Source organism: Sphingorhabdus sp. EL138 (assembly GCF_945882965.1).
Lineage (GTDB): Bacteria > Pseudomonadota > Alphaproteobacteria > Sphingomonadales > Sphingomonadaceae > Sphingorhabdus_B.
Window position 1 is genome coordinate 1 of sequence record NZ_CAMCWY010000011.1, and the last position, 87,396, is coordinate 87,396.

79 protein-coding genes, 3 tRNA genes and 2 pseudogenes are annotated in these 87,396 nt (G+C 55.7%); 34 read left to right on the plus strand and 50 right to left on the minus strand.

Annotated elements, in window-relative coordinates; translation table 11 throughout:
* The 3 genes from Q0N43_RS06220 to Q0N43_RS06230 form a co-directional block, all read right to left on the minus strand.
* Window positions 1-604, minus strand: a 604-nt coding sequence (locus tag Q0N43_RS06220) for a trypsin-like peptidase domain-containing protein (protein WP_295444061.1), incomplete at its 3' end; no start/stop codon positions are given.
* 127 nt (window positions 605-731) lie between these two features.
* The gene (locus Q0N43_RS06225; RefSeq protein ID WP_295444064.1) at window positions 732-1,577 is read right to left on the minus strand and encodes a protease modulator HflC; all 846 of its coding nucleotides are present in this window, start codon (window positions 1,575-1,577) and stop codon (window positions 732-734) included.
* Window positions 1,574-2,692: a protease modulator HflK gene (locus tag Q0N43_RS06230; protein ID WP_295444067.1), complete on the minus strand. Its 1,119-nt coding sequence runs from the start codon at window positions 2,690-2,692 to the stop codon at window positions 1,574-1,576. Before Q0N43_RS06230 ends, Q0N43_RS06225 begins: the two co-directional genes overlap by 4 nt.
* Before the next feature lie 71 nt (window positions 2,693-2,763).
* Between Q0N43_RS06230 and Q0N43_RS06235 the strand changes: the two genes are divergently transcribed.
* The 5 genes from Q0N43_RS06235 (at window position 2,764) to Q0N43_RS06255 (ending at window position 8,080) form a co-directional block, all read left to right on the plus strand.
* On the plus strand, window positions 2,764-3,738 hold the full coding sequence (locus Q0N43_RS06235; protein ID WP_295444070.1) for an Mrp/NBP35 family ATP-binding protein: 975 nt from the start codon (window positions 2,764-2,766) through the stop codon (window positions 3,736-3,738).
* Entirely contained in the window at window positions 3,735-6,011 is a 2,277-nt protein-coding gene (locus Q0N43_RS06240; protein WP_295444073.1) for a molybdopterin cofactor-binding domain-containing protein, read from the plus strand. Before Q0N43_RS06235 ends, Q0N43_RS06240 begins: the two co-directional genes overlap by 4 nt.
* Window positions 6,011-7,009: a ferrochelatase gene (gene hemH, locus Q0N43_RS06245; RefSeq protein WP_295444076.1), complete on the plus strand. Its 999-nt coding sequence runs from the start codon at window positions 6,011-6,013 to the stop codon at window positions 7,007-7,009. Before Q0N43_RS06240 ends, hemH begins: the two co-directional genes overlap by 1 nt.
* A gap of 107 nt (window positions 7,010-7,116) precedes the next feature.
* On the plus strand, window positions 7,117-7,839 hold the full coding sequence (gene phbB / locus Q0N43_RS06250; protein ID WP_295444079.1) for an acetoacetyl-CoA reductase: 723 nt from the start codon (window positions 7,117-7,119) through the stop codon (window positions 7,837-7,839).
* A gap of 13 nt (window positions 7,840-7,852) precedes the next feature.
* A complete protein-coding gene (locus Q0N43_RS06255; RefSeq protein ID WP_295444082.1) occupies window positions 7,853-8,080 on the plus strand; it encodes a ribbon-helix-helix domain-containing protein in 228 nt (75 codons plus the stop codon).
* 87 nt (window positions 8,081-8,167) lie between these two features.
* On the opposite strand, the gene Q0N43_RS06260 is transcribed toward Q0N43_RS06255, so the two are convergent.
* From Q0N43_RS06260 to Q0N43_RS06300, 9 genes are all read right to left on the minus strand, one after another.
* Window positions 8,168-8,800 (minus strand): LuxR C-terminal-related transcriptional regulator, encoded by a 633-nt coding sequence (locus Q0N43_RS06260; RefSeq protein WP_295444085.1) that lies wholly within the window; start codon window positions 8,798-8,800, stop codon window positions 8,168-8,170.
* 76 nt (window positions 8,801-8,876) lie between these two features.
* Window positions 8,877-10,157, minus strand: coding sequence for a UDP-N-acetylglucosamine 1-carboxyvinyltransferase (gene murA, locus Q0N43_RS06265; RefSeq protein ID WP_295444087.1), 1,281 nt, complete (start codon window positions 10,155-10,157; stop codon window positions 8,877-8,879).
* A gap of 36 nt (window positions 10,158-10,193) precedes the next feature.
* Window positions 10,194-10,796 carry a 2-hydroxychromene-2-carboxylate isomerase gene (locus tag Q0N43_RS06270; RefSeq protein ID WP_295444090.1) on the minus strand — a complete coding sequence of 201 codons (603 nt, stop codon included), beginning with the start codon at window positions 10,794-10,796 and terminating at the stop codon, window positions 10,194-10,196.
* Window positions 10,797-11,525, minus strand: a complete 729-nt coding sequence (locus tag Q0N43_RS06275) for an SDR family NAD(P)-dependent oxidoreductase (RefSeq protein WP_295444093.1) — start codon at window positions 11,523-11,525, stop codon at window positions 10,797-10,799. It abuts the gene before it with no gap.
* Complete coding sequence (clpS, locus tag Q0N43_RS06280) at window positions 11,522-11,863, minus strand: ATP-dependent Clp protease adapter ClpS (protein WP_295444096.1); 342 nt, start codon at window positions 11,861-11,863, stop codon at window positions 11,522-11,524. Before clpS ends, Q0N43_RS06275 begins: the two co-directional genes overlap by 4 nt.
* A gap of 205 nt (window positions 11,864-12,068) precedes the next feature.
* Window positions 12,069-12,701, minus strand: coding sequence for a phasin family protein (locus Q0N43_RS06285; RefSeq protein ID WP_295444100.1), 633 nt, complete (start codon window positions 12,699-12,701; stop codon window positions 12,069-12,071).
* Between the two features lie 100 nt (window positions 12,702-12,801).
* Entirely contained in the window at window positions 12,802-13,941 is a 1,140-nt protein-coding gene (locus Q0N43_RS06290) for an acyl-CoA dehydrogenase (protein WP_295444104.1), read from the minus strand.
* A 139-nt stretch (window positions 13,942-14,080) separates the two neighbouring features.
* Window positions 14,081-15,274 (minus strand): acyl-CoA dehydrogenase family protein, encoded by a 1,194-nt coding sequence (locus tag Q0N43_RS06295; protein ID WP_295444107.1) that lies wholly within the window; start codon window positions 15,272-15,274, stop codon window positions 14,081-14,083.
* Between the two features lie 61 nt (window positions 15,275-15,335).
* A complete protein-coding gene (locus tag Q0N43_RS06300) occupies window positions 15,336-16,976 on the minus strand; it encodes an alpha/beta fold hydrolase (RefSeq protein ID WP_295444110.1) in 1,641 nt (546 codons plus the stop codon).
* A 99-nt stretch (window positions 16,977-17,075) separates the two neighbouring features.
* Here Q0N43_RS06300 and Q0N43_RS06305 point away from each other — a divergent pair, with 99 nt between their 5' ends.
* From Q0N43_RS06305 to Q0N43_RS06320, 4 genes are all read left to right on the plus strand, one after another.
* The gene (locus Q0N43_RS06305; RefSeq protein WP_295444113.1) at window positions 17,076-18,902 is read left to right on the plus strand and encodes a DEAD/DEAH box helicase; all 1,827 of its coding nucleotides are present in this window, start codon (window positions 17,076-17,078) and stop codon (window positions 18,900-18,902) included.
* 88 nt (window positions 18,903-18,990) lie between these two features.
* Complete coding sequence (locus Q0N43_RS06310) at window positions 18,991-20,202, plus strand: LL-diaminopimelate aminotransferase (protein ID WP_295444116.1); 1,212 nt, start codon at window positions 18,991-18,993, stop codon at window positions 20,200-20,202.
* 1 nt (window position 20,203) lies between these two features.
* Complete coding sequence (locus Q0N43_RS06315; protein WP_295444119.1) at window positions 20,204-20,668, plus strand: thioesterase family protein; 465 nt, start codon at window positions 20,204-20,206, stop codon at window positions 20,666-20,668.
* 51 nt (window positions 20,669-20,719) lie between these two features.
* Window positions 20,720-21,421 carry a class I SAM-dependent methyltransferase gene (locus Q0N43_RS06320; RefSeq protein WP_295444278.1) on the plus strand — a complete coding sequence of 234 codons (702 nt, stop codon included), beginning with the start codon at window positions 20,720-20,722 and terminating at the stop codon, window positions 21,419-21,421.
* Between the two features lie 2 nt (window positions 21,422-21,423).
* Here Q0N43_RS06320 and Q0N43_RS06325 read toward each other — a convergent pair whose 3' ends face one another.
* From Q0N43_RS06325 to Q0N43_RS06345, 5 genes are all read right to left on the minus strand, one after another.
* Window positions 21,424-21,960, minus strand: a complete 537-nt coding sequence (locus tag Q0N43_RS06325; RefSeq protein ID WP_295444122.1) for an adenine phosphoribosyltransferase — start codon at window positions 21,958-21,960, stop codon at window positions 21,424-21,426.
* A 155-nt stretch (window positions 21,961-22,115) separates the two neighbouring features.
* Entirely contained in the window at window positions 22,116-22,481 is a 366-nt protein-coding gene (rplL, locus tag Q0N43_RS06330) for a 50S ribosomal protein L7/L12 (protein WP_295444124.1), read from the minus strand.
* A gap of 74 nt (window positions 22,482-22,555) precedes the next feature.
* Window positions 22,556-23,071 (minus strand): 50S ribosomal protein L10, encoded by a 516-nt coding sequence (gene rplJ / locus Q0N43_RS06335; protein WP_295444127.1) that lies wholly within the window; start codon window positions 23,069-23,071, stop codon window positions 22,556-22,558.
* Between the two features lie 359 nt (window positions 23,072-23,430).
* Entirely contained in the window at window positions 23,431-24,108 is a 678-nt protein-coding gene (locus tag Q0N43_RS06340; RefSeq protein ID WP_295444130.1) for a hypothetical protein, read from the minus strand.
* 54 nt (window positions 24,109-24,162) lie between these two features.
* Window positions 24,163-24,351, minus strand: a complete 189-nt coding sequence (locus Q0N43_RS06345) for a hypothetical protein (RefSeq protein WP_295444133.1) — start codon at window positions 24,349-24,351, stop codon at window positions 24,163-24,165.
* 217 nt (window positions 24,352-24,568) lie between these two features.
* Here Q0N43_RS06345 and Q0N43_RS06350 point away from each other — a divergent pair, with 217 nt between their 5' ends.
* From Q0N43_RS06350 to Q0N43_RS06360, 3 genes are read left to right on the plus strand one after another with little or no spacing between them, the layout of a single operon-like run.
* Complete coding sequence (locus Q0N43_RS06350; protein WP_295444136.1) at window positions 24,569-24,982, plus strand: ketosteroid isomerase-related protein; 414 nt, start codon at window positions 24,569-24,571, stop codon at window positions 24,980-24,982.
* Window positions 24,979-25,569 (plus strand): GNAT family N-acetyltransferase, encoded by a 591-nt coding sequence (locus tag Q0N43_RS06355; RefSeq protein WP_295444139.1) that lies wholly within the window; start codon window positions 24,979-24,981, stop codon window positions 25,567-25,569. Before Q0N43_RS06350 ends, Q0N43_RS06355 begins: the two co-directional genes overlap by 4 nt.
* Window positions 25,566-26,471 carry a carbon-nitrogen hydrolase family protein gene (locus tag Q0N43_RS06360; RefSeq protein ID WP_295444142.1) on the plus strand — a complete coding sequence of 302 codons (906 nt, stop codon included), beginning with the start codon at window positions 25,566-25,568 and terminating at the stop codon, window positions 26,469-26,471. Before Q0N43_RS06355 ends, Q0N43_RS06360 begins: the two co-directional genes overlap by 4 nt.
* A 199-nt stretch (window positions 26,472-26,670) precedes the next feature.
* Here Q0N43_RS06360 and rplA read toward each other — a convergent pair whose 3' ends face one another.
* The 4 genes from rplA to secE all read right to left on the minus strand — a co-directional run bounded on the left by rplA (window position 26,671) and on the right by secE (window position 28,941).
* Window positions 26,671-27,366 carry a 50S ribosomal protein L1 gene (gene rplA / locus Q0N43_RS06365; protein ID WP_295444145.1) on the minus strand — a complete coding sequence of 232 codons (696 nt, stop codon included), beginning with the start codon at window positions 27,364-27,366 and terminating at the stop codon, window positions 26,671-26,673.
* Window positions 27,367-27,370: 4 nt separating this feature from the next.
* Window positions 27,371-27,802, minus strand: a complete 432-nt coding sequence (rplK, locus tag Q0N43_RS06370; protein WP_295444146.1) for a 50S ribosomal protein L11 — start codon at window positions 27,800-27,802, stop codon at window positions 27,371-27,373.
* Window positions 27,803-28,162: 360 nt separating this feature from the next.
* Complete coding sequence (gene nusG / locus Q0N43_RS06375) at window positions 28,163-28,699, minus strand: transcription termination/antitermination protein NusG (protein WP_295444148.1); 537 nt, start codon at window positions 28,697-28,699, stop codon at window positions 28,163-28,165.
* 41 nt (window positions 28,700-28,740) lie between these two features.
* On the minus strand, window positions 28,741-28,941 hold the full coding sequence (secE, locus tag Q0N43_RS06380) for a preprotein translocase subunit SecE (RefSeq protein ID WP_295444150.1): 201 nt from the start codon (window positions 28,939-28,941) through the stop codon (window positions 28,741-28,743).
* Between the two features lie 252 nt (window positions 28,942-29,193).
* Between secE and Q0N43_RS06385 the strand changes: the two genes are divergently transcribed.
* The gene (locus tag Q0N43_RS06385; protein WP_295444152.1) at window positions 29,194-30,099 is read left to right on the plus strand and encodes a DUF808 domain-containing protein; all 906 of its coding nucleotides are present in this window, start codon (window positions 29,194-29,196) and stop codon (window positions 30,097-30,099) included.
* Between the two features lie 301 nt (window positions 30,100-30,400).
* Here the strand turns inward: Q0N43_RS06385 and Q0N43_RS06390 are convergent.
* The 4 genes from Q0N43_RS06390 to Q0N43_RS06405 all read right to left on the minus strand — a co-directional run bounded on the left by Q0N43_RS06390 (window position 30,401) and on the right by Q0N43_RS06405 (window position 35,480).
* A tRNA-Trp gene (locus Q0N43_RS06390) sits at window positions 30,401-30,476 on the minus strand.
* Window positions 30,477-30,684: 208 nt separating this feature from the next.
* Entirely contained in the window at window positions 30,685-33,027 is a 2,343-nt protein-coding gene (locus Q0N43_RS06395) for a TonB-dependent receptor (RefSeq protein ID WP_295444153.1), read from the minus strand.
* A 236-nt stretch (window positions 33,028-33,263) separates the two neighbouring features.
* Entirely contained in the window at window positions 33,264-34,637 is a 1,374-nt protein-coding gene (locus Q0N43_RS06400) for a glutamate--cysteine ligase (RefSeq protein WP_295444155.1), read from the minus strand.
* Between the two features lie 99 nt (window positions 34,638-34,736).
* Window positions 34,737-35,480, minus strand: a complete 744-nt coding sequence (locus Q0N43_RS06405) for a 16S rRNA (uracil(1498)-N(3))-methyltransferase (RefSeq protein ID WP_295444157.1) — start codon at window positions 35,478-35,480, stop codon at window positions 34,737-34,739.
* Between the two features lie 102 nt (window positions 35,481-35,582).
* Between Q0N43_RS06405 and ubiA the strand changes: the two genes are divergently transcribed.
* Together ubiA and Q0N43_RS06415 are read left to right on the plus strand one after the other, a co-directional pair.
* Window positions 35,583-36,491: a 4-hydroxybenzoate octaprenyltransferase gene (gene ubiA / locus Q0N43_RS06410; protein ID WP_295444159.1), complete on the plus strand. Its 909-nt coding sequence runs from the start codon at window positions 35,583-35,585 to the stop codon at window positions 36,489-36,491.
* A 25-nt stretch (window positions 36,492-36,516) separates the two neighbouring features.
* Entirely contained in the window at window positions 36,517-37,536 is a 1,020-nt protein-coding gene (locus Q0N43_RS06415; RefSeq protein WP_295444161.1) for an aldo/keto reductase, read from the plus strand.
* Between the two features lie 109 nt (window positions 37,537-37,645).
* Here the strand turns inward: Q0N43_RS06415 and Q0N43_RS06420 are convergent, their stop codons facing one another.
* Window positions 37,646-39,100 carry a Ppx/GppA family phosphatase gene (locus Q0N43_RS06420; protein ID WP_295444164.1) on the minus strand — a complete coding sequence of 485 codons (1,455 nt, stop codon included), beginning with the start codon at window positions 39,098-39,100 and terminating at the stop codon, window positions 37,646-37,648.
* A gap of 5 nt (window positions 39,101-39,105) precedes the next feature.
* Window positions 39,106-41,256 carry an RNA degradosome polyphosphate kinase gene (locus Q0N43_RS06425; protein WP_295444167.1) on the minus strand — a complete coding sequence of 717 codons (2,151 nt, stop codon included), beginning with the start codon at window positions 41,254-41,256 and terminating at the stop codon, window positions 39,106-39,108.
* Between the two features lie 179 nt (window positions 41,257-41,435).
* On the opposite strand from Q0N43_RS06425, the gene Q0N43_RS06430 reads away from it, so the two are divergent.
* The 6 genes and pseudogenes from Q0N43_RS06430 to Q0N43_RS06455 form a co-directional block, all read left to right on the plus strand.
* A complete protein-coding gene (locus tag Q0N43_RS06430; RefSeq protein WP_295444170.1) occupies window positions 41,436-43,802 on the plus strand; it encodes an outer membrane beta-barrel protein in 2,367 nt (788 codons plus the stop codon).
* A gap of 62 nt (window positions 43,803-43,864) precedes the next feature.
* Window positions 43,865-44,833: a phytase gene (locus Q0N43_RS06435; protein ID WP_295444174.1), complete on the plus strand. Its 969-nt coding sequence runs from the start codon at window positions 43,865-43,867 to the stop codon at window positions 44,831-44,833.
* A 190-nt stretch (window positions 44,834-45,023) separates the two neighbouring features.
* On the plus strand, window positions 45,024-45,458 hold the full coding sequence (locus Q0N43_RS06440) for a hotdog fold thioesterase (RefSeq protein WP_295444177.1): 435 nt from the start codon (window positions 45,024-45,026) through the stop codon (window positions 45,456-45,458).
* Window positions 45,459-45,535: 77 nt separating this feature from the next.
* Entirely contained in the window at window positions 45,536-46,771 is a 1,236-nt protein-coding gene (locus Q0N43_RS06445) for an alpha/beta fold hydrolase (protein WP_295444181.1), read from the plus strand.
* A 79-nt stretch (window positions 46,772-46,850) separates the two neighbouring features.
* Window positions 46,851-47,174: pseudogene (locus tag Q0N43_RS06450) on the plus strand (4-hydroxyphenylpyruvate dioxygenase); the annotation flags it as partial.
* Window positions 47,170-47,421: pseudogene (locus Q0N43_RS06455) on the plus strand (VOC family protein); the annotation flags it as partial. The pseudogenes Q0N43_RS06450 and Q0N43_RS06455, both read left to right, overlap by 5 nt.
* Here the strand turns inward: Q0N43_RS06455 and Q0N43_RS06460 are convergent.
* Window positions 47,418-48,314, minus strand: coding sequence for a homocysteine S-methyltransferase family protein (locus Q0N43_RS06460; protein ID WP_295444184.1), 897 nt, complete (start codon window positions 48,312-48,314; stop codon window positions 47,418-47,420). The pseudogene Q0N43_RS06455 and the gene Q0N43_RS06460 overlap by 4 nt on opposite strands.
* 237 nt (window positions 48,315-48,551) lie before the next feature.
* Here Q0N43_RS06460 and Q0N43_RS06465 point away from each other — a divergent pair, with 237 nt between their 5' ends.
* From Q0N43_RS06465 to Q0N43_RS06475, 3 genes are all read left to right on the plus strand, one after another.
* Window positions 48,552-49,769 carry a saccharopine dehydrogenase NADP-binding domain-containing protein gene (locus Q0N43_RS06465; protein ID WP_295444188.1) on the plus strand — a complete coding sequence of 406 codons (1,218 nt, stop codon included), beginning with the start codon at window positions 48,552-48,554 and terminating at the stop codon, window positions 49,767-49,769.
* A gap of 267 nt (window positions 49,770-50,036) precedes the next feature.
* Window positions 50,037-51,002, plus strand: a complete 966-nt coding sequence (locus Q0N43_RS06470) for a histidine kinase dimerization/phosphoacceptor domain -containing protein (RefSeq protein WP_295444191.1) — start codon at window positions 50,037-50,039, stop codon at window positions 51,000-51,002.
* 145 nt (window positions 51,003-51,147) lie between these two features.
* The gene (locus Q0N43_RS06475; protein ID WP_295444194.1) at window positions 51,148-51,606 is read left to right on the plus strand and encodes a response regulator; all 459 of its coding nucleotides are present in this window, start codon (window positions 51,148-51,150) and stop codon (window positions 51,604-51,606) included.
* A gap of 66 nt (window positions 51,607-51,672) precedes the next feature.
* On the opposite strand, the gene Q0N43_RS06480 is transcribed toward Q0N43_RS06475, so the two are convergent.
* Complete coding sequence (locus tag Q0N43_RS06480; RefSeq protein WP_295444197.1) at window positions 51,673-51,948, minus strand: hypothetical protein; 276 nt, start codon at window positions 51,946-51,948, stop codon at window positions 51,673-51,675.
* A 308-nt stretch (window positions 51,949-52,256) separates the two neighbouring features.
* Here Q0N43_RS06480 and Q0N43_RS06485 point away from each other — a divergent pair, with 308 nt between their 5' ends.
* Window positions 52,257-53,624, plus strand: a complete 1,368-nt coding sequence (locus tag Q0N43_RS06485; protein ID WP_295444199.1) for a hypothetical protein — start codon at window positions 52,257-52,259, stop codon at window positions 53,622-53,624.
* Between the two features lie 386 nt (window positions 53,625-54,010).
* Complete coding sequence (locus Q0N43_RS06490) at window positions 54,011-55,042, plus strand: rod shape-determining protein (RefSeq protein ID WP_295444202.1); 1,032 nt, start codon at window positions 54,011-54,013, stop codon at window positions 55,040-55,042.
* Between the two features lie 377 nt (window positions 55,043-55,419).
* Here the strand turns inward: Q0N43_RS06490 and Q0N43_RS06495 are convergent.
* From Q0N43_RS06495 to Q0N43_RS06520, 6 genes are all read right to left on the minus strand, one after another.
* Window positions 55,420-55,495 (minus strand) — tRNA-Lys (locus Q0N43_RS06495).
* An 88-nt stretch (window positions 55,496-55,583) separates the two neighbouring features.
* Complete coding sequence (rodA, locus tag Q0N43_RS06500; RefSeq protein ID WP_295444205.1) at window positions 55,584-56,696, minus strand: rod shape-determining protein RodA; 1,113 nt, start codon at window positions 56,694-56,696, stop codon at window positions 55,584-55,586.
* A complete protein-coding gene (gene mrdA / locus Q0N43_RS06505; RefSeq protein ID WP_295444209.1) occupies window positions 56,693-58,600 on the minus strand; it encodes a penicillin-binding protein 2 in 1,908 nt (635 codons plus the stop codon). Before mrdA ends, rodA begins: the two co-directional genes overlap by 4 nt.
* Window positions 58,597-59,151 (minus strand): rod shape-determining protein MreD, encoded by a 555-nt coding sequence (gene mreD / locus Q0N43_RS06510; protein ID WP_295444212.1) that lies wholly within the window; start codon window positions 59,149-59,151, stop codon window positions 58,597-58,599. Before mreD ends, mrdA begins: the two co-directional genes overlap by 4 nt.
* Entirely contained in the window at window positions 59,148-60,050 is a 903-nt protein-coding gene (gene mreC / locus Q0N43_RS06515) for a rod shape-determining protein MreC (protein ID WP_295444215.1), read from the minus strand. The genes mreD and mreC overlap by 4 nt, the downstream gene beginning before the upstream one ends.
* Before the next feature lie 12 nt (window positions 60,051-60,062).
* Complete coding sequence (locus Q0N43_RS06520) at window positions 60,063-61,103, minus strand: rod shape-determining protein (protein ID WP_295444217.1); 1,041 nt, start codon at window positions 61,101-61,103, stop codon at window positions 60,063-60,065.
* Between the two features lie 160 nt (window positions 61,104-61,263).
* On the opposite strand from Q0N43_RS06520, the gene mutL reads away from it, so the two are divergent.
* Window positions 61,264-63,096, plus strand: coding sequence for a DNA mismatch repair endonuclease MutL (mutL, locus tag Q0N43_RS06525; protein WP_295444220.1), 1,833 nt, complete (start codon window positions 61,264-61,266; stop codon window positions 63,094-63,096).
* Between the two features lie 197 nt (window positions 63,097-63,293).
* Here mutL and Q0N43_RS06530 read toward each other — a convergent pair whose 3' ends face one another.
* From Q0N43_RS06530 to Q0N43_RS06580, 11 genes are all read right to left on the minus strand, one after another.
* A complete protein-coding gene (locus Q0N43_RS06530; protein ID WP_295444223.1) occupies window positions 63,294-63,479 on the minus strand; it encodes a hypothetical protein in 186 nt (61 codons plus the stop codon).
* Window positions 63,480-63,961: 482 nt separating this feature from the next.
* Window positions 63,962-65,062 carry a redox-regulated ATPase YchF gene (gene ychF, locus Q0N43_RS06535; protein WP_295444225.1) on the minus strand — a complete coding sequence of 367 codons (1,101 nt, stop codon included), beginning with the start codon at window positions 65,060-65,062 and terminating at the stop codon, window positions 63,962-63,964.
* A gap of 92 nt (window positions 65,063-65,154) precedes the next feature.
* Window positions 65,155-65,727, minus strand: a complete 573-nt coding sequence (gene pth, locus Q0N43_RS06540) for an aminoacyl-tRNA hydrolase (protein ID WP_295444229.1) — start codon at window positions 65,725-65,727, stop codon at window positions 65,155-65,157.
* 59 nt (window positions 65,728-65,786) lie between these two features.
* Window positions 65,787-66,398 (minus strand): 50S ribosomal protein L25/general stress protein Ctc, encoded by a 612-nt coding sequence (locus Q0N43_RS06545; RefSeq protein ID WP_295444232.1) that lies wholly within the window; start codon window positions 66,396-66,398, stop codon window positions 65,787-65,789.
* Between the two features lie 109 nt (window positions 66,399-66,507).
* Window positions 66,508-67,284, minus strand: coding sequence for a sulfite exporter TauE/SafE family protein (locus Q0N43_RS06550; protein WP_295444235.1), 777 nt, complete (start codon window positions 67,282-67,284; stop codon window positions 66,508-66,510).
* Window positions 67,285-67,426: 142 nt separating this feature from the next.
* Window positions 67,427-69,790, minus strand: coding sequence for a TonB-dependent receptor (locus Q0N43_RS06555; RefSeq protein ID WP_295444281.1), 2,364 nt, complete (start codon window positions 69,788-69,790; stop codon window positions 67,427-67,429).
* Window positions 69,791-70,178: 388 nt separating this feature from the next.
* Window positions 70,179-70,616, minus strand: a complete 438-nt coding sequence (locus Q0N43_RS06560; protein WP_295444238.1) for an Rrf2 family transcriptional regulator — start codon at window positions 70,614-70,616, stop codon at window positions 70,179-70,181.
* 120 nt (window positions 70,617-70,736) lie between these two features.
* The gene (locus Q0N43_RS06565) at window positions 70,737-71,459 is read right to left on the minus strand and encodes a type II CAAX endopeptidase family protein (RefSeq protein WP_295444241.1); all 723 of its coding nucleotides are present in this window, start codon (window positions 71,457-71,459) and stop codon (window positions 70,737-70,739) included.
* Between the two features lie 78 nt (window positions 71,460-71,537).
* Window positions 71,538-72,488: a TraB/GumN family protein gene (locus Q0N43_RS06570; RefSeq protein WP_295444244.1), complete on the minus strand. Its 951-nt coding sequence runs from the start codon at window positions 72,486-72,488 to the stop codon at window positions 71,538-71,540.
* A 56-nt stretch (window positions 72,489-72,544) separates the two neighbouring features.
* Window positions 72,545-73,195, minus strand: a complete 651-nt coding sequence (locus tag Q0N43_RS06575) for a hypothetical protein (RefSeq protein WP_295444246.1) — start codon at window positions 73,193-73,195, stop codon at window positions 72,545-72,547.
* On the minus strand, window positions 73,188-73,400 hold the full coding sequence (locus tag Q0N43_RS06580) for a helix-turn-helix transcriptional regulator (RefSeq protein WP_295444249.1): 213 nt from the start codon (window positions 73,398-73,400) through the stop codon (window positions 73,188-73,190). The genes Q0N43_RS06575 and Q0N43_RS06580 overlap by 8 nt, the downstream gene beginning before the upstream one ends.
* 155 nt (window positions 73,401-73,555) lie before the next feature.
* On the opposite strand from Q0N43_RS06580, the gene Q0N43_RS06585 reads away from it, so the two are divergent.
* The 7 genes from Q0N43_RS06585 (at window position 73,556) to Q0N43_RS06615 (ending at window position 81,328) form a co-directional block, all read left to right on the plus strand.
* A complete protein-coding gene (locus Q0N43_RS06585; protein WP_295444252.1) occupies window positions 73,556-74,443 on the plus strand; it encodes a glycine--tRNA ligase subunit alpha in 888 nt (295 codons plus the stop codon).
* 130 nt (window positions 74,444-74,573) lie between these two features.
* Window positions 74,574-76,682 carry a glycine--tRNA ligase subunit beta gene (gene glyS, locus Q0N43_RS06590; protein WP_295444255.1) on the plus strand — a complete coding sequence of 703 codons (2,109 nt, stop codon included), beginning with the start codon at window positions 74,574-74,576 and terminating at the stop codon, window positions 76,680-76,682.
* Between the two features lie 111 nt (window positions 76,683-76,793).
* Complete coding sequence (locus Q0N43_RS06595; protein WP_295444257.1) at window positions 76,794-77,321, plus strand: cytochrome b/b6 domain-containing protein; 528 nt, start codon at window positions 76,794-76,796, stop codon at window positions 77,319-77,321.
* An 83-nt stretch (window positions 77,322-77,404) separates the two neighbouring features.
* On the plus strand, window positions 77,405-80,065 hold the full coding sequence (ppdK, locus tag Q0N43_RS06600; RefSeq protein ID WP_295444260.1) for a pyruvate, phosphate dikinase: 2,661 nt from the start codon (window positions 77,405-77,407) through the stop codon (window positions 80,063-80,065).
* 36 nt (window positions 80,066-80,101) lie between these two features.
* Window positions 80,102-80,677, plus strand: a complete 576-nt coding sequence (locus tag Q0N43_RS06605; protein ID WP_295444263.1) for a DUF1214 domain-containing protein — start codon at window positions 80,102-80,104, stop codon at window positions 80,675-80,677.
* The gene (locus Q0N43_RS06610; protein WP_295444266.1) at window positions 80,674-81,195 is read left to right on the plus strand and encodes a DUF1254 domain-containing protein; all 522 of its coding nucleotides are present in this window, start codon (window positions 80,674-80,676) and stop codon (window positions 81,193-81,195) included. The genes Q0N43_RS06605 and Q0N43_RS06610 overlap by 4 nt, the downstream gene beginning before the upstream one ends.
* 56 nt (window positions 81,196-81,251) lie before the next feature.
* Window positions 81,252-81,328: transfer RNA gene (locus Q0N43_RS06615), tRNA-Arg, on the plus strand.
* Window positions 81,329-82,059: 731 nt separating this feature from the next.
* Here Q0N43_RS06615 and Q0N43_RS06620 read toward each other — a convergent pair.
* The 4 genes from Q0N43_RS06620 to Q0N43_RS06635 form a co-directional block, all read right to left on the minus strand.
* A complete protein-coding gene (locus tag Q0N43_RS06620; protein WP_295444269.1) occupies window positions 82,060-83,355 on the minus strand; it encodes an aminotransferase class V-fold PLP-dependent enzyme in 1,296 nt (431 codons plus the stop codon).
* A gap of 9 nt (window positions 83,356-83,364) precedes the next feature.
* Window positions 83,365-85,752, minus strand: a complete 2,388-nt coding sequence (locus Q0N43_RS06625) for a TonB-dependent receptor (protein WP_295444272.1) — start codon at window positions 85,750-85,752, stop codon at window positions 83,365-83,367.
* A gap of 638 nt (window positions 85,753-86,390) precedes the next feature.
* Window positions 86,391-87,068 carry an aspartate/glutamate racemase family protein gene (locus tag Q0N43_RS06630; protein WP_295444275.1) on the minus strand — a complete coding sequence of 226 codons (678 nt, stop codon included), beginning with the start codon at window positions 87,066-87,068 and terminating at the stop codon, window positions 86,391-86,393.
* Window positions 87,069-87,075: 7 nt separating this feature from the next.
* Window positions 87,076-87,396 (minus strand): substrate-binding domain-containing protein (locus tag Q0N43_RS06635; protein ID WP_366845950.1); only part of this gene is annotated, 321 nt, incomplete at its 5' end.

Consider the following 87,396-nt stretch of genomic DNA (forward strand, 5'->3'; position numbering starts at 1 on the left):
CACCGGCTCCAATGTTACGCTGAAGCGCGGAGATAATGCCTGCGGTCACGGTGTTGCCAAGGCCAAGCGGGTTACCGATTGCAATGACCCAGTCGCCCACACGGCTTTTCCTGGAATCGGCCATTTTGACGAACGGCAAATCGGTCGCGCGGATTTTGAGCAACGCGATGTCGGACTGTGGATCACGGCCGACGATTTCGGCCTGATATTCCTTGCCATCAAATAAGGTGACGGTCACGCGGTCAACCGCATCGCCCGATGGGCCACCCGCGACAACATGGTTGTTGGTCACGATATAGCCATCGCTCGAGATCAAAAAGCCTGAGCCACCGCTTGCTTGATCCTGTGTCACTGGGCGGCGTTCGCCGGTTAGCGGGTTAAAGCTGGTGGCGACTTGCACCTTTTGCCGTGTGGTGATGTTGACCACCGCTGGCTGCAACTGTGCGGCCAAGTCTGCAAAGCTCGACGGAGCGCCGCCGGGCGCGAGATTAACTTGTTCCGAAACAGCAAGGCCGGTTTGCGCGGTCACGGGATTGTCGTTGACCAAAGCTACGGCGGCACCTGTCATTAAAAGCGCGGTGGTAACTGCATAAGCGTAACGCACGGATATTATTCCTCTCGTCTATTCAATTGGGCAAATCGCCCTGAAAATCTGTCATTCGTTGGCTTAGCAAAGCTGAACGCCAATTGAATGGATGCCATCCAATTGACCAAGGCCATATATCGGTTGATTAAATTCCTTTGCGGAATTTTTCCAGATAGGCGTTCTGCGGCGACAAGATGATATTGGTTGCACCTTCTCCATTCTGGAACGTCTGACGATAGCTCTGCATCGCACGGTAGAAATCATAAAAACTCGGGTCCTTGCCATAGCTTATGGCGTAGATGCGGGCGGCTTCGGCCTCAGCGTCAGCGCGGATAATTTGCGCTTCCTTTTGACCTTCTGCGTCAATGGCGATGGCTTCCTGATTTCGGGCGCTGCGCATGCGGTTATAGGCCGACTGTAACGTTGCGGCTGGCAAGTCGGCCCGCTTGATGCGCACGTCAATAACTTCTGCGCCATAACTCTTGGCTTCGCGATTAAGCGCAGTCTGGATATTCTCCATGACTTCGCCGCGTTCCGCGCTGAGCAATGTCGCGAAAGTCCGCTTGCCAAGCTCATTGCGCAACGATGATCCCAAAATCGTGCGCAATTGGTCGCGCAGGCGATCTTCTGTACGGATTGTGCGGTACATCACCGCGGGCTTGGTAATGCGGAAACGGGCAAAAGCGTCAACCTGAAGGCGCAATTGGTCGGTGGAAAGCACTTCCTGTTGTTCCATCTGCACGCTCAACACGCGCTTGTCGATCATCTGGATTTGTTCGACAAAGGGTATGCGGAAGGTAAGCCCGGCACGTGTTTCGCCGAATTTTTCACCTGGTCTATAAGCGTTAACGATCCGGTCGACCTTACCATAGCTGCTGATAATGGCTTGTTGCGTTTCGGGAACGACATTCACCGACATGCTCATCAATATGAGCGCGCCGATCGCGCCGATGGCGAGATAAATCGGGTTGCGAAGGAGGCTGCTGGTCATTGCTTGGTCCCTGTCACGGTCACTGGTTCGGCCTTTGAAGCCGCTTTTTTCTGGAATTCGGGTATGGGAAGGTAAGGCGTTACGCCGCCGGTTTCGACAATCGTCTTGTCGACTTTGCCCAACACTTGCTCCATGGTTTCATAATAAAGCCGGCGTTTGGTGACCTCTGGTGCCTCACGATATTGCACATAGATTTTGTCAAATTCGGCGGTTTCACCCAATGCAAGCTCGGTCACGCGGCTGGCATAAGCGCGGGCATCGTTCAAATAGCTCTCGCGCCGTTGCTGCGCCGCGTTCACTTCGCGGAAGGCGTCATTAACCTCGGCTGGCGGGTCCGATTGGCGGATTGAGATGCTCTGGATCAGCACGCCAGCCCGATATTCATCAAGCACCTCTTGCATCCGGCGACGCACCTCAAGTTCGATTGCACCACGGCCGGGGCCGATTGCCTGCGTCAGGTCAAAATTGGCGACAGCAGCGCGCATGGCGCTCTCGGCGACTTCTTTGACCGTTTCCTGCGGACTGTCGAGTTGGAACAGATACAGTTCCGGCTCTTTAATCGACCAACGGACATCATAAGCCATATCGATGATGCTTTGGTCCTTCGTCAGCACCAGATTCTCGCTGCTTGCCTTTGGCGAGCCTACGGATGTGGTTTGAATCTGTTGGGTGTCAATTTTCGTGATGCTTTGCAGTGGCGCAGGCAAGGTGAACTGGATTCCCGGCTGCACTGTACGCGCATATTTGCCCAATTGCGTCACGACGCCTTCCTGCTCAGGTCCAATCCGGTGCACGCTCGTCCACAACAGCCACAGCGCCACCAAGCCACCGACTATCAATGGCCACCAGCTTTTGCCATTGGGGCGTTGCGGCAAACCACCAAATCCACTGCCTTTTCTGCGCAGCAGATCCTCAAGCGATGGGCCGCGCGAACGGTTGCGTCCGGCGGGTTCGGGTGTTGGGTCCCACGGGTTAACGGGATCGGGCTTCGAACCGCCTCCGCGTCCGGTTGTGTTGCTTGCGCCGCTTGTTTCTCCGGAATCCGGCGAATCCCAAGGTCCTTTGCCATCTGCTGCCAAAATTACGGGTCCCTGCTTGTCAAATTTGGTGCTCATAGAACCTTTATAAGAACGGTTTTTCAGAAAAACAGTGTCAATCCCGCAATTCTGGATCTATTCCGCAAGTCATGTCCGATTTTGCTATAATTTCCGATGCTATTTTTGCTGTCGTAGGGAGCCGCGCGAGTGGTTTAAAGGTCTCAGATCAAGCCGTTTCGCTGATGCTTGACGTGTCCGGCCTAAATGCAGAGCAGCGTGTGGAGATCGAAGTGGATGTCCGCACAGCAGCCACGCAGGCCGGCGCGCAATCGGTGCGTATCATGCTAACCGCCGAACGCATCACGCCGCGCCTCATTGCGGTTGCAAGCGGCAAGGGCGGCGTGGGCAAATCTACGCTGTCGACAAACCTTGCCATCGCTATGGCACGCGCTGGCCGTTCGGTGGGTCTGGTGGACGCAGATATCTATGGCCCGTCGCAGCCGAGATTGATGGGTGTGGAGGGCGTGAAGCCCGAAGCGGAAGGCAAGATGATGATCCCTGTCATGGGCGCAGGCGGCGTGCCGTTTCTATCCATGGGGCAATTGGTTAATCCGGGACAGGCCATTGCCTGGCGCGGGCCAATGGCGGGTAATGCGCTGTCGCAACTTGTCGATGCCAAATGGGGTAATGTCCGCGAAATCGTGGTCGATATGCCGCCCGGCACAGGCGATATTCAATTATCGATGATCCAAAAGCACAAGCCCATTGGTGCAGTGATCATCTCGACGCCGCAGGACCTTGCCCTTATTGACGCGATGCGCGCCATCAGCTTTTTCGACACGGCAAAAGTGCCGATCATTGGACTTGTTGAAAACATGGCCGGATATCTGTGTCCGCATTGCGGGGAAATGAGCGATCCGTTCGGTTCAGGTGGAGCAGAAGCGGCGGCGAAGGAATTGGACATTCCGTTCTTTGGACGGATACCGCTCGACATCAAAATTCGCGTGGAAAGCGACGCTGGTACGCCGCCTGCATTGGGTGAAGGACCGATCAGCGACGCTTATGCCGCAATAGCGCGGCAGGTCGGCAGTTGGATCGATTCGCCGAAAGATAGCGCTGCATGAATGAAGCGCCAGCAGCAAAGGACGGCATAAGCCGCCGAAAACTGCTGATTGGCGGCGGCGCAGGCGTGGGACTCTTGGTGGCATGGGGCCTATGGCCGCGCCGCTATGCGCCAAATATGCGCGCGGCGGATGGTGAGCATCTTTTCGGGCCATGGCTCAAAATTGCGGAGGATGGCAAAGTCATTATCGCCATCCCGCAGGGCGAGTCTGGCCAAGGCGTATACACCGCGCTGGCGCAGATCGTGGCCGGTGAATTGGGGGCGGACTGGCGCTCGGTCGCGGTGCAGCCGGTTTCCGCTAGCCCGATCTTTGCCAACACACTTTTGGCGCGTGCGTGGGCGCCTGCATTCTTACCAGAAAATATCGCGCTCGATGTGGATGTTGGTCCCGTTGCCAGCAGTATAAACGAAATCGCCCGTCGCAACATGTTCGTGGTGACTGGGGGGTCGTCCTCAATCCGGCAGTTCGAAAGACCGTGCCGTGAAGCTGGCGCTGCGGCGCGGACTTTATTATGTCAGGCAGCAGCAGCGCGCTGGGGCATTGCATTGGAGCAATGCCGGACCGATCGTGGCTTTGTCATTGCCGGCAAACGGCGCTTGTCCTTTGCAGAATTGGTGGTTGAGGCATCGGCGCTTGATGTGCCGTCCCCCATTCCACTCAACCCGTCGGCGCGCAACCGCCTTTCCGGACGTGATGCACCGCGCCTTGACCTGTCGGCCAAGGTTGACGGCAGTGTGAGTTTTGCAGGCGATATCCGTTTGCCCGACATGTTGTTTGCGTCGGTTCGCGCCGGGCCAGCCGGCAACACCAGCCTGTTGTCTGCGGATGAGAAAGCGGCGCTGAACATGCGTGGCGTCGTTCAGGTGGTGAAGACCGATAATTGGGTCGCGGCGGCCGCAAGCAATTGGTGGGCGGCAAACCATGCCCTTGATGCCATGGCACCTGTGTTCCGCACCAAGGGCCGGCTGGCAGACAGCACCGAAATTGTGCAGTCTTTGTCCAACGCAATTGCCAGAGGTCCCGGCTTTCGCGCGACCAAATTTGGCGATGTTGACGCCGCCATGGCGCCGGAGGCGGGCGCGCGCCTATTCAAAGCGGACTATGCCGTCGGCGCTGCTGTGCACGCACCGATTGAGACACGCTCGGCAACCGCATATTTTCGGGATCAGCGCTTACAATTATGGCTCGCGACCCAAGCGCCAGCCGCTGCGCGATTGGCTGCTGCGCAGGCCATAGGGATTAATGTGGATGACGTTATCCACTATCCCGTGCTGGCCGGTGGCAGCTTTGATCGCAATTTCGACAACAGCATATCTGCGCAAGTGGCGGTGATTGCCAAGGCAGTGGGCAGACCCGTCCAATTGACGTGGTCCCGGCCAGAAGATTTCGTCCGCGATCACGTCCGTAGCCCTGCTTTGGGCAGGCTTTCGGCGGCCATGAATGCGGAGGGCGCGGTGACGGGCCTAGCGGTTCGTGTTGCCGCAGCGTCCAGTATGCGTGAGTTGGCCTACCGGATTGATGGACAGCAGACCGACAAGGCGCGTAAATCGGCATCCGGCCAATATGATGCGCTTGCGCTGGAAGGCGCGCAGATTCCTTACGCCATACCAAATATCAGTATCGACCATTTCCCGGTGTCCATGCCGATGCCGACGGGTCCATGGCGCGGCCTTGCCAACAGCTATAACTGCTTCTTCGTTGAGGGATTTATCGATGAACTGGCGCATAAGGCGGGGGTTGAACCATTGTCGTTCCGTATGCAGATGCTGGTTGGCCAGACGCGCTTGGCGCGATGCCTAACAGGCGTGGCGACCATGGCTGGCTGGGATGGCGGCGTGTCGGGCAGCGGGCGTGGCATCGCTTGCCACAGCATGCGCGGCAGCCATCTTGCCGTCATTGTGACGGCCCGCAATAGCCCGACTGGCGTGCGGGTTGACCGCATTCACGCGATGGCCGATTGTGGCCGCTTGATTAACCCCGATCTTGCGCGCCAACAGATTGAAGGCGGCATCGTGTTTGGATTGGCGCAAGCCTTGGGATCTGCTACGGATTTTGAAAGCGGGCTTCCCACCGCACGCCGGTTGCGCGATATTGACCTGCCCAAATTGGCTGAGGTCCCCGAAATCACCGTGGAACTTGCGCGCAGTGATGAAGCGCCGGGCGGCGTTTCCGAATTGGGCGTTCCCGCCGTGGCGCCCGCGATTGCCAATGCCCTTTTCTCCGCAGCTGGTATCAGGCTGCGTGAATTACCCTTATTGTCCAGAGGACTATGATGACATTACCGATTAATCACCCTCCCGTAGCCACACCTAAAATTGGGGTATTGCTTGTAAATTTGGGGACGCCGGACGCACCGACGACGTCTGCTGTGAAACGCTATCTCAAGCAGTTTCTATCCGACCGCCGCGTGGTCGAAATTCCGGCGATCATCTGGCAGCCGATCTTGCGCGGCATCATTTTGAATACCCGTCCCCAGAAATCCGCCAAGGCTTATGCAAAAGTGTGGACTGACAAGGGTTCGCCTCTTGCGTTCTTTACCGCTGCACAGGCCGACGCGCTTCAGGTTCTCATGGGCGATTGTGCCGATGTCCGCTTCGCTATGCGCTATGGCAACCCGTCGGTCGCTGATCAGCTTGCCGCCATGAAGGCAGCCGGTTGCAACCGCATCTTGATCGCGCCGATGTATCCGCAATATTCCGGCGCAACGACGGGGACTGTTTTGGATGAGGCCTATGGCGCGCTGACCGCTATGCGCTGGCACCCCGCGATACGGACCTTGCCTGCGTATCATGATGACGCGGCCTATATCGGTGCACTGAAAACGTCGATTGAGGCTTCGCTGGCCGGACTGGACTTCGAACCCGACGCTGTCGTCATCAGCTTCCACGGCATGCCCGAACGCACATTGCATTTGGGGGATCCCTATCATTGCCATTGCCAGAAAACGGCGCGTTTGCTGTCTGATGCTATGGAGCGCGAATTGGTTGTCAGTTTCCAGTCACGTTTCGGTCGTGCAAAATGGCTTGAACCCGCAACCGACGACACGCTGATGCGTTTGGCGCACGAAGGCACCAAAAAGGTTGCCATTTTCGCGCCAGGCTTTTCCGTCGATTGCCTCGAAACGCTCGAAGAATTGGCCATGCAGGGCCATGAACAGTTCGAAGAAGCAGGCGGCACGCATTACGCATACATGCCATGCCTTAATGACAGTGATGTTGGCATGGACATGGTAGAACGCATCATCCGTCGTGAACTGGCTGGCTGGATTTAATATCCGATACAGCAGGTTATGATTTTTTTGGCCTAACGTTTACGGCAACTTGCGCTTGCGGACGTCCGCGGTAATCATCGTCAAAAATTGAGTGAGGAGAGCGGCGCATGACAAGAGTGGCAGTGGTTACTGGGGGGACCAGAGGCATTGGGGAGGCGATTAGCCTAAAGCTGCAAGAAAAGGGACGTCTGGTTATCGCCAATTACGGCGGCAATGATGCGGCAGCCCAGGCCTTTGCAGAGCGTAATGGCATCGCCGTTCGAAAATGGGACGTAGGTGACCATAAAAGTTGCATTGATGCCTGCGCCGCTATTGAGGCCGAATATGGCCAGATCGATATCATGGTCAACAACGCGGGCATTACGCGGGACGCGACAATGATTAAAATGACGTTTGAACAATGGGATGAGGTTATCCGCGTTGACCTTACTGGCTGCTTCAACATGGCCAAGGCAGTGTTTGCTGGCATGCGTGAGCGCAAATGGGGCCGCATCGTTAACATCGGCTCCGTCAACGGCCAAGGAGGGCAAATCGGTCAGGTGAACTATGCCGCGGCCAAATCAGGCATTCATGGCTTTACAAAATCCCTTGCGGCGGAGGGCGCACGACATGGTGTGACCGCCAATGCCATCGCGCCGGGATATATTGGCACGGAAATGCTGGCGACGATCCCTGATAATGTGATGGAGAAGATTGTCGCGCAAATTCCCGTTGGCCGCCTCGGGCAGCCCGAAGAAATTGCGCGTGGCGTCGAATTTCTCACCAGCGACAATGCAGGGTTTATCACCGGATCGACCTTGTCGATCAATGGTGGCCAGCACATGTATTGATGGCCATTCGAGCTTGAGCGCATTGTATCACCCGCCTGTCAAACGCAGCATGACCGTAGCCGGGCATCAGACGTCAATCAGCCTTGAGCCATTATTTTGGGATCGGCTGAGGGCGGCGGCGGAAGCCGACGGCCTGCCAGTCAATGCTTTGGTGGCGCGGATTGACGTCGCGCGGCTTGAATCGCGAACCCCTTGTGGTCTAGCAGGCGCCATCCGCCTCTGGCTCATGGCGCGGGCATAAAAATACCGCCACATGCGTGATAGCGGGTTGAAATACAATGCGTCTTCAGGCCTGCGCTGTTAGCTTGTATATGTGAAGTGCCTAGGATCAAAGGCCCGCTTCGACGGCAATTCTCACCGCGTCTGCGGCGTTTGAAGTTGAAAGCTTTTTAAACATCAACATGCGGTGCATTTGAACCGTTTTTTCACTCAGTGAAAGACGGTAAGCTATTTGCTTTGTACGGAAACCGCGCGCCATTTGCTGCAATATTTCGCGCTGGCGTGGCGAAAGACGATCAACAATTTGTGCGGCTTTCTGTTGCCGCACGAGGCCAATGCTCTCTTCTTCTGGTAGAACCTCAATTTGCGACCCGACGAAAAGCTCAAGCTTTCCCTCTTCATCAAATAAAGGGGCAATCATTACCGCATTGCGAAAGGGTGAGCCGTCTTTGCGGTAGTTGATAAGCTCAGCTAAGGCCGGGCGTTGTCCATAGACCGCCGAACGCAATTTCTCGGTCTGACCATTTTCCGTGTCGGGACCTCTCAAAAAACGGCAGTTTCGTCCAATCACTTCTGACTCAGTATATCCGGTAAGTGCGCAGAAGGCAGCGTTAACGGCAATCAGGGGATTGTCCGCTCGAGTGGGGTCGCTGACGACTGTTGCAATCGGGCTAAAACCAATCGACTCTAAAACGGGATGACTGTGGGCTTTGTGTGCCTTCGAGAAAGGTTCAGATTTCACTTAATCAAACGTGCAGTAAAAATCGTCCATTGGCAACCATTCCCGCGCTACACGCGCCAACATAACCCGACATATCTTATTCTGCGCCGACGCGTTCGACGTCCGCGCCGACCAGCTGAAGTTTCTCCTCAAGCCGTTCATACCCACGGTCAAGGTGATAGAGTCGGCTAACATGCGTCTCGCCCTCTGCGACTAATCCAGCGATCACAAGGCTCATCGACGCGCGAAGGTCGGTTGCCATGACAGGTGCGCCAGTAAGCTTTTTGACACCATGGACAATTGCCGTGCGGCCCTTGGTCTCAATATGCGCGCCCATCCGATTAAGTTCGGGCACATGCATATAGCGGTTTTCAAATATGGTCTCGGTAAGCACGCTAGCGCCGTCTGCCATGCAGAGCATTGCCATGAACTGCGCCTGCATATCGGTGGCAAAACCGGGATAAGGCGCTGTGGAAATGGTAAGCGGCTTAAGCTTGCCGTCTGAAGATACGCGAACACCGGTTCCGGTATCCTCGACCTTCACGCCCGCCTGACGCAATGCATCAAGCGTCGTGTCCATCTCGCTGGCCTTTGCACCAACAAGCTCGACATCACCACCAGTTAAAGCTGCGGCACAGGCGTAGCTGCCCGCTTCGATTCGGTCACTCATCACGCGGTAGGTCGCGCCATGCAAGCGGTCCTTACCCTGAATGATGAGATCGGATGTGCCAATGCCTTCGATCTGAGCGCCCATGGCCAGGAGCATATTACACAGATCAACAATTTCTGGCTCCCGCGCGGCATTGTGCAATACGCATGTGCCCTTGGCGAGGCTAGCGGCCATCAAGGCATTTTCCGTTGCGCCTACCGACACAACGGGGAAGGTGTATGTCCCGCCCGGAATACCCTTTTTGGCAATGGCTTTGACATAGCCGGCGGCTACTTCAATCTCGACGCCAAAGGCTTCCAGCGCCTTAAGGTGAAGGTCAATCGGCCGGTTGCCGATTGCGCATCCGCCCGGCAGCGAAACTGTCGCCTCCCCCGCGCGCGCCAGCATCGGGCCAAGCACCAGAATGGAGGCGCGCATTTTGCGCACAAGGTCATACGGCGCGATGTTGCTGGTAATCCGCGTAGCTTCCAACGTCATAACGCGGCCAAAATCTTCGGGGCGCGACCCTGCAACCGTTGTTGAAATGCCGAACTGGTTCATCAGATGCTGAAACCCGTCAATGTCGGCCAAGCGGGGTAAATTACGCAGCGTCAACGGTTCATCCGTTAACAGCGCACAGGGGATTAGCGTCAATGCGCTGTTCTTCGCCCCTGAAATGGGAATTTTGCCTTTAAGTGCGTTGCCGCCACGAACGATTATCTTATCCATCGCACTGTGTTTAGCGGGAATTGAATGTGGCGCAACTTAGGATTTGGTCAGCGCCGCCTCAACCTGCCCAAGCCGTTCCTTTCCCCAGAACATCTCTTCACCCACAAAGAAGGTCGGTACGCCAAATGCACCGCGTTTTGCGGCGGCCTCAGTATTGGCCATCAGTTCTGCCTTCACCTCCGGATCAGCGGCTAAAGTCAGCAAAACGGCGCTGTCGAGGCCAGCCTTGTCCAAGACATCGCGTACAACATCCAGATCGCCCATATCCGCTCCGTCATGCCACATCGCCGCCATGACCGCGTCCACATACTGCGCAAGGCAACCAAGCCGCTGGGCAGCAATTGCACCGCGCATCACGTGGAGTGTGTTGAGGGGAAAACGTGGATTCATTTTAAACGGTATCGCGTGTGCATTTACGAAGCGGTCAAATTCGAGCATTTCGTATGTCTGTTTAGCGGGCGTTTCGACATAGCGCATCATGGGTGGTTGGTTGTTTGTCAGCTTGAACAGGCCACCGAGCAGGATCGGTACATATACAACTTCCGCGCCGGTTCGGGCGCATAGGTCGGGCAATATTCTGTGCGCCAAATAGCTATTCGGTCCGCCAAAATCGAAAAGAAATTCGAAAATTTTGGTCATCTAAAAATGCTCCGTCCATGGACGCAAATCCATCTCATGCGTCCATGCGCTTCGGTGTTGCTTGTGCAAGGCAACATATTGCAGCGCAATTGCGTCGGGCGACAATATGCCATCGGCTGCCTTTGCTGCATTGAAATCCGGACGGATACTGCGGATGAAGGCTGTATCGATGCCGCCGTCGATGATGACATGCGCGACATGAATGTTTTGCGACCCCAGCTCACGCGCCATCGACTGCGCCAGCATCCGCAGCGCGCCCTTTGCACTGGCAAAAGCGGAGAAGCCTTTGCCGCCGCGCATACTCGCCGTTGCGCCTGTGAAAATGATGGTGCCCGACTGGCGCGCGACCATGCGGCGCGCGGCCTCTCGTCCCATCAGGAAGCCAGCGAAGGCCCCCATTTCCCAAACCTTACGGTACACTTGCGCGGTCATATCGAGTATGGAAAAATTGACATTCGCGCCGATGTTAAAAACTGCGACCTCTATTGGCCCAACGTCGCGCTCAATCGCATCGACCATTGCCACGACTTCGTCTTCGATACGGGCGTCCCTAGGGTAAGCGCGGGCTTCATATCCCTCATCGCGAATCGATTGCACGAGCGCTTCCAACTTATCAGCATGGCGTGCGCGGCGATTGACACAGGCCACATAACCTTCACGGGCAAAGGCCTTGGCGATTGCCCCGCCTGTGGCGTCACCCGCGCCGACAATTAGGGCCGCCTTACTCAATCTTTCTCAAGCGTGCATTGCAGCGGATGTTGATTCTTCTGCGCGAAGTCCATGACTTGTGTGACCTTGGTTTCGGCCACTTCATAAGTAAAAATGCCGCAAACGCCGACGCCCTTTTGATGGACATGAATCATAACGCGCGTAGCCTGATCCGTATCCATCTGAAAAAACGCCTTAAGGACATGCACGACAAATTCCATCGGCGTGTAATCGTCGTTCAGCAGCAACACTTTATACAGGCTTGGCTTTTGGGTTTTCGGGCGCGTGCGCGTGGCGAGGCCGACGCCTGGTCTGCCGCCATTTTTATCGTCATCATCTTGTGCCATGAACATCTTCATAAGCCCGAAATAGGGTAGAGGAGGGGGATTCTGCAAGCCCCGTTCGTCATCTATTTTCTTGCACCAAAAAGAAACCGCCCTTGCCTTAAAGGAAAGGACGGTTGCTTTGTGGAATTGCACCGGGTGATCCCAACGTCCTGCCGCCAAAAGGAGGAGAGAGAGGGTAGCAGGTGCATGACCCACCGGTGCAATATCGTTCGAGAGCTTATGCAGCTTTCTTAAAGAGTTCAGTCGTTGCCGTGATGCGGTTCGAGATTGGCTGGAACATTTCACTGACCAGCTTGACCATCGCTTCAGTGTTCTTCGCACCCTGTGCAACGGCAGTGTCGAAACCCTTACGGGCCAATTCACCCTGAAGCTTGACGAAATCTGTTGGCGACTTGACCGAAGTCATTTCCTTCACGGCAACTTGGACTTCTTCAAAATTCTTCTTGGCGAATTCCATGTTGGTCTTGCCGATTTCCTGAGCGCCCTTGGCAACAATCTTGCCTGCTTCAACGACGGCTTCAACATTTGCCTTGTTGAATTCGACGGCTTCAGCAGCAAATTTTTTGCCCTTTTCGGCAGTTTCTGTTGCCTTTTCACGGATGTCGGCGAAAAACTCAGTCGCCTTTTCAGCGGTTTTTTCTGCAGTGGCTTTAACAGTGTCAGTCATTTTTGATACTCCTTGAGCAATCGGTGTGGTTGCAACAGACAAGGTATCGGGGGCTGGCGAAGCAACAGGTGTTTCTGCCTTTGTCTTCGCAACGGTGCTCGGAGCATTTTTTACAGCCATGACCTTTGGCGCTGCAACTTTTGCAGCTTTCACCGGGACATTAGTTTCTGTTTTGCTGGCCATGTGAAAGCACCATCTCTGTTGTGTTGCAGTGCACAATAAAGCAAACGCAAACTATGTCAACAAAAAATGGTGCAGTGCACAATAACTATATTTAGGCTGCTTAATCCGCCAGTGTCAGCCGTTCAAAGCGTTCATAATGGTGATCTGCAGACCCAAATTGGTTCTCGATCATCGTTGCCCGCTTAAAGAAGTGGCCAATGGCCAATTCCTGCGTGATGCCAATGCCGCCATGCGTTTGAATGGCGTTCTGCCCCACAAACTGCGCCGAACGCGACACCTTCGCCTTGCAAGCCGATACCGCCGCCATACGTTCCGCTGCTGGCAGATCGAGCTTTAGGGTCGCCATCGTCGTCATGGACTTTGATTGCTCAACCTCCATGAACATGTCGACCATGCGGTGCTGAAGCACTTGGAAGCGCGAGATCGGCTGGCCGAACTGGTTACGCTGACGCGCATAATCCAACGTGCCCTGATGCAGCTTTGCAGTCACACCACAGGATTCTGCGCAAACTGCAACGGTTGCTTCGTCAACGATGCGTTCAATAAGAGGCAAGCCGGCGCCTTCGTCACCCAATAACGCATCCGCAGGGATTGCCGCATTCTCGAAATAGATTTCGGATGCTTGAGACCCGTCAACAGTCGGGTAATCGCGGCGAACAATGCCCTTTGCGTTGGCGTCAATAAGGAACAAAGACACGCCGTTTACATCGGTGGTTGCCCCGCCGGTGCGCGCGGTGACAAGCAAATGCGTTGCCCATGGCGCAGCGTATACAACGCCTTTATGGCCGTTCAATACATAACTCGCGCCGTCCTTCTTCGCGGTCGTCCGGATATTGGCGAGGTTGTAGCGGCCCTGTGGTTCAGCATATGCAAAGGCGATGATGACATTGCCATTAATAATTTCTGGGATGACGGCATCCGCAGCTGCGCCGCCGACAGCCTTCAACGCGCCACCGCCCAGAACGACGGTCTGGAGATAAGGCTCAATCGCGATGACCTTGCCAAGCTCTTCCATGATTAAAGCGTTTTCGAGATGCCCACCGCCAAGACCGCCATGGTCTTCGCTGAACGAGGCGCCCAACATGCCGAGATCTTGAGCCAGAGCTTTCCAAATGCCGGGGTCACGTCCCGTGCTGCTGGCAATCATCTTGCTACGACTATCGAAGTCGTAGGTGTCCGCCAAAAAACGGCTCAGGGTTTCGCGGATCATATCCTGCGTTTCGGTGTAGCTGAAATCCATGTGAAGTGTCTCTCCATCGTCGCTTTATTGGCGGTTGTACTCCCCTCCCGCGTGCGGGAGGGGCCGGGGGAGGGCGGGTCAAGTCTTTCGCGGAAGTGACCCTCCCCTATCCCCTCCCGCAGGCGGGAGGGGGAAGTGTTTAAATTCCCAATACCATCTTGGCGATGATGTTGCGCTGAATCTCGTTCGATCCGCCGTAAATCGTCGTCTTGCGGGTGTTGAAATAGGTCGGTGCAGCGCGGTGTGCATAATCTGGCCCGATCGGGTGTTCATTGTCGCCTTCGCCAAAGCCTCGGAAATATGGCGCGCCATAATGGCCGACCGCTTCCAGTGCGAGTTCGGTAATCCGTTGCTGAATTTCCGATCCCTTGATTTTCAACAAGCTCGATTCAGGGCCAGGACCCTTGCCCGATGCTTCGCCGGCAAGGCTGCGCAATTCGGTGAATTCAAGAGCGGTGAGGTCAATTTCAAGTTCCGAAATCTTGCGCTTGAAGAATGGATTGGCAATTAATGGGCGGTCGCCGTCTTGTTCAGTGCGGGCAATTGCCTTGATCTTCTCCACGCCGCGCTTTGAACGGGCAACTGCAGCAATGCCGGTGCGTTCGTGCGCCAACAAGAACTTGGCACAGGTCCAGCCTTTATTTTCTTCATAAACACGGTTTTCGACGGGCACGCGCACGTCTTCCAACCATACTTCGTTGACTTCATGCTCGCCGCCCAAGGTGATGATTGGACGGACGGTGACGCCTGGTGACTTCATGTCAATCAACAGGAAGCTGATGCCTTCTTGGGCCTTGGCATCGGAATCGGTGCGTACAAGGAAGAAGCCCCAGTCGGCATGCTGCGCCATTGTGGTCCAAGTTTTCTGGCCATTGACCACGTAATCGTCGCCGTCACGAACGGCCTTTGTACGCAGCGATGCAAGGTCGGAACCAGCGCCTGGTTCGGAATATCCCTGACACCACCAATCATCACCCGACAGAATACCGGGGAGGAACTTGGCTTTCTGCTCAGGGGTACCAAATGTGTAGATGACTGGGCCAACCATCGACAGGCCGAAGGGCATTGTACCCACGCAGTCTGCTGCGGCGAGTTCTTCGGACCAGATGAAACGCTCAGTCGCGGTCCAGCCAGTGCCGCCATATTCGACGGGCCAAGCTGGTGCGATCCAGCCCTTTTTGGCGAGAATGCGATGCCATGACAGGAAATCTTCTTTCGAAAGATCATGTCCTTCGTCTTGAACAGAGCGGAGATTTTCGGGGTAATTTTCGGCGATGAAATTGCGAACTTCCTTCTGGAAGGCGATTTCGGCGGGGCTGAATTCCAGTTGCATCACGATTCTCCTAAAAAGCTGGCTGAAACTAGTCGACGTTTACGTAAACGTCAATTGAATCTCACCGTGCCTTCACATAGCTGCCTGGAGCCGATTCTAGCGTCTTCAGCGGGCCTTGGCCCGGTTGCCGCGGCCCGGTTGCTGGCACGCGTGCGTCGCCCTTCTCTGTCAGCCAGATAAGCCAATCAGGCCACCAGCTACCCTTGGTCTCCGTTGCACCTTCAATAAAGGATTTAAGCGAAGTTGGTGCGGCGTCATTGGTCCAATATTGGTATTTCATTTGCGCAGGCGGATTGACCACGCCTGCAATATGGCCGCTGCCTGCCAACACGAATTTGGTCGGGCCGGTGAAATGGTCCTGCAGTTTCCAGACGCTCTCAGCTGGCGCAATATGATCCTCACGGCCGGCCTGAATATAGGTCGGCGTTTTTACAAGGCGCAGGTCAATTAGGGTGCCGAGTGCCGACAAATCATTTGGCTTCACGAGCCGGTTATCGCGATAGAGGTCGACGAGATAGTTGCGGTGCCATTTGGCCGGCAGGTTAGTGACGTCGCCATTCCAGTGCAACAAATCGAACGCAGGATAGTCTTCACCCAGCAGATAATTTTTGACGACGGTGGACCATATCAAATCCTTACCGCGCAGCATGTTGAAGGTCAGCGCAAGAAAACGGCCATCCAGATAACCCTGCGGTGCGCTGAGGGCCTCCGTCATCGCAATCTGTTGATCATCGATAAAATGCAAAAGTTCTCCGCTGGTACTGAAATCGACCTGCGCTGTAAAAAAGGTCGCGCTGCGCACTGTGTCAGCAGCATCGTTTGCCGCAAGGATCGCCAGCGTTGCCGCCAAGGTCGTGCCCGCAACACAATAGCCAATCGTATGGACATCGGGCACATCAAGCGCGCCGCGCACGTTATCAATCGCGTCGATCTGCGCCGCGATATAATCGTCCCAGATAACATCCTTCATCGAAGCATCTGCCGATTTCCACGACACGACAAAAACCGTGATGCCTTGGTCCACGCAATATTTGATGAAGCTTTTCTCCGCCGTCAGATCGAGAATATAAAAGCGGTTGATCCACGGCGGAAAAATGATGAGCGGGGTTTCCAGCACATTTTCCGTTGTCGGGTTATATTGGATGAGCTGGTACAAAGGCTTTTGGTGCACGACCTTGCCCGGCGTTGCGGCGATGTTTTCGCCAAGCGTAAACGCGCCTGAATTGCTATGCGTCAACTGCCCGCGCTGTATGTCCTGCATCAGGTGCTGCATCCCCGACATCAGGCTCGCGCCTTTGGACTCCAAGGCGCGTTCAAGTGCAACCGGATTGGTAAAGGGCGAATTTGCGGGGCTCATCGCCTCGATGATGCTCCGCAGAGCAAAGCCCATTTTTGCTTTGTCATTTTCGGGCAAGCCATCCAATTGGTCCGCTGCGGCCAACATATGTTGGGACATGACCTGATAGCTTTGACGGACCAAGTCGAATACGGGATGCTCCCATTGCGGCGCGGCAAAACGGCGATCTGTCGTATCGACCTTGTCACGGCCAGCTTTGGCCAATGGTTCCAACACCGTTCCCCAAGCATCCAACGCCGCCCGATAGGCCTTTAAAGGGTCGGTCGTGGCCACGGCGGCTTGTTCAAACAACTTCATGAACTGCTTAGGGTCCATAAAAGGCGGGATTTCAGATGAGTCGGCCATATTGACAGGCATATCAAAGCAAATGAAATTGTCGAAGATTGTTTTGTTGTGCGGCGCAGCATGGACATTGCGTAAAAAAGAGCGCAAAGGCGCGGGATAATGACATTTGTAAATATTCCTCGGCTTCTCGATGAAGCGCTCACCGCGCGTGGCTATACCACGCTCACCCCTGTTCAGGACGCTGTTATTGCAGAGGAAGCCATAGGGCGCGATTTGGTCGTGTCGGCACAAACCGGCTCGGGCAAGACCGTGGCCTTTGGTCTCGCTATGGCCCCCCAAATCCTTGATGGCGGGCTGGTTAGCCTCGCACGCGAGCCTGCTGCGCTCATCATCGCCCCGACCCGCGAGCTTGCCTTGCAGGTGAGTCGCGAATTGATGTGGCTTTATGGAAAAGCCGGTGTGCGTATTGCGACCTGTGTTGGCGGCATGGACGCTTCGAAAGAACGCCGCACTTTGAACCAAGGCGCGCAGATTGTTGTTGGCACCCCCGGACGACTGCGCGACCATTTGGAGCGCGGCGCGCTTGACCTGTCGGCTTTGAAAGTCGCGATCTTGGATGAAGCGGACGAAATGCTCGACATGGGCTTTCGTGAAGAGCTTGAGGAAATATTGAACGCTACGCCGGAAGGCCGGCGGACATTATTGTTCTCGGCCACGATGCCAAAACCTATTGTTTCGCTGGCAAAACGGTATCAGCGCGATGCTCTGCGAATCTCGACCGTTGGCGAAGACCGCGGCCATGGCGACATCAGCTATCAAGTGGTTACGGTCGCTCCACCGGACATTGAAAATGCAGTGGTCAATTTGCTGCGTTTGCATGAAGCCGAAACCGCAATCCTTTTTTGCGCGACACGTGAAAATGTCCGCCGCTTGCACGCCAGTCTGACCGAGCGTGGCTTTAACGTCGTTGCCTTGTCGGGCGAGCATTCGCAGTCCGAGCGGAACCAGGCGCTTCAGGCTTTGCGTGACCAGCGGGCGCGCGTTTGCGTCGCAACCGATGTCGCTGCACGCGGCATCGATTTGCCGAACCTATCGTTGGTTGTGCATGTGGAGCTGCCACGTGATGCAGAAGGGCTTCAGCATAGGTCTGGACGAACTGGTCGTGCTGGTCGCAAGGGGACCGCTGTGCTGATCGTGCCATATCAGCGCCGCAAGCGCGTTGAATCCATGCTGCGCGGTGCAAAGATCGAGGCGGATTGGATAAAGGTTCCAACCGCTGCGGATATCCGCGCCAAGGACCATGATCGTCTGCTTGAAACGCTGTTGACCCCAGTTGAGGTTGAGGACGAAGACCGCGCTCTGGGTGCAAAATTACTTGAGACAATGTCTGCAGAAGACATCGCGGCTGCTTTGGTGCGTGTGCATCGTGCCAAGATGCCGCAAGCCGAAGATCTGCTGGATGACGGTAGCCGTGAACGACCACGCGACGACCATCGTGCAGGATTCGACGATTCCGTCTGGTTCAAGCTGAACGTCGGTCGCCGTAACAATGCTGACCCCAAATGGATATTGCCATTGTTGTGCCGTCGTGGCGGCGTGACCAAGAACGACATTGGTGCAATCCGCATTGCCGCGAATGAAACCCATGTCGGCATTGCGGTGGCTGCTGTGGCCAAGTTCACCAAAGCCATTGCGCAACGGGGGCATGACGAAGACAATGACGTCGAAATCGTGCAAGCCAATGGCCCACCGCGTGAAGCGGCGCGGGAAAACAAACGTATGAGCCGCGATGGCGACCGTCCACAGCGTTCGCAACTGGGCGTTAATCCACGCGGCGATGGTCCACCACGCGGCGGTAACTTCCGCAGTGACGGACCACGTAGTAGCGGACAAAGTCGTGATGGCGCGCGTCCGTTCCGCAAAGATGGTCCACCTCCATCAAAGCATGGTGTAAAGCACAAGGCAAAGGGCAATCGGCCGCGCTAATGTGTGCGCCAATAGCTTTTTGTGGAAATGCACGAAAACTTCGCGCATGAGGGCGGTTCTGTAATTAACTAACCGGAAACGGGAACCAATGTCCGAAGAATTCTACCGCATGAAGCGCCTGCCACCTTATGTCATCGCTGAAGTCAACGCGATGCGTGCGGCAGCCCGCGGCGCGGGTGAGGACATTATAGACCTCGGCATGGGTAATCCCGATTTGCCGCCGCCGCCGCATGTGATCGAAAAACTGTGCGAAGTGGCGCAGAAGCCCGATGCGCATGGCTATTCCGCCTCCAAGGGTATTCCAGGGCTTCGTAAAGCACAGGCGAATTATTATGGGCGGCGTTTCGGGGTCGATGTTGATCCCGAACATGAAGTTGTCGTGACAATGGGTTCTAAAGAAGGCCTGGCAAGTCTAGCCACCGCCATCACCGCGCCGGGCGACGTTGTTCTGGCGCCGAACCCAAGCTACCCCATTCACACCTTTGGGTTCATCATTGCAGGCGCGACAATCCGTTCGGTGCCAACCACGCCCGACGAAAATTACTTCCGCTCGCTTGAGCGTGCCATGGCCTTCACCGTTCCGCGTCCGTCGATATTGGTTGTAAACTATCCGTCAAATCCGACCGCTGAGACCGTTGATCTGGCGTTTTACGAACGGCTGGTCGCATGGGCGAAGGAGAACAAGGTCTGGATACTGTCCGACCTTGCATATTCCGAACTCTATTTTGATGGCAACCCGACACCGTCGATTTTGCAGGTCAAGGGCGGTAAGGATGTTGCGGTGGAATTCACTTCCCTGTCCAAAACCTATTCCATGGCCGGATGGCGCGTCGGTTTTGCCGTGGGCAACCGCGATCTGATTGCGGCGATGACCCGCGTGAAAAGCTATCTTGATTATGGTGCCTTCACACCCATTCAGGCCGCAGCCTGCGCCGCGCTCAATGGCCCGCAGGACATTGTTGAACAAAACCGCCAGCTTTATCACAAACGCCGCGATATACTTGTCGAAGCGTTTGGACGGGCCGGGTGGGATATTCCGCCACCTAAGGCGTCGATGTTTGCCTGGGCACCCTTGCCGCCGGCGCTCGCGTATTTGGGCAGTCTTGAATTTTCCAAGCAGTTGCTCACTGAGGCGAAGGTCGCGGTCGCGCCGGGCGTTGGCTATGGCGAAGATGGCGAAGGTTATGTCCGCATTGCGATGGTCGAAAACGAACACCGGTTGCGGCAGGCTGCGCGCAATGTGAAACGCTATTTGCAATCCATGGGTGTTAACACCCCTGCACAGTCCAAGGCGATTTGACATGGCACGTGGCGATTTTGCTTTTCATCATAGCTTGCGCGTGCGCTGGTCGGAAACCGATGCGCAAGGCGTTGTCTTCAACGCCCGCTATCTGGATTATGCAGATGTCGCGATCACTGAATATTGGCGCGCGGTGAAGTTTTGGGAATATGCCGATGGTGCACCGATGGAATTTCATGTGAAGAAAGCCACCGTGACGTGGTTTGCACCGATCAAGCCCGATGAGATGATTGAAGTGATGGCGCGGACCATCGCAACGGGGCGTACAAGCATGACGCAGATGGTCGAAATTCATGGCCTCACTGACGATGGTTCGGACGATTTGCGTGCGACGGTGGATATGGTGAGCGTGCATGTGGACCTTGATGTGCATCGCCCTATCCCTTTGCCCGATTGGGTGAAGGGCGTTTTTATGGCGTTCGACAGCCAATCCGCCAATCCGCCGACGGCGCTTGCTGAATCCTGAGACGCGGCAGCGGTGCTACGGAACGTCATAACCCATAAGCTAGCAGCGCTGATGCTTGGGCTGTCGCTTTTGGGCGGTTGTACCGAAAGCGCAGGTGGCGGGCAAAGCGCAACTGCACCGGAATTCCCCCGCCCGGACCGCACGGTATCTGCCATTGGCGATACGGAATTTTCGACCGAAGCCGCGCGTGACGAGGCGGGCGAAGCCGAATATGTAATGGATTGGGCAGGCATTCAGTTGGGAACCACCGTCGCCGACATTGGCGCAGGTGAGGGCTATTACACCATCCGCCTTGCCGAGCGCGTTGGCCCCAAAGGCCGTGTCTTGGCGCAGGATATCAATCGCGGCGCGCTTGATCGTTTGGGCGAGCGCGTGACCCGCGAGCAGCTTGACAATGTGGCGATCAAGGAAGGTGCGGTCGATGATCCCCGCCTCCCACAGAACAGCTTTGACCGGATATTCATGGTGCATATGTATCATGAAATTGAAGAGCCTTATGCGTTTTTATGGCGGATGCGCCCGGCGCTGGCAAAGGGCGGGGAAGTCATCGTCGTTGATCGCGACCGGGCGACGGATCGGCACGGCATCCCGCCAAAGCTTTTATTCTGTGAATTTGACGCGGTTGGCTACCGCCTGACGAGCTTTAGTGAGCAATTGAAGCTTGGCGGCTATATCGCGCGGTTTGAAGTCAGCGGCGCGCGGCCCGAACCATCGGCCATACGAACCTGCGCCAGCCGCTATCCGCAACCCTGACCCTAGTCACCGTCAAAGCCAATGAGGGCGTCAACGCGCATATTTTGCGCCCGCAATTTCTCTGCGCCGCCAAGGTCTGGCAAATCGACAATGAACAAGGCCTGTTCCACATTCCCGCCGCCTTGCCGGATGAGGTCGACGCCAGCAAGGGCGGTGCCGCCTGTGGCAATCAGATCATCGACCAGCAGCACTTTTTGGTCCGGCTGGACATGACCGACATGCATTTCGATGCGGTCGGTCCCATATTCCAAGGTATAATCAGTGCCAATTTTGTCACCAGGCAACTTGCCCGGCTTGCGCAGCATCAATTGCCCAAGGCCAAGGACATAAGCCAGCGCCGACGCCACAATGAAGCCGCGCGCCTCGATACCGGCAACCAACTGTGTATCTGGATCGACCAAGGCCGCGATCCGGTCAATGGTCATGCGATATCCACGTGCGTCAAGCAGCAAGCTGGACACGTCCCGGAACATGATCCCCGGCTTGGGATAATCCGGAATGTTGCGGATCAGTGCCGCGAGGTCTGCGTTATCATTCATGCCCCATGACTGCCTGTTGCTGCGCATGATTTCAAGGAAATCCGGCGACGTGTTGATGTGCGCCTTTGCCACAAAAAGGGCGGCCCATTTCTAGGCCGCCCATTTTGTCTCAAAGGCATGGATACTGAACCAAGTTCAGGATGCCGCCCTTGGCGTTACTTCAGTTCGACGGTTCCGCCGGCAGCAAGGATCTTCGCCTTGATGTCTTCGGCCTCTGCCTTGTTCACGCCTTCCTTGATCGCCTTTGGCGCGGACTCAACAAGAGCCTTTGCTTCGGTCAGACCAAGTGCAGTGATTGCGCGGACTTCCTTGATGACTGCAATCTTGTTTCCGCCGTCGCCGGTCAGGATAACGTCAAATTCAGTCTGCTCTTCAACAGCAGCAGCAGCAGCAGGCGCAGCAACGGCAACAGCAGCAGCGGCGCTAACGCCCCACTTTTCTTCCAAAGCCTTTGCAAGGTCAGCCGCTTCAAGAACGGTCAAGGTTGAGAGTTGCTCTACGAGCTTTTCAATATCAGCCATTTAAATAACACTCCGATTTTCTGTCATATCTGTAGGGCTCGTCCAAATGGACGCAGCCGGTTTCATGTAAAAAGTTACGCTGCCTTTTGGTCAGCATAGGCACCAAAAACGCGTGCCAATTTCGCAGCCGGTGCGGTCGTCAATTGCGCAATCTTCGTTGCCGGTGCTTGTACAAGCCCGATAATCGTCGCGCGCAGTTGATCGAGCGATGGCAATGAAGCCAGCGCCTTTACACCGTTTACATCAAGGAAAGTGTCACCCATCGCACCGCCGACAATTTCTAATTTGTCATTGGTCTTGGCGAACTCGATCGCAACCTTTGCAGCAGCGACCGGGTCCGACGATGTGGCGAGCGCCGTAGGTCCGGTTAGCAATTCTGCTAATGCACCATAAGACGTTCCCTCAAGGGCGATTTTGGCAAGACGGTTCTTGGCAACCTTATAGCTTGCGCCCGCATCACGCATCTTCAAACGAAGGTCGGTCGATTGTGCAACTGTCAACCCGAGGTTACGGGTAACAACAACAACCGCCGCTTCATTAAAAGTGGCGTTCAGCGATGCAACTGTTTCGGTCTTTTCAGAACGGTTCATGCATTACTCCTTATTCGGGCTGTCCCGGCGAACCGGGCAAGCCCAACACGAAAAGCGAAGCACCCGGATGGGCACTAACGCTGACTTGGTCCGTGGGGAAGTTTCATGCCGAACGCACACGACATATTGTCGGAGCAGTGGCGAAGGATGGCAAAGCCAATCCTGAAATCTCTATCCCCGTCTAGGCTGGGCATTAAGAACGGCAAATTCCGCTCACCAACTGTCTCGGACGGTTGCCGGTGAAGCCGTCGCTCCACCGAACAGGGGTGCAACTAGCAGGGTTGGGCCCAGAGTCAAGGGTTCGCGCCGCTGTATCTTCCCCATCCCAGTTTCATGCGGAGGATGCGGGAAAAGCACCCTCACGCTGCCATCTTCTCGCCGAACCAGGCATCGCGCGCCTTGGCCGCAGCGTCGATCCATGGCTGCCTTTTGCGTTGCAACGCCGCCAAATGGGCGACCTCATCGTCAAAGGTAAGCGACCGTTCATAATCCATATCGCCAAAAAAGCCGATGGCGGTCACAATTTCGCCGTCGTGCCCATCGGGCTTGGGGCAATTTGTCCGCCATTCACGCGCGACCTCGTCAAACCACACGCCAAGCCGGTTGGCGGCGACAGCAGGTTCTTCATCCAAAATGTCTGGCACGGCCCTTTCACTGGCGGAAATCCTACCAAGTTCACACCCAAATGCGGCATTGTGCGCGCCAGAAACTTCGGGCGCGGGACCATCGTCGCGCGCGGCGCAAAACGAAGCGGCCTGCGCCCCCGTGCCGCCATCTTCGATCAGGTCGAGGAAGCTTTCAAAATCCTGCACGATACATTGTATATGCGCGTTCCGGCTGCCCCGCACCGCCTGCGCGTCGGCCAAACGATCCAGCCGGTCAAGCAGGCCCTTGCTCAACCGGTTGTCAAACCGCCCGCGCAATGTTGTGCCATCCTCCTGCTTGGTCGAAATTTCCTCATAGCCGTTCACCGCGCGGTCCATGAGCATGTCCTGCAACGCATAACGCGACACCAAAATTGCTGCGTCCCAGCCCAAAGCAAAAGCCGCGCCGTCCCGCGCAAGCGCAAATTATACGCCGATCGCGGCGACTTACCCACATGCTTCGCCGCGCGCAGGACGCTGCCGCCATAGGCAAGCGCCTCCAAAAAAGCGCGCTGGCACTTGGGGGGTCCACCGATAATCATTGCGGATTTCGGTCATGTCGGGGTCGTGTTCCAGTTCAGTACCAATCTCACACACGCCGTTGTTCGCTTGTATTTGCAGCCATTCATTATTCATGTTCTTTCCTTTATTGGATAGAATATGAAATATAAATCACCATATAGGTTTTAGGAAAGGGGTTTTTGGTGGATTGGGGTTTGGTGATTTGGGTAGGACAAATGCACTGGCCAGCCTAAAACTTGTGTATCTTTGGATAATTTATCTTACTGGACAGGCTTTGCCGCGCTAATTTAATCAGGTCGTTCTAAAGATTCAACGCAAGATAGGAGCAGATATGCCTGATGTCCGTGAAAATACTATGGCGCTGATAGAGCGTTATTATGCCGCGTTTAACGCTATGGACATTGACGCTATATTGGCCTGCCTAACAGACGATGTGGCGCATCATATCAATCAGGGTGCGCGCGAAACCGGCAAGGATGCGTTCCGCGCTTTTCTGGGGCGGATGGACCATGCCTATAGCGAACAGTTGCAGGACATCATTGTCATGACCAGCACGGACGGGACCCGCGCCGCAGCCGAATTCATGGTGCATGGCGTGTATAAGTTCGCCGACGAAGGTTTCCCGCCTGCACATGGACAAAGCTATGTTTTGCCGGCGGGCGGCTTTTTTGATATTACTGAAGGAAAGATTGCGCGCGTGTCGGTCTATTATAATTTAACCGACTGGATCGCGCAGGTTTCATGACGATCCGCGTCCGCAGTTTGACAGATCCGCACGAGCGCCACGCGGCGATTCCGGCGCTTTCCGATCTGCGGATACGCATTTTTCGGGCTTGGCCTTATCTGTACGACGGCACGGCGGATTATGAAGCGGCATATCTTGCGGAGTTTATCCGCGAACCCGGCGCGGTGCTGATCGTTGCGCATGATGGCGATGCGGTGGTCGGTGCGGCAACCGCGTCCCCAATGGCAGGTCAGAAGCCAGAATTTCAGTTACCCTTGCGGGCCCACGGGATGGATGTCGCGCGGATATTCTATTTCGGGGAGTCGGTTTTGCTCCCCGATCATCACGGACAGGGTATCGGCCATCAATTTTTCGACGCGCGTGAGACGGCGGCACGGGCCGCAGGCGCGGTTCAAGCCAGCTTTTGTGCCGTGATCCGTCGAGAGGATCATCCTATGCGCCCGGATTCGCCCCGCGACCTCTCTCCCTTTTGGCGGGCGCGCGGCTATGCACCAGTGGAGGGATTGACAACTATGCTGAAATGGCTGGACCTTGGCGATGCGGTCGAAAGCCCGCATCAGATGCAATTTTGGATGCGGGACCTGTGACCGCGCCCGTTCGCATTGCTGCCGCCCAATATCCCATTGGGCAACCAACGAGCTTCGTCGAATGGCAAGGCAAAGTCGCGGCTTGGACGGCCGATGCGTTAGCGCAGCGCGCGCAGCTTTTGGTATATCCCGAATATGCGGCGATGGAACTGGCTGCGATCGACAAACCAACCGCCAGTGACCTGCACGCGTCCTTGCGCGCGGTGGTGGCGCTGGGGCCGCAGATTGATGCCCATTATACCGATCTGGCGCGAAAGTTTGGCGTCACAGTGCTTGGCGGAACACGCCCGCATGCTTTGGATGACGGAAGGGTCGTCAACCGGGCAAGCTTATATCTACCCAACGGGCAGAGTGGACATCAGGACAAGATCATGATGACACGTTTTGAACGAGAATCCTGGGACATTAAGGGCGGGACAGACTTGCGCGTTTTCCGCACGCCTTTGGGCATGATGGGCATTTCGACCTGTTATGATGTCGAATTCCCGATGATCGCGCGGACGCAGGCCGCCGCAGGTGCGCGGCTTATCCTGTGTCCGTCCTGCACCGACAGTATGCAAGGCTATTATCGGGTCCGGATCGGCGCGCAGGCACGGGCATTGGAAAACCAGATTTTCGTGGTGCAAGCGCCAACGGTCGGCATGGCACCCTGGTCACCTGCGCTCGACGAAAATTATGGCGCAGCGGGTGTTTTCGTTCCCCCAGATGGCGATAGTCCGGATGATGGCGTGCTGGCCATAGGGGCAGAAGGGCGGGGGGCATGGGTCTATGCCGATCTGGATCTGGCCCGCGTCCAACGATGGCGCAGTGCCGGTGCGGTGCGCCCGTTCGCGCACTGGCCCGAACAATATCGCCGGGCAAAGGCCGATGATCTGCCTGTGGAAATAGTTCCGCTAGATTGAATGGCTTTGATTATTTGCGACTGCGCACTTTGCTTTTGATCGATGGGCGGGATGGGCCCCAGCCTGCGCTGAGGCGACGCAAGGGTGGGGCATGGAGGTCGCGGCGATAATCGGCGCAGTCGGCGGCGTGCGTGCCACCTAAACAAAAAGGGCCGGAGGTTTCCCTCCAGCCCCTTTTTTGTGCATATTGTGAAGCGCGTTACGCGCCGGCGACGTCTGTCAGATCGATCTTGAGGCCAGGGCCCATGGACGAGCTGATCGCCACGCGGCGGACATATTTGCCCTTTGATCCGCTTGGCTTGCTCTTGACGATAGCGTCGACCAAAGCGTCGAAATTCTTGCGCAGATCGGAATCGGAGAAGCTTTTCTTGCCGATGCCGCTGTGGATGATGCCTTGCTTTTCAACGCGGAATTCAACCTGACCGGCCTTTGCCGCCTTCACGGCTTCGGCAACGTCCATCGTAACCGTGCCAAGCTTTGGATTTGGCATCAGGCCCTTTGGACCCAAGGTCTTACCCAAGCGGCCAACGATGCCCATCATGTCCGGCGTTGCAATGACGCGGTCATAATCGAGATTGCCAGCCAGCATATCTTCCATCAGGTCTTCTGCGCCGACCTTGTCCGCACCAGCAGCAGTTGCCGCTGTTGCCTTGTCGCCACGTGCAAACACGGCAACCTTCATGTCCTTACCGGTGCCAGCAGGAAGCGAAACCATGCCGCGTACCATTTGGTCGGCATGACGGGGGTCAACGCCCAAGTTCAACGCGACTTCAATCGTTTCGTCAAACTTGGCAGTCGCCAGTTCCTTGATGGTCTTCAACGCTTCATCAACGCCGTACAATTTGTCAGCATCGAGATGCGCGAGCGACTTTGCTTTTTTGGTTAGCTTGGCCATGTTCTTAACCCTCCACGACTTCGAGACCCATGGCGATAGCCGAGCCTGCGATGATTTTTACGGCCGCGTCCATGTCGTTCGCGTTGAGGTCGGCCATTTTGATGGTCGCGACTTCTTCCAATTGTGCACGGGTAATTTTACCAGCCGACACTTTGCCTGGCTCTTTCGAACCGGCCTTCAAACCCAAAACCTTTTTGATCAAAAAGGTCGCGGGCGGTGCCTTCATGATGAAGGTGAAGCTCTTGTCGGAAAAAACGGTGATCTTGGTTGGAATCGGCGTGCCTTTTTCGATGTCGGCGGTCGCCGCATTGAACTGCTTGCAGAATTCCATGATGTTCACGCCGCGCTGACCCAAAGCAGGGCCGATTGGCGGGGATGGGGTGGCCGAACCTGCAGCAACTTGCAGGCCGATATAGCCGTCAATTTTCTTTGCCATATGTGGCGTCCTTTCATTCTTTCCCCGCCAAAGCTTCAGCGACGGCGGGTCAAATTAAGCGGTCAAACGGTTGTCGCCAAATTGCATTGGCGACTTCCTCCCGCACCGGTTCTGCTGATTCTCATCAGGAGAAGGGTGCGGTTAGGTGAAGCGCGCCGGAAAAGCAAGCGCTGCGGCCGGGGGGCGACGGAAAAGGGTTCACGCAGAGGCGCGGAGGACGCCGAGGCGCATTTCCCCACAACGTCATGCTGAACTTGGTTCAGCATCCATAGTGCCAAGCAGACCGAAGGGTAGGGACGAGAAATGGACCCTGAAACAAGTTCAGGGTGACGGTTGGATGCGTGACGGTCGGGGGGACCGTCACTTCATCAATTCAACTTCTTCAAAGTCCAGCTCGACCGGTGTTGCGCGGCCGAAGATGCTGACGGATACCTTGACGCGGTTCTTGTCGAAGTCGAGTTCTTCGACCAAGCCGTTGAAGCTTGCAAATGGTCCGCCAAGCACCTTGACCTGATCGCCAATTTCATAGTCGACCGAAACGCGCTTCTTGGGCGCGGCTTCAAGTTCCTGTTTGGTGTTGAGGATGCGGGCGGCTTCGGCCTCGGTGATTGGCTGCGGCTTGTTACCCGCGCCCAAAAATCCAGTGACCTTTGGCGTGTTCTTGACCAAGTGATAGACGTCGTCGTTCATGTTCAACTTTGCCAGAACATAGCCGGGGAAGAATTTGCGCTCGGCCTTAATCTTCTTACCGCGCCGCACTTCAGTGATCTGTTCGGTTGGAACCTCGATGGCTTCGACCAACTGCGTGAGGCCAATGCGCTCTGCCTCGGCCAGAATCTGGTCGCGGACCTTGTTTTCAAAGCCCGAATAAGCGTGAATGATGTACCAGCGTGCCATAATATATTTCTATTCCCCAAAACTCTCTGTAGGGTCTGCGCTTAGCCTTCGGCCAGCGCGAGCAGTCCCTTTACGATTGCGGCAAACACCGCGTCGACGCCTAAAAAGAAGATGGCCAAGATGATCGTCATGATCAACACCATGATCGCGGTCTGCACGGTTTCTTGGCGGGAGGGCCATACGACCTTGCCGACTTCGGTCCGTACCTGACGGATGAATTCACCGGGGCTATTCTTTGCCATATCGTTTCTTCCTGTTCGATCCCGAGGATAGCCGCCAGCGCTCCGACCGGCGGGTCGAGAGCGATATAGGTTCCTATTTCGGAAAGACCAAGTCTGTAGCGATGGATTCGTCGCAACGCAAGATGCCAAACAAAACTGGGCAAGGCCGATATAGCAAAGCGCATTGGCCGCATAAGCGATATTGAAGTGCCTTGAATTAGCGCAGATTCTGGGTATCTGCTGAGGCTCAAACTTGCCAAGGAACCCCCCCACATGCCCTCCGGTCTTGCTGCGCTTCTTGATGATATTGCCACAATTACAAAAGTTGCGGCGGCGTCCGTTGATGATGTTGCCGCCGCTGCGGGTAAGGCGGGCAGCAAGGCGGCGGGGGTTGTTATCGATGATACGGCGGTGACGCCGCAATATGTCACGGGCTTTACCCCTGACCGCGAATTGCCGATCATCTGGCGCATTGCCAAGGGGTCGTTTTTTAACAAGCTGGTGATCATCTTGCCGGTCGCTTTGTTACTAAGCCTGTTCCTGCCATCGGCGATCACGCCGATATTGATGCTCGGCGGCGCATATTTATGTTTTGAGGGCGCAGAGAAAGTGTGGGAAAAAATTGCCCCGCATGAAGAAGTGAGCTTAGTCGAGGAGCTTGCGGAGCTGACCAGCACCGAACATGAGGCCGTGATGGTCAAGGGCGCGGTCCGCACCGACTTCATCCTGTCCGCCGAAATCATGGCGATTGCCCTTAATGAAGTGAAGGGCCTTGCCGAAACATCGATCTGGTTGGAGGCGGGGACATTGGCCTTTGTCGCCATCATTGTCACCATCGGGGTCTATGGCGTCGTTGGCCTGATCGTGAAAATGGACGATATCGGATTGAAGTTGGCGGGACGCGAAAACGCCGGGTCGCAAGCCATTGGCCGCGCGCTTGTCATAGGCATGCCCAAATTGCTCGCCGCCCTGTCGACCATCGGCACCGCCGCAATGCTGTGGGTTGGCGGGCAGATCATCGTCCACGGCTTTGGCATCCACCCCGCAGAGTTTCTGGGCCTATATGAAGGCGCCTTGGCCTGGGTCGCCGATGCGGCGATGAGCGGCGTCGTCGGCCTTGCCATCGGCGCGGTGATTGTGTTGGTTTATCATCAGGTGACTAAGCGCAAGGCGGGTTGAGGGTGTAGCCAGAGTGTGCTGTGAGTGGGGGGCCGCGTTGCGCCCGTTATTGTATCACACAAAGACGCGAAGGCGCGAAGACGCATTCCCCCCAAGCGTCATGCTGTACTCGGTTCAGCATCCATCGTGCCACGCAGACCGAAGGGTAGAGACGAGAAATGGACCCTGAACCAAGTTCAGGGTGACGGTTTGGGGGAGGTGACGGTGTGGCTCACGCAAAGCCGCGAAGGAAAGGAAAAAGACAATTAACCTAGTTACCGAAACACCTAAGCCCTAAAACCAGCTAAACCATTTAAGAAAATGGCAGGAGTTGGGGGACTCGAACCCACGACCCTCGGTTTTGGAGACCGATGCTCTACCAACTGAGCTAAACTCCTGCGCTCCGCTTTTCAGCGAAGAAAGGTGCCCTTAACGCCGATATGCGAAGGGGGCAAGTCTGCTTTCGACAATACATGTGCCGTTCAAAAGATTGAAACCCCTGGCTTGATCGGGGGTCTATGGCCTGACGGGTTGGTTTACACCGCGCGTTCGGACCATGGATCCCCGCTTTCGCAGGCGTGACACGGATTTTTGAATGTTCGGCCTTTAGAATTTGAACCCGGCTTCAACGCCCCAGATACGCGGTTCGTTGACGAAGCCGGTCAGGTTGTTGAAGTCGATGCCGCCAACAGCCGACGTATCCTTGGTGATGTTACGGACGAATGCCGAAATATCGAATGCGTCGGTTTTATAGCCAATGCGCACGCCGCCTTCAAGCATGCGTTTGTCTTGGAATTCAACCGATTCATACAAGAAGAAGTTGATTTTCGACCGGTAGGCCCAATCGGTGAAGGCATAGACTTCACCATTTCCAACAGGCACGCCATAACGGGCGGTCCAGTTGGCAATCCATTTGGGGCTCTGTGGCAAGCTGTTGCCGTCGATGTTGACGATGGCGGCGGAGAAGGGCGCTGCGGCAACGACGACTGGGTCAAGCGGGGTGCACAAGGACACGTTCGGGAACGTATCCACGCGTGTTGCGCCACAGGCTGCGGTGGTCAGGCCCGTATCCTGAATGCTGGTGTTGTTATAGCTTAAGCCAGCGGTCAACAACAGTTGCGGCACGGGCTTGAACTCAATGTCGGCTTCAAAACCATAGCCACGGACCATATCGGCGTTGATCAAGCGGTTGGCGTTTACGCCGCCGCCCACTGCGGTCAGTTGCGCATCTTTCAGCTCATAATAAAAACTGTTGATGTTGAAACGCGCACGTCCGTCGAGCAAGGTCGATTTGATCCCGCTTTCATAGGATGTGATCGTTTCCGATTTGCCAACCGTCACGCCGCTTTCCAAAGGCGTTGCGGTTGCAGGCGGGAACAGGATGCGGCCCTGTATCGACGGCGCGCGATACCCACGGGCAACGCGGGCATACAGGTTCACATCATCGGTGGCCGCATAAGTGCCGCTGAGGTCCCAGGTCAGGTTATTGTCGCTGACATCACGGCGCACCGTGCCAAGCGGGTTTTGCAGGAAGCTGGGGAACTGGCTATCCTTGCTGCGCACGGCGACAAAGTCACGATTGTCGTCATTATAACGCAATCCGCCGGTGACGCTGAACTTGTCGGTCAACTGATAGGTCATTGAACCGAATACGCCATAGGCCTTGCTATCCTGAACCTGCGAGACAAGGATGTTGACGCCATCGACGGCGTTATTTGGGTCACCCAAGGTTGCGTAATTTTCCGAAACAATCTCAAGCTCTTCGTCAAAGTAGAAGACGCCAGCCTGATAGCTTAACGGGCCGTCAGTGTTGCTGGCGATGCGGAATTCCTGCGTGAACTGTGTCAGATTTGGCACGCTGTCGCGGGTTTCGGCGGTGAAGGGAATTTCGCCGGGGCCATACAGATTGGGTGGCAAGAAGTTGGCGCCAAAACCACCATCGACATCGCCGACGGAGGTTGCATCACCCTTCCAATAGCTGGTGACCGAAACGAACGACAGCGGGCCAGCATCATAGGTCATGCGCGCTGTCATATTTTGTGTGTCGACGCGTTGTTCGTTCTTGCCGTCGGTTGATACGCGATACCGGTCGAAGTTTGCGTTCATGCCTTCTTGGCCGCGTGTGAACACATTGGCGCGGAACACGCGTGCGGTGCCGTCCAACGAACGGAACTGGCCGGTGAGCAAGATATCGAAATCATCGCTTGGCTTGATCAGGAACTGTATGCGCGCGGCATACTCCTTATAGCCTTCAAATGCGTCCTGTGTGGTCTTGGCGGGCAGGACATTGTCGATATAATCGTCTTGGGTTTGGTACATGCCCGACACCCGGACGCTGACCTTTTCGCCCAAGGGGCCGCCAAAGCCGCCCTCGGCATTGATGGCGTTAAAACGGCCATAAGAGATTTTGCCATAGCCACCAGCGACGTCACTTGGCTTGACGCTATCGAACTTGACGATACCAGCGGTGGTGTTGCGGCCAAACAAGGTGCCCTGCGGCCCGCGCAGCACTTCAACACGCTCCATATCGAAAATCGGGAAGCCCTTAAGGATTGGGTTTTCCAGAACAACATCATCATAAATCAAGCTGACAGGTTGTGATGCGTTGAAGTCAAAGTCGGTGTTGCCAAGGCCGCGAATATAGAAGCGCGGGAAGGTGCGGCCAAAGGAGGATTCGACCAACAGGCTTGGCACGCGGCCAGACATGCCGCGAATATCGACACCACCTGCGGTCAGCGCGTCAAGTTGATCACCGCTGACGGCGGTGACGGACAATGGCACATCCTGCAGATTTTCTTCGCGACGTTGTGCGGTGACAACGATTTCACCCAAAGCGGCGCTGTTTTGCGCGGTTTCGTCCTGCGCAAAAGCGGCAGGCGCAATGAAAAGGCCGGCAGTGGCAACCGCGATAGCGGTGCTGGATGCCATGATTGAGCGGATGGAACGCATAAACTTCTCCCTAGATTGACGCATTTAGGAGGCGGAATTATAGTCGCGCTCCGGATGCTCGATGGGGGGTTTACGGCGCTCTGTCACAGAATCAACAAAGCTTTGCAACAAAACTGAAATTTAAGTCCGACTGTGGCAGTTCGGCACTAAGGGTTTAGGGTCAGGACCTATTAAATACACCTTCGCGGTTTGATGCTATTTTGACGCCGCGAAGGTGGATTTAATAGGTCCTGACCCTAAAAGCTCATCTCGTCATAGACGCGCGAGACATCGCCGTTCCATTCGCCGTGATATTTTTCCAACAATATTTCCGCGACGGTTTTGCCGCTGGCGACGATTTCGCGTAGCGGGTCGAGATAGCCGGTTTCATTGTCACCGCTGGCGTTCAGGCAATTGCGCGCGGCCAAGCCGGATGAGGAGATATCGAGGATGCGCCCCGCCAGATCCAACAACTTACCGCCGCCGGGTATGGCGGCGTTCAGGCCTTGGGCTGGCACCGCGCTGCGCAGCGTCTCGCGTTCTTCCATCGTCCAATGCTTGACCTCGTCCCATGCGGCATCGAGCGCATTTTGGTCGTAGAGTAAACCGACCCAGAAGGCGGGCAGCGCGCAAATGCGGCTCCACGGGCCGCCATCGGCACCGCGCATTTCCAGAAAGCTTTTCAACCGCACCTCAGGAAAGGCGGTGGACATATGGTCTACCCAGTCGCTAGCCAAGGGCTTTTCGCCCGGTAGCACGGACAATTCGCCCTTTAGGAAGTCGCGGAAATCAAGGCCCGATGCATCGACATAATGGCCGTCGCGATAGACGAAATACATCGGCACCTTCAGCATATAGTCGACATATTGTTCATAGCCGAAATTGGCGTCGAACACGAACGGCAACATGCCCGTGCGCTGCGGATCGGTGTCGGACCAGATATGGCTGCGGTAGGACAAATACCCGTTTGGCTTGCCCTCCAAAAATGGCGAATTGGCGAACAAAGCGGTGGCAAGCGGTTGCAGCGCAAGCGATGTCCGGAATTTGTGCGCCATGTCGGCTTCGCTGGAATAATCAAGATTAACCTGAATAGTGCAGGTGCGCAGCATCATGTCGAGGCCCATGCTGCCAACGCGCGGCATATGGCGCAGCATGATGTCATACCGCCCCTTGGGCATGATCGGCAATTCAGCGCGGGTCTTGTCAGGCCAAAGCCCAAGGCCCAAAAAGCTGGTGTTCGTCTTGTCGCCAATGGCCTTTACCTGTTTCAAATGCCGCCCGGTTTCGGCGCAGGTTTGGTGCAGGTTTTCTAAAGGCGCGCCGGAGAGTTCAAGCTGCCCAGCAGGCTCAAGACTGATGGCACCGTCGCTGCCGCTCATCGCGATAACTTTGCCGTTTTCGTACACTGGCTCCCAACCAAATTCGGTCATCGCCATTAACAAATCGCGGATGCCGCCCGGTTCGTCATAAGATGGGGCATGATGATCGCTGCGATTATACACGAATTTTTCATGCTCGGTGCCAATGCGCCAGCGATCCTTGGGCTTTTCACCCTTGGATATTGTGGCGACCAATTGATCGCGCGTTTCGATGACGGGCTCGATGCGGTCGGTAACGGTTTTTGTACTCATGGCGCGCGGTTTAGAAATGTCGTGGCGATATTGCCAGTAGATTCATGTGACCATATCATCGTTGCAATATCGTGACTGACTGCATGTGCCGATATGGCGCTACGCCGACCAGTCGCCATTCTTTGCCATCCAAACCGATATTGCGGCAACCGCCGCCGTATCCGCCCGCAATATGCGTGGGCCAAGCGACACGGGACGCGCTTTGGGATGCGCGCGAACAAAGGCATTTTCGCTATCGGTGAAGCCGCCCTCCGGCCCGATCAATATGGCCGCTGGCCCCTCACTTATGGCCTCCAAAATCGGCGCGCCGCCCCGTTCATCGCAAAAATACAATATCCGGTCGGCTGGCCAATCCTTTAACAGAGCGTCCAGTTTTGTCAGCGGCGCAATCTGCGGCAAGGCGGTGCGTTCGCATTGTTCGGCGGCTTCAATCATATGCGCGCGCAGGCGATCATCCTTCACCTTATCGACCACGCAGCGCGCGGTGAGCACGGGCACAAAACGCGCCACACCCAATTCGCACGCCTTTTCGGCGATCCAGTCAAGGCGGTCCTTTTTGATCAACGCTTGGGCAATCCATAGATCGGGCGCCGTTTCGCGTTCGCGCAGTTTTGCTTCAACCGTAAGATCAAGGTCGCGTTTGCCGATATTCGTGACGGTGGCAAGATACTCGCCCGAAATATCGTCGAACAATTTGACCGGCGCACCTTCTTTCAGGCGCATCACACTCAACAGATAATGCGCGCTATTGCCCGCGATGTTTAGGGTCGCTCCAAGCGCCAGCGGTTTTTCCACAAACAAGCGCGGCGTTGATTTTGGGGGCCAGGCGGGGGTTGCGGGCATTTCCTTGCGTCTAGCTGCAAAAGCGGGCGGCGTCATCTGCGAACTTATATTGCTGCAACTTCGCAGATGACGTGCGCGATAAATTTTGGCAGGGCCTTCGCCATGACGACTAAACTTGTCCCCGACAGCGAATATACCGGCGTCATTGCCCTGTTGCCGGTGAAGCTGCGCGCGCTCGTTCTTTTGGCGCGGTTGGACCGCCCGATTGGCTGGTGGTTGTTGTTTTGGCCTTGTGTATTCGGGCTGGCGCTTTCGGGCGGGCTGATTGCGCGTTGGGACCTTGCATTATGGATGCTGCTGGGCGCGATTGTCATGCGCGGGGCAGGGTGCGTGTATAATGACATTGTTGATCGCGATCTCGACGCGCAAGTCGCGCGCACGGCATCGCGGCCCTTGCCCAGCGGCGATATTGGTGTGCGCGGCGCGTGGGCGTTCCTGCTTGGCTTATGCGCTCTTGGCCTGTTGGTGCTGGTGCAACTTCGGTGGGAGGCGCAAATTGTCGCGGTCAGCAGCATCCTTCTGGTCGCGGCCTACCCCTTTATGAAGCGCATTACGTGGTGGCCGCAAGTCTGGCTTGGGCTGGTGTTTAGCTGGGGTGCGTTGGTCGGCTGGGTGGCGATCATGGGGCAGGCCAATGCCGCGATGTTCTGGCTCTATGCGGGCACGATATTCTGGGTCGTTGGCTATGACACCATCTATGCCATGCAAGACCGCGAAGATGACGCCTTGGTCGGGATTAAATCGAGCGCCTTGCGTCTGGGCGGCAGCGTCCGGCTTGGCGTGGCGGCGTTCTACGTCTTGACGATTCTTGGATGGGGCATGGCGATTTGGAGCGTTCGGCCCGAAAAGCAGGCGTTGGTCGCGCTCCTTCCCGTCGCCTTTCCTTTGGCCATGCAAGTCGCATCGCTGAAATCCGATGGCAGTAACGCGCTTGGCAATTTCCGTTCAAACCGCGTGGCAGGGTTGCTTGCTACGCTCGCCTTTTTGGTCGTTGGCGCGGCCGGACAATAATAAGCTTCGGGATAGGCAGAGAATTATGGAACATCGTCGCATTGGCAAAAGCGCTGTTTACGTGTCCGACATTTGCATGGGCACCATGACCTTCGGGTCACAAACTGAGGAGGCGGAGGCGCACCGCATTCTCGACAAATGTCTGGACGCGGGCATCAACTTTTTCGACACCGCCGAAGGCTATCCCGTGCCGCCCGACATCAAATGGGTTGGCCGGACCGAGGATATTATTGGCCGCTGGATGAAGGGTAAGAACCGCGACGCGATCATCATGGCAACCAAGGTTTCTGGCCCAAGCCACACTTGGTTCAAATCCCCCAAACGCGGCGGCATGACCACGCTTGACCGCCACAATATCATCACCGCAGTCGAAGAAAGCCTGCGCCGTTTGCAGACCGATTATATCGACCTCTATCAAACGCATTGGCCCGACCACGGCCTTGCCTATGACGAAACGATGGAGGTGCTCGATGAGCTGGTGCGGTCGGGCAAGGTCCGCGTTTTGGGTTGTTCGAATGAAACAAGCTATGGCCTGATGAAGTCGCTGGCGACGTCCGAACGGCTGGGCGTGGCGCGTTATGAAAGCATCCAGAATAATTTTTCGATCAACAACCGCCGGTTTGAAGATGAATTGAAACAAGTCTGCCGTCTGGAGGGCATATCGTTGCTGCCGTACTCGCCGCTGGGTGGCGGCGTGTTGTCAGGCAAATATCTCGACGGCGCCCGCCCCGAAGGCGCGCGTTTCTCCCGCTATCTCGAAATGGCCGGATCGCGTCAGGTCGAAATGGCACAACGCTTCGCCGGACCCCGCGCGTTGGAAAGCACGATGCGGATTGTCGCGATTGCGCAAGAGGCGGGCATGTCGCCCGTGACGCTGGCAACGGCCTGGTCAAAACAACATGACTTTGTCGCGTCAACGATGGTTGGCGTGAGCAAGGAAGAGCAACTCGACGACATTTTTGCGGCGATTGACCTAAAGCTGAGCGATGAGGTGATGACCGCCGTGCACAAGGTGACGAAAGAGATATTGTACCCGATGGGGTGAGGGGGTGGGGAGGTTGTGATACTCTGCGCCTCTGCGTGAACCATATTAGTTATTCAGGATGACGATGGGGCGCGATGACAACGGACCACGACCGGCCACTCCTACACCCTCAACCCATAATCTCCGCTTGTTCATAGCCCAGCGCTTCGCCCAATGCCTGCAAACGCCGCAACACGCTGTTCGACGGCAAGCGCACGGCCGAGCCGCTTAAGTGCAACCGTAACGTTGTGCCGTCGCCGTCGATGCGGCTGTCGGCCAATGCGCCGCCAGTGCCGCCGTCGAGGCGGTGGGCTAAGCGGATGGCTAGGCCCCAGATCACGGCTTGCGCCAGCGCGCCGGGCTTGGCCAAGGCGGCCAACATTTCGGGCAAGGTCCGCTTTCCGGCGTGCACCGTCCATAATGCCGCCGCGATCACCGCGCGGTCGCTGGCGCTGACGCCGGGCCAACTGCCGTCCAATCCAAGGTCAAGCGCGTGGTCGGCGCGATATTCGGGGTTTACGTTCCACACGCTGTCGGACAGCAAGCACGCCGCGCGGCACAGGCGGGCATCATGCACGCTTTGTCCGGCAAAGACCGGCGCAATCCATTGGGCAAGCGCATCGCCGTGAAAGGGAAAACGGCCCAGCCGCTCGCCTTCAAAGCGGGCCGCCTCGATCAACGGGTCTTGGCTGCGCTCGGCGGGTGTTAGTTGTTCATACAACAACCCCTCACGCAGGCCGGAGATGCTCGTCACAAGCTTGCTGGGCTGTAACAGTCCGACGATGCCACCCAACAAAGCGGTCGCGCCGGGCAGCGCCGAAATACGGCCCGCCGCGATGACGTTTGACCGGGTCAGCGCCTCGCGATCTTGCGCCAGCGGCGTAAGCAATTCGGGCGCCTCAGGCGGCATTTCATAATTGGATAATATGGTCAGTGGATAGCCGGTTTCATGCATGTACAGGCGCGCAAACGTCCGCCACGAACCGCCGATTATGTAAAAAGGCAGGCCGGTTTCTATCGGAAAGGCGTTTTTGCCCATCGTTCTGGCGATGTCGTCGCGCAGCATTTGCGTGATTTGCTTGGGCGATTTGCCCGTCAATATGTCATGCCGCAATGTGCCCAGCGGCAGCGACACCCGCGCGCCCAATTTGCCGTCGGCGATGCGGATAAGTTCAAGGCTGCCGCCGCCCAGATCGCCGACATAGCCATTGGCGAAGGGATTATCGCTCAACACGCCATAACCCGCCGCTGTGGCCTCTGCATCGCCGTCCAGCACATCGATGCGGATGCCCAAGGCGGCGGCCCTATCGACCAATTCCTGACCATTTTTCGCTTCACGCGTCGCGGCGGTGGCGACCACGCGCATGCTGTCGACCTTCATCGTGCGCGCAAGCGTTTCAAAGCGGGCCAATGCGGCCAGCGCCTTTTTCATCGTCGCCTTGTCAATTTCGCCGTCGCCTGCAAGGCACGCGCCCAGTTTTACGCGGCTTTTTTCATTGTAAATGGGCAAAGGCGCGCGCGGTGCGCCTGCATATACCACAAGCCGGACAGTGTTGGAGCCAATATCTATGACGGCCTGACGCACCGCCTTCATCTTTGTCGGACGAGGCTCAGCGTTGGAACCTTCTTGTCATCTGCGAGCGCGCCTCCGCGTCCCGAAAGCGACGCATTGGTCATGAAATAATGATGCAGATTAAATGGCATGCTTCCGGCTTTCACCCTTTCATAACGCCCGTCGGAACGGAGCATCCAACTTTGCTGGTTGTCGAGCAGGTTTGCAACCATAACCTGATCAAGGATCTGGTCATGTACCGTAGAGTTTTCGATGGGCAGCATATATTCGACGCGGCGGTCGAAATTGCGCGACATCCAGTCCGCCGAGGAGATGAAGACTTTCGCGTCGGGGTTGGGCAAATCTGCGCCATTGCCCATCGCCCAGATGCGGCTATGTTCCAGAAAGCGGCCAACGACCGACTTTACGCGGATGCGCGACGACATGCCCTTCACACCGGGTCGCAGACAACAAATACCGCGCACCACAAGGTCGATTTCTACGCCCGCCTCGCTTGCCTCATATAATTTATCGATGACCGCTTTATCGACCAGCGAGTTGACCTTGGCCCAAACCGCGCCGGGCCGTCCAGCAGCAACATGGGCGATTTCATCGTCGATTAACGACATGACCTTTTCCCGCAAGCCAAGCGGGCTCATGGTCAACAGCTTCAACTCGGTTGGCGGGATATACCCGGTGATATAATTGAATATCTGTCCGGCATCATGGCCGACGCGCGGGTCAGCGGTGAAGAAGCTGATGTCGGTATATACTTTGGCGGTGATTGGGTGATAATTGCCCGTGCCCAAATGGCAATAGGTGCGAAAGCCATCTGCCTCACGCCGGACGACCAACGAAATTTTGGCGTGGGTTTTCATGTCGACAAAGCCGTAGACCACCTGAACGCCCGAATTTTCCAACTGCGACGCCCAATGGAGATTTTGTTCTTCGTCAAACCGTGCCTTGAGTTCGACAATGGCAGTGACCGATTTGCCAGCCTCAGCCGCTTCACACAGCGCACGGATGACGCCGGATTGCTTGCCGGCGCGATACAGGGTTTGCTTTATGGCGACGACGTCGGGGTCAAGTGCGGCCTGTTGCAGGAACGCGAGCACGACGTCGAAGCTTTCATATGGGTGGTGGATGACGATGTCTTTTTGGCTGATCGCCGAAAAACAATCGCCATCATGCTCCAATATGCGTTCGGGGAAACGCGGCGAATAAGGCGGGAATTTCAGCGTTGGGCGGTCTTCGTCTACCAATTGACTCAAATCGCCAATCCCCAAGAAACCGACAGTTTCAACAACAATCGACGCGCCTGCGCCAAGTTCGGTACGGATCAACGTCGCCAATTCACTTGGCAGGCCTTTTTCCAGCTTCAGCCGGATAATCCGCCCGCGACGGCGGCGTTTGATCGCGCTGCGGAAATACCGGACCAGGTCTTCGGCCTCTTCCTCCACTTCGATATCGCTGTCGCGGATAATGCGGAATGCGCCAGCGGCGATCAGCCGATAATCGGGGAACATCTGGCCCACAAAATGTTTGATCAACGCCTCAATGGTGACAAACCGTGTGCCAAGGCCAGGCAGCCGGACAAAGCGGGCGAGCGATTGCGGGATCAAGACCAATTGCCGCACAACCTCTCCATCATCCTTGCGGCGCATGTCGAAAATGAGGCTCAAGCCTTGGTTGGGAATGAAGGGAAACGGATGCGCAGGGTCCAGTGCCTGCGGGGTGAGCACTGGCAAGATTTGTTCGCGGAAATATTTGCCCACTTGCGTCTGCAGGGTCTTTCCTATCGCAGATGGTTGAACGATCTTAATGCCTTCGCCAGCCAGTTCCCGCATCAACTTGCGCCATAGCTTTTGCTGTTGGATCATCAACCGGTCGGCGGCGGCAACAGTGTCGGCAAGTTGTTCGGATGGCGTGCGGCCATCGATCGACAGCTCTTCGATCCTGCGTTGCTGCTGCCCGCGCAAGCCAGCGACGCGGACCATGAAAAATTCATCAAGGTTGGTGCCCGAAATCGACAGAAAGCGCAGCCGCTCCAGCAAAGGGTGCGCGGGGTTCGACGCCTCTTCCAACACGCGTTCATTAAATTTCAGCCACGACAGCTCGCGGTTAAAATAGCGCGCGTCGGTTGGCGTTTTTTGGGCTTTCAATCGGCTCGGACCTGGCACGGACTTCACGAAAAATTTCCTTCTTCAACAGCCAGGGCGCGATGCCATGGAAACATTGCATATTTACGGCAACAGAAATGTGAACTGTAATACTATTGTCTTCAAATTGTCATTGTTTATATCCGAGAGAGTCACAACCCCTGCCTATGGGCATCCTGTCACATATGGCATATTAAAGGGTTAGATATATGCAAACGCGTTCTACACATTCACGGAAACTCTCACGCAATGCCATGCTTTGCGGCGCGGCTTTACTGGCGATCCTGCAGTCATCGCTGATGGCGCAAGCTGCGCCAGCGGATGCGGGACAATCACGTTCAGACGAAATTTCGACCGCCAATCAAATTGTGGTACAAGGCCAAATTACCTATCGCAACCGCAGCGATGAGACAGAGCCCGTGCTCGTCTATGACGCCGATTATTTCCAGCGTTTTGAACCGCTGACGGCGGGTGATGCGCTCAAGCGTGTTCCATCGGTCACTTTCTTGTCCGATGTAATCGAAAGCGATGGCGCGCGGTTACGTGGGCTTGAGCCGGGCTACACCCAAATTCTGATCAACGGTGAAAAAGTGCCCGGGTCGAATGCGGACCGCAGCTTTTTTTTGGACCGCATTCCGGCTGAACTGATCAAACAAGTCGAAATCATCCGTTCTTCGTCTGCGCGCCGCACGGGTGACGCGGTAGCTGGCACATTGAACATCGTGTTGCGCGATGGCTATGAATTGGATGGCGGTTATATTCGTATGGGTGGGCTGCGCTTCGACGATGGTGAAGTGAAACCAAGCGTTGGTCTGGTATATGGTGGGGCGCTTGGTCCCGGCCGCATTCTCATCGGCGGCAATATTCAGGGCCGGTATAATCCAAAGCTCAAGAAAAGCCTGCGTTATGGCGATTCGCCGGAAAACAATGCAGATTATGCGACGGATGATTTCGACAATCGCGAAGACCAGACGGATACCCGCGACGGCACCGATTATGCGTTCAATGCAACCTATGACATTGACGGCGAGACCACAGACTTTGAATTGAGCGGCTATTATGTGCGCACCGACCGGACACAAGACGAACGGTCGTTCGAATATAACAGCGCAACAGCAATAACGGGCCCCGTGCGCACGACACCTGTTGCAGGCAATTTGTTGACCGATAATGCCGAATTGATCACGATTAAGCAAGAAAGCTATAGCCTTGCTGGTAAGCTGCAACAGGAATGGTCGGCAGGCAAAACCAGCTTAAAGCTTAGCTATTCCCGCTTCTCCGACGATCAGGTTGGAACCGAATTTGAGGTTGATTTTGACCGCAGTACGCCCCGCTTTACGGGTGACCTCGAGAATGTTGACATCGTCGACAAGGAGCTGTCGCTCGGGCTAGAGCATGAATTTTCCTTTAGCGATGATGTTGCGCTGACCATTGGCGGCTTTGCACAAAATAAGGATCGCGATACCGATATTGCCACTATTCGGGACCGTTATAACCTGACCGAAGCGGCGCGCACTTATGACCAATTCGGCCGCAATCCTGAAGAATTTGTCCGCACTTTTGCTGCGCCTACTTTTACACCGGGAAGCCTGAGCACAATTGAAGAGGACCGCCGCGACGCTTTTGCGGAAGTTGAAGGCAAATCGGGCGGCATCTCATGGGTGGCGGGTGTGCGCTATGAAACCACTGACTTTACCGTCAATGACCTGACCGTCGCAGCGGCTCAGGCCGTTCAGAAAAATGATTATGCATTTCTGCTGCCATCGGCATCGGTGAAGATCGAAGTCGGCAGCGGTGGTCGCATCACCGCTTCGGCGGCGCGCACCAACCGTCGCCCGCGGCTCGACTTTCTCTCGCCTGCATTGTTGGAGGCGGAACTTGGCGACAATGACCTGCAAGGCAACCCTGCCTTGCGTCCGGAAACCGCATGGGGTGGTGACCTTGGCTACGAACAACGGCTTGGCCGCACCGGCGTGATTGGTGTCAACGTCTTCTATCGCAAGGTCCAAGACCTAATCGAATTGGCGAACACAGGGGAAGAAGGCTCCGAAGGTGAAGGCACATTCGTGCTGCAACCGCAAAATACCGGCGACGGCGAAGTTTACGGTATTGAGTTCGATCTTTCGACCGATCTTGGTTTCCTTGGCCTCCCAGATACCGGTGTTTTCGGCAACGTATCATTGCTCAACAGTGACATAACCGATTTCGCGGGCAATCGCCGTTTCAACGGGCAATCCAAATATGTTTACAATGCCGGCTTTATTCAGGACATTCCGTCCGCTGGTATCGCCCTTGGTGCGACATATCGCAAGCAAGGCGGGGCGTTTGACCGCATTGTGGGTGAAGAAATCACAACTACTTATGGTGCCGACTTGGAAATTTTCGTTGAAAAACGCTTCAGCAATAATCTGACCATTCGCGCGGTGGGTTCAAACCTGCTGAACGGATCAAAGGATGAGGCGTTCAACAAGTTTACCACTATCGTAGACCAGATTGACCGCAGTTTCGACGAATATGAGCTGGAAAGCGAAAAGGCTGGTCCGGTGTTCCAGATCATGGCACGTTATGCGTTTTAATGCATAAACCGCTCCTCCTTTTGCCATTGTTCCTTGCCGGTTGCGCTTCGGCGCAGCCGGTGATGAGCCCGCTGCCCACGGCATCGGTCACGGCAAAATTGGAGACGCAGCCTGTTGCGACGATGGAGGATGCGGCAGATGATCCGGCGATTTTGCGGAACGCCGCGTATCCGGCCCAAAGCCTGATCATCGGCACTGACAAGCGTGCGGGTATTCATGTCTATGACCTACAAGGTCGTCAGGTCAGTTTTACGCCGTCGCCACGCCTTAACAATGTCGATCTGCGCGATGTCGGGGGCAGCATCGGTGTCCTTGTCGCCGCCAGCGACCGTCAGGACCTTGCGCGGGCGCAGATGGCGTTGTTCCGGCTGGACACCAACACTCGGACATTAGTGCCTCTGGCGACCCTCTTTGTGGGAGCTGGCGAGGCCTATGGCATGTGCCTGTGGCAACGCGCTAGCGACAAGGCATTGTTCGGCTTTGTCGTGTTGAAAGATGGCCGGATTGATCAGGTCGCGATTGACCTGAACACGGCGATACCCAGCGGCAAAGTCGTCCGCAGCATGAAATTGGGCACACAATCCGAAGGCTGCGTCGTCGATGACCGCACCGGAATTTTATATGTGGCCGAAGAAGATGTTGGCCTGTGGAAATTCGATGCCACGCCCGATGGTTCCAATGTCCCGACGGCTATTGCCAAGGCCGATGGCAAGGAAATCGTGATGGATGCCGAAGGCGTGGCCTTGGCACCATCCGGCACCGATGGCGGCTATGTCATCGTGTCGAGCCAAGGCGACAATGCCTATGCCGTCTATAAACTGCCTGAGGCCAATTATGTTGGGCGTTTTCGCATCAATGACGGTGCCATTGACGGCGTTCAGGAAACCGATGGCATTGAATTGATGCTGGGCGATTTTGGCGCAGAGTTTACGGACGGGCTTTTTGTGGTGCAAGACGGCGATAACCGCCCTGCCACCCAGAATTTCAAGCTGGTTGACTGGGCCGAAATCAAACGCGCACTTGGGCTTTAGCCGCAACTTGGCCTAGGGTAAGGACCAGTTAAATTCACCTTCCCGGTTTGAGGCCATTTTTTTCAGTGCAAGGCGGCAGAGCGCAGGACTTAGTGGTTCTAAGTCTATCTTTACCATTTTGACGCCGCGAAGGTGGATTTAACTGGTCTTGACCCTAGACAGTTTCTGTTGCTTCGCGCATGGGGATTTCATGACTATATGGTTTCACGAAAAACTTGATCTTGCGGCGCTAACCGCCAGCGGGGCAAATTGCATGCCCGGTTTTGTCGGTATCGAATTTATCGATTATGGTGACAATTGGATCAAGGCACAGATGCCCGTCGATGCACGCACGAAGCAGCCTTATGGCCGGCTCCATGGCGGGGCATCGGTCGTTTTGGCCGAATCGGTGGGCTCGACTGCCGCTGCCATGACGGTTGACCCAAGCAAGTTTGCGACCGTGGGCATGGAAATCAATGCCAACCATGTTCGCCCGGTGAAGGATGGTTTTGTATTTGCCACGGCAACTTCGGAATCGATTGGCCGCACTACGCAAATCTGGTCCATTCGGATAGAGGATGAAGCTGGCAAGCTGGTCTGCATCTCGCGCATTACGATGGCGGTTATTTCCACCGACCGTGCATAAATTATTGCGTAAATACAGTCAGCGTGCACCGACTGTAGAGATGTGACACCTTTAGGCAAGATTTAGGGTTTGAACCAATGTCGCTTCGTTATGTAAGAGAATTTAAGGGCTTTGCAGGCATAAAGCTTGAGGCCGATGATATTGGTTCCGCCGATGACCCGTCCATTGTCCTGCTGCATGGCTTTGGCCAGACCCGCAAAGTGTGGGAAGATGTGGCGATTGGTTTGGAACAGGCCGGACGCCATGTCATCAATGTTGACCTGCGCGGCCATGGCGGCAGCGAATGGCCATCCGACGGTCGTTATGACTTCAACGCGTATGTCGAAGATTTGCGCGCGGTCCTGGGCCAAATGCGGACCCGTCCCGTTGTTATTGCCGCTGCCCATAGTGCGTGGATTGCGACCATGGCCTTGGCCGAAGACGCTGCGACCTTGGCATCCGGCTTGATTTTCGTCGATCCGCCCGTGGACCATGACACAAAGGCGGTGCGCGCGGCGGCAGACCGTATGTCGGCGGCGCTTGGGCAGGGTTTAAACCTAGCAGATTATGACAAAGCAATATTTGCGGCATTTGGCATTAATGGCGTGGGTGAAGCATTGACGGAGGCCGCATCGCACATTGGCTTGCCGTCGCTGGTTATTCGCGGAGCCTTGGGCCAAGTTGACCCCAACGCCGCGCAGCCTGCATTTGTTGACCAGCTTCCAAATGTTGAGGCGATTGATGTGGATGGTGGTGGCCTGCTGATCGTGGCGGAACGGGCAGAGGCGTTTAACGGCCTACTCATCGACTTTTTGGAGCGCAAGCAACCGCGCTTCATTCCCGAATATCGTTCCGGCTCAGATGCGCGGACATTGCGCGATGCAATGGGGTGTTTCGCGACAGGTGTCACCATCATCACCGCGCATGACCCGGATGGGAAGCCGGTGGGCTTAACGGCCAACAGCTTTACCAGCGTGTCGCTTGACCCGCCATTATTGTTGGTGTGCATCGCCAATAATTCCGGAAGCGCAGAGGTTTTGCGCGGCATTGATGATTTTGCCGTCAACGTTCTGCAAATCGGGCAGCAACCCGTTTCCAACCTGTTCGCAGGCAAAAGCGAAGATCGCTTTGCCGGAACGCGGTGGGAGGTGGGCGAATATGGGGCGCCGATTTTGCCAAGCTCGCTTGGCATATTCGAATGCAAACGCCATGCCCTCCATGCGGCTGGCGACCATTTCATCTTGGTTGGCCGTGTAGAAAAAGCGTGCTTTGAGCCGCGCCGTGACCCATTGCTCTACTTCCGGGGCAAATACCGCCGCTTGCACTTTACCTGAACCGTCACGCGCATTGACGCGAGGCCGCCGATGACCTAAACTGGTTTCAAATGTTACCAGTTCTTGCAGGAGCGCGGATATGGCCGATTTATTTGAAAACCCGTTGGGTCTCGATGGGTTCGAATTCATTGAATTTTCTGCGCTGGAAAAGGGCCTTCTTGAACCTGTGTTTGAACGCATGGGTTTCAGCCGCATCGCGCGGCATCGGTCGAAGGATGTCGACCTGTGGCGTCAAGGCGAGATCAACCTGATCGCCAATTACGAACCCCAAAGCCCTGCGGCGTATTTCGCGGCGGAGCATGGCCCTTCGGCGTGCGGCATGGCGTTTCGCGTGAAGAACGCGCGTGTTGCCTATGACGCGGCCATGGCGCGTGGGGCTGAACCGGTGGAAACGCGCACTGGCCGCCAAGGCGCATATTGAGGGCCAAGGCATAGTTGTGACCGGCCCGACCTTTCACGGCATATTCCGGTCAATCTATTTCTTTGACCCCAATGGCCACCGATTGGAGCTTGCCTGCAACATCGGCACAGCGGAACAATATGCCGAACTAAAACGCGTCGCGCCGTTGATGCTGCAGCAATGGAGCGAAACCAAAATAGCCCCGCGCCACGCCGACTGGCTGCATATCGATCCGGATCAGTTGCCCTAATCCGTTACGCCCGCACGCAGCGCCGCGATATGTTCAGGGCCAATACCGCAACAGCCGCCTAAGATTGAGGCCCCTGCTGCACGCCAGGCTTCAGCGAACCGGGCATAACCTTCGGGTGTTAAGTCCGCGCGGATCGGGCTGAGCCCCGAATTCGCTTCGGCATCGGCGGCCATGGGCGGGAAGGCATTGGCATAGACGCCGATGCGGATCGTGCTTTGCGCGCCGAGTATCGCGCGCGCGCTGCGCACGGCGGCTTCCATCACTTCGGGTTGGCTGCAATTGAAGAGCAGGGCTGCTGCGCCAACATCTTGCGCCAAGCGGGCTGCCTCCGTCACGCTTTCGCCCGAACGCAGGACAGGGGCATCGGTTGCGGACGCGTCCTCCAATGTAAAGGAAAGCCACAATGCTTTGCCGGTCGGGGCCGTGAGCGTTGCGCAAAGGCGGGCTTCGGCCAAGGAAGACAGCGTTTCGGCAAGCCAATGGTCGATATTTGGAGCCAGTGCGCCAATCAGAACATCCAGTATCGGACGGGCGCGATCAAGGTCGACAAGATCCGGGCGGTAAGAGCCGCAAACAGGCGGCAGCGCGCCGGCGACCTTTACCCCAAGCGTCGATGCATCCGCCACCGCGCGCGCCAATTGCCCCGCGCGTGCAGCAAGCGACGCGCCCTCGCTGGCAAAGCGTTCCGCGCCGATATGAAAGGGCACGACGGCATAGGAATTGGTCGTTATGACATCGGCCCCGGCCTCGACATAAGCGCGGTGGACTGCGCTAACGAAATGCGGGGCTTCAATCAGCGCTAGCGCCGACCATTCAGGCTGGCGAAAGGGCGCACCACGCCGCGCAAGTTCCCGGCCAGTGCCACCATCAAGTATCAAAATTGTGTCGGTCATCGAAAGGGAAATTAGCATGTTGCGCATCGCAGCGACATAGGAAGATTATCTAGCGTCAGGACCCTAGGCGTTCGCTGTCAGGGTGATGATGAACATGGACACTTGCAACATGGCATACCCACCGCCTAACGTAAGATGAATGGGTGAGGCGAATGCTTCATCAATGTGCTGAGCCATCAACGCCATGTTATCGATGGTGGACAGTCATTCAAAGTTTCATTGTAGGGTGGGGATAAAATGGCCGATAAAAAATTTGACATCATCGTGTATGGAGCCACCAGCTTTGTCGGTCAGATCATAACGCGTTACATGCATGAGCAGTTTGCAGATGGATCCATCGTCTGGGCAATCGCAGGCCGCTCACGTAGCAAGCTTCAACATATCAGCGACGCGATCGGGTTGTCGGGCGTCGAGATGATCGTTGCGGATGCGGCCGACGAAATTGCGTTACGGCAAATGTGTGCCCAGACCACCGTCGTTATGTCAACGGTCGGTCCTTATGCGCTGTATGGTGACCATCTGGTAAAGGTCTGCGCCGCCACTGGGACCCATTATTGTGATCTAACGGGCGAACCACAGTGGATTCGCAAAATGCAATTACGCCATGAAGCCGACGCAATCAGAAGCGGCGCAAGGATCTTACATTGTTGCGGCTTTGACAGCATCCCGTCCGATCTGGGCGTCCACTTCCTGCAACGCAACGCATTGAAACAATTCGGCCACATGTGTCAGCAGATCAACATGCGGGTATTAAGCATGAAGGGCGGCGCGTCAGGCGGCACCATCGCAAGCATGATTAACATGGTCAAGGAAGCGGTAAGCGACGCCGATCTGCGCCGCGAACTCAAAGACCCTTACAGCATGTGTCCGCAAAACCATGTATTCTCTATCGCGCAGCCGGATGTGAAGATCGCATATGACGCGGCCGTAGGCGGTTGGATTGCGCCTTTTATCATGGCGGGTATCAACGCACGGGTCGTGCATCGGTCCAACGCGCTGAGCAACAACAGCTATGGTGTTGAATTCAAATATGAGGAGGCCGTCGTGACGGGCCAAGGGGGATCCGGCAAGTGGAAGGCGCAAGCTGCGCACTGGGGCGTGAATGCCCTTATGATTGGTCTGGCAGTGCCCCCGACCCGCTGGCTGCTCGAAACGGTTGTTTTGCCAAAGCCGGGCGAGGGACCAAGCGAAAAAGCGCAACGTGAGGGAATGTTTGAAATTGTCTTCTTCGGTTCAACGGCAAAGGGTGAAACTATCCAATGCCGCGTCACAGGGGACCGAGACCCGGGCTATGGATCAACCGCCAAAATGCTCTCTCAAGCGGCGGCCTGCTTGGCCAAAGACGTGCCTGATGACGTACCGGGGGGCTTCTGGACGCCAGCAACGATTCTAGGTGACAAGCTCATCGAGCGGCTAGAGGCGCATGCGGGCCTTACGTTTGAGAAACTCTCTTAGGCCGGAAACTCTCTGGATTGTGGATGCCGATCGGGAACAACTGAACGTTAGCGGGCTGCGCTCTGCGTGAGGCGTTCCGCTGCGAAAAAAACACACCTATCTTGCGCTGGCGCGTATGCTGAATTTCTTAAGGCAGGAACTTTAGTCGCAACCATGCATTAGCAATCCAAGCGAACGCCGTGGGGGGGTGTCGACCTATGCCCTTTGACGATCGTGATCTCCCGGCGCTTAGCTGTCGTTTTGTGAGGCTCCGGTTTTCGAAGGCTTATGATGTCGAGCGAAAAACATAGTCCCGAAGACATCGCGCTAAGCCTGACTTTGGCTATTGTCAGGTCATCGCCTGCGCAGTTGCTGCTGTTGGACGGTCAATGCAATATCATCGCGGCGAGCATGTCGTTCTGTTCGGTTTTCGGCGTCGACGCGGCAGATGTGACGGGGCAACCGCTCTTTGCCCTGAATGACGGCAGTTGGGATATTGCCGAACTGCGATCATATTTGACCGCAACCTTGTCTGGTGAAGGCAAGCCCGCCGCCCGAGACATCGACATGCAACAGCCGCAACAATCAATTAGGCATCTGACCGTTCAGGCGAGCCGGCTGACATATCTCGATCTTGAACAGACCCGCATCCTCGTTGCCGTATCGGATGTCACGCAAGCCCGGGCTGACGCGGCGCTGAAAGAAGAATCCGTCCGCGCAAACCATATCCTGTTGCAGGAAGTTCGTCATCGGGTAGCGAATAGTTTGCAGATCATCGCCAGCGTATTGCTGCACAATGCGCGAACGACTGCGTCGGAAGAGACGCGCGGCCATATGGAAAATGCGCATCATAGGGTTATGTCCGTGGCCGCGCTTGAACGGCTGCTGTCAACTTCCGAACATGGCGACATCAATGTGCATGCCTATTTCACCCGACTGTGTGAAAGCATCTCTGCGTCGATGCTTGGTGACGTCAATCAAATCGCGTTGATAGTAAAAGGTGGAGACGGCGTGGTCGAAGCTCGGGTGTCAGTGAGCCTAGGCTTGATCGTCACTCAGTTGGTGATCAACGCGCTCAAATACGCTTTTCCTGATGGACGGCGGGGAACCATTACAGTCGACTATAATTTTCACGGGCCGAACTGGGTTCTTTGCGTGCGCGATGACGGCGTGGGCATGCCGCTGACCGCGCCGGTCTGGGCACCAGCATCGTTGCGGCGCTGGCCGCGCAGTTGCACGCTTCGGTGGAGATAACGGCCGCGCACCCAGGCACTCAGGTTTCCATCGCACATAGCCGGATCGCCCTGGTGGAAAATGAGTCGGAACCGGTGCGCGCGCCGCCCGCAGAGGCGCATCCGGCGTCCAGCGCGATCAAAAGCTAACGAAAAGAGGAATGATCATGACAGCCGCGAAAGAGAGCAAGATGACACAAACTCTGATGATTGTCGAAGACGAGGCGCTCGTGGCGATACTCCTGCGCGACGAGTTGCAGAGGGCGGGATACAATGTCCTTGACCTGACGGATCGTCACGACGAGGCGCTGGTAGTCGCTAAGGCTGAAAAGCCGGATCTGGCGTTGGTCAACATCCGGCTCGCTGGACGTGATGATGGCATTGAACTTTCAAAGAATCTCAAGGTTCTGGGGATACCGGTTTTGCTCATTAGCGGACAGGTCAGCCGGGCAAGCTCGGCCAAAACTGTGGCGATCGGTTCGATGCCCAAGCCTTATGACGCCGAAGAGATGGTGCTCGCCGTGGCCTATCTTCTCGCGCGTCTGAAAGGGGACAAGAGTTTGCCAAGGCCTGAGCAACTCGAAGTGTTTGACGGCGACGGTTTCGAACTCGACCCGGCGGCATAAAGCAGCGGGTACCTGACCGGCCCGCAGTGTGTGGTCCGGTTTGATTGTTAGTGCATGATCACCTCCTTAGCCGGTGCTGGCCGTAAAATGTGACTGTTGAACTATCTCCGATCCACCGGAACTGCGATAGATACCAACCTCCGGGCCCGCCACATAACCCTTTGCCTCGGCCATGGCCTGCCAAGCGGCATTCACGTTTCGCGGGGCATTGATGACGCCCGTGAAATCACTTAGCGCTATGCGATAGCGCACAGCCAACAGCGTGACCAAATCTTGTTCTATGGCGATTTGGACTTCAAGCGCGGTCAGCCTGTTCTGGTTGGCTTGAACAGAATTCAACATGCATCGTCGGTAATGCAATTGAGCTTAAAAGCATCTCGAATGTGCGATTTACCTGCAGTCCATTCTGACCGGACCAACGAAAGCACCAAAATTATCATTGCGGAATTTACCTAAATTTACAATTGTTAACTTTACCTACAAATAGATTTTTGTGACCTAGAAGGCTCGGGTGGAATGCGGTTCGGTTGTCAGTTGTAGAGCGGTCTTTGGCCTGTTGGTTTTCACGAACCCGGGGGCGCTGAAAAACTCTCCGCCTTTTCGTTCTTTGCGACACTCTTCTGTATGCAAATGTTTTGTAGGATATCTTGATGGCCACCATATTAAGCCTTTTCTCGCGTCGCGGCTCGGGAAACCTCCCTTCTGATTCAGAAACTAATTCTTCGGTAGAAGGTGGCAAGTTCAAGTTTCCAGACGAAGCTTCGGTGCACGCGCAAGATCTGGAGGCGTTCGGAAGCCTTGGTGAAAGCAAGCAATCCATTGAGTATGCCATTAGCACTGTTCATCAAGGACTGGTTGGCATGCAGGCCCTTGTCGAGCAGGTTGCCGTCCTAAGGGCTGATTTGACCAAGATCTTCGAGGAACATCGCAAACTCGCTTTGGCAAATTCAGCCATTCGGCAAGAACGCGACCAGACCCAAAAGCAACTTATTGAAAAGTCAGAGAAGTACAAAGCCACGCACGCAGCGCTTGTGCCGCTACAGTTAGAAGTCGAAGACTTGCGGCGCAATTATGAGCTCACGCGTACAGCTCTCGAAGCCCTAGAGCATCGGCACCATTTGTTCAGTGTGGCTAAGCGCGAGACTGAGGATCAACTTGATCGCTATGTAAGCCAATTAGCTGTGGCAAATGAGGAGGTAGACAACCTTCGGCTCGAAGCCACTTCTCTTCAAGAGACGGTTGAAAATTACACACTGAAAATTGCGGATCTGACTGCTAAATGCAACGATTCAAACAGCCAGCTAATGTTTCTTACTAATCAGTGTGAGGCGTTAGACAACACCCTACAGAAAAAATCAGATGAAATAATTGCTGCTAACGAGAAATACGATCTCATTTATCAAGAGAAACAATCTGCCGTTCTCTACAGTCAACAAAAAGAGCAAGAAGCCATACATGCTCGGAACGAAATGACTCGCTTGTTTGAGGAAGGCCAGCAAGATAAAAAAGTTCGGGATACGGTCATCAACAAACTTAAATCGGAGCTTGATAATGCCCGAGCTAAACTAAGGATGCTTGATGAAGTTAATTCTGAAGTTACTGGAGAAAATGAAAGGCTCGGACTGGCGATACGTCGCTTGGACGATTTGGTAAAACAGTCAAATGCTAAAAATGGCCGACTGGAGACCAATGTTGAGCGACTGAATGCGAAGTTAGACACGACAATTGAGGCCAAGGTCCAGACTGAACAGTCGCGGGCAACAATCACCGAGCGACTGGAGGCCATGACGCAATTGTTAGAGGAGCGAGAGGCTGTTATAAAAGAGCGGGACGAGCAAGTCGCGCGACTAGTTAATCAATCTGAGCAGGAGCGCGACAGTTCGCAGGACGCGATCGAGAGCTTGGGCCTTAAAGTCTTCGAACTTGAGAAGGAACTCACAGCTCAGCGCAACCAAACGGCTTTCTATGTCAGCCAGTTAGAGGCAGCGCAGCGTAACACAACCGTTCGCAAAGCATAACCTACTAACGGAATGTTTCTGTTGATCAAGTACAACTGCGCGAAGCTCAGTTGCCTTTCAGCGCTGCGCAGTCTCTTTGCAAAGAAATCCACAACGTCACCCCTTCAAAGTTTGATAGGGTCGGATGTTGTGATCTCAGGCCGCTTGAAGTCGGCTGGTGATGTCTATCTGCTCGGTAGGATAAAAGGTAAAGTCGAGTGTTGTCGTCTATTTATGTCCGACGAAGCAAGCGTGTTCGAAATTGCATCAACGACAGACATTATCCTTTTTGAAAAAAATACTTAGCAGATGCAGGACGCTTTTCTAATGTTGAACGATACTTGTTCTTCCATTGTTTTTGCCAGTTATCGATTTCGTGCACGCGGGTTGAAAGGAAGTAAAGCCTAATGCTCGACAGGATCCTAAAGTTTGCATCATTCGATCTCGCAATTGACTTAGGCACCGCAAACACCATCGTGCATGTACCAAACCGCGGTATAGTGCTGGATGAACCGTCTGTCGTTGCGATTGAAACGATCAATGGTGTCAGGCGGGTCAAGGCTGTTGGCGACGAAGCCAAACTTATGGTGGGTCGAACACCTGCATGTATTGAAGTGATCCGGCCGCTGAAAGACGGGGTAATTGCCGACATTGAAGTTGCAGAGGTAATGATCAAGCACTTCATTGGGAAGGTGTTCGGTCGACGACATTTTCGAAGGGCTCCCGAGGTTGTAATATGCGTACCTTCAGGCGCTACTTCCGTCGAAAGCCGAGCTATTAGGGATGCGGCTTCCAATGCGGGGGCAAGGGCAGTGCACTTGATCTTTGAACCCATGGCAGCTGCCATTGGTGCCGGCCTGCCAATCGCAGAACCAATTGGTTCGATGGTAGTCGATGTGGGTGGCGGCACGACCGAAATCGCCGTAATTTCTCTGAGCGGCCTCGCCTACACAGCGTCTGTTCGCGTTGGCGGAGACAAGATGGACGATGCAATCGTGTCCTACGTTCGCCGAAAACACAATCTGCTAATCGGCGACACAACCGCGGAGCGGATAAAAAAGGAAGCTGGCGTGGCGCGTCGTCCAGTAGAGGAACATGGCAAGACGTTAAACATTAGGGGGCGTGATCTCGTCAACGGCGTACCTGACGAAATCACGATCAACCAAATGCAGATTGCAGAAGCATTGTCGGAACCGGTCGGCGCTATTCTTGAAGGCGTTAGAATTGCTTTTGAGAATACGGCCCCTGAACTCGCGGCTGACATCTTAGACGAAGGTATTGTCCTCACAGGGGGAGGAGCTCTTTTAAGTGGCTTAGATGCCGCGATCAGCGAGGCAACTGGATTGTCGGTAATGGTGGCCGACGACCCCTTAACTTGCGTTGCTAGAGGCACTTTACTTGCTCTGGAAAAGGAACAGTTTCGCATATTTACCCATTAGTGGTTCTGGTCGAGGTAAGAGTGAGTCTACGGCTAATGGTCGCAACTAGGCCGTTCGTGAATTGAACCCGATCCTCCGTTATAACAAACCGCCTGCTACAATGTCGAAGTGAGCCGCTCTTGCCACAATCGCTACAGGCGTCGTGCATAAAACCCGGCTAACCGAACGCGCAGAATGATATGTAAGAAGGAAGTGTGCGTCCCATAAGCCAGAATAAGCGGGGGCACCCCGTTGAGGTCTCATTGTCTAGGTTCTGGAAGGAGTAGGGGGGTAAGTCTGCTGCACACCCAGCGACCAATAACAGAATTTTGTCCGCCAAAAGTCCGACCTAGTTTTCTATTTCCCCGAAGGGGATGTAGCTAAGTTATTGAAATAAGTGGTAGACGCTGAGGGGTTCGAACCCACGACCCGCTGATTAAGAGTCAGCTGCTCTACCAACTGAGCTAAGCGTCCCCATTTCGGGATGGCCAGATGCGCAGTCCCGTTTGGAGCGCCGCCTTTGATGGGTTTAGCTGGCCTTGTCAAGCGCGCCTTACCGGATTTATTGGAATTGGCCGCGCTTTGCGCCGGGGTGGCGTTCGATCGACATGATAATCCCAACACACAGCATCATCGTCAGCATCGATGATCCGCCGTGGCTGACAAATGGCAAAGGAATGCCGGCAACTGGGGCAAGGCCCACAACCATCAATAGGTTGATCATGATGTAAAAGAATATGGTGCAGGTCAGGCCAGCGGCGACCAATTGGCCATAGCGGGTCTTGCTTTGCATCGCGACGGTCAAGCCCCAGCGCATGAGCAGGAAATAGAGAAACAGAATGAAGAAACCACCGACAATGCCCCATTCTTCGGCCATGGTGGCAAAGACGAAGTCGGTATGGCCTTCGGGTAGATAAGCCAAATGGCTTTGCGTGCCATTGCCAAAGCCTTTGCCAAAGATGCCGCCCGAGCCAATGGCGATTTTCGACTGGGTGATATGATAGCCAGCGCCCAGTGGATCATTTTCTGGACTGAGAAAAATGAGCACACGGTCTTGCTGATAGGGTTTGAGACCAAAGAAATAGACCAAGGGCGCAAGAACAGCGACGCCCGCACCAGCGCCCCAAAAATAGATGAGCGGCAAACCGGCCATAAAGCCCACGACGCCCAAGCCAAAGGCATACGCAATAGCAGCGTCGAAATCAGGCTGGATAATCACCAGCGCGCTTGGCAGCAATAACAATGCGCCAAGCGGCCAAACGGCATCAATGCCAAATATGCGGCTTGGCGGAAGCCGGTCGAAAAACCACGCGGCGGCAAGAACCATCACTGGTTTCATCAGCTCCGACGGTTGCAGCGTGATGATGCCAAGGTTGATCCAGCGCTGGCTACCTCCGCCTACAAACCCCATGAGTTCGACTACCACAAGCATCAGTAGCAAAAGCAGATATAGCGGGAGGGTGATAGATTTCCAAAATTCCAGCTTCATCTGCGACATGATGATGACCATGCCAAGAAGGATCACAAAGCGCATGACATGCTTGCCCGCCCATGGGCTAAAATTGCCGCCCGCTGCGGAATATAGCACCGTAGCGCCAAAGCCCACCAACGCCATCAGGATGAAAATGACGCGCCAGGGCAACGCGGCAATGGGGGCGGGGACGATGCCGTTCATGCCAACGGATCCAGTGGTGGAGGTGGCGCTGGCTGATTTTGGAAAAAGGCATATTTGGCAGCCATGCGTTGTTCGATATTGCCGCCCCAGCCAGCCTCCAACGCCTCCAGCGACGCCATCGCCTGTGCACGGTCATAGATGAAGGTCAGCACATCCTTGGCAATGGGGGCCGCTGCGCGCGCGCCGCCCATGCCATGTTCGATCACGACCGCTGCGCCGTACCGCGGCTGATCAACCGGGGCAAAGCACACAAACAGGCCATGATCGCGATATTTCCATGCGCCCGACTGACCGCGCTGCGACCCTGCTATGCGGCGGACCTGCGCTGTCCCGGTTTTTCCCGCCATGGTGATGTTTTCGAATGGCAGTCTGCTGCGCACGGCGGTCCCTGCGCCGTTGACGACCAAATTCATGCCTTCACGCACGACATCAAGATGGGCCTTGGGAAAGGACAAAGGCTTGGCCACCGCGCGTTTCCGCATCAGTATCTCCGGCTGTATGTTCAAGCCAGAGGCTATGCGCGCCGTCATCAGACCCAGTTGGAACGGGCTGGCGATGATAAACCCCTGACCAATGACGGCATTGAGCGTGTCGGACTCAGTCCATTTCTGGTCATGTTTGCGCATTTTCCATGCGCTATCGGGAACAGTGCCATAACGTTGCGAAGGGAAGGGCAAAGGAAATTCCTGCCCCAGCCCAAGCTCGCGTGCGACGGGTGCGATATTGTCATAACCAATCCGCCGCCCTATGGCATAGAAATAGGTGTTGCAGCTTTTCATGATCGCGGTGGTCATGTTGACTGGGCCATGCCGCCCAAGGCATTTGAAGACGCGATTACCCAGCCGGTAACCGCCATTGCACATGACCATTTCTTCAGGGTCAATGCCCTGGCGCAGCATGGCAAGGCCCGCCACTGGTTTCAACGTCGAACCCGGAGGATACAGCCCCTGAAGCGCTTTGTTTAGCATGGGGAGATGGTCATCACTATTCAGCATCTTCCATTCGACGCGGCCGATGCCGTCGGAAAAGCTGTTGGGGTCGTAACAGGGCATTGATGCCATGGTGATGATGTCGCCCGTCAGGCAATCGAAAACGACCACTGACCCAGATTCAAGGCCAAGTCGTCGCGCGGCGTAATTGTGCAGGTCAATATCAATGGTCAGTTGGACGGGCTTGCCGGGCGTATCGGGCCGTGTGGTCAGATCACGTACGATTTTACCGCGCGCGGTTACTTCGGTCCGCTTCGCGCCGGGTTCGCCCTGTAGCCTGTCCTCAAGCGTTTTTTCGAGGCCATCCTTGCCGACTTTAAACCCCGGCGTAATCAGCAGCGGTTTTTTGTTCTTCTGATATTCCTCCGCAGACACCATGCCGACATAGCCGATCAGATGCCCGACCGCTGCGCCGCTGGGGTAGAAGCGCGAATAGCCTTGGCGTGGGCTGACGCCGGGAAGGTCTGGTAAGCGCACGCTGACCGCTGCGAACCGGTCATAATCCAGGCCGTCGGCGACCTGCACAGGTTGAAACCCTTGTGCATTTTTCAACTCGCGATGAATGCGGTCGACATCGTCCGTTGAAAGCGCCAGCAATTCGGCCAGCGTTTGAACTGTCTCTTCTTTTTTTGTCAGCCGGTCAGGAATGATATCAACGCGAAAGTCGGCGCGGTTGGTTGCAATAGCCTTTCCGAAACGGTCAATGAACCAGCCCCGGCGCGGCGGAATGATGGTTAGGTTGACACGATTACTTTCCGCGAGCAGCTTGTATTTTTCATTATCCGCTACCGCGATATAGGACATACGCGCGGCAACGGTCAGGCCAATTGCGGCCTGCACGCCGCTGACAAATGCGGCGCGGCGTGTGAAGGTGAAGTCAAGCTGTCCAGATGTTATCTGTTTTTCGATTTTCATGTTGCCAATCGCCAGCTATCGAGACGCGCACATATTCGCACGACGAGCGGATATAGCAATATGGACAAGATAATCTGCGGGAATAAAACCATCGGCTCAGATGCGGCGTGGCTGATACCTGCAATCCACCAACCGCCGAGCAGCACAGCCGTAATGAGCAATGCGGCAATCAAACAGTCCTGCTGATAATCGCGCCATTTGGCCCGATAATCGATAATTTCGATTATAAGCATCGCGAGGGACCAGAGCAGGCCAGCGCTACCAAAAGGTTGGCCGCTGAAAAGATCATCCAACAATCCGAATGGAACGCCAGACCACACTGGCAATAACCCCGGCCGCATGAGACGCCAGCTTAAAAACATCAATAGCCCGAATGGCGGCAAAAGCGGTCCGGAGCTAAAAATGGGCAGGGTGGTGACCATCGAGGCCAAAATCACTGAGGCAATTGGAATCGCCAACATTCTGAGCAACGACTGTTCGCGGTCAAAACGACTTTCATATTCCCGTCCTGCCCGTGTCGGCAATCGAATGGCGCTGACCGGAATTTTCACTCCACGACCTCATTGGGTTTGCCATCCGGGGCGATAGCTTGCTGTTCGGCTCTCGCCGCACCCAGATACGGTTTCATCACAACGACATATGGCGTGTTGGCTGGATCGGCAAAGGGCATGCCAAGCGCACCGTCACTGGTCTTGCGAATGACCCGCGCAAATGGGATATTCGCGCCATACAGCCCGCCATTACCAGAGGTGACAATGATGTCGCCGACGTTGAAAGGGCTATCGCCTAGGTTCAGCGGCTTGATCAGGACGAGCCCGTTGCCAAGGCCCGCCGAAAATGCCGGCAGACCATCGCTGGCCCGCATGACCGGAACCAGGTTTTCGCTATCCGTTACCAACAGCACGCGCGCGGTCGTTGGCCCTGTTTCTATGATGCGGCCGATAAGTCCATCTGGACCTTGCACAGCTTGTGCGCGTTCAACCCCGAAGTTACGTCCAATGGATAAGGTGGCGACCCGCCTTGTGCTTGAGGCGGTGGAACTGATCAGGCGACCAACGGCCACTTGCTGCGGATCGTCATCAGATATGTCGAGCAAACCGCGCAGCCGAGCATTTTCCACACGCAGGGCCCGTGCCGCGATTAATGCGCTGCGGTTCGCTTTCAGTTCTTTTTCGAGCGCAACATTTTTCGATGCTGCATTGATATAGGCTGAAAAATTACGCGTCAGGGCTTGCATGGATTGCCGTGCTTGACTGACCACGCGCGCGGCCGGGGCGGTTATTTCAGAACCAAAGGTTCGCAACGCAGAAAATCCAGCCGGATCGACTGCCGAAATCATCAGAAGCAGTGCAGCCACTATCGTCCCTACAATCGCAACCACATAGGTCACGAACAGGCTATATTGCGCCCTCCGGGAAAAGCCGGGACGCCGATGTAGCGGCGGCGCCATCCTAACCTCGCCCTAGGCGGTGAGCAGGACGCCGCGGAAGATCGGGTCTTCCATGGCCCTGCCAGTGCCAATGGCAACGCAGGTCAGCGGGTCTTCCGCAACGGTGACGGGTAGGCCGGTTTCATCGCGCAGAAATTCTGCAAGACCCGCCATCAACGCGCCGCCACCAGTCAGAACGATACCTTGCTCGACGATATCGGCCGCAAGTTCGGGCGCGGTGTTTTCAAGCGCAACGCGCACACCTTCGAGGATGGTACCAATAGGTTCGGACAACGCTTCGGCAATCTGGCCCTGATTGATCGAAATTTCCTTTGGCACGCCGTTGACAAGGTCCCGGCCTTTGATGTGCAAGGTCTGGCCAATGCCGTCGGCTGGCGCACGGGCAATGCCGAAATCCTTCTTGATCCGCTCCGCCGTGGCTTCCCCGATCAGCAGGTTATGATGTCGCCGGACATAGGACACAATCGCCTCATCCATCTTATCACCACCGGTACGTACCGAAGTTGTGTAAGCAAGGCCACGTAAGGACAGGATAGCAACTTCAGTCGTGCCGCCGCCAATATCGACGACCATTGAACCAATGGGTTCGGTTACGGGCATGTCTGCACCAATCGCGGCCGCCATTGGCTCTTCGATCAGGAACACTTCCGATGCGCCCGCGTTCGATGCGGCATCGCGAATCGCGCGCCGTTCTACTGAGGTTGATCCCGACGGAACGCAGATAACGATTTCGGGGTAGCTAAACATGCGGCGCTTGCCGTGCACTTTGTGGATGAAGTGCTTGATCATCTGTTCTGCAACATCAATGTCGGCAATCACGCCATCGCGTAAGGGGCGTATGGCCTCAATGCTGTCGGGCGTCTTGCCCATCATCAGCTTTGCGTCATCGCCAACCGCCTTTACGCGCTTGATACCATTCAGGGTTTCAATCGCCACAACAGATGGTTCGTTCAAGACAATACCCTGGCCGCGCACATAGACAACCGTGTTAGCGGTGCCAAGATCAATAGCCATGTCCTGTGATGCGAAACGGAAAAACTTGCCAAATACCATGTAATATCCACCCAATCTGGTTTGGTGACAGTCCTTTGGAGCGCGCCCAAATAATCACGCGGTCCTAGCGGAGTTTGCTGTTTTACAAAACAGATATTTGGCTGGATTGCTAACGATTAAGGAGTCGCCTGAACGCTGCGCTTGGGCTAGGAACCTGCGGATGTCAATAAGAAGGCTCCCCGAAAATCTGGTCAACAGGATTGCCGCCGGTGAAGTGGTGGAAAGACCAGCCAGCGCGTTGAAGGAACTGGTGGAAAACGCTATCGATTCGGGTGCGCGCAATATATCGGTGCGCTTAGGCGCAGGCGGCATTGATCTGGTGGAAGTCACCGACGATGGGTGCGGCATGTCGCCATGGGACATGGCATTGGCGCTCGAACGGCATGCGACGTCGAAATTGCCCGATGAAGATATTGAAATGGTCTCGACGCTGGGTTTCCGGGGGGAGGCTTTGCCCTCAATTGCCAGCGTGTCCAAAATGACAATGGAAAGCCGACCCGCAGGTGCCGAAGGCTGGACACGGACGGTGGATCATGGCGTGGTGGCGGGTGAGGGGCCAGCCGCCTTGCCGCAGGGCACACGCGTGCGCGTTGAAAACCTGTTCGGCAATGTGCCCGCGCGCCGCAAGTTCCTGCGCAGTGCGCGCGCCGAGTATGCAGCCGCGCTCGACACCATGAAACGTCTTGCGATGGCGCGGCCCGACATTGGCTTTGTGGTCGAACATGACGGGCGGCGTGTGTTGGCGGTGCAGCCGACATCCATGCGGCCCGAACGCGTGGCGGCACTGACCAGCGGCGAACTTATCGACAACAGCGTGGCGCTCGATTTTGAGCGCGAGGGCGTCCGCCTTGGCGGCGTGGCCAGCCTGCCGACATACAATCGCGGTGTTGCCGACCATCAATTTCTCTTCGTTAATGGCCGTCCGGTGAAGGACCGGCTACTCATCGGCGCGGTGCGCGGCGCTTATGCCGAAATGCTGGCGCGGGACAGGCACGCGGTGGTGGCGCTGTTTCTGGACCTGCCGCCGACTCAAGTTGACGTAAATGTCCACCCCGCCAAGACTGAAGTGCGCTTTCGCGACCCAGCGCTTATTCGCGGAATGATCGTCTCGGGCCTGCGCCATGCGCTGGATCAATCCGGCTTTCGCAGCGTGCAAAGGCCAAGCGCCGATGCGCTTGCGGCATGGCAGCAGGAACCGATGCAGACCGCGCAAGGCGATATATTTGCGCGGCCTGCCTCTGCCGGACCTAACGCCTACCAAGGAAATTATGGGCAACGTCCCGCATATCCGTCAGTCTATGAAAACCGCAGCAGCTTTGCCGACATGGGCGTAATCCCCGGCGAAGACCTCGCGCCCTTATGGGGCAGGGCCGCCGAAGCGCATGAACCCGTCCCCGACCGCGCGCGCAACCCACTCGGCGTTGCACGTGGACAAGTCGCCAACACCTATATCGTGGCCGAGGCCGAAGACGGCCTTGTCATCGTTGACCAACATGCCGCGCATGAACGATTGGTGCTTGAACGCATGCGCAAGGTGATGGCGGCAGCGGGCGGTGCAGTGCCGTCGCAAGCCTTGTTGTTGCCCATAGTGGTGGAATTGGAAGAACCCGCTTGTGACCGGCTTGAGGCGCGGGCAGACGAGCTTTCCGCCTTCGGGCTGGATATCGAACGCTTTGGACCCGGCGCGATGCTTGTGCGTGCCACGCCAGCCGTGCTCGGCGATGGCGATGCCAAGCGGTTGTTGGAGGACCTGGCCGACGACCTCGCCGCTTATGACGACGCGCTATCGCTTAAGGAACGGATCGACCATGTCGCCGCAACGATGGCCTGCCACGGCTCCGTCCGCGCCGGCCGCGTGCTGTCGGTCACCGAAATGAACGCACTCTTGCGCGAAATGGAAGTCACCCCGCATAGCGGGCAGTGTAACCATGGACGGCCGACTTGGGTGAAGCTGGCGCTTGGCGATGTGGAGAAGCTTTTTGGGCGGAAGTAGCGCGGACGTCCGTTATCATTATCACTGTCACTGAAAATTTGGGACATTGCCCTGTTCTAAACGTCGCGGCAGACCCAGATTACCGCGACATCAAAATCAGGTCGTCTGCATAATTACTCCGGTTTGGAGGTAAGCGTTAAACGGCTGCGGGCAATTGGCGACGGAGCATTAGGTTTAGTCGGGATAGCGACCAAGGGCTAGACCAAGGATCCGCCTGCGGGGACGATGGCGCTGGCGTTGTCATAATAAACAATCGTTCCGCCGCCCGGGTTGGTAGGGTCACTTGGACGTGTGTTGTTCGGTCCGACGACATCACCATCTGCGTCAAATATATAATATTGCCAAATGCTGGCTGAGTTTGGGCCTGAAGCAGACTCATCCAAATATTATTCTCCAGCAGGGTAGGTGTGACCCGATGTAACGCTGACAACTGGATTGGCATATTGCGCGTAAAATGCAGAAACCGATAATGTTCCGTTGGAGCCACTGGGCGCTGGCGCAGAGGTGTAACCAAAAGCCGCGGCTGGACCCGGGTTTGCTACTGCAGCGTCCAGAACTTGCTACACGCTACTGTCACCGGACAGGTCAACAACATTATTATATAAAATTCCAACAACGCGTAGTTTGATAGGCATAATATGTCTCCTTGTTGGCGTTTCGAAAATTCGAACGACAACGCCAAATAGGAGCACGATAAAATGAAACTTGGGAAGCAAAAAAGCTGTGAAATTAATCGGTTATGGAGGTATTTATACCATGAAGATTGAGTTGAGTGAAGCTCGCGTTGGGGGGTGTGGAGAGGTTGTTTGGGCGGGAAATGCGGGAGGAAGTAAGATGCTGGAGCCGATGGGCAAGCGCACTCACCTCAAACATTAAATCGAAACAGCATAATATCCCCGTCTTTGACGAGATATTCCTTGCCTTCTGACCGCCATTTGCCGGCTTCTTTCGCGCCAGCTTCGCCATTATGTTGGACATAATCTTCATAGGCCATGGTTTCGGCGCGGATGAAGCCTTTTTCGAAATCGCTGTGGATCGCGCCTGCCGCATTTGGCCCCGTTGCGCCCTTGGTCAAGGTCCAGGCCCGCGCTTCTTTGGGGCCGACGGTGAAGAAGGTGATCAAGTGGAGCAATTCATAGCCAGCGCGGATGACGCGGGCGAGGCCGGTTTCAGTAAGGCCCAAATCTTCGAGGAAAACTTCGCGGTCTTCGGTCGGCATTGTCGAGATTTCGGCCTCAATCGCGGCGGAGACGACCACGGCCTCTGCACCTTCTGCCTCTGCCTTTTCAAAGACGCGGGCGGACAGAGCATTGCCATTGGCCGCGCTCGCCTCTTCGACGTTGCACACGTAGAGCACGGGTTTCGCGGTCAAAAGCTGCGCCATTTGGAAATGGCGTTCCTCTTCGACATCGTCGCGCTTGGTGAGGCGCGCTGGCTTGCCATCGCGCAATAGGTCAAGCGCGCGGCTAAGCACAAGCGCACTGATTTTGGCTTCCTTGTCGCCCTGCGTCCCTTTTTTGACTAGGTTGGGGACACGCTTTTCAAGGCTTTCAAGGTCGGACAACATCAATTCGGTCTCGACGGTCTCCGCATCGGAAATCGGGTCGATCTTATTGTCGACATGTTGAATGTCGTCATCTTCGAAACAGCGTAAGACGTGGACAATCGCGTCCACTTCTCGGATGTTACCGAGAAACTGGTTGCCAAGGCCTTCGCCCTGTGACGCGCCGCGCACAAGGCCAGCGATATCAACAAAGCCCAATTGCGTTTCGATTATCTTCTGACTGCCACCGATCTTCGCGATGGTTTGCAAGCGTGGGTCGGGTACGGCGACATTGCCGATATTGGGTTCAATCGTGCAGAATGGATAGTTCGCCGCCTGCGCCGCCGCCGTTTGCGTCAACGCATTGAACAGGGTGGACTTGCCCACATTGGGAAGGCCCACAATACCGCATTTGAAACCCATAAAGTCCTCGTCAATAAAACAATGTAGCGGCCCTAGGCGACGTTCGGCAGCAAGTCCATCCAATGCGATGACACAATGGGCGTTAGACGGCCTTAATCCTGCTGCAACCGCATCGCGACATCATTCATAAAACGCACGTCATCGCCCTTGGCCAGCCAATCGGCTTCGGCTGAGACTGCGCCCAGCAAATCTGCCAGATCGTCAATCTCGCTTTTGTGGAAATTGCCAAGGACATAGCCGGTGACGCGGTCTTTGTTGCCAGGATGGCCAATGCCCAAACGGACACGGCGGAAATCTGCGCCGATATGGTCGGTGATGGAACGGATGCCATTATGGCCCGCCGCGCCGCCGCCAAATTTAACCTTCACCTTAAATGGCGCAAGGTCGAGTTCGTCGTAAAAGACAGTCACGTCCTTAGGTTCAAGCTTATAGAAATCCATCGCCGCGCGCACGCTGCGGCCGCTTTCGTTCATGAACGTTGCCGGTTTTAAGAGGATGATTTTGTCGGAGCCAATGCGAAGCTCCTGCACCCAGCCTAAGAATTTCTTGGCAGGCAAGGGGAGTTCGTGAATTTCGGCCAGCGCATCAAGCGCCATGAAGCCGATATTGTGCCGATGCATCGCATAGGTGGCGCCTGGATTACCGAGACCTGCCCATAATTGCATCGCGCTTGTCCCTTGGGGGAATATCCGGGGCGAGCCGAAACCAAGCCCCGGAGATAGATTTAAGCTTCGCCTTCGCCGGTCGCGTCACCGTCGGTCGACTTAAGCGCCGATGGTGCAACGATGGTCGCAATGGTGAAGTCGCGATCGGTGATCTTGCTTTCCGAACCCTTGGGCAGCTTTACATTGCTGATGTGGATCGAATCGCCAATGTCAAAGCCGGAGACATCGATTTGGATGTCGTCAGGGATCATGTCATTGTCGCAGATGAGTTCAAGTTCATGCCGCACGATATTCAAAACACCACCACGCTTCAGTCCGGGCGATGCGCCTTCGTTGACGAATACAACGGGAACTTCAACATCGACCTTTGCGCCCTTAACGATGCGCAGGAAGTCAACATGCAACGGACGATCGCTGACAGGATGAAATGCAACATCCTTTGGAATCGTAATCTGTTTTTTGCCACCAAGTTCGATCTCGACAACGCTGTTGGAAAAATGGCCAGTCATCAAAAGTTTGATAAGCGCCTTTTCCTCAACGTGGATAAGTTCGGGTTCTTGTTTGTTGCCGTAAATTACGGCGGGCACTCGGTTTTGACGACGCAATTCGCGGGAGGCTCCCTTGCCTGCCCCATTGCGCGTCTCTGCCGACAATGTCAGCTGATCGCTCATGTTTATTCTCCAAAAAAGTTACTTTGCCGACACGCCTCCAGGGATGACCATGCACGGCAAGCGCGCGCCTATATGCAGGTTGCGTGCGAAAAGCAAGCTTACAGCGGAATCAGCTGAGCGCTTTGTAGAGGCTGAACAAGCTCGTCGCGATAAGGACGATGCTGACCGCGAACAGCAAAAGGCGCGGTTGAATGCGTTTGGCGACCAAGGCACCGAAGGGCGCGGCGAGCAATCCGCCGATCAACAGGCCACCAGTAACGACGGTAAAGGCTTCCAACCCGATGGTCAGAATGAAGGTGAGCGACACGGCAACGGTCAGAAAAAATTCCGCCGTGTTGACCGTGCCGATGGTTTTGCGCGGGTCTGCGCCTTGGATCAGCAGGTTGGACGTGACCACTGGTCCCCAGCCGCCGCCGCCAGAGGCATCGAGAAAGCCGCCGATCAGGCCAAGTGGCATGGTGACCTTGGGATCACGCGGCTTATGTGTATGCGTAAAGTTCCAAGCCTTATACAAAAGATAGAAGCCGATGAGCGTCAAATATCCCATAACGAACGGCCGCGCCGCTTCGGTGTGGAGGCTGGCCAGCAAATATGCGCCGGTACAGCCGCCGATGACGCCGGGAATCGCAATGCGGGCAAACAGCTTCCAATCGACGTTCTTGTGCAACACATGGCTAATGCCAGACGCGCCGGTTGTGAACATCTCGACAAAATGGACGCCAGCCGATGCGCGGGCGGGGGCGACGCCCATAACGCTGACCAATAAAGTACTGCAAATCACGCCAAAAGCCATGCCAAGCGCGCCATCGACCAATTGCGCCGCAAAGCCGACGGCGATGTAAGGCGCAACCGACGACCAGTCGATATTGGCAATATAGTCAATCATCCAAGTCTCGCCCTTTGCGATGGAACGCCGCGTGCATAATCGGGAGTCACTTCTTTAGCCACCGCTTTGTATCTCAGTAATTTGTTTGGGCCACTCAAGAATGTGTTTAGCGCCGGATACTGCTTTGCATGTCGTGCGTGTATCAAAAGTTGAATTTGATGGTCGCACCCAATGTGCGCGGATCGCCGGGCTGTCCCGCAATCAGGCCGACATTGCTTGGGGCCACCTGAAGCAGTTCGAAATATTGCACGTCAAAGACATTACGAACCCAACCGTAAACATCGAAATTATCCGAACGGAAACCGACGCGGTAATTGGATAATGCATAGCCTTGGACGTTGGTGTAAATCGACGGGGACGGGTTGGACGAAAAGTTTGACCGGTAATTGCCGTCAAATCCGACATATAGCTGGCCATCGGTTGCGAACAACGTCAGCGGGGTATTGACCTCTGCGCCATAAGATACCGCCCATTTCGATACGCCAGGAAGGCTCTGGCCGGAAATGTCGCAATTGGCAGGGCTTAGTCCGCCAGGGGTTCCGGGCGCGCTTGGTGTCTGGTCCGCTCCGACGATCGTGCCGCCCGCCAGCTCAGGCGGGCATGGCGCATCGACGAATGTGGCATATTTGGCGTCGGTATATGCCCCATTTAGATAAGCGCTAAACCTGTCACTCGTCCGGATTTTGAAGTCTGCCTCAAGACCTTGTGAGCGGACCTTGCCCGCATTGGCGAGATAGCCGCGAAGCACGCCCAACTGGCCATTGGTGACCGTCGCCTGATAGTTTTTGATGTCTGTCCGGAACGCGGTCAGGTTGAACGTTCCCTTGCGGTCCCAAAATTGTGTTTTGACGCCCATTTCAAAATGGTTGACCGATTCAGGCTTTACGACGCCCGAGGCTGCAATTGGCACGCCAGCCGCATTCAGCGGAAGGCCGTTTTGATTGATGCCAACGGTCTTGAAGCTTTTGGCGTAGCTTGCATAGGCTAGGACATCCTGTGCGACCTTATAATTGGCGTTGAGATCGTAACTAAAGTTCCAATCGCTAACCGAAGGCGCGCTGGTTTGTGGGGTAAAAACGCCGCACTGCGCTGCGTCTATTGATCCGGTAGGCTGTGGGCAGGTTAAGAGCGAGCCTGAGCCTGTGGTAACGACGCGCTGATAAAATCCGGATTTTTTGTCATAGTTGATCCGCAATCCGGGCTGGATGGTCAGTGCATCGGTGACTTTCCAGCTTGCTTGACCAAACAATGCCGCGCTGGTGCTTTTGAGAAACTGTGTGTTGCGCGCGGTGAGGCCAGCCAAAACCGCAGGATTGTTCGCAAGCGCGCCGGTCAGGTTCCAGCGACTCGACGCTGCGCCTTGTTGTTCAAAGCCTTGCGTATCAATCCGCTGTTTGAAACCAAAGGCGCCCATGACGAAGTCGACATTGTCTCCCGCATAATTATAGCGGAATTCTTGGCTATATTGATCCTGCTGTGACGGGTTGTTCGACGCGGTAACGATTGGCAGAGCGGTGAAGTCGCGGTCATTTTCGGGCTTCCAATCCCAAAACCGCCATGCCGTAATCGATGTCAGGGTGCCGGGGCCAGCATCCCATTTGGCCCTTAACGAAGCGCCCCCAATGACATTACCGGCGTTGAGTGGGGCATCAATATCTGTAAGCCGGTCGAATGGGTTGCGCGACACCACGCTGTAATTCTGTGCCGCAGCCAGCGCAGCATATTGGCGCGCCAATGGCCGCTGTGTTGCGCCCACCCGAACAAAAACGGTTCCGCAGCATTCGGGGTTTTGGCGGCTATAGTCGCCAGACAGGGTAATATCGAGATCATCATTTGGTCGGAACAATAATGTGCCACGCAGACCGAGATTGTCCTGCTCGTTAATATATCGGTCACTGGTTACGTTGAATATCGTGCCGCGCCGCGCGGTTGCTGACACGGCAATGCGCGCAGCGAGGGTATCAGACAATGGCCCCGATACTGCCGCTTTGGCTTGCTTAAAGTTGAGGTTGCCGACCGTAACTTCAGCGCGGCCTTCGAAATCAAAGGTTGGCTGATTGGTGGTGATGTTGATCGCCCCGGCTGCGGTGTTCTTGCCATATAGGGACCCTTGCGGCCCGCGCAGAACCTCGACCTGCGCGACATCGAGAAAGTCAAAGGTCGCGGCGGCGACGCGGGCGTTATAGACATCGTCGACATAGATGCCGACGCCTTGTTCAAATCCATCGCTCGTCAGGCCAAATGGCACGCCGAGTCCGCGAATGTTAACGGCGGTATTGCGTGGGTTTGACGCATAGACCTGTAGAGTAGGCGCGAGCTGCTGCAGCTTCACTACGTTGAAATTGCCTGTGGATTCAATGCTATCGCCACGGATGACCGAGATTGCTAGTGGCACTTCTTGCGCGGTTTCTTGGCGGCGGCGTGCCGTGACGATGATTACATCGCCGCGACTGGGTTCGTCCTGCACCTCAGCTCCACCATCGGGTGCGGTTGCATCGGATACCATATCATTGGTGGCCGCATCTTCGGCATAAGCCGGATTTGCCAGCGCAAGTAAAGTTATCAGGGCCAGTGAAGGCCCGGTGGCACGAATTCGCATATGTTTAACTTTCAAAAAAACAGATGCATCCGGCTGACCGGTCTGCCTCTAGGACAAAGAGAGGAATTAACGGGCGAAACGCTTACGCTTGGTGGTGTCGACTTGGACGAGCCTGCCTTCACGTCCTGAGCCGGAATCGGTCATAAGCACCCCTTTTAGGATAAGCGCATAATCGCGCCTTCCTTCTGACTAGAGAGTTAAACTCAACTAATTTTATTGACAATATGATTCGCTATCAGAATTTGCTTTCAGCGCCGAAAGGTTCTGTTTGCGCGCCAGCCGGATTTTGGTCGCTTTACTCCGCCGCCTGCAGGTAAATGTCGGCGTCGACGATATCGGTTAGATTGATGCCGTCGAGCAGATTGGCCGTCTTGTCGCGCACCTGAAGCATCAGCGCGCGTGTCCGGCAATTTTCTTCCTCAACGCAATTTTTGCACGTTTCGTGCGCATAGCGGCTGGCACAGGGAACTAAGGCCAGTGAACCGCGCATGATGCGGATGAGGTCGCCATAGCTGATGTCAATCGGCGACACGCCTAACCAATAGCCACCGTCTTTGCCGCGCTGCGACGCCACCAAGCCGGAACGGGATAGCTCGGACAATATGACGGTCAGAAATTTAGGCGGAATTTTTTGCGCTTCGGCAATATCGGCGAGCTGCACCGGGCCTTTGCCATAATGGTCGGCAAGATGCTGCATGGCGCGAATGGCATAACGGGTTTTTTGAGACAGCATCCATGTCCTTTGCGCCACGCAGCCCCATTTTTCAACCCGGCAAGTTGACAAAGTGTCAAATCTCGTAAGGTCTATCGATACCGACGCCGGAACGCTCCACTTGCTGGAGCCTGTTATCGTTTAGGCCGCGAACTGCGTGATCGCCAACGCCAAGACGTTGTTCGCCATGTGCAGGATGATGTTGGCGCGCAGTGACCCGGTGCGGTGATACAGATAGCCAAAGGCAATGCTCAGCGACATCAGGGCAGGGATCGCATAAGGTTGCACATGCACCAACGCGAACAGCAATGACGACAATAGGATAGCGCCCCAAACGGGCACATACTTCGCCAGCGCATTTTGTAACAACCCGCGAAACAGCAATTCCTCCACCACGGGCGCGGCAATCGCAATGGCGAAGAATATGACCGCCACATTCAGCGGTGTCCGGGCGATGCTAGCCAGGATTTTCGCCACATCGTCTTGCATCCCGACGCTTGGAATAACGTACGTGGCGTATACAAAATTGAACGCCATGGCGGCGATGACCAATGACAGGGCAAGCCGGGTTGCCTTGCGCAGCGGCATCCTGCCGAAATCATAAAGGCCCAATGCCTCCATCCGCCCGTCTTTGCGTAGATACAGCCACATCAGCATTAGTTGGACGATGGCGGATGCCACTAATCCAGAGATGATCGACATCGGTGCAGGCGTGGCCAAGTCGGCTTGCGTTGCGGCGATGATGATGGCTGTGCACACCCCCTGTAGGGCGAAATAGGATATGATGAAACCAATGCTGGGAAGCAGACCGGGATAATAGGATGGTGCGGGAAACACGTTAGGGGCAAGTTCGTCGCGTTGCATTTTTTCCCGATCTATCCCGCCTATACATGAAGGCCGGGCGTTCTAGGCCCGACCTTCCCCTGTTTTACACATTACAGCTTAATAGGCCACCCGCGTTGCGCTGAGACCATAGGCCGGCAGCAAAGCCTGAACGCTTGTCGGGCCAGCCAGATGCCCCGCACCAACGGCCATAAATGTAACGCCTGGCTTTTTCATCTGTGCCGAAATCCATTTCGCCCAATTGGCATTCCTATTGGTCAGCAAGGCATCGTACAAAGTCGGGCTGGTCATCCCTTCATTCATAAGCTGCGCAAGGCTTTCGGTGTCCGCCGATCCCCACATGTTGACCATTTTTTCCATCATGCTGTTGGTATCATCAATCATCTTTGCCGTTTCGACCAAAAACGCGATTTGCTCGGCCTCTGGTAACGTATCGAATACCCCAAGTTGGAACGCCATGGTTTCAAGTCCGGCGATGGGCTTATTGCCGACATTCGCCGCCGCCGTAAGTTGCTTTTCAACGCCGCTATTGGGATCAAAGCCGGATTTCTGCATTGCGAGCAAGGACATGGTGATTCCCGCCGCCCATGGTTCAAATGGGTCGAAAGCGGGCGCTGGAATTCCAAGCTTGCCCATCGCCGCATCATACACCGCACGGTCGGCGTCATTCATTTTGGAACGCAAGGTCTTGCCCTGTTGATCCATCGCCAGCTTGCCAAACAAGGCTTGGGCCTCTGCTGCGGGCGGCTCGACCAGTTCCAGTACCAATTGGTCTGAACTGTCAAAAGCCGTCTTTACGCCATCATCAAACCAGCCAAGACCTGGCTTTAAGATATGGACACTGCCGAACAGGTAAATAGTGGTGTCGGCGTCTTTGATGACCCACAAGGCGGGATCGACGTCCTTGACGGCAGGCGGTGCCTTGACGGGGTCAAGCGCCTCCACCGATGCAGGGGCTTCCGTTGGTGTGTTTTGTGCCGCGACGGGGGCTGCCCATGCTAAGGCGCATGTCACGGTGGCAGCCATTAAGGACTTTAATGTAATACGCATCGATATTCTCCATGAACGAAAGATAGGAAATTATTTCGACGAACTTGGACCGGTCGTTAGAGGTATTTTTTCCAGAACCAGACAATCAAGGCCACAAATATTGTTATAAAATACAATGCTATGCCGTCTACCTCTGGCAGCATGCCCCCGCGCCACAGCAACCACCAGACGGGCGCGATGAACCAAAAGGCGTACATCGCGATGAGCGCGCCAAATCGGTAGGCAGCCTCTTCTTGTTCATCGACAAGATTTTTATGCCAGTAGAAAGTGATGGCTGGAACAATGACGCCGAGGGCGATCGAAAGGATGATCGCGAGCATGGGTGACATGGCATCATTGGAAATAAGACCGGCTTCTGTTTCGTCAAAGCTACCTGTCAGAGCGAGGATGAGGCCGGTGACGCCGCCAAATAAAAAGCTGCCAATTAAGAACCGATTGTAGACTTTCTCACGTTGCGGCACTTTTTGGTCGCTCCGCTTCATTTGGCGAAACAATTTCCAGATGGCGAATGCAAGCGCGAGGGTGACGCTTATGAAGGCCGCTAAAACAGCATAGCCAGATAATTTTAGCGTGCCGCCGCCTTCCTTCATATGTGCAGACAGGAAACCCGTGATGGCGCCTAAGAGCATGATTATGCCAAAGCCGCACAATGAGATCCACAATATGCGTTTGCCGTTGCCGCCAGCATCTTCATCTGCGTCAAACATGGTTCCCTCCTTCAAATTCGTCATCAAAAATCTGTTCGATGGGCAAATCAAACAGACGTGAAATCTTGAACGCCAGTGGCAGCGAGGGGTCATATTTCCCCGTTTCAATCGCATTCACTGCCTGGCGCGAGACATCGAGATGTTCGCCCAAATCGGCCTGACTCCAGTTGCGCATCGCACGCAGCACTTTGAGCTGATTTTTCATGTCAGGTTTCGGTGTCTTTGTGTCATGTATACCTTACTAATTCGATTCGCTGATAATGTCAACAACACCTTACAATATGCTATGCACCGCTGACAAAAACCTATGCGTTTATTCAGAACCTTGATTTAGCAGCCCATCTCCGCCAATGGCTGGCCATGTCCGACATTGCTCCACTTAGTTTTCAGGATCTGATCCTCACGCTTCATGATTATTGGGGCAAGCAGGGTTGTGCCATTTTGCAGCCTTATGACATGGAAATGGGTGCCGGCACGTTCCACACGGCCACCACCCTGCGCGCATTGGGGCCGGCCCCATGGAACGCCGCCTTTGTGCAGCCATCGCGCCGGCCAACCGATGGTCGTTATGGCGAAAACCCCAATCGGCTAGGCGCTTATTATCAATATCAAGTTATCTTAAAGCCAAGCCCGCCCAATTTGCAGGAGCTGTATCTCGGTTCATTAGAGGCGATTGGCATTGATCCTTTGCTCCACGACATCCGCTTTGTGGAAGATGACTGGGAAAGCCCGACGCTGGGCGCATGGGGCCTTGGCTGGGAAGTCTGGTGCGACGGTATGGAGGTGACGCAGTTCACCTATTTTCAGCAAATGGGCGGCTTTGACTGCAAGCCCGTTTCGGGCGAGCTGACTTATGGTCTGGAACGTCTGGCGATGTATATCCAGAACAAGGACAGCATTTTCGACCTCGTTTATAATAACGCAACGGCGGATCGTCCGGCGGTGACCTATGGCGACATATTCCGCGAAAACGAACAGCAGATGAGCACCTATCATTTCGAAGTTGCCGACACCGACATGCTGTTTGACGCCTTCAAAAAGGCGACGGCAGAATGCGAAAGCTGCCTGCAACATGCTTTGCCCATTCCCGCTTATGAGCAAGCGATTAAGGCGAGCCACATCTTCAACATATTGCAAGCGCGGGGCGTTATTTCGGTGCAGGAACGCGCAAGCTATATGGGCCGCGTCCGCGACCTTGCCAAAGGCAGTTGCCAGGCATGGATGGATAAGAATGGGTGGGCAGTATGATGGTGCAACCGCAAAACTTTCCTCGAAGCGGTCACCCTGAACTTGTTTCAGGGTCCATTTCTCCTCTATGCCCTTCGGCCTGCCTGGCACGATGGATGCTGAAACAAGTTCAGCATGACGGTGTTTTGATATGACCGACTTCCTGCTTGAATTGCGTTCCGAAGAAATCCCTGCGCGGATGCAGGTCAAGGCCAAGGAAGACTTGGCGCGCTTGTTTAATGATGCATTGGCCAAGGCTGGACTTGCCGCGGCATCGGTTGAAACCTTCGCCACTCCGCGCCGCCTTGCGTTGATCGCATATGGACTGCCGCTGGCGACTGAGGCTGTGTCTGAAGAAACCAAGGGGCCAAAGGTCGGCGCGCCGCCGCAGGCGATGGAAGGTTTCCTGCGCAAAAGTGGCCTTTCGCAAGACCAGTTGATCGAACGTGATGGCGTCTATTATGCGGTGGTTGAAAAGGCTGGGCGTCAGACAGCTGATGTTCTGGCAGAGGCGATTCCCGCGATTATCCGCGCCTTCCCATGGCCGAAATCGCAACGCTGGGGCGCGGCCTCGGTCTCGACCGAGAGCCTGCGCTGGGTACGCCCATTGCAAGGCATCGTGGCACTGCTCGGTGATGCCGTGGTGCATTGCGAAATTGACGGCATCGTTAGCGGTGCAGAGACGATGGGGCATCGTTTCCATCACAGCGGCGCCATTACTATCGGTAATGCCGGAGATTACATTGAAAAGCTGCGCGCGGCCCATGTCCTCGTCCATTTTTCCGAACGTTGCCGCATCATCCGTGACGGCGCGAATGCGGCGGCGAAGGCGGCTGGCCTGCATTTGGTAGAAGATGAAGGTCTAGTGATTGAAAATGCGGGCCTGACCGAATGGCCGGTGCCGATGCTTGGCCGTTTCGAGTCCGCTTTCTTGGATGTGCCGCAAGAGGTCATTCAGTTGACCGCGCGCGTGAACCAGAAATATTTTGTCTGCCAAGACAAAACGGGCAAGCTGGCAAACGCTTTTGTATGCACCGCGAATATCGATGCGCATGACAAAGGGGCGGCGATTGTTGCGGGTAATGAAAAGGTACTGGCCGCGCGTCTGTCCGATGCGAAATTCTTCTGGGAACAGGACCTAAAGGTCGCGCTGGATAGCCAAGCGCAGAAATTGGCGCAGATTACATTCCAAGAAAAATTGGGCACGGTCGCTGACAAGGTTGAGCGGGTTGCGAAGATTGCGCGTTGGTTGGTAACCGAGCGCATCGTCACGGGCGCGACTGCAGACCAAGCCGAACGCGCGGCGCGTTTGTGCAAGGCGGATCTCGTCACCGGCATGGTGGGTGAATTTCCTGAATTGCAGGGTATCATGGGCGGCTATTACGCCCGCGCGCAAGGTGAGAGCGACGCCATCGCCGATGCCATTCGCGACCATTATAAACCCGTCGGGCAGGGCGACGATGTCCCCACGGCTCCGGTAACGGTGGCGGTAAGCTTGGCTGATAAGTTGGATACGCTCGCGCAATTCTTCTCAGCTGGTATGCCGCCTACAGGTTCGAAGGATCCGTTTGCATTACGTCGCGCTGCGATTGGGTTCTTATCACTATTACTGCAGAATGAATTACGCTGTTCGTTGAAGGACATGCTTGTTGCGACCGGCGCAGGAGCCAGCTTCGATACGCTTGAAGAATTTTTGGTCGACCGCCTCAAAGTCCAACAACGTGAAGCGGGTGTGCGGCACGACCTCATCGATGCGGTGTTTAGCCTTGGCGGTGAGGATGATCTTGTCTGGTTGCTGTCGCGGGTGAAGGCATTGCAGGCTTACATAACGAATGCCGAAGGGACGAATCTGCTGGCGGCGTATAAACGTGCGGCGAATATATTGAAGCAGGCCGACGGTGGCGAAAAATCGTCCGTCGCCCCAGCGCAGGCTGGGGCCCATCACGTATCTCAGTCTGGAACGACAGACGAGATGGGCTCCAGCCTTCGCTGGAGCGACGCGGATTTGGGCATCGAGGAAAGTGCCCTCCGCACCGCGCTCGACGCCGCTGAGCCCAAGGCCGCAGCCGCCTTGTCGGTCGAAGATTTCGAAGGCGCTATGGCGGCATTGGCGACGTTGCGCGCGCCCATTGATGCCTTTTTTGAAGGCGTCATGGTCAACGATCCCGACCAAGACAAGCGCGCGTTTCGTTTGGGCTTACTCGCGCGGTTCCGCGATGCGGTCAGCCGCGTGGCCGATTTTTCGAAGATTGAGGGATAGAGGCGGACGGCACGCTGAACAACATGTTCAATATGACGGCGCTTGATCTAAATCATTGCTGGCGGGGCCGAATGGGCGTTTGGGTTGTTTCCTGTTCAAAGGAACATCCCCATGGCCGTCATGCACCGAATCCGTATTTTTCACAGCGTCCTCGCGCTGAGCGTATTGGCCGCTTATTTTTCGGCGGAAATGGGCCTTGTTCATGCCTGGCTTGGCTATGGTGTCGCTGCCCTCATATTGTTCCGGCTGATTTGGGCCTTGAGCGGCGCGCCGCAATTGGGGCTTGCGCGTTTCCACCCCTCGTTCAAGGATTTGCATCTAAAGGGAATCATGACCCATCCGGCCATCAGCCAAGTTCTGCTGGCGGGTATAGCCCTTTCGGTGATTGGTGCCACTGGCACGGGTATCATGATGGACAAGGGGCGGGCGTTGCAGCCCAGCGCGCTTAGTTCCTTTTCCCTCTCGGACGAAAATGGACGCGAGCGTCGCGAAGATGAATCTGGCGAGATTACCGAAGAAATGCATGAATATCTCGCGAATCTGGCCATTGCGCTGGTCGTGCTCCACGTCTTGTATTTGCTGTCTTTCAAGCTGCCCTTGGCGCGCTTTATGTTATTCGCCAACAAATCCGGAAAATAACTGCCCTCCAGACTTGACTCCGATGCGCTGCACTGCACAACGGCGGCCAAGCAATAAAGCCAAGTAAAAGGAATGGCCGCGGGATGACCCAATATGTATATCGGTTCGGTGGCGGTGTTTCGGATGGCGACGAAACCGTTCGCGGCAATAAAAACATTCTTGGCGGCAAGGGCGCGAATTTGGATGGCATGGCCTCGATTGGCCTGCCAGTCCCCCCGGGCTTCACGATTACGACCGAAATGTGCACGGCATATTATGCCAATGGCCAAAGCTTCCCTGACAGTGTCCGCGCCGAAGTCGCCAATGGCCTCGCGCATATTGAACAGGTAACGGGTAAATCCTTTGGCGATCCGGCCAATCCGTTGCTGGTGTCAGTGCGTTCGGGCGCCCGGGTGTCGATGCCGGGGATGATGGATACCGTTTTAAATCTGGGGCTGAATGACCAGACAGTCGAAGGGCTTGCCGCTTCGTCAGGCGACGCCCGCTTTGCATGGGATAGCTATCGCCGTTTCATCCAAATGTATGCCGATGTGGTGTTGGAACTGGACCATGGCGCGTTTGAAGAGGCGTTGGAAATCGCCAAAGAAGATCGCGGATTCTATCTCGATACAGAGCTGTCTGCCGATGATTTGAAGGCTTTGGTTGCCGAATATAAGCGCCTTGTCGCCGCCGAATGGGGCAAACCATTTCCGCAAGATGTGCACGACCAATTATGGGGTGCGGTCGGCGCGGTGTTTGGGTCATGGGAATCGGACCGGGCAAAAGTCTATCGCCGCCTGAATAATATTCCGGGCGACTGGGGCACGGCGGTCAACGTGCAGGCGATGGTCTTTGGCAATATGGGTGAAACGTCGGCGACAGGGGTTGCCTTCACCCGTGATCCGGCAACGGGCGAGAACGCCTTTTACGGCGAATATCTGATCAACGCGCAAGGTGAAGATGTTGTCGCAGGGATCCGCACCCCGCAATATCTGACCAAGGCGGCCCGCGAACGCGCTGGCGCAAAGCCGCTGTCGATGGAAGAAGCCATGCCGACGGTATATGCTGAGTTGGCGCGCGTGTTTGAAATCCTGGAAACACATTATCGCGATATGCAGGATATTGAATTCACCGTTGAGCGGGAGAAATTGTGGATGCTGCAAACCCGTTCGGGCAAGCGCACCGCCAAGGCCGCCTTGAAAATCGCCGTCGATATGGCCCAAGCGGGGATGATTACAACGGATGAGGCTGTGCTGCGTGTGGACCCAATGGCGCTGGACCAGTTGCTGCACCCAACGCTTGATCCGCAAGCGCCGCGCGATGTGCTGACCTCTGGCCTGCCTGCGTCGCCGGGTGCGGCATCAGGTGAGATCGTCTTTGATGCCGACACCGCCGAACGCTTCAGCGCATTGGGCAAGGCGGTTATATTGGTGCGTATCGAAACCAGTCCTGAAGACATTCACGGCATGCATGCGGCCAAGGGCATATTGACCGCGCGCGGCGGCATGACCAGCCATGCGGCCGTTGTCGCACGTGGCATGGGACGACCTTGCGTATCAGGCGCAGGCAGCCTGCAAATCGATGCCACGGCCAAAGTCTTGCGCATCGCCGGGCGCACCTTAAAAGAGGGTGATATCATGACGCTGGATGGTTCAACTGGCGAAGTGATGGCGGGTGAAGTGCCGACAATCCAACCCGAATTGGTCGGCGATTTTGGGACGTTAATGGTCTGGGCCGATGCTGGCCGCCGGATGAAGGTCCGCGCCAATGCCGAAACCCCGTCCGACGCGCAAACGGCACGTGATTTTGGTGCAGAAGGCATTGGCCTGTGCCGGACAGAGCATATGTTCTTTGACGCCGCCCGCATTACCGCTGTGCGCCAAATGATCCTCGCGGATGATGAAAAGGGCCGCCGCGTCGCGCTCGACAAATTATTGCCCGAACAGCGCAAGGATTTTGCCGCGATTTTTGAAGTCATGGCTGGCCTTCCCGTCACCATCCGCTTGCTTGACCCGCCCTTGCATGAATTCCTGCCGCATCAGGAAAGCGAATTTGCCGAGGTTGCCGCAGCCGCCGGTGTTGGCGTTGAAGTGTTAAAACAACGTGCGTCGGAACTGCACGAATTTAACCCGATGCTTGGCCACCGTGGATGCCGCTTGGGCGTGACTTATCCCGAAATTTACGAGATGCAGGCGCGCGCGATATTTGAAGCTGCGTGCAGCCTTGCCGTTGCTCCTGTGCCCGAAATAATGATCCCGCTTGTTGGCACGCGCCGCGAACTGGAATTGATGAAGGATGTCGTGGACAAGGCCGCCGAAGAGGTCTTTGCCGAACAGGGCAAGCGGATCGAATATCTCGTCGGCACGATGATAGAGCTGCCCCGCGCGGCGTTGATGGCCGATGAAATTGCCGAAGTCGGCAGCTTCTTTAGCTTTGGCACCAATGACCTGACGCAAACCACCTTGGGCGTTAGCCGCGATGACGCCGCACGCTTCCTGACGCATTATGTCGACAAGGGCATTTACGCCCGCGATCCGTTTGTCAGCCTTGATGTCGAGGGCGTTGGCCAATTGATAGAGATTGCCGTCCATAAGGGCCGCGCAACGCGTCCTGATATCAAATTGGGCATTTGCGGCGAACATGGCGGCGATCCGGCGTCGATCACGTTTTGCGAAAAGGTTGGCCTCGATTATGTCAGCGCCTCACCCTATCGCGTGCCCATCGCAAGGCTTGCGGCGGCGCAGGCGGCGTTTGCACGTCGGTAAACACGGTATTTAGGGTCAGGCGAGGGAGGAAGCCGTATGAAAACTTGGCATCGATATGTCATTTGTGTCGCATTGGGCCTAATCGGCGGCGCGGCTTATGCCGTGCAGCAAGTGCGTGGCGGATTGAACGATGGCGTCGTCGCCAACGGGCCATGGGAGACGGGAAAAAGCTTCGGCACATTGGATGCAAGCACGCTCACCCGCGCCAAGGTTGCCTTGTCCGGCCTGCTGGCCTTGCCCGCCAGAGAGGCGATGTATTTCACCGCACAAAATGACAGCGATGGCCGCGCGCTTGACGGGCGCTGCACCTATGACGTGCGCGGTGGCCAGCTTGATGGCCGCTGGTGGAGTGTGACTTTGTATGAAGGCGAAGGCTGGCTTGTGAAAAACGCCGCCAACCGCTGGTCCATCCCGGCCAGCGCGGTATCCCCGGACGCGCAAGGGCGGTGGTCGTTCACTGTGTCGCCAGAGGCGCAATCCGGCAGTTGGTTGCCAACAGGGTCAGTAGAGGCCTTTGACCTAACCTTGCGTCTTTATCACCCGTCGGCGGATATCATCAAAAGCCCCGAAACGGCGCAACTGCCGATTATCGACCGCAAGGGATGTGCATGATGCGGCGCTGGATATTCCCAATATTGGCGGGCGGCCTTATTGCATTTGGGGCCTTTCAGGCGACCTTGCTGGCCACGCCTTACGCGCTGATGCAGGCCGCGTTGATGAAAGTCGGCAAGCAGGGGGCCGCGAACCAGTTTGCTTTTGCAGCCATGACGACGGCGGATAATCAGACGATCGTTAGGCCAAGCCCCGACCTTTCTTACTCTACCTGCGTCTTTGATGTGTCCAAAGGCCCCGTGCTGGTCGATGTGCAGCCAGTGCCGGGCCATTATTGGTCGGTGAGCATTTTTGATGCCCGTACCGATGTGGCCGCGGTGCGCAGCGACCGGGACACCAAAGGCAAAGCCGCACGGCTCGCGCTTGTGAAAGCGGGGCAGACAGCGCCCGCAGGTTATGAACCCGTGCGCGTCGGTTATGACAGGGGATTAGTGCTCATTCGCATACTCGTCGCCCCGGCGAGCACCTTTCCAACCATCGATGCCATCCGCCGAAAATCATCCTGCAAGCAGGTTTGAAGGTCAAAATAGCTATTGCACATGCGGCCCGCCGTCCCTAATAGCGACGTTCCAGTGCACCCGTAGCTCAGCTGGATAGAGCATCAGACTACGAATCTGAGGGCCGGGCGTTCGAATCGCTCCGGGTGCACCATTTTTTCAATGACTTGCAGAAAATATGGCTGTGGAGCCATTGAGTGCTTGATGCTCTAGGCATCATATAGGCATCAGCCAATATGTTTTCGCGGGGTATTGGCATCGGGATGGAATTGCTAAAGCCCGGGGCTGGTTGGACCTGTGGTAGGTTCGATGCGACTCAAAGCAGGCTTGTTGCCGTAATTTCGGGAACCCAAGGGGAGGGGGGTAGGGCCGAGCGCTTGGTGATTGTCACGGGCTACCTTCGCACTAAATTTTTAGTTGCGAGACCCCACCGACGTGGCACCCTCCATTCTGGCAGATGGGAACCGCGCTTCCTTCTTACATATTATTTTGCACGTCCGGTCAGTCAGCTTTTGGGCCGGGAGCGGACGGGCAGCTTCAAAGGAGCAGTAATTAAAAGCTGCCAATCCGTAAAATTTAATCAGCGGGTCGCGGGTTCTAACCCAGCAGGGCTCACCATAGATTAACAATTTAGCGTTGATTTGGTGAGTAGCGGTTAGCTTTAAATAACAACCTAAGTAACAGGTTACACTTTTTCATTTTAAAAGGTCTTCTAACGGGAACAGCTTAGGCGCATTGGTATCAGTTTTCCTTGCCAGCCAATCTTCGTGGATCCGATCAAAACCGGCGGACAAGCAAGAGGCTTCGTCCATCTTTTCGATGACGGCCCAGTCTTCTTGGCGCTTGATAAACGGTGCTATTCCGGCTGGTTGATGGCTGACCCCGTTAAAACTCCGTCGTGTTAGCGATCTGCCTGAGGGCCACGGCTAAAGCGTTGACGTCCGCCATAGAATTGAACAGCCCCGGCGTCACCCTTACGCAGGCACCGCTGGCAAGGCCGGTGCGATGGACGGTGAATATCCCAAAACGGGCCAGCAGCGTGGCCGCAAGCGCCTTGTTCTGGGCCTCAGACGTGCGTCCGGCCAGGCGAAAAGAGGTGATCCCACCGTGCATCCGGGGATCATCCGGCGTCAGCAGTTCTATGCCGGGCAGATCACGTAGCTGATTGACCCATCCGTTCCGCAAAGCCTTTAACCGCGCCGCTCTGGCCGAGGCACCTATCTTAGCTTGAAAATCCAGCGCCTCCGGCAGGGTAAGGGTAGCGGCAAAGTCGACGGTCCCGGTGTGGACCCGCGATCTGATCGAACCGGAACCAGGAGTTTCGTCGGCCATGTCGGGATCAATCGCCGACACGCGCCCCTCACGGATATAGGCAGCGCCCACACCCAGCGGTGCGCCCATCCATTTGTGCAGATTTATCCCGACAAAATCAGCTCCCAATCCTGCAAGATCGAACTCGACCTGCCCCAGGCTATGTGCGGCATCGACAATGACATCTATTCCGCGTTCCCGTGCCAGAACTGATATCTCGCGCACGGGTATCTTGAGCCCGGTCCGGTGGCTGATATGCGTCAGGAGAACCAGTTTGATATCGGGGTAGGTTTCAAACGCCTGGATATAGGCGTCGATGACATTCTGATAGGAGGCCGGCTCGGGCAAAGAGATCTTGATCGTTCGCGCACCGCGCCGGGCCATGCTCGCCTCAAGGCTTGCCTGCATGCTGTCATAATCGAGATCGGCATAAAGCGCGGCCTGCCCGGCCTTTATCCGGTTATAGCCGCCAATCAGCGCCTTCAGCGCCTCGGTGGCATTGCGGGTGAGCACGATTTCTTCGCGTTCTACACCAAGGAAGGTGGCGAGGCGCGCATGCGCCTCACCCAAATCCGCGCCCATGCCGCGCCGGGCGTAGTAGCTGGTTTCCCGGTTCACCTTCGCTACACAATCCTGATAAGCGGCAAGAACGGGACGGGGCATCATACCCCAGTTCCCGTTCTCTAGCTGGATCACCGCGTCTGTCACATCATATTGGGCGGCAATCTGCGCCCAATAAACCTCATCATTGGAAAGTCCCGCTCCCTTGATCGGAACAGAAGCCGGAGCAGCACGCAAGGCCGCCGTTGGGAGCATCGCTGCACCCGCCACCGCGCCTTGCAAAACTGTCCTTCTGTTCATCTTGGTCATTCAAGGTATTCAGAACTTCACACCAAGACGAGCAAAATATTGCCCACCGTCAGTGTCATATGGTGCGTTGCGCGAATAGATCAGGCCGCGATTGGCTTGGAAGGTCGCTTCGTCGGGGTAGGTGTTGAACAGGTTTTCGGCACCCACAACCAGATTCACATGCTTATTGATTTCATAGCCCACCGAGACATCGAACAACGCGGTGGCGCCAAATTTCTGGAAGATATCGCCCGTCGCATTGCCGCTGCTGTCGGTCCACGACCCGAAATAGCGGCCGTGCAGCGTGACGTCAAAGCCGGCAAGCTTATATCCCAATGTTGCCGTGGCATTGTTTTTTGGCAGGCGTTCTTGGAAAATGCGTCGCTGGGTATCGTTGCCAATCGTGGCACTGGTGCCGCCGGTAACCTTGGTCTCGTTGTAGTTATAGGCGATGCTTGTACTGAGCGTGCCTGGCCCGGCAGTGCCGCGATAGGCGAGCACGGCGTCGATACCGCGCGTACGAGTATTGAAATCATTGGTAAAATAACTGACGCCAGTAAAGCGGTCGGGGTTTGCAACCCCGCGCGGGACGGCAAAAGTCGCGGATTGACCAAAGCGGCGATCAACTTTGATCTCATACAAGTCGATACTGGCCGAAAAGCCGTTATCGCCCTGATAGGCAAGTCCGGCGGTGAAGCTTTCCGATTCTTCCGGGGTGAGCGGCTTGGCCCCGAGTAGCACCGCCAGCGGATCGCTTGGGGAGAGACGGCCGCGGTTGAACACCTGCAGGGTCACGGTATCCAGTCCCTGACTGGTGTTGGCGGTATTGAGCTGAGCCGGCGTGGGAGCGCGGAAGCCCGTCGAATATGTTGCCCGCAGAGCGAAGCCGTCCACCGGCTCAACTCGGCCTGAAAACTTGTAATTAAAGGTATCGCCGAACTCCGAATAGTCTTCGTAACGGGCAGCGGTACCGATTGTTAGGATTTCGATCGGCTGCCATTCGAGATCGAGATAGCCGGCATGACTGGTTTGATCAAACGTGCCTGCCTGAATTGGACTGAAACCGGGAAAACCGTTGGAATTAGGTGCAAGCCCCTCTGCTGCCCCTGATCCAATGGCATAGGATGCAGGATCTCCCGCACCAACTTCGTATGTTTCCTTGCGCCGCTCGGCGCCGAAGGCGACGTTCAGCGGCTGATAACCGCCCACTTCAAGCCGGTACACGAAATCGGCGTTGAGGTTGAACTCGCTCTGTTCTAGCCGCCCGAGATAAAAGCTTGTCGGGCTTTTTGGACCAAGCGATGCATTGAGTGTTTCACTCATATTATAATCGATCAGGCTGCGACCAGTCGATGCGCTCAGGTCATAAGTGAGCGCGCCATCGCCAAAGCCACCGCGCAGCCCGCCAACAGCCTGCAGATCACTGAACTCGGTTCCAAACCGCGGCGTGAAGCCGGCGGGATAAATGCTGACGAAGTTAAAGCCTGGAAAGGCGACTGTGCCCTTGAAGACGCTGCCCGTGGCGACCGGGTTGCGCCAGTTGAAGTCTGTCACCCCGTTGCCATCGGCTCCGGTACCAAAGGCATACAATTCGAGAGAATCGGACAGTTCATATTTCAAGTTAAAGGCACCGCGCAGGGTCTGCGTTTCCGGTTGCCCCCATCGCTGGACCGGATTCGGTACGGCCAGATCCGGCCGGGCCGCCTGCAGGGCAATAGCATCGGGGCGCTGGCGGGTCCTGGAGGTCGCTGCCCCATCCGAAAATTCTGCAGTAACGGCAAGGCTGCCGCGATCGCCTAGCGCCACGCCGCCTTGCAGACCGGCCTTATAGGTGTCGCCATCATTTTTATAATATTGCGAATATTGACCGAACATCTGCAGGCCTGGCGTATCATCAAGAATGAAGTTGATCACCCCGGCGATGGCATCCGAACCATATTGTGCCGAAGCGCCGTCACGCAACACTTCAACCTGCTTGATGGCAAGGCCGGGAATTGTGTTGAGGTCGGGTGCCTGCGCTCCGCGCGAGCCAAGCAAGGCGGAACGGTGATAGCGCTTGCCGTTCACCATAACCAACGTATGGTCTGGCGACAGACCTCGCAAGGTTGCCGGGCGGACAAAAGCCTGGCCGTCAGCTGCGGGCAGACGCTGGACATTGAAGGATGGCAATTGCCGGGCGAGTACAGTCGTCAGATCGGACGAGACAACCGAATCGATCGCATCGGACGAAATGATGTCAACAGGAGCGGCGGTGTCAAACTGAGTGCGCCCGATATCGCGGGTTCCGGTCACGATAATCACCTCGCCAGCCGCACCCGGATCATTCGGAACCGCCGAGTTGGCAGCAGTCTGGGCGTACAGAGGTGCAGCGAATGCGGTATTGAGCGCGAATAGGGCGCAACCAGTAAGAAGCTTCATGATTTCACTTTCAAGAGTTGATTGAACATTGCACGTCTAGCTAGGATTGGACCATAACTGGCAGATGACCCCCCATGGACACTTTTGTTACAGCGCATAATTTATTTCGGCGAGCGCCATGCAAGAAGTCGGAAGCTCGCGCGATCGGTCGAACTTCAATATGCATTGGCATTGAGCGAACTGCGCCCAAGTCACACCCACGTCACCTTAACTCGAGGGAGGTAGCGGGCGTGTCCACGGTATGAATATTATACTCTGAATGGCGGAAATTCCGGGCACAGCAGCACGGCTGCAAATGGGCGCGAAGCGGAACGGCGTGAATTGGGCCGAGAGCTGACAGGCCGCTTTCGTTTGTTTAAGCGAAGAAATGCGGCATTTGCAGGACATTTTCTAGATTGGGCATGCTGAAGACGTCACAGTTGTATGAAGGTCGCGATCTCAAACCTACAATGCGGTTTGAACAATTTACGAGCGATGCGCTGGCACAGCACTTCGGTTTAGACCCTTTAAGGACAAAGGGGGTGTTATCTCCCGACTTTGCTTAGGGTTGCACGAGTTGAAATTTTCGGCACTTAGAAAACAACTTTAATAATTTAGGACATCTGCCGGATGTCAAATTTCCGGCCCGCTCAGGGCATTCAGCTTGCCTTTTGGGGGCCCTCGAGGAGTGTACGAAGGCGTTGGACAGCCGCCGATGGTGCAGTTAGAACATGAGCAGAGCTGCTAGCCTGAACGTAGGCTTGTGCTCGTGATGTAGAGAAATGGGCAAGCATAATTGCATCTACCGCGCCCAATTCGCCAGCGCGGCTTGCGATGAGCCTGTTGTGGGTTGCAGCATCACCGGCACGTAGGGCTGTCATGGCATCTTCGACCAGAATCGTTTTGAGAGTTGCAGCTTTACCAATCGATGCTGCGTGTTCATTGAACTCGACCTCCATAGTTGAGATCGAGGGTTGAAAAGTTGCCATCATACCGATGTTGGATCCTATTTCGAGCGCGGCTTGGAACATTGCGTCGTTCGGTTTTAGGACTGGTATTGAAAATTCTCGTGCCATTACATCGATTGCTGGCCCGAACGCCGAACAGGTAACTAGTATAGCGTCCGCTCCAATTTTCAGAGCAAATCGCCCTAACGATACTAACCGTTCAGTCATTGCTTCAGATAAGTCAGGTTCGCGGGCACGGTCAGGTGTCAGGGCATCGTCAAGCAGATTAACTAGTTCGGGCTCCGGCCAGATTTCACGGAAAGCTGTATGTATTGGATCAAAGGCCACCTGAGTGGCGTGCAGGAGGATTATACGAGGCGAAGTTGTCATAATGAATTTACTCGAAAAACGGCTTGAGGCCTGCAGCCTCGCAAGCCGCCCGGACCTCTGGTGAAAAGAGCACATCAAAGAAAACGTTTGCGCGCGCAGAATTGGCGAAATCGGCGAAAAGGGCCGTGCTGAAGTTGGTGGTTTCTTGGACCGGTGCCGGGAACGGACCAATGAAGTCGATCTCGGGTACTGCAAGCAACTCGCTGATCTGCTGGACAGCGAGGACTGCTTCGCCGCTAGCGACCTTTTGACCGGTTAGACCGGCTGGAATGATAAGAGCCCTTTCGCGAACAGGTTCCCCGATTCCAAGTTCGTCAATGAGCCGTTC

Bases quoted from the DNA above. Each gene is read 5' to 3' on its own strand.
- Q0N43_RS06475 (WP_295444194.1), top strand. From the start codon at position 51,148: ATGACAGCCGCGAAAGAGAGCAAGATGACACAAACTCTGATGATTGTC.
- Q0N43_RS06560 (WP_295444238.1), bottom strand. From the start codon at position 70,616: ATGCTGTCTCAAAAAACCCGTTATGCCATTCGCGCCATGCAGCATCTT.
- Q0N43_RS06345 (WP_295444133.1), bottom strand. From the start codon at position 24,351: ATGAATAATGAATGGCTGCAAATACAAGCGAACAACGGCGTGTGTGAG.
- Q0N43_RS06305 (WP_295444113.1), top strand. From the start codon at position 17,076: ATGACATTTGTAAATATTCCTCGGCTTCTCGATGAAGCGCTCACCGCG.
- Q0N43_RS06430 (WP_295444170.1), top strand. From the start codon at position 41,436: ATGCAAACGCGTTCTACACATTCACGGAAACTCTCACGCAATGCCATG.
- Q0N43_RS06460 (WP_295444184.1), bottom strand. From the start codon at position 48,314: ATGACCGACACAATTTTGATACTTGATGGTGGCACTGGCCGGGAACTT.
- Q0N43_RS06610 (WP_295444266.1), top strand. From the start codon at position 80,674: ATGATGCGGCGCTGGATATTCCCAATATTGGCGGGCGGCCTTATTGCA.
- Q0N43_RS06240 (WP_295444073.1), top strand. From the start codon at position 3,735: ATGAATGAAGCGCCAGCAGCAAAGGACGGCATAAGCCGCCGAAAACTG.
- hemH (WP_295444076.1), top strand. From the start codon at position 6,011: ATGACATTACCGATTAATCACCCTCCCGTAGCCACACCTAAAATTGGG.
- mreC (WP_295444215.1), bottom strand. From the start codon at position 60,050: ATGGCGCCGCCGCTACATCGGCGTCCCGGCTTTTCCCGGAGGGCGCAA.
- mutL (WP_295444220.1), top strand. From the start codon at position 61,264: ATGTCAATAAGAAGGCTCCCCGAAAATCTGGTCAACAGGATTGCCGCC.
- Q0N43_RS06625 (WP_295444272.1), bottom strand. From the start codon at position 85,752: ATGAAGCTTCTTACTGGTTGCGCCCTATTCGCGCTCAATACCGCATTC.
- Q0N43_RS06290 (WP_295444104.1), bottom strand. From the start codon at position 13,941: ATGGATTTCAGCTACACCGAAACGCAGGATATGATCCGCGAAACCCTG.
- Q0N43_RS06575 (WP_295444246.1), bottom strand. From the start codon at position 73,195: ATGTTTGACGCAGATGAAGATGCTGGCGGCAACGGCAAACGCATATTG.
- rplL (WP_295444124.1), bottom strand. From the start codon at position 22,481: ATGGCTGATATTGAAAAGCTCGTAGAGCAACTCTCAACCTTGACCGTT.
- nusG (WP_295444148.1), bottom strand. From the start codon at position 28,699: ATGGCACGCTGGTACATCATTCACGCTTATTCGGGCTTTGAAAACAAG.
- Q0N43_RS06550 (WP_295444235.1), bottom strand. From the start codon at position 67,284: ATGATTGACTATATTGCCAATATCGACTGGTCGTCGGTTGCGCCTTAC.
- Q0N43_RS06445 (WP_295444181.1), top strand. From the start codon at position 45,536: ATGTCGCTTCGTTATGTAAGAGAATTTAAGGGCTTTGCAGGCATAAAG.
- Q0N43_RS06310 (WP_295444116.1), top strand. From the start codon at position 18,991: ATGTCCGAAGAATTCTACCGCATGAAGCGCCTGCCACCTTATGTCATC.
- Q0N43_RS06230 (WP_295444067.1), bottom strand. From the start codon at position 2,692: ATGAGCACCAAATTTGACAAGCAGGGACCCGTAATTTTGGCAGCAGAT.
- secE (WP_295444150.1), bottom strand. From the start codon at position 28,941: ATGGCAAAGAATAGCCCCGGTGAATTCATCCGTCAGGTACGGACCGAA.
- Q0N43_RS06385 (WP_295444152.1), top strand. From the start codon at position 29,194: ATGCCCTCCGGTCTTGCTGCGCTTCTTGATGATATTGCCACAATTACA.
- rplA (WP_295444145.1), bottom strand. From the start codon at position 27,366: ATGGCCAAGCTAACCAAAAAAGCAAAGTCGCTCGCGCATCTCGATGCT.
- rplJ (WP_295444127.1), bottom strand. From the start codon at position 23,071: ATGAACCGTTCTGAAAAGACCGAAACAGTTGCATCGCTGAACGCCACT.
- clpS (WP_295444096.1), bottom strand. From the start codon at position 11,863: ATGAAGATGTTCATGGCACAAGATGATGACGATAAAAATGGCGGCAGA.
- pth (WP_295444229.1), bottom strand. From the start codon at position 65,727: ATGCAATTATGGGCAGGTCTCGGTAATCCAGGCGCCACCTATGCGATG.
- Q0N43_RS06325 (WP_295444122.1), bottom strand. From the start codon at position 21,960: ATGAATGATAACGCAGACCTCGCGGCACTGATCCGCAACATTCCGGAT.
- Q0N43_RS06415 (WP_295444161.1), top strand. From the start codon at position 36,517: ATGGAACATCGTCGCATTGGCAAAAGCGCTGTTTACGTGTCCGACATT.
- rodA (WP_295444205.1), bottom strand. From the start codon at position 56,696: ATGAACGGCATCGTCCCCGCCCCCATTGCCGCGTTGCCCTGGCGCGTC.
- Q0N43_RS06320 (WP_295444278.1), top strand. From the start codon at position 20,720: ATGCTTGGGCTGTCGCTTTTGGGCGGTTGTACCGAAAGCGCAGGTGGC.
- mrdA (WP_295444209.1), bottom strand. From the start codon at position 58,600: ATGAAAATCGAAAAACAGATAACATCTGGACAGCTTGACTTCACCTTC.
- Q0N43_RS06405 (WP_295444157.1), bottom strand. From the start codon at position 35,480: ATGCCCGCAACCCCCGCCTGGCCCCCAAAATCAACGCCGCGCTTGTTT.
- Q0N43_RS06395 (WP_295444153.1), bottom strand. From the start codon at position 33,027: ATGCGTTCCATCCGCTCAATCATGGCATCCAGCACCGCTATCGCGGTT.
- Q0N43_RS06465 (WP_295444188.1), top strand. From the start codon at position 48,552: ATGGCCGATAAAAAATTTGACATCATCGTGTATGGAGCCACCAGCTTT.
- ychF (WP_295444225.1), bottom strand. From the start codon at position 65,062: ATGGGTTTCAAATGCGGTATTGTGGGCCTTCCCAATGTGGGCAAGTCC.
- Q0N43_RS06620 (WP_295444269.1), bottom strand. From the start codon at position 83,355: ATGACCAAGATGAACAGAAGGACAGTTTTGCAAGGCGCGGTGGCGGGT.
- rplK (WP_295444146.1), bottom strand. From the start codon at position 27,802: ATGGCAAAGAAAATTGACGGCTATATCGGCCTGCAAGTTGCTGCAGGT.
- murA (WP_295444087.1), bottom strand. From the start codon at position 10,157: ATGGATAAGATAATCGTTCGTGGCGGCAACGCACTTAAAGGCAAAATT.
- Q0N43_RS06435 (WP_295444174.1), top strand. From the start codon at position 43,865: ATGAGCCCGCTGCCCACGGCATCGGTCACGGCAAAATTGGAGACGCAG.
- Q0N43_RS06490 (WP_295444202.1), top strand. From the start codon at position 54,011: ATGCTCGACAGGATCCTAAAGTTTGCATCATTCGATCTCGCAATTGAC.
- ppdK (WP_295444260.1), top strand. From the start codon at position 77,405: ATGACCCAATATGTATATCGGTTCGGTGGCGGTGTTTCGGATGGCGAC.
- Q0N43_RS06565 (WP_295444241.1), bottom strand. From the start codon at position 71,459: ATGCAACGCGACGAACTTGCCCCTAACGTGTTTCCCGCACCATCCTAT.
- Q0N43_RS06350 (WP_295444136.1), top strand. From the start codon at position 24,569: ATGCCTGATGTCCGTGAAAATACTATGGCGCTGATAGAGCGTTATTAT.
- Q0N43_RS06440 (WP_295444177.1), top strand. From the start codon at position 45,024: ATGACTATATGGTTTCACGAAAAACTTGATCTTGCGGCGCTAACCGCC.
- Q0N43_RS06605 (WP_295444263.1), top strand. From the start codon at position 80,102: ATGAAAACTTGGCATCGATATGTCATTTGTGTCGCATTGGGCCTAATC.
- Q0N43_RS06585 (WP_295444252.1), top strand. From the start codon at position 73,556: ATGTCCGACATTGCTCCACTTAGTTTTCAGGATCTGATCCTCACGCTT.
- Q0N43_RS06295 (WP_295444107.1), bottom strand. From the start codon at position 15,274: ATGCAACTGGAATTCAGCCCCGCCGAAATCGCCTTCCAGAAGGAAGTT.
- phbB (WP_295444079.1), top strand. From the start codon at position 7,117: ATGACAAGAGTGGCAGTGGTTACTGGGGGGACCAGAGGCATTGGGGAG.
- Q0N43_RS06480 (WP_295444197.1), bottom strand. From the start codon at position 51,948: ATGTTGAATTCTGTTCAAGCCAACCAGAACAGGCTGACCGCGCTTGAA.
- Q0N43_RS06555 (WP_295444281.1), bottom strand. From the start codon at position 69,790: ATGGTATCCGATGCAACCGCACCCGATGGTGGAGCTGAGGTGCAGGAC.
- Q0N43_RS06520 (WP_295444217.1), bottom strand. From the start codon at position 61,103: ATGGTATTTGGCAAGTTTTTCCGTTTCGCATCACAGGACATGGCTATT.
- Q0N43_RS06270 (WP_295444090.1), bottom strand. From the start codon at position 10,796: ATGACCAAAATTTTCGAATTTCTTTTCGATTTTGGCGGACCGAATAGC.
- Q0N43_RS06630 (WP_295444275.1), bottom strand. From the start codon at position 87,068: ATGACAACTTCGCCTCGTATAATCCTCCTGCACGCCACTCAGGTGGCC.
- Q0N43_RS06545 (WP_295444232.1), bottom strand. From the start codon at position 66,398: ATGAGCGATCAGCTGACATTGTCGGCAGAGACGCGCAATGGGGCAGGC.
- glyS (WP_295444255.1), top strand. From the start codon at position 74,574: ATGACCGACTTCCTGCTTGAATTGCGTTCCGAAGAAATCCCTGCGCGG.
- Q0N43_RS06355 (WP_295444139.1), top strand. From the start codon at position 24,979: ATGACGATCCGCGTCCGCAGTTTGACAGATCCGCACGAGCGCCACGCG.
- Q0N43_RS06235 (WP_295444070.1), top strand. From the start codon at position 2,764: ATGTCCGATTTTGCTATAATTTCCGATGCTATTTTTGCTGTCGTAGGG.
- Q0N43_RS06315 (WP_295444119.1), top strand. From the start codon at position 20,204: ATGGCACGTGGCGATTTTGCTTTTCATCATAGCTTGCGCGTGCGCTGG.
- Q0N43_RS06595 (WP_295444257.1), top strand. From the start codon at position 76,794: ATGGCCGTCATGCACCGAATCCGTATTTTTCACAGCGTCCTCGCGCTG.
- Q0N43_RS06400 (WP_295444155.1), bottom strand. From the start codon at position 34,637: ATGAGTACAAAAACCGTTACCGACCGCATCGAGCCCGTCATCGAAACG.
- Q0N43_RS06300 (WP_295444110.1), bottom strand. From the start codon at position 16,976: ATGGCCGACTCATCTGAAATCCCGCCTTTTATGGACCCTAAGCAGTTC.
- Q0N43_RS06470 (WP_295444191.1), top strand. From the start codon at position 50,037: ATGATGTCGAGCGAAAAACATAGTCCCGAAGACATCGCGCTAAGCCTG.
- Q0N43_RS06285 (WP_295444100.1), bottom strand. From the start codon at position 12,701: ATGGCCAGCAAAACAGAAACTAATGTCCCGGTGAAAGCTGCAAAAGTT.
- Q0N43_RS06570 (WP_295444244.1), bottom strand. From the start codon at position 72,488: ATGCGTATTACATTAAAGTCCTTAATGGCTGCCACCGTGACATGCGCC.
- Q0N43_RS06580 (WP_295444249.1), bottom strand. From the start codon at position 73,400: ATGAAAAATCAGCTCAAAGTGCTGCGTGCGATGCGCAACTGGAGTCAG.
- Q0N43_RS06485 (WP_295444199.1), top strand. From the start codon at position 52,257: ATGGCCACCATATTAAGCCTTTTCTCGCGTCGCGGCTCGGGAAACCTC.
- ubiA (WP_295444159.1), top strand. From the start codon at position 35,583: ATGACGACTAAACTTGTCCCCGACAGCGAATATACCGGCGTCATTGCC.
- Q0N43_RS06225 (WP_295444064.1), bottom strand. From the start codon at position 1,577: ATGACCAGCAGCCTCCTTCGCAACCCGATTTATCTCGCCATCGGCGCG.